This window comes from Pantoea sp. NGS-ED-1003, assembly GCF_000738765.1.
Taxonomy (GTDB): domain Bacteria; phylum Pseudomonadota; class Gammaproteobacteria; order Enterobacterales; family Enterobacteriaceae; genus Pantoea; species Pantoea septica.
On sequence record NZ_JPQA01000005.1, the window covers coordinates 54,589 to 166,391 of the forward strand.

Annotated in this window: 112 protein-coding genes and 5 tRNA genes (2 of these 117 only partly in view); 54 read left to right on the top strand and 63 right to left on the bottom strand. The window is 59.1% G+C overall.

The window, feature by feature from the left end:
• From flgL to flgB, 11 genes are all read right to left on the bottom strand, one after another.
• Nucleotides 1-191, bottom strand: the beginning of a protein-coding gene (gene flgL, locus JS46_RS11170) for a flagellar hook-associated protein FlgL (RefSeq protein ID WP_033750963.1). The gene continues 775 nt to the left of window position 1, outside the view; only the first 191 of its 966 coding nucleotides appear in the window; its start codon is at nt 189-191; its stop codon lies off the left edge, out of view.
• Nucleotides 192-202: 11 nt separating this feature from the next.
• Nucleotides 203-1,843, bottom strand: a complete 1,641-nt coding sequence (gene flgK / locus JS46_RS11175; protein ID WP_033750964.1) for a flagellar hook-associated protein FlgK — start codon at nt 1,841-1,843, stop codon at nt 203-205.
• A gap of 121 nt (nt 1,844-1,964) precedes the next feature.
• On the bottom strand, nt 1,965-2,903 hold the full coding sequence (gene flgJ, locus JS46_RS11180; RefSeq protein WP_033750965.1) for a flagellar assembly peptidoglycan hydrolase FlgJ: 939 nt from the start codon (nt 2,901-2,903) through the stop codon (nt 1,965-1,967).
• 2 nt (nt 2,904-2,905) lie between these two features.
• Nucleotides 2,906-4,006, bottom strand: coding sequence for a flagellar basal body P-ring protein FlgI (locus JS46_RS11185; RefSeq protein ID WP_369799161.1), 1,101 nt, complete (start codon nt 4,004-4,006; stop codon nt 2,906-2,908).
• Nucleotides 4,007-4,025: 19 nt separating this feature from the next.
• A complete protein-coding gene (locus tag JS46_RS11190) occupies nt 4,026-4,688 on the bottom strand; it encodes a flagellar basal body L-ring protein FlgH (protein WP_369799166.1) in 663 nt (220 codons plus the stop codon).
• 111 nt (nt 4,689-4,799) lie between these two features.
• Complete coding sequence (gene flgG, locus JS46_RS11195) at nt 4,800-5,582, bottom strand: flagellar basal-body rod protein FlgG (protein ID WP_033750971.1); 783 nt, start codon at nt 5,580-5,582, stop codon at nt 4,800-4,802.
• Nucleotides 5,583-5,597: 15 nt separating this feature from the next.
• Nucleotides 5,598-6,356, bottom strand: a complete 759-nt coding sequence (locus JS46_RS11200) for a flagellar basal body rod protein FlgF (protein ID WP_033750975.1) — start codon at nt 6,354-6,356, stop codon at nt 5,598-5,600.
• 20 nt (nt 6,357-6,376) lie between these two features.
• Nucleotides 6,377-7,594: a flagellar hook protein FlgE gene (gene flgE, locus JS46_RS11205; RefSeq protein WP_033750977.1), complete on the bottom strand. Its 1,218-nt coding sequence runs from the start codon at nt 7,592-7,594 to the stop codon at nt 6,377-6,379.
• A gap of 26 nt (nt 7,595-7,620) precedes the next feature.
• A complete protein-coding gene (gene flgD / locus JS46_RS11210) occupies nt 7,621-8,292 on the bottom strand; it encodes a flagellar hook assembly protein FlgD (protein WP_033750980.1) in 672 nt (223 codons plus the stop codon).
• A gap of 12 nt (nt 8,293-8,304) precedes the next feature.
• Complete coding sequence (flgC, locus tag JS46_RS11215; RefSeq protein ID WP_033750984.1) at nt 8,305-8,709, bottom strand: flagellar basal body rod protein FlgC; 405 nt, start codon at nt 8,707-8,709, stop codon at nt 8,305-8,307.
• A 2-nt stretch (nt 8,710-8,711) separates the two neighbouring features.
• Nucleotides 8,712-9,125, bottom strand: a complete 414-nt coding sequence (gene flgB / locus JS46_RS11220) for a flagellar basal body rod protein FlgB (protein WP_033750987.1) — start codon at nt 9,123-9,125, stop codon at nt 8,712-8,714.
• A 154-nt stretch (nt 9,126-9,279) separates the two neighbouring features.
• Here flgB and flgA point away from each other — a divergent pair, with 154 nt between their 5' ends.
• From flgA to flgN, 3 genes are all read left to right on the top strand, one after another.
• Nucleotides 9,280-9,939: a flagellar basal body P-ring formation chaperone FlgA gene (gene flgA / locus JS46_RS11225; RefSeq protein ID WP_033750989.1), complete on the top strand. Its 660-nt coding sequence runs from the start codon at nt 9,280-9,282 to the stop codon at nt 9,937-9,939.
• Nucleotides 9,940-10,042: 103 nt separating this feature from the next.
• Nucleotides 10,043-10,345 carry a flagellar biosynthesis anti-sigma factor FlgM gene (gene flgM / locus JS46_RS11230; protein WP_033750992.1) on the top strand — a complete coding sequence of 101 codons (303 nt, stop codon included), beginning with the start codon at nt 10,043-10,045 and terminating at the stop codon, nt 10,343-10,345.
• Nucleotides 10,346-10,350: 5 nt separating this feature from the next.
• A complete protein-coding gene (flgN, locus tag JS46_RS11235) occupies nt 10,351-10,782 on the top strand; it encodes a flagellar export chaperone FlgN (RefSeq protein WP_033750995.1) in 432 nt (143 codons plus the stop codon).
• A gap of 34 nt (nt 10,783-10,816) precedes the next feature.
• Here flgN and murJ read toward each other — a convergent pair whose 3' ends face one another.
• The 4 genes from murJ to rimJ all read right to left on the bottom strand — a co-directional run bounded on the left by murJ (nt 10,817) and on the right by rimJ (nt 14,631).
• A complete protein-coding gene (gene murJ, locus JS46_RS11240) occupies nt 10,817-12,355 on the bottom strand; it encodes a murein biosynthesis integral membrane protein MurJ (protein ID WP_033750998.1) in 1,539 nt (512 codons plus the stop codon).
• A 120-nt stretch (nt 12,356-12,475) separates the two neighbouring features.
• A complete protein-coding gene (locus JS46_RS11245; protein WP_033751001.1) occupies nt 12,476-13,396 on the bottom strand; it encodes a Gfo/Idh/MocA family protein in 921 nt (306 codons plus the stop codon).
• Nucleotide 13,397: 1 nt separating this feature from the next.
• The gene (locus JS46_RS11250) at nt 13,398-14,027 is read right to left on the bottom strand and encodes a YceH family protein (RefSeq protein ID WP_033751005.1); all 630 of its coding nucleotides are present in this window, start codon (nt 14,025-14,027) and stop codon (nt 13,398-13,400) included.
• Nucleotides 14,028-14,040: 13 nt separating this feature from the next.
• Nucleotides 14,041-14,631, bottom strand: coding sequence for a ribosomal protein S5-alanine N-acetyltransferase (gene rimJ / locus JS46_RS11255; protein ID WP_033751007.1), 591 nt, complete (start codon nt 14,629-14,631; stop codon nt 14,041-14,043).
• A gap of 242 nt (nt 14,632-14,873) precedes the next feature.
• On the opposite strand from rimJ, the gene grxB reads away from it, so the two are divergent.
• The 5 genes from grxB (at nt 14,874) to JS46_RS11280 (ending at nt 18,318) form a co-directional block, all read left to right on the top strand.
• Nucleotides 14,874-15,521 (top strand): glutaredoxin 2, encoded by a 648-nt coding sequence (gene grxB / locus JS46_RS11260; RefSeq protein WP_033751008.1) that lies wholly within the window; start codon nt 14,874-14,876, stop codon nt 15,519-15,521.
• Between the two features lie 110 nt (nt 15,522-15,631).
• On the top strand, nt 15,632-16,195 hold the full coding sequence (locus tag JS46_RS11265; protein ID WP_033751916.1) for a lipoprotein: 564 nt from the start codon (nt 15,632-15,634) through the stop codon (nt 16,193-16,195).
• Between the two features lie 346 nt (nt 16,196-16,541).
• The gene (gene pyrC, locus JS46_RS11270; RefSeq protein WP_033751011.1) at nt 16,542-17,588 is read left to right on the top strand and encodes a dihydroorotase; all 1,047 of its coding nucleotides are present in this window, start codon (nt 16,542-16,544) and stop codon (nt 17,586-17,588) included.
• Nucleotides 17,589-17,657: 69 nt separating this feature from the next.
• On the top strand, nt 17,658-17,903 hold the full coding sequence (gene dinI / locus JS46_RS11275) for a DNA damage-inducible protein I (protein ID WP_033751014.1): 246 nt from the start codon (nt 17,658-17,660) through the stop codon (nt 17,901-17,903).
• Nucleotides 17,904-18,048: 145 nt separating this feature from the next.
• On the top strand, nt 18,049-18,318 hold the full coding sequence (locus JS46_RS11280) for a hypothetical protein (RefSeq protein ID WP_033751017.1): 270 nt from the start codon (nt 18,049-18,051) through the stop codon (nt 18,316-18,318).
• Between the two features lie 2 nt (nt 18,319-18,320).
• On the opposite strand, the gene JS46_RS11285 is transcribed toward JS46_RS11280, so the two are convergent.
• Nucleotides 18,321-18,506, bottom strand: coding sequence for a hypothetical protein (locus JS46_RS11285; protein ID WP_152560699.1), 186 nt, complete (start codon nt 18,504-18,506; stop codon nt 18,321-18,323).
• A gap of 33 nt (nt 18,507-18,539) precedes the next feature.
• Here JS46_RS11285 and bssS point away from each other — a divergent pair, with 33 nt between their 5' ends.
• Complete coding sequence (bssS, locus tag JS46_RS11290; protein WP_033751022.1) at nt 18,540-18,797, top strand: biofilm formation regulator BssS; 258 nt, start codon at nt 18,540-18,542, stop codon at nt 18,795-18,797.
• A gap of 97 nt (nt 18,798-18,894) precedes the next feature.
• Nucleotides 18,895-20,013, top strand: coding sequence for an N-methyl-L-tryptophan oxidase (gene solA, locus JS46_RS11295; protein WP_033751025.1), 1,119 nt, complete (start codon nt 18,895-18,897; stop codon nt 20,011-20,013).
• A gap of 42 nt (nt 20,014-20,055) precedes the next feature.
• Here solA and JS46_RS11300 read toward each other — a convergent pair whose 3' ends face one another.
• The gene (locus tag JS46_RS11300; RefSeq protein ID WP_033751028.1) at nt 20,056-21,105 is read right to left on the bottom strand and encodes a rhodanese-related sulfurtransferase; all 1,050 of its coding nucleotides are present in this window, start codon (nt 21,103-21,105) and stop codon (nt 20,056-20,058) included.
• Between the two features lie 240 nt (nt 21,106-21,345).
• Between JS46_RS11300 and JS46_RS11305 the strand changes: the two genes are divergently transcribed.
• The 3 genes from JS46_RS11305 (at nt 21,346) to JS46_RS11315 (ending at nt 23,607) form a co-directional block, all read left to right on the top strand.
• Nucleotides 21,346-22,269: a Kdo(2)-lipid IV(A) acyltransferase gene (locus tag JS46_RS11305; protein ID WP_033751032.1), complete on the top strand. Its 924-nt coding sequence runs from the start codon at nt 21,346-21,348 to the stop codon at nt 22,267-22,269.
• A gap of 561 nt (nt 22,270-22,830) precedes the next feature.
• The gene (locus tag JS46_RS11310) at nt 22,831-23,097 is read left to right on the top strand and encodes a hypothetical protein (RefSeq protein ID WP_033751035.1); all 267 of its coding nucleotides are present in this window, start codon (nt 22,831-22,833) and stop codon (nt 23,095-23,097) included.
• Between the two features lie 111 nt (nt 23,098-23,208).
• The gene (locus JS46_RS11315) at nt 23,209-23,607 is read left to right on the top strand and encodes a MysB family protein (RefSeq protein WP_033751038.1); all 399 of its coding nucleotides are present in this window, start codon (nt 23,209-23,211) and stop codon (nt 23,605-23,607) included.
• On the opposite strand, the gene JS46_RS11320 is transcribed toward JS46_RS11315, so the two are convergent.
• From JS46_RS11320 to JS46_RS11330, 3 genes are all read right to left on the bottom strand, one after another.
• Nucleotides 23,608-23,823, bottom strand: coding sequence for a YceK/YidQ family lipoprotein (locus tag JS46_RS11320; RefSeq protein WP_096073890.1), 216 nt, complete (start codon nt 23,821-23,823; stop codon nt 23,608-23,610).
• Nucleotides 23,824-23,990: 167 nt separating this feature from the next.
• The gene (gene mdoH / locus JS46_RS11325) at nt 23,991-26,546 is read right to left on the bottom strand and encodes a glucans biosynthesis glucosyltransferase MdoH (RefSeq protein ID WP_033751043.1); all 2,556 of its coding nucleotides are present in this window, start codon (nt 26,544-26,546) and stop codon (nt 23,991-23,993) included.
• Nucleotides 26,539-28,077 carry a glucan biosynthesis protein G gene (locus JS46_RS11330; protein ID WP_193390109.1) on the bottom strand — a complete coding sequence of 513 codons (1,539 nt, stop codon included), beginning with the start codon at nt 28,075-28,077 and terminating at the stop codon, nt 26,539-26,541. Before JS46_RS11330 ends, mdoH begins: the two co-directional genes overlap by 8 nt.
• A gap of 269 nt (nt 28,078-28,346) precedes the next feature.
• On the opposite strand from JS46_RS11330, the gene mdoC reads away from it, so the two are divergent.
• Nucleotides 28,347-29,471, top strand: a complete 1,125-nt coding sequence (gene mdoC, locus JS46_RS11335; protein ID WP_033751047.1) for a glucans biosynthesis protein MdoC — start codon at nt 28,347-28,349, stop codon at nt 29,469-29,471.
• Between the two features lie 43 nt (nt 29,472-29,514).
• Here mdoC and JS46_RS11340 read toward each other — a convergent pair whose 3' ends face one another.
• On the bottom strand, nt 29,515-30,975 hold the full coding sequence (locus JS46_RS11340; RefSeq protein ID WP_033751050.1) for a phospholipase D family protein: 1,461 nt from the start codon (nt 30,973-30,975) through the stop codon (nt 29,515-29,517).
• 148 nt (nt 30,976-31,123) lie between these two features.
• Between JS46_RS11340 and JS46_RS11345 the strand changes: the two genes are divergently transcribed.
• A complete protein-coding gene (locus JS46_RS11345) occupies nt 31,124-32,281 on the top strand; it encodes a hypothetical protein (RefSeq protein ID WP_033751053.1) in 1,158 nt (385 codons plus the stop codon).
• Here JS46_RS11345 and JS46_RS24455 read toward each other — a convergent pair.
• From JS46_RS24455 to JS46_RS11370, 6 genes are all read right to left on the bottom strand, one after another.
• Nucleotides 32,269-32,442, bottom strand: a complete 174-nt coding sequence (locus JS46_RS24455; RefSeq protein WP_187143625.1) for a hypothetical protein — start codon at nt 32,440-32,442, stop codon at nt 32,269-32,271. The two genes, JS46_RS11345 and JS46_RS24455, sit on opposite strands and share 13 nt — an antisense overlap.
• 314 nt (nt 32,443-32,756) lie before the next feature.
• A complete protein-coding gene (locus JS46_RS11350) occupies nt 32,757-34,967 on the bottom strand; it encodes a TonB-dependent siderophore receptor (RefSeq protein ID WP_033751056.1) in 2,211 nt (736 codons plus the stop codon).
• A gap of 194 nt (nt 34,968-35,161) precedes the next feature.
• Entirely contained in the window at nt 35,162-36,535 is a 1,374-nt protein-coding gene (locus JS46_RS11355) for an efflux transporter outer membrane subunit (protein ID WP_033751059.1), read from the bottom strand.
• The gene (locus JS46_RS11360; protein ID WP_033751062.1) at nt 36,535-37,629 is read right to left on the bottom strand and encodes an HlyD family secretion protein; all 1,095 of its coding nucleotides are present in this window, start codon (nt 37,627-37,629) and stop codon (nt 36,535-36,537) included. Before JS46_RS11360 ends, JS46_RS11355 begins: the two co-directional genes overlap by 1 nt.
• Nucleotides 37,626-39,311 (bottom strand): MFS transporter, encoded by a 1,686-nt coding sequence (locus tag JS46_RS11365; protein ID WP_033751065.1) that lies wholly within the window; start codon nt 39,309-39,311, stop codon nt 37,626-37,628. The genes JS46_RS11360 and JS46_RS11365 overlap by 4 nt, the downstream gene beginning before the upstream one ends.
• 2 nt (nt 39,312-39,313) lie before the next feature.
• The gene (locus JS46_RS11370) at nt 39,314-39,745 is read right to left on the bottom strand and encodes a MarR family winged helix-turn-helix transcriptional regulator (RefSeq protein WP_033751067.1); all 432 of its coding nucleotides are present in this window, start codon (nt 39,743-39,745) and stop codon (nt 39,314-39,316) included.
• A 160-nt stretch (nt 39,746-39,905) separates the two neighbouring features.
• Between JS46_RS11370 and JS46_RS11375 the strand changes: the two genes are divergently transcribed.
• From JS46_RS11375 to JS46_RS11390, 4 genes are all read left to right on the top strand, one after another.
• Nucleotides 39,906-40,751: an AraC family transcriptional regulator gene (locus tag JS46_RS11375; RefSeq protein ID WP_033751069.1), complete on the top strand. Its 846-nt coding sequence runs from the start codon at nt 39,906-39,908 to the stop codon at nt 40,749-40,751.
• 41 nt (nt 40,752-40,792) lie between these two features.
• Complete coding sequence (locus tag JS46_RS11380; RefSeq protein ID WP_033751072.1) at nt 40,793-41,200, top strand: DUF2000 domain-containing protein; 408 nt, start codon at nt 40,793-40,795, stop codon at nt 41,198-41,200.
• Nucleotides 41,201-41,571: 371 nt separating this feature from the next.
• Nucleotides 41,572-41,832: a biofilm/acid-resistance regulator YmgB/AriR gene (locus JS46_RS11385; RefSeq protein WP_033751075.1), complete on the top strand. Its 261-nt coding sequence runs from the start codon at nt 41,572-41,574 to the stop codon at nt 41,830-41,832.
• 145 nt (nt 41,833-41,977) lie between these two features.
• Nucleotides 41,978-43,477, top strand: coding sequence for a SulP family inorganic anion transporter (locus tag JS46_RS11390; protein WP_033751077.1), 1,500 nt, complete (start codon nt 41,978-41,980; stop codon nt 43,475-43,477).
• A gap of 41 nt (nt 43,478-43,518) precedes the next feature.
• On the opposite strand, the gene JS46_RS11395 is transcribed toward JS46_RS11390, so the two are convergent.
• Nucleotides 43,519-43,800 (bottom strand): DUF6404 family protein, encoded by a 282-nt coding sequence (locus tag JS46_RS11395; protein ID WP_235212998.1) that lies wholly within the window; start codon nt 43,798-43,800, stop codon nt 43,519-43,521.
• 152 nt (nt 43,801-43,952) lie between these two features.
• Between JS46_RS11395 and JS46_RS24460 the strand changes: the two genes are divergently transcribed.
• Entirely contained in the window at nt 43,953-44,123 is a 171-nt protein-coding gene (locus JS46_RS24460; protein WP_033751084.1) for a hypothetical protein, read from the top strand.
• A 107-nt stretch (nt 44,124-44,230) separates the two neighbouring features.
• Here the strand turns inward: JS46_RS24460 and JS46_RS11405 are convergent, their stop codons facing one another.
• The 7 genes from JS46_RS11405 to uvrY all read right to left on the bottom strand — a co-directional run bounded on the left by JS46_RS11405 (nt 44,231) and on the right by uvrY (nt 48,132).
• A complete protein-coding gene (locus JS46_RS11405) occupies nt 44,231-44,431 on the bottom strand; it encodes a hypothetical protein (protein WP_235212999.1) in 201 nt (66 codons plus the stop codon).
• 160 nt (nt 44,432-44,591) lie between these two features.
• Nucleotides 44,592-44,677 (bottom strand) — tRNA-Leu (locus JS46_RS11410).
• Between the two features lie 11 nt (nt 44,678-44,688).
• A tRNA-Cys gene (locus JS46_RS11415) sits at nt 44,689-44,762 on the bottom strand.
• A gap of 40 nt (nt 44,763-44,802) precedes the next feature.
• Nucleotides 44,803-44,878, bottom strand: a tRNA-Gly gene (locus tag JS46_RS11420).
• A 152-nt stretch (nt 44,879-45,030) separates the two neighbouring features.
• Complete coding sequence (gene pgsA / locus JS46_RS11425; RefSeq protein ID WP_033751087.1) at nt 45,031-45,579, bottom strand: CDP-diacylglycerol--glycerol-3-phosphate 3-phosphatidyltransferase; 549 nt, start codon at nt 45,577-45,579, stop codon at nt 45,031-45,033.
• 68 nt (nt 45,580-45,647) lie between these two features.
• Complete coding sequence (gene uvrC / locus JS46_RS11430; protein WP_033751089.1) at nt 45,648-47,480, bottom strand: excinuclease ABC subunit UvrC; 1,833 nt, start codon at nt 47,478-47,480, stop codon at nt 45,648-45,650.
• Complete coding sequence (uvrY, locus tag JS46_RS11435) at nt 47,473-48,132, bottom strand: UvrY/SirA/GacA family response regulator transcription factor (RefSeq protein WP_033751092.1); 660 nt, start codon at nt 48,130-48,132, stop codon at nt 47,473-47,475. The genes uvrC and uvrY overlap by 8 nt, the downstream gene beginning before the upstream one ends.
• Nucleotides 48,133-48,555: 423 nt before the next feature.
• Here uvrY and JS46_RS11440 point away from each other — a divergent pair, with 423 nt between their 5' ends.
• Nucleotides 48,556-48,780 (top strand): DUF2594 family protein, encoded by a 225-nt coding sequence (locus JS46_RS11440; RefSeq protein ID WP_033751095.1) that lies wholly within the window; start codon nt 48,556-48,558, stop codon nt 48,778-48,780.
• A 34-nt stretch (nt 48,781-48,814) separates the two neighbouring features.
• Here JS46_RS11440 and JS46_RS11445 read toward each other — a convergent pair whose 3' ends face one another.
• Complete coding sequence (locus tag JS46_RS11445) at nt 48,815-49,426, bottom strand: acyl-homoserine-lactone synthase (RefSeq protein ID WP_033751919.1); 612 nt, start codon at nt 49,424-49,426, stop codon at nt 48,815-48,817.
• A 122-nt stretch (nt 49,427-49,548) separates the two neighbouring features.
• Nucleotides 49,549-50,271, bottom strand: coding sequence for a transcriptional regulator SdiA (gene sdiA, locus JS46_RS11450; RefSeq protein ID WP_033751098.1), 723 nt, complete (start codon nt 50,269-50,271; stop codon nt 49,549-49,551).
• A gap of 384 nt (nt 50,272-50,655) precedes the next feature.
• Here sdiA and JS46_RS11455 point away from each other — a divergent pair, with 384 nt between their 5' ends.
• Nucleotides 50,656-51,498, top strand: a complete 843-nt coding sequence (locus JS46_RS11455; RefSeq protein WP_235213000.1) for a DUF4396 domain-containing protein — start codon at nt 50,656-50,658, stop codon at nt 51,496-51,498.
• Nucleotide 51,499: 1 nt separating this feature from the next.
• Here JS46_RS11455 and JS46_RS11460 read toward each other — a convergent pair whose 3' ends face one another.
• Entirely contained in the window at nt 51,500-52,198 is a 699-nt protein-coding gene (locus JS46_RS11460) for an extensin family protein (RefSeq protein ID WP_033751104.1), read from the bottom strand.
• Nucleotides 52,199-52,481: 283 nt separating this feature from the next.
• Between JS46_RS11460 and cycA the strand changes: the two genes are divergently transcribed.
• Nucleotides 52,482-53,876, top strand: coding sequence for a D-serine/D-alanine/glycine transporter (gene cycA, locus JS46_RS11465; protein WP_033751107.1), 1,395 nt, complete (start codon nt 52,482-52,484; stop codon nt 53,874-53,876).
• Nucleotides 53,877-53,973: 97 nt separating this feature from the next.
• Here cycA and JS46_RS11470 read toward each other — a convergent pair whose 3' ends face one another.
• On the bottom strand, nt 53,974-54,948 hold the full coding sequence (locus JS46_RS11470) for a metal-dependent hydrolase (protein ID WP_033751110.1): 975 nt from the start codon (nt 54,946-54,948) through the stop codon (nt 53,974-53,976).
• 42 nt (nt 54,949-54,990) lie between these two features.
• Complete coding sequence (gene rutR / locus JS46_RS11475; protein WP_033751113.1) at nt 54,991-55,626, bottom strand: HTH-type transcriptional regulator RutR; 636 nt, start codon at nt 55,624-55,626, stop codon at nt 54,991-54,993.
• Nucleotides 55,627-55,932: 306 nt separating this feature from the next.
• Between rutR and rutA the strand changes: the two genes are divergently transcribed.
• From rutA to rutG, 6 genes are read left to right on the top strand one after another with little or no spacing between them, the layout of a single operon-like run.
• Nucleotides 55,933-57,021: a pyrimidine utilization protein A gene (rutA, locus tag JS46_RS11480; RefSeq protein ID WP_033751116.1), complete on the top strand. Its 1,089-nt coding sequence runs from the start codon at nt 55,933-55,935 to the stop codon at nt 57,019-57,021.
• Nucleotides 57,021-57,740: a pyrimidine utilization protein B gene (gene rutB / locus JS46_RS11485; RefSeq protein ID WP_033751117.1), complete on the top strand. Its 720-nt coding sequence runs from the start codon at nt 57,021-57,023 to the stop codon at nt 57,738-57,740. Before rutA ends, rutB begins: the two co-directional genes overlap by 1 nt.
• 4 nt (nt 57,741-57,744) lie before the next feature.
• Nucleotides 57,745-58,140: a pyrimidine utilization protein C gene (gene rutC, locus JS46_RS11490; protein WP_033751119.1), complete on the top strand. Its 396-nt coding sequence runs from the start codon at nt 57,745-57,747 to the stop codon at nt 58,138-58,140.
• A complete protein-coding gene (gene rutD, locus JS46_RS11495) occupies nt 58,140-58,943 on the top strand; it encodes a pyrimidine utilization protein D (protein ID WP_033751121.1) in 804 nt (267 codons plus the stop codon). The genes rutC and rutD overlap by 1 nt, the downstream gene beginning before the upstream one ends.
• A gap of 10 nt (nt 58,944-58,953) precedes the next feature.
• A complete protein-coding gene (gene rutF, locus JS46_RS11500; protein WP_033751123.1) occupies nt 58,954-59,478 on the top strand; it encodes an NADH-dependent FMN reductase RutF in 525 nt (174 codons plus the stop codon).
• Nucleotides 59,479-59,520: 42 nt separating this feature from the next.
• Nucleotides 59,521-60,846, top strand: coding sequence for a pyrimidine utilization transport protein G (gene rutG, locus JS46_RS11505; protein WP_033751132.1), 1,326 nt, complete (start codon nt 59,521-59,523; stop codon nt 60,844-60,846).
• Here the strand turns inward: rutG and JS46_RS11510 are convergent, their stop codons facing one another.
• Entirely contained in the window at nt 60,847-61,755 is a 909-nt protein-coding gene (locus JS46_RS11510; protein WP_033751134.1) for a DMT family transporter, read from the bottom strand.
• A 153-nt stretch (nt 61,756-61,908) separates the two neighbouring features.
• Here JS46_RS11510 and wrbA point away from each other — a divergent pair, with 153 nt between their 5' ends.
• The 3 genes from wrbA to JS46_RS11525 are packed head-to-tail and all read left to right on the top strand — an operon-like array spanning nt 61,909 to nt 64,184.
• Nucleotides 61,909-62,508 (top strand): NAD(P)H:quinone oxidoreductase, encoded by a 600-nt coding sequence (gene wrbA / locus JS46_RS11515; RefSeq protein ID WP_033751136.1) that lies wholly within the window; start codon nt 61,909-61,911, stop codon nt 62,506-62,508.
• 20 nt (nt 62,509-62,528) lie between these two features.
• Complete coding sequence (locus JS46_RS11520) at nt 62,529-62,759, top strand: YccJ family protein (protein WP_033751138.1); 231 nt, start codon at nt 62,529-62,531, stop codon at nt 62,757-62,759.
• 51 nt (nt 62,760-62,810) lie between these two features.
• Nucleotides 62,811-64,184 (top strand): NAD-dependent succinate-semialdehyde dehydrogenase, encoded by a 1,374-nt coding sequence (locus JS46_RS11525; protein ID WP_033751141.1) that lies wholly within the window; start codon nt 62,811-62,813, stop codon nt 64,182-64,184.
• 56 nt (nt 64,185-64,240) lie between these two features.
• Here the strand turns inward: JS46_RS11525 and agp are convergent, their stop codons facing one another.
• From agp to JS46_RS11540, 3 genes are all read right to left on the bottom strand, one after another.
• A complete protein-coding gene (gene agp, locus JS46_RS11530) occupies nt 64,241-65,878 on the bottom strand; it encodes a bifunctional glucose-1-phosphatase/inositol phosphatase (RefSeq protein ID WP_033751145.1) in 1,638 nt (545 codons plus the stop codon).
• A 236-nt stretch (nt 65,879-66,114) separates the two neighbouring features.
• Nucleotides 66,115-66,202 (bottom strand) — tRNA-Ser (locus JS46_RS11535).
• A gap of 67 nt (nt 66,203-66,269) precedes the next feature.
• A tRNA-Ser gene (locus JS46_RS11540) sits at nt 66,270-66,357 on the bottom strand.
• Between the two features lie 219 nt (nt 66,358-66,576).
• Between JS46_RS11540 and yccA the strand changes: the two genes are divergently transcribed.
• Both yccA and tusE read left to right on the top strand, forming a co-directional pair.
• On the top strand, nt 66,577-67,233 hold the full coding sequence (gene yccA, locus JS46_RS11545) for an FtsH protease modulator YccA (protein ID WP_033751148.1): 657 nt from the start codon (nt 66,577-66,579) through the stop codon (nt 67,231-67,233).
• 139 nt (nt 67,234-67,372) lie between these two features.
• Nucleotides 67,373-67,699 carry a sulfurtransferase TusE gene (tusE, locus tag JS46_RS11550; RefSeq protein ID WP_033751150.1) on the top strand — a complete coding sequence of 109 codons (327 nt, stop codon included), beginning with the start codon at nt 67,373-67,375 and terminating at the stop codon, nt 67,697-67,699.
• Here tusE and yccX read toward each other — a convergent pair whose 3' ends face one another.
• Nucleotides 67,700-67,978: an acylphosphatase gene (gene yccX, locus JS46_RS11555; protein ID WP_033751154.1), complete on the bottom strand. Its 279-nt coding sequence runs from the start codon at nt 67,976-67,978 to the stop codon at nt 67,700-67,702. It abuts the gene before it with no gap.
• Nucleotides 67,979-68,063: 85 nt separating this feature from the next.
• Here yccX and rlmI point away from each other — a divergent pair, with 85 nt between their 5' ends.
• Both rlmI and hspQ read left to right on the top strand, forming a co-directional pair.
• Entirely contained in the window at nt 68,064-69,254 is a 1,191-nt protein-coding gene (rlmI, locus tag JS46_RS11560; RefSeq protein ID WP_033751157.1) for a 23S rRNA (cytosine(1962)-C(5))-methyltransferase RlmI, read from the top strand.
• A gap of 59 nt (nt 69,255-69,313) precedes the next feature.
• Complete coding sequence (gene hspQ, locus JS46_RS11565) at nt 69,314-69,631, top strand: heat shock protein HspQ (protein ID WP_033751160.1); 318 nt, start codon at nt 69,314-69,316, stop codon at nt 69,629-69,631.
• Between the two features lie 32 nt (nt 69,632-69,663).
• Here hspQ and JS46_RS11570 read toward each other — a convergent pair whose 3' ends face one another.
• The gene (locus tag JS46_RS11570) at nt 69,664-70,086 is read right to left on the bottom strand and encodes a CoA-binding protein (protein WP_033751163.1); all 423 of its coding nucleotides are present in this window, start codon (nt 70,084-70,086) and stop codon (nt 69,664-69,666) included.
• A gap of 172 nt (nt 70,087-70,258) precedes the next feature.
• On the opposite strand from JS46_RS11570, the gene JS46_RS11575 reads away from it, so the two are divergent.
• Nucleotides 70,259-70,900, top strand: coding sequence for a DUF2057 family protein (locus JS46_RS11575; RefSeq protein ID WP_033751165.1), 642 nt, complete (start codon nt 70,259-70,261; stop codon nt 70,898-70,900).
• Nucleotides 70,901-70,968: 68 nt separating this feature from the next.
• On the top strand, nt 70,969-71,427 hold the full coding sequence (gene mgsA, locus JS46_RS11580; protein ID WP_033751169.1) for a methylglyoxal synthase: 459 nt from the start codon (nt 70,969-70,971) through the stop codon (nt 71,425-71,427).
• Here the strand turns inward: mgsA and helD are convergent, their stop codons facing one another.
• Nucleotides 71,428-73,482 (bottom strand): DNA helicase IV, encoded by a 2,055-nt coding sequence (helD, locus tag JS46_RS11585; RefSeq protein ID WP_033751172.1) that lies wholly within the window; start codon nt 73,480-73,482, stop codon nt 71,428-71,430.
• Between the two features lie 124 nt (nt 73,483-73,606).
• On the opposite strand from helD, the gene JS46_RS11590 reads away from it, so the two are divergent.
• Complete coding sequence (locus JS46_RS11590; RefSeq protein ID WP_033751174.1) at nt 73,607-74,050, top strand: YccF domain-containing protein; 444 nt, start codon at nt 73,607-73,609, stop codon at nt 74,048-74,050.
• Between the two features lie 9 nt (nt 74,051-74,059).
• Complete coding sequence (yccS, locus tag JS46_RS11595) at nt 74,060-76,198, top strand: YccS family putative transporter (protein WP_033751176.1); 2,139 nt, start codon at nt 74,060-74,062, stop codon at nt 76,196-76,198.
• Here the strand turns inward: yccS and JS46_RS11600 are convergent.
• Nucleotides 76,195-76,806, bottom strand: coding sequence for a TfoX/Sxy family DNA transformation protein (locus JS46_RS11600; RefSeq protein ID WP_033751178.1), 612 nt, complete (start codon nt 76,804-76,806; stop codon nt 76,195-76,197). The genes yccS and JS46_RS11600 overlap by 4 nt on opposite strands.
• A 209-nt stretch (nt 76,807-77,015) precedes the next feature.
• On the opposite strand from JS46_RS11600, the gene sulA reads away from it, so the two are divergent.
• Both sulA and ompA read left to right on the top strand, forming a co-directional pair.
• Nucleotides 77,016-77,507, top strand: a complete 492-nt coding sequence (gene sulA / locus JS46_RS11605) for an SOS-induced cell division inhibitor SulA (RefSeq protein ID WP_033751179.1) — start codon at nt 77,016-77,018, stop codon at nt 77,505-77,507.
• Between the two features lie 353 nt (nt 77,508-77,860).
• Complete coding sequence (ompA, locus tag JS46_RS11610) at nt 77,861-78,928, top strand: porin OmpA (protein ID WP_033751180.1); 1,068 nt, start codon at nt 77,861-77,863, stop codon at nt 78,926-78,928.
• 72 nt (nt 78,929-79,000) lie between these two features.
• Here ompA and matP read toward each other — a convergent pair whose 3' ends face one another.
• On the bottom strand, nt 79,001-79,468 hold the full coding sequence (gene matP / locus JS46_RS11615) for a macrodomain Ter protein MatP (RefSeq protein ID WP_147632222.1): 468 nt from the start codon (nt 79,466-79,468) through the stop codon (nt 79,001-79,003).
• Nucleotides 79,469-79,630: 162 nt separating this feature from the next.
• On the opposite strand from matP, the gene JS46_RS11620 reads away from it, so the two are divergent.
• Both JS46_RS11620 and fabA read left to right on the top strand, forming a co-directional pair.
• On the top strand, nt 79,631-81,388 hold the full coding sequence (locus JS46_RS11620; RefSeq protein WP_235213001.1) for a Lon protease family protein: 1,758 nt from the start codon (nt 79,631-79,633) through the stop codon (nt 81,386-81,388).
• A 67-nt stretch (nt 81,389-81,455) separates the two neighbouring features.
• Nucleotides 81,456-81,974 (top strand): bifunctional 3-hydroxydecanoyl-ACP dehydratase/trans-2-decenoyl-ACP isomerase, encoded by a 519-nt coding sequence (fabA, locus tag JS46_RS11625; RefSeq protein ID WP_033751185.1) that lies wholly within the window; start codon nt 81,456-81,458, stop codon nt 81,972-81,974.
• A gap of 57 nt (nt 81,975-82,031) precedes the next feature.
• Here the strand turns inward: fabA and rmf are convergent, their stop codons facing one another.
• From rmf to rlmKL, 6 genes are all read right to left on the bottom strand, one after another.
• Nucleotides 82,032-82,199 carry a ribosome modulation factor gene (gene rmf, locus JS46_RS23390; RefSeq protein ID WP_072010433.1) on the bottom strand — a complete coding sequence of 56 codons (168 nt, stop codon included), beginning with the start codon at nt 82,197-82,199 and terminating at the stop codon, nt 82,032-82,034.
• 277 nt (nt 82,200-82,476) lie between these two features.
• Nucleotides 82,477-83,043 carry a membrane integrity-associated transporter subunit PqiC gene (gene pqiC, locus JS46_RS11630; protein ID WP_033751188.1) on the bottom strand — a complete coding sequence of 189 codons (567 nt, stop codon included), beginning with the start codon at nt 83,041-83,043 and terminating at the stop codon, nt 82,477-82,479.
• On the bottom strand, nt 83,040-84,683 hold the full coding sequence (gene pqiB / locus JS46_RS11635) for an intermembrane transport protein PqiB (RefSeq protein ID WP_033751191.1): 1,644 nt from the start codon (nt 84,681-84,683) through the stop codon (nt 83,040-83,042). Before pqiB ends, pqiC begins: the two co-directional genes overlap by 4 nt.
• Nucleotides 84,670-85,938: a membrane integrity-associated transporter subunit PqiA gene (gene pqiA, locus JS46_RS11640; protein ID WP_033751193.1), complete on the bottom strand. Its 1,269-nt coding sequence runs from the start codon at nt 85,936-85,938 to the stop codon at nt 84,670-84,672. Before pqiA ends, pqiB begins: the two co-directional genes overlap by 14 nt.
• A 16-nt stretch (nt 85,939-85,954) precedes the next feature.
• Nucleotides 85,955-87,871 carry an ABC transporter ATP-binding protein gene (locus JS46_RS11645; RefSeq protein ID WP_033751196.1) on the bottom strand — a complete coding sequence of 639 codons (1,917 nt, stop codon included), beginning with the start codon at nt 87,869-87,871 and terminating at the stop codon, nt 85,955-85,957.
• Between the two features lie 6 nt (nt 87,872-87,877).
• Nucleotides 87,878-89,992, bottom strand: coding sequence for a bifunctional 23S rRNA (guanine(2069)-N(7))-methyltransferase RlmK/23S rRNA (guanine(2445)-N(2))-methyltransferase RlmL (gene rlmKL, locus JS46_RS11650; RefSeq protein ID WP_033751198.1), 2,115 nt, complete (start codon nt 89,990-89,992; stop codon nt 87,878-87,880).
• A 176-nt stretch (nt 89,993-90,168) separates the two neighbouring features.
• On the opposite strand from rlmKL, the gene JS46_RS11655 reads away from it, so the two are divergent.
• A complete protein-coding gene (locus JS46_RS11655) occupies nt 90,169-91,278 on the top strand; it encodes a YcbX family protein (protein ID WP_033751201.1) in 1,110 nt (369 codons plus the stop codon).
• Nucleotides 91,279-91,281: 3 nt separating this feature from the next.
• Here the strand turns inward: JS46_RS11655 and JS46_RS11660 are convergent, their stop codons facing one another.
• From JS46_RS11660 to JS46_RS11680, 5 genes are all read right to left on the bottom strand, one after another.
• Nucleotides 91,282-91,824 carry a cell division protein ZapC gene (locus JS46_RS11660; RefSeq protein WP_033751204.1) on the bottom strand — a complete coding sequence of 181 codons (543 nt, stop codon included), beginning with the start codon at nt 91,822-91,824 and terminating at the stop codon, nt 91,282-91,284.
• Nucleotides 91,825-91,977: 153 nt separating this feature from the next.
• The gene (gene pyrD / locus JS46_RS11665) at nt 91,978-92,988 is read right to left on the bottom strand and encodes a quinone-dependent dihydroorotate dehydrogenase (protein WP_033751207.1); all 1,011 of its coding nucleotides are present in this window, start codon (nt 92,986-92,988) and stop codon (nt 91,978-91,980) included.
• 120 nt (nt 92,989-93,108) lie between these two features.
• Entirely contained in the window at nt 93,109-94,116 is a 1,008-nt protein-coding gene (locus JS46_RS11670; RefSeq protein ID WP_033751209.1) for a glycosyltransferase family A protein, read from the bottom strand.
• Complete coding sequence (locus tag JS46_RS11675; RefSeq protein ID WP_033751212.1) at nt 94,113-95,639, bottom strand: lipopolysaccharide biosynthesis protein; 1,527 nt, start codon at nt 95,637-95,639, stop codon at nt 94,113-94,115. The genes JS46_RS11670 and JS46_RS11675 overlap by 4 nt, the downstream gene beginning before the upstream one ends.
• 206 nt (nt 95,640-95,845) lie before the next feature.
• Nucleotides 95,846-96,826, bottom strand: coding sequence for a glycosyltransferase (locus tag JS46_RS11680; RefSeq protein WP_033751214.1), 981 nt, complete (start codon nt 96,824-96,826; stop codon nt 95,846-95,848).
• Nucleotides 96,827-97,591: 765 nt separating this feature from the next.
• On the opposite strand from JS46_RS11680, the gene ssuE reads away from it, so the two are divergent.
• From ssuE to ssuB, 5 genes are read left to right on the top strand one after another with little or no spacing between them, the layout of a single operon-like run.
• Entirely contained in the window at nt 97,592-98,143 is a 552-nt protein-coding gene (ssuE, locus tag JS46_RS11685) for an NADPH-dependent FMN reductase (RefSeq protein ID WP_033751216.1), read from the top strand.
• Between the two features lie 14 nt (nt 98,144-98,157).
• Complete coding sequence (locus JS46_RS11690) at nt 98,158-99,105, top strand: sulfonate ABC transporter substrate-binding protein (RefSeq protein ID WP_033751219.1); 948 nt, start codon at nt 98,158-98,160, stop codon at nt 99,103-99,105.
• A gap of 10 nt (nt 99,106-99,115) precedes the next feature.
• Entirely contained in the window at nt 99,116-100,261 is a 1,146-nt protein-coding gene (ssuD, locus tag JS46_RS11695) for an FMNH2-dependent alkanesulfonate monooxygenase (protein ID WP_033751221.1), read from the top strand.
• Nucleotides 100,262-100,271: 10 nt separating this feature from the next.
• Nucleotides 100,272-101,063 (top strand): aliphatic sulfonate ABC transporter permease SsuC, encoded by a 792-nt coding sequence (ssuC, locus tag JS46_RS11700; protein WP_033751224.1) that lies wholly within the window; start codon nt 100,272-100,274, stop codon nt 101,061-101,063.
• Nucleotides 101,060-101,848, top strand: a complete 789-nt coding sequence (gene ssuB / locus JS46_RS11705) for an aliphatic sulfonates ABC transporter ATP-binding protein (RefSeq protein ID WP_033751227.1) — start codon at nt 101,060-101,062, stop codon at nt 101,846-101,848. The genes ssuC and ssuB overlap by 4 nt, the downstream gene beginning before the upstream one ends.
• A gap of 268 nt (nt 101,849-102,116) precedes the next feature.
• Here ssuB and pepN read toward each other — a convergent pair whose 3' ends face one another.
• Nucleotides 102,117-104,732, bottom strand: coding sequence for an aminopeptidase N (gene pepN, locus JS46_RS11710; protein ID WP_033751230.1), 2,616 nt, complete (start codon nt 104,730-104,732; stop codon nt 102,117-102,119).
• 241 nt (nt 104,733-104,973) lie between these two features.
• Here pepN and pncB point away from each other — a divergent pair, with 241 nt between their 5' ends.
• The 4 genes from pncB (at nt 104,974) to JS46_RS11730 (ending at nt 110,558) form a co-directional block, all read left to right on the top strand.
• Nucleotides 104,974-106,179, top strand: coding sequence for a nicotinate phosphoribosyltransferase (pncB, locus tag JS46_RS11715; RefSeq protein ID WP_033751921.1), 1,206 nt, complete (start codon nt 104,974-104,976; stop codon nt 106,177-106,179).
• Nucleotides 106,180-106,338: 159 nt separating this feature from the next.
• A complete protein-coding gene (gene asnS, locus JS46_RS11720; protein ID WP_033751232.1) occupies nt 106,339-107,739 on the top strand; it encodes an asparagine--tRNA ligase in 1,401 nt (466 codons plus the stop codon).
• Nucleotides 107,740-108,040: 301 nt separating this feature from the next.
• On the top strand, nt 108,041-109,159 hold the full coding sequence (ompF, locus tag JS46_RS11725; RefSeq protein WP_033751235.1) for a porin OmpF: 1,119 nt from the start codon (nt 108,041-108,043) through the stop codon (nt 109,157-109,159).
• A gap of 208 nt (nt 109,160-109,367) precedes the next feature.
• Nucleotides 109,368-110,558: an amino acid aminotransferase gene (locus JS46_RS11730; RefSeq protein WP_033751238.1), complete on the top strand. Its 1,191-nt coding sequence runs from the start codon at nt 109,368-109,370 to the stop codon at nt 110,556-110,558.
• 75 nt (nt 110,559-110,633) lie between these two features.
• On the opposite strand, the gene JS46_RS11735 is transcribed toward JS46_RS11730, so the two are convergent.
• On the bottom strand, nt 110,634-111,263 hold the full coding sequence (locus JS46_RS11735; protein WP_033751241.1) for an MBL fold metallo-hydrolase: 630 nt from the start codon (nt 111,261-111,263) through the stop codon (nt 110,634-110,636).
• A 39-nt stretch (nt 111,264-111,302) separates the two neighbouring features.
• Nucleotides 111,303-111,803: the 3' portion of a YcbK family protein gene (locus JS46_RS11740; RefSeq protein WP_033751243.1), read on the bottom strand. The gene runs 48 nt beyond the window's last position; the window shows 501 of its 549 coding nt (coding positions 49-549); its start codon lies off the right edge, out of view; it ends in the stop codon at nt 111,303-111,305.

Sequence of the window (111,803 nt, forward strand, 5' to 3'; positions counted from 1 at the left end):
AGTGAGTACTGGCTGCTCTGCGCCTGGGTCTGCGCCAGCACGACCGAGCGCGACGCGGCGATAGGATCGTCTGAGGGATTGTTGACGCGGCGGCCGCTGGAGAGCTGCTCGCCCACTTTCAGCCAGGAGGATTGCGAATCGCTGATGCCGCGCACCTGCTGGTCAAAAATCATATTGGTACTGAGTCGCATGGTTCTTTTCCTTAGCGGATATTAAGCAGCGCGTCGAAAATCGAGCTGGCGGTTTGCAGCACCTGCGCGTTCGCCATGTAGTACTGCTGATACTTGGTCAGGTTGGCGTACTCTTCATCGAGGTTGACGCCAGAAACCGACTGCTGGCGATCGGTCAGCTGCGTCACGACGTTTTTCTGCGTGGTGCTGGCGGTTTCCAGCGTGCTGGTTTTGTTGCCGACGGTGCTGACGATGCTGGCGTAAGCCTGCGACAGCGTAGCGTTGCCGTTCACCACCTTCGCGTCCTGCAGCGCCAGCAGCTTCTGGGCGTTGCGGTTGTCGCTTTCGCCGCCCGTCGCGCCCGCCGCCGCGATCTGCGACTCCTTGGTAATGGCGACCGACATGCCGCTGATGACGTTCTGCACCGGCTTCACCAGGAAGCTGTCCTGCGCGTTCGGCGTGCCGTTCACGGTCAGCTGCACGCCGTCGAAGCTCAGCGTGGCGTTGCCCGAGGGGTCGGTGCCGGCCGTGGCGGTAATTTTCACATTGTCGGATGCGCGCGTGACGTTCCAGTTCGCGCCGTCATAGCTGACGGTATAGTTAGAGGCTTTCAGCGCGCTGGTATCGGTCCAGCTCGCCGTCAGGGTCGTGGCGGAGCTGTTTTTACTGTTGCTCTGTACCGTTGGGCTGCCGATGGTGAAAAAGTCCGTGCCCTGATCGCCGTTGCTGTCGTAGCCCTGCTTATGCACCGCGTTGAAGCTGGTGGTAAAGGCGGCCGCAAGCTGGCCGAGCTGGTTCTGCGCGCTGTCCAGGTCCTGGGAGCGGAAAGCCAGCAGGCCGCCCAGCGAGCCGGTAGTGATGTTCTTTTCAGCAATCTCGACGTTGCCGGCGCTGTTATCCACATAGCCGACGGCGGTGCGCGTCGGATCGCTGCTGGAGGGCATCGCGACCAGGCTGGTGGATTTGTTGCCGTTGACCAGCGTTACGCTACCCATGGCGACGATATAATTGCCGTCCTGCTTAGAGACGGTTACGCCAACGATATTATTCAGGCTATTTACCAGCTGATCGCGCTGATCCAGCAGATCGTTCGGCTGCGCGCCGCTTGCGGTGCTCAGCTTGCCGATCTGTTTGTTGAGATCGGCGATCTGGCTGGTAAAGGTGTTGATCTGGTCAACGTTCGAGGCGACATCGGTATTGACGCTGCTCTGCATATTGGTCAGATACTGCGCGGTGGTCTGGAACTGGTTCACCAGCCCCTGGGCGTTGCTCAGCATCGACTGACGCGCCGACGGATCGTTCGCGTTGCTCACCACGTTCTGCAGGTTAGTAAAGAAGCCCTGAATCGACGTCGAGAGACTGGTGGTTGAGGTGGAAAGCAGGTCGTCGATGTTGGAGATTTGCGAGTACTGGGTATTGGCCGCGCTGTAGGTGGCGCTGGAACTGCGCAGCTGCGCCGTAATGAACTCGTCATATTCGCGCTGCACGCCGGTAACGTTTACGCCGTTGCCGTAATAGCTGCTGCCCTGCAGGGTGCTGTTCGCCTGCGACAGCAGAATCGTCTGGCGCGAGTAGCCCGCGACCGTGTAGTTGGTGATGTTGTTGCTGGTGGTGCTGAGCGCCGCCTGTGCGGCGCTTAACCCACTCATCGCAGAGTTTATTATGCTGGACATCTCGGTTCCTTTCTTTCCCGTTAAGCGGGCTCGCACTCATCAATGCTCGCCCGTGCGCGAAAACGCGTCTGGCATCTGCTGATATTATCGGCGCGCCTGAGTGAAACTTGAGGCTGAGCCGCTAGAAGAGATCGTTTAAATCTTTGCTGTACGCCTTCACCACTTTCTCGCCCATGCTTTTGAATTGCTGGATCATTCCTACCAGCTTCTGCGCATATTTCGGATCGGTGGCGTAACCGGCGGCCTGCAGCGCGTGCGCGCCCTGCTCGGCGGTCTGCGCGCTGGTGACGGCGGCGTAGCGCGGGTTGTTCGAGAGGAGTTTGACGTAGTCGGTAAGCGCCTCGAAATAGGAGTGGTAGACGCGGAAGCTGGCGCGCACCTTCTTCGCCTCGCCCTGCTCATACTCCGTGGTCATGATATCGGTGGTTTCGCCGGTCCAGTTGCCGCTCGCCTTGATGCCGAACACGTTGTAGCTTGGTTTGCCGTCGCGGGTCAGGATCTGGCGCTGGCCCCAGCCTGACTCCAGCGCTGCCTGCGCCAGAATCAGGTGGTGCGGAATGCCGCTCTCGGCGCTGGCGGCCTGCGCAGGCTGCGCCAGCTGGGCGATAAACTCGCTGCTGTCGGCAGGCAGGTTAGCCGGCGAGACCGGCAGGCGCGGCACCGCCTTGCGCACTATCTGCTCCAGCTGGCTGGAGGCCGCTGCGCTGTAGATAAAGCTGTCGTCGAGCGGCATCGGCACGGTGCCGGCACGCTCGTCGGGCTCCTGCGCCGGCTGCATCTGCTTGACGATAAGATCGGCCATGCCCAGACCGCGCTTACCGATCTCCTGCGCAATCTGCTGATCGTACATCGAGGTGAACATTTTGGTCGATTCGTTGCTGAAGATGCCGTCCTGCGGCAGCGCTTCGCGCATACTCTTCATCATCATCTGCACAAACATTCCCTCGACCTGTTTCGCCACCTGCAGCGCCTTGCCTTTCGGGTCGGTGCTGGCTTCGCGCTTCAGGTCGTTCAGCGAGCGGCTGTCAAAGGCCGCCTTCGTCAGCGATTGCGTATCCATCGTCAGATAATTTCCAGTTTGGCGCGCAGGCAGCCCGCGCTCTCCATCGATTGCAGAATCGACATCAGCTCGATCGGCGAAGCGCCTAAAGCGTTGAGCGCGCGCACCACGTTGTTCAGGTTGGCGCTGGCGCTGACGCGCTGCAGCGCGCCGCCGCTCTGGCGCAGATCGATCTGCGTCTGCGGCGTCACCACCGTCTGACCGCCGCCAAACGGCGTATTCGGCTGGCTGACGTTCTGCGACTGATTGACCGTGACCGACAGGTTGCCCTGCGCCACCGCACAGGTGCTCAGCGTCACTTCGCGGTTCATTACCACCGACCCGGTGCGCGAGTTGATGATCACTTTGGCGTCTTCAATCGGAATCGAAACGTCGATGTTCAGGATCTCCGCCAGCATGCGCACCTGGGAGCTGTTGTTGGGCGAAACGCGCACCTGTACGGTGCGAGCGTCAAGCGCCGTCGCCTGGCCGTAGCCGCCGCGTCCGTTAATGGCGTCGGCGATACGCTGCGCCATCGAGAAATCTTCATTGTTCAGCTGCAGGTTAAGGGTGTTCTGGCTGCCGAAGTTGCTTTGCAGTTCGCGCTCGACGGTGGCGCCGCCGGTAATGCGGCCGCCGTTAAGCTGGTTGACCTGCACGCTGCTGCCGCCCGCCGACGCGCCCGCGCCGCCGACCAGAATGTTGCCCTGCGCCAGCGCGTAGACCTGGTTGTCGACGCCTTTCATCGGCGTCATCACCAGGGTGCCGCCGCGCAGGCTTTTGGCGTTGCCCAGCGAGGAGACCACCACGTCGATGGTCTGACCCTGACGGGCGAAGGCCGGCAGCTGCGCCGTCACCATCACCGCCGCGACGTTTTTCAGCTGCATGTTGGTGCCCTGCGGCACGGTAATGCCGAGCTGGGAGAGCATGTTGCTGACGGTTTGCGTGGTAAACGGCGTCTGAGTAGTCTGGTCGCCGGTGCCGTCGAGGCCCACGACCAGGCCGTAGCCGATCAGCTGGTTGTCGCGCACGCCCTGCACGCTGGCCAGATCGCGAATGCGATCCGCGTGGGCGCTCAGGCAGAGGCCGAGCGTCAGACTCAGGCCAAGCAGTAAACTTTTCACACTTTTCATCATGACCTCATTACATCGGCGAGATGTTCAGGAAGAAACGCTGGAACCAGCCCATGGTCTGCGCTTCATTAATATATCCATTGCCGACATATTCGATGCGGGCGTCGGCCACCGCCGTCGACAGTACCGAGTTGCTGGCGCTGATCGTGCGCGGGTTCACCACGCCGGAGAAGCGAATAAACTCGGTGCCCTGGTTGATCTCGATCTGCTTCTCGCCGACCACGCGCAGGTTGCCGTTCGACAGCACCTGATTCACGGTGACGGTAATGGTGCCGGTAAAGGTGTTGTTGGCGGTTGCGCCGCCTTTGCCAGCGAAATCGTTTTTGCCGTTGGCGCCCACGTTGGCTTTCGAGCCGTCTGCGCCCACCAGGCCGTTCAGGCCGGTCGGAATAGCGTCGAGGCCGAAGCTGGCGCTGCCGTCGCGCGTCGCGTTGGCGGAAGAGCTCTTGCTGGCGCTGACGTTTTCCTGCAGGACGATAGTGAGCGTATCGCCGATATTGCGCGGGCGACGATCCTCAAACAGCGGCTGATAGCCGTAGTTGAGCGGCGCGACGCCCTGAAAAATAGAGCCGTTGACCACCGGCGGCGCGGAAGGCAGCGCCTGCGCCGTCGTTGCCCCTTCCACCAGCGGCGTGCGCGGCACTAACGCACAACCGTTAAGGGTCAGCAGCATTGTCGCCACCAACCAATGTCCAGGCTTTATGTTCAGTTGCTTCGCCACGGAGTCACGACCTTATAGATGTGTTGACTTCAGGCCAGCCAGCGCTGGCCCTGATAACCGACATTAAATCTGCGTTAACTTCTGCAGCATTTGATCGGAGGTGCTGATCGCCTTGCTGTTGATTTCATAAGCGCGCTGCGTCTGGATCATGGTGACCAGCTCTTCCGCCACGTTGACGTTAGAAGTTTCCACATAGCCCTGATAGAGCAGGCCCGCGCCGTTCTGGCCCGGCGTGCTTTGAGTCGGCGCGCCTGACGCCTGGGTTTCCTGGTAAAGGTTTTCGCCCATGCTGTCGAGACCGGCGTCGTTAATAAAGGTGCTGATGGTCAGCTGTCCGACCTGCGCCGGGTTAGTCTGGCCCTGCTGCGTCACGCTCACCACGCCGTCGCGCGAGATGGTGATGCTGGTGGCGTTGGCCGGGATCGTAATGCCCGGCTGCACCGGATAGCCGGCGTTGTTGACTAGCTGACCGTTCTGGTCCACCTGGAACGAGCCGTCGCGGGTGTAGGCGGAGGTGCCGTCCGGCAGCTGCACTTCAAAATAGCCCTGGCCGTTGATCGCCACGTCTTTGGAGTTGCTGGTCTGCGACAGGTTGCCCTGGGTATGCAGGCGCTCGGTGGTGACCGGACGCACGCCGGTACCGATCTGCAGGCCCGACGGCAGCGTAGTCTGTTCCGAAGACTGGGTGCCCGGCTGACGCAGGGTCTGGTACATCAAATCTTCAAACACCGCGCGCGAACGTTTAAAGCCGTTGGTGCTGACGTTCGCCAGGTTGTTGGAGATGACGTCCATATTGGTTTGCTGGGCGTCAAGACCGGTTTTGGCGATCCATAAGGAACGAATCATCTGTTTTCCTCTGCCTTAGCTGCTCATGTTCAGCAGCTGGTTGGCTTTTTGTTCGTTTTCGTCGACGTTGGTGATGACTTTCATCTGCATCTCGAAACGTCGGGCGTTGGCGATCATATCGACCATGGTCTCTACCGGCTTGACGTTACTGCCCTCCAGCACGCCCGGCATCACCTGCACCGTGGCGTCGGCGGCCAGCGCCGCGCCGCGCGTCGCCTGGGTCTGCTGGTTCGGACGGAACATGCCGTCGTCGCCGCGCTGCATCTCTTTGCCGGTGGCTTTCACCAGCTTCAGGCGGCCGATCTGCACCGTGGCGTTTGGCGCATCGCCCGCGTTGCGCGAGGTGATGGTGCCGTCCGCCGCGATGGTCAGCTCGGCGCCCTGCGGCACCGCGATGGGGCCGCCGTCGCCCATGACGGGATTGCCCTGGACGGTCAGAATGCCGGTCGAGCTGATCTGCATATTGCCGTTGCGGGTATAGGCTTCGCTGCCGTCAGCGGTACGCACCGCCAGCCAGCCGTCCTGCCCCATCGCCACGTCCAGCGTGCGTCCGGTATTGTCCATTGCGCCCTGGCTCATATCGGCGCCGGGCGTCGAGGCGGCTACCAGGGTGCGCGTCGGCAGCGACCAGCCGCTGACCGGCACCGCGCGCAGCGCATTGAGCTGCGCGCGAAAGCCCGGCGTTGAGGCGTTGGCGAGGTTGCTGGCCGTGACGGCCTGCTGATCCAGCGTCTGGCTGGCCGCGCCCATTGCGGTATATATCGCGTGATCCATAAAGCAATCCCGTTAGTGAATTAACGCAAGTTAACCAAAGTGTTGAGAATCTGGTCCTGAGTTTTGATGGTCTGGGCGTTCGCCTGATAGTTGCGCTGCGCCACAATCATGTTCACCAGCTCTTTGCTCATATCCACGTTCGACGCTTCCAGCGCGCCGGAGGTCAGCGAACCGTAGGTGCCGGTGTTCGCCAGACCGATCGCCGCCTGACCAGAGGAGCTGGTCGCGGACCAGACGTTGTCGCCCTGCGACTGCAACCCTTCCGGGTTAGAGAAGCTGGCCAGCACGATCTGGCCCAGCAGCTGGGTCTTTTTGTTGGAGTAGCTGCCGGTAATGGTGCCGTCGTCGTTAATGGCGTAGCTGGTCAGATCGCCTGGCGCGTAGCCGTCCTGCGCCGGGTTGCCGAAGGTGGTAGTGCCGGTGTTCTGCTGCAGGCTGCCCAGCATGCTCAGCGAAATGACCTGGCCCGCCGCCGCGCCGTTAGAACCGTTGATGGTCAGGTTGACGGTTGACGTCGTGCCGCCGTTAAGGCCCGTCAGATTACCGCTCGCGTCGAACGCCGCGGTGAAATCCCCTGCGCTGGTACCGGTGGTGGAGTCAATCGCGTGCACCGTCCAGTTGTTGTCGGCGGTTTTGACGTAGTACATGTCAAGGTTGTGATCGTTACCCTGAGAGTCATAAACCGTCATGGTGCTTTTCGCGTTGTAGCTGTCGACATTAGCGGCGTTGAACGGCGTTACGGTCGGAATGGTGCTGGTAGAGTTCAGGTTCGCCACCTGGGTTGCGGTGGTGGTGGCGCGCGCCGACATCTGCGTGGTCGGAATGCTCAGCGCGACCGGGTTGGCGCCGGTCTGCACCGTCGGTGGCGTGCCGCTTACCGGATAGCCGGTGACTTTCAGGCCCTGGGTATTCACCAGGTTGCGGTTCTCATCCAGCGTCAGCTGGCCGTTGCGCGAATAGTAAACCGCGCCGCTGGCGTCAGCCATGCGGAAAAAGCCGTTGCCGCTCAGCGCGACGTCGAGGCCGCGGCTGGTGGTGGTGGTGGCGCCGTCGTTAAAGTTCTGGATCACCGCCGCCACTTTAGTGCCGAGGCCGACGTTGGAACCGGCGAACATATCGGCGAAGGCGATGGTGCTTGATTTAAAGCCCGCCGTCGCGGAGTTGGCGATGTTGTTGCCGATAACGTCCAGGTTGCTGGAGGCAGCGCCCAGGCCGCTCACCGCTTGGGAAAATGACATGTTTATTTCTCCTGTTTAGAGATGAATCAGAGAATCTGACGTACTTCATCAAGGGTTGCGGAGCCCATGGTGCCGAGATCCAGTTTGGTGGTGTTATCTGCCGTCGATACGCCATTGATGTAGGCGTAGTTAAGCGGCTGGGCCACCAGTTGCGTGCTGCCATTGCTGGCGGCGATTGAAACCGTATATTTGCCGTCCGGCGCGGTGGAGCTGTCCGCCAGGGTGCCGTCCCACGAGAAGGTATGCACGCCAGCCGAGAGCGCGCCCAGATCGATGGTGCGCACCACGTTGCCGCCAGCATCTTTCACCGTGGCGGTGGTGGCGGTCGAGGCGGTGGCCAGCTCGACGCCAAACGGCGTGGTGGTGCCTTTGCCGACCAGCACCTGGGTGCCGTTTACCATTACGCCGTGGCCGATCAGCGTCGAGCTCTGCAGCGACTGGCTGGTACTGATCTGCCCGGAGATCGAACCCAGCGTGGTATTGAGTTTTTCGATACCGCTCAGGGTGTTGATCTGCGCCAGCTGCGTGGTGAGCTGGCTGTTGTCCATCGGATTGGTGGGATCCTGATTCTGCAACTGCGTAACCAGCATGGTCAGAAACTGGTTCTGCAGATCCTGCGCGCTGTTGCTGGTGCCGCTGCTGGATGAGCTGAGGACCGTGGGGTCCAGTTTCTCGTTGACGCCTACTGCGATGCCCATGTCGTTTCTCCGTTAGGAACCCATGGTCAGGGTTTTCATCATCATTGATTTCACGGTGTTCAGCACCTCGACGTTGGCCTGGTAGCTGCGCGACGCCGACATGGTGTTGACGGTTTCCGCCACCACGTCCACGTTCGGCATCTTCACGTAGCCCTTGTCGTCCGCCAGCGGATTGCCCGGGTCGTACACCAGCCTCGCCGGAGAGGGATCGTCCAGCACCTGCGCCACTTTGACGCCGCCGGTCGCCGCGCCGGGCGCCGCATCGGTCTGAAATACCACCTGCTTCGCCACGTAAGGCTTGCCGTCCGGTCCGGTGACGCTGTCGGCGTTCGCCAGGTTGCTGGCGCTGACGTTGAGACGCTGGGATTGCGCGGTCATCGCTGACCCGGCAATGTCAAAAATATTCAGCAATGCCATGTTTATTGCCCTTGTAACACGCTCATCATGCCTTTGATCTGGCTGCTGATGAGGGTGAGGTCGGTCTGATACTTCAGACTGTTGTCCGCGAACTGGGTACGTTCGCGATCCATATCGACGGTGTTGCCGTCGGCTGCAGGCTGATCGGGAATGCGATAAAGCAGGTTGGCCGACGCCGCCGAGTTGACCTGCGCTTCGATATGGCGCGGCGAGGTGACCTTCAGCGACATGCCGCTGCCTTCAGCGCGACCGTTTTTCATTACCCGACTCAGCTCGCTGGCAAAGTCGATATCCCGCGCCTGATAGCCAGGGGTATCGGCGTTGGCAATATTTGACGCCAGGATCTCCTGACGTTGAGCACGCAGATTGAGAGCTTCAGTGCCGAACTGCAGCGCAGCATCCAGTTTGTCGAGCATGCTTCCTCCGCAAATGAGAATTTCGAGCGGACAGCTTATGTGGGGAAAAGCAATAGCCATCGTCTGAATAACGTTAAAAACCACGGCTATTTTTCGCCTTGATTTTGTCGCGGCGCGAGTACACTCGTCGCCATTAGCAGCAAGGAGTCATTTGATGCGTACTATTACCGCCCTGTTGGCCAGCCTGCTGGCGCTGTTCGCCCTGCCCGCCGACGCCGCCGATCTTTCCGCCCAGCTGACGGGCTTTTTTCAGGCTCGCGACGCGCAGCACGCGGCGGGCATGACGGTTGAGATTAAGACGCCGCAGGCGCAGTGGCCGACCTGCGACGCGCCGCAGTTCACCCTGCCTGGCAATAGCCGCCTGTGGGGACCCATGAGCGTGGCCGCCACCTGCGGCGATACGCGACGTTTTCTTCAGGTGCAGGTGCAGGTTACCGGCCAGTATCTGGTGGCGACGCGTCTGCTGGCGCGCGGCTCGACCGTCAGCGCCGACGATTTTCGCCTGCAGAGCGGCCGCCTCGACACTCTGCCGGCGCGTGCCATGCTTGACGCCGGTTCGGTCGCGGATGCGGTGGTGCTGCGCGATATTCAGCCGGGCCAGCCGGTAACGCTGTCGATGATGCGTCAGCCGTGGCGCGTGAAGGCGGGTCAGAGCGTGATGGTGATCGCCAGCGGCGAAGGCTTTAACGCCAGCGGCGAAGGCAAAGCGTTAAACAATGCGATTCTGGCGCAGTCGGTGCGCGTGCGCATGGGCAACGGTCAGGTGGTGAGCGGGAAAGTGGATGCGGATGGGAATATTCTGATATCGCTATAAGGCGCTAAAGAACGCTGTTTTTCTGCCGATAGAGAAATCAATTAAGCGATTACGCTATTCTGATTCAGGTGGCAGTTTCCCCTGACCGTACAGGAGCCCGAATATGAGCATCGACAGAACGCAACCTCTGAAGCCCGTCGCTACCGTGCAAACCCGTGAAAGCAACGAGTCCGCAACCGGTAAAACGCGCCAGGCGTCGAACGCTACCGCAACCACGCCCGCCGCAGCCCAGGTCAGCCTGAGCAATGCGCAGTCGCAGCTGACCCAGCCGGGCAGCCAGGACATTAACGTGGCGCGCGTCGAACAACTGAAAACCGCCATTCGCAATGGCGAACTGAAAATGGATACCGGCAAGATCGCCGATGCGCTGATTGCCGACACTAAGGCGTATTTAGAGGGTAAATAATCCCCATGAGCAACCTGTTGACCACATTAGATAAGATGCAGGAAGTGCTTTCCTCGCTGTCGAACGTTCTCGAAGAGGAACAGCACCAACTGGCCGCAGGCAGGATTAACAATAATCTGCTGCAGCGCATTACCGAAGATAAAGGCGCGCTGCTGGCGACGCTAAGCTATCTTGACGAGATGCGTCGCAGTACCGAGCGACAGCTCGGCACCCAGGCGCCTTATGCTGGTCACAGTGATATGACGCGCCGCTGGCAGAGTATCGGCCTGATGACGCGTCGCTTAAACGACGCTAATACCCATAACGGTCTGCTGCTCAATCAGCAGATCCGCTTTACCGAAGAGGCGCTGACCGTGCTTAAGCCGCATCAGACGCAGGCGTTTTACGGCCCGGACGGGCTGGGTAAAGGTCAGGCGACGCTAAGCCGGAAGGCATAAAAAAATCCCGCCCTCAGAGCGGGATTTTGCTGTTTTACGCGTGCGCCCGGCGCGCATAGTCGCGCAGCCGGAAGCCGAGCAGCCCCAGCGTCAGGAAGTAGGCGCCGCCGCCCACCGCGCAGACCGCCGCCAGACGTAGCAGACGCCAGACCATCGCGCCCTCTTCCCACGCCGGCATCCAGTAAAGCATGCCCACCAGCGCCGCCGCCATCACGATTACCGCGATCACCAGACGCAGCAGAAAGCTCGCCCAGCCCGGCTGCGGTTGAAAAATCTTCTTCTTACGCAGCTGCCAGTAGAGCAGCGCGGCGTTAAGACAGGCTGCCAGACCGATAGAGAGCGACAGGCCAGCATGCTTCAGCGGGCCGATAAAGGCCAGGTTCATCAGCTGCGTCATCACCAGGGTAATCATGGCGATTTTCACCGGCGTCTTGATGTCCTGACGCGAGTAGAACCCGGGCGCCAGCACCTTTACCACGATCAGCCCCATTAGCCCCACCGAATAGGCAATCAGCGCGCGCTGCGTCATCAGGGCGTCGAAGGCGGTGAACTTGCCGTACTGAAACAGCGCGACGGTAAGCGGACCGGAGAGAATGCCCAGCGCCACCGCGCTCGGCAGCGCCAGCAAAAAGCAGAGGCGCAGGCCCCAGTCCATCAGGCGAGAATATTCGTCGTGATTGCCGCTGGAAAAGCTCTTCGCCAGCGACGGCAGCAAAATGGTGCCGAGCGCCACGCCCAGCACGCCCGACGGGAACTCCATCAGGCGATCGGCGTAATACATCCAGGAAACCGAGCCGGAGACGAGAAACGAGGCGAAAATAGTATTGATGATCAGCGAAATCTGACTGACGGAAACGCCGAGGATCGCCGGTCCCATCTGCCGCATCACGCGCCAGACGCCCGCATCCTTCAGGTTAATGCGCGGCAGCACCAGCATGCCGATCTTCTTCAGGTGCGGCAGCTGGTAGAAAAGCTGCAGCACGCCGCCCGCGACCACCGCCCACGCCAGCGCCATCACCGGCGGATGGAAGTGCGGCGCGGCGAAGAGCGCAAAGCCAATCATGCTGATATTCAGCAGCGTGGGCGCGAAGGCGGGAACGGAAAAGCGGTTCCAGGTATTGAGGATCGCGCCCGCCAGCGAGGCCAGCGAAATCAGCAAAATATAGGGAAAGGTGACGCGCAGCAGCGCGCTGGTAAGCGCGAACTTATCGGCGGTATCGGCAAAACCGGGGGCGGTGACCAGAATCACCCAAGGCGCGGCGAACATCCCCGCAATGGTCACCAGCGCCAGCGCCAGCGTCAGCAGGCCGGAGACGTAGGCGATAAAGAGCCGCGTCGCCTCTTCGCCCTGCTTGCTTTTATACTCGGCGAGGATCGGCACGAACGCCTGCGAAAAGGCGCCTTCGGCGAAAATACGCCGCAGCAGGTTAGGCAGCTTAAAGGCGACGAAAAAGGCGTCCGTGGCCATCCCGGCGCCGAACACCCGCGCCACAATGGCGTCACGGGCAAAACCCAATACGCGGGAAAACAGGGTCATGGAACTGACCGCTGCCAGCGATTTTAAAAGATTCATAATTGGCGCGCGTCCTGAAAAGAGTCGGCAAAATGAGCTACTTAGCGCGGGCGCCCAGCGGCGCCCGGCGATAGTCTACTGCCACGGCGGGAAATGACCAGCGCGGAGTGTTACAAGGCGTTATTCCTTCTCCGCCTCGCGCCACATTTTTTCCACCACGCGCTGCGCCAGCAGCGCCTGTTCGCCGCCCGTCTCAGGCATCGTCTGATTTTGCACGCACTGGATAAAATGGTGCGCCGCGCCGCTGAAGCCGCGCTGAGTCAGATGGCTTTGCCAGGCGGGCGGCGGATCGATACGCACGCCGTCGCCGCGCTCCTCCTGCCAGTCGCGCATCTCCAGCACGTCGATGCAGCGGCCGTCGCCGACCAGGCTGGCGCGCTCGCGCTGGCTGCCCGCGCGGCGATGCATGCTGGTGGCGATCTGCACAGCGCCGGCGGCGAAGTGGTGCTCGGCATAGAGCATTTCGCCACGCTCGTTGGTGTGGATGTAACCATGACGCTGAACGGCGCGATCGCCCGCCAGCCAGAGCGCGGTATCCACCACGTGCAGATAGTCGTCAAGCAGCGTAAAGCGCAGATCGTTCGGTCCGACGCTGTCGCTGCGGTGTTTCTCCACGCGCAGGCTGGCGGCCTGCGGCATCGCCAGCCGCAGCTGCTGATAGCGCGGTGCAAAGCGGCGGTTAAAGCCTACCATCAGTTTGCGTCCGCGCTTTTCCGCCAGCGCCACCAGCGCCTCGGCCTGACTAAAATTATCGGCCAGCGGCTTATCCACCAGCACATCTTTTCCCGCCAGCAGCAGCGCTTTGACAATCTCGTAGTGGGTGACGGTACTGGTGTGAACGAACACCGCGTCGCAGGCGTCCGCCAGCGCGTTCAGCGAGGAGAAACAGGTCATGCGGTAGCTGTCGCACACCGTCTGCGCCTTCTGCTGATTCGGCGAGAAGCCGCCGACCAGCGTCCAGCTTTCCGCCTGTGCCAGCACCGGCAGCCAGGCTTTCTGCGCAATCGAACCCAGTCCGACAACGCCAATTCGCAGTTTCATCTCAGCCTCCTTTATGCAGCAGCGTTTGCACCAGCGCCTGTAAGGCGGCGAGCGACTGCTCAAGCACGGCGACGCGCGCGCTGAGATCGCCGTTATCTTCCTGCGGCGTTTCCGCCTGGCTGACGGACTGCTCGTCGCCGAACAGATGCAGATAGCGGCTTTCGCGTTTGCCCGGCTCGCGCGGCAGGCGCGTCACCATCTCGCGCTCGGTTAAGCCAGCCAGCACGCTTTCCACTTCCTCAACGTCGGCAAACTCGTGCAGTCTGCCGCTGCGCGTGCGCAGCTCGCCCGGCGTCTGCGCGCCGCGCAGGAACAGCAGCGTCAGAATCGCCACCTCGGCGCTGCTGAGCTGCAGGTTGCCGAAGGTCGAATTGCAGAAGCGCTGCTCATATTTCGCCACGCGCTGGCCGAAGCCGCTGTTGGCGGTCGCCAGATGCTTTTTGGTCAGCCGATCCAGCTCCTCCTGCACTTCGCTTTCGGTCAGGTTCATCACCGGCTCGCGGTTCGACTTCTGATTACAGGCGGTCACCACCGCATTCAGCGACAGCGGATACTGCTCCGGCGTGGTGACCTGCTTCTCCAGCAGGCAACCCAATACACGCAACGCCAGCGGCGAAAGCGCCATTTTCATTCCGATCTCCTTATTAGCCACGCCGGTCCGGCGTCCACTCCTGACGAGTCAGCGCGGTCAACACATGATCCTGCCAGCGGCCGTCGATTAACAGATAGTCTTTCGCATAACCCTCTTTTTCAAAACCGAGACGCGCCAGCAGCGCGCCGCTGCGCTGATTATGCGGCATATAGTTCGCCATAATACGGTGGATATTCTGCTGGCGCTGCATATAGCGGATAGCGGCCTGCAGCGCCTCGAACATCAGCCCCTGTCCCTGCCACTTTTCGCCCAGCGAATAGCCGAGGTAGCAGGCGTGGAACGAGCCGCGCAGCACGTTGCTGAAGTTGGCGACGCCGCGCACTTCGGACTCTTCGGGATCCATCAGAATAAAATAGTAGGCGGAGCCGCTTTTATGCATATCGGTGATCAGGCCCAGACGCGCCTGCCAGCCGGAGGGATAACAGTGGCTCTCGTCGCGCACCGGCTCCCAGGGTTTTAAGAAGGCGCGGTTTTCGGCGTAGTAATCCGCCAGTCGCCAGGCGTCGCGCTCGTGAACCAGACGCACCACCAGCCGGTCGGTGGTCAATCGCACCCTGGGCGCGGCAGAACGATAGCCAAACATCATGACTCCTGAAATCTGAGGCTTAAGGAAAGCGGTGCCAACAACATTGCTTTCACTATAACCGCCGCCCCTGCTGCGGTAAAATATTCGTTAACGGCCGGCGTGAAACGCCTTGATTTTATTTTGCAAATCCCGGCCTGCTCGCTGCATTGGTTTGCCCTCGCCCGGAATCTCTTCCATACTTCCGACACGTCCTCAATCAGGGTGACGCCCGTCGCCCTGACTAGCCAAAGGAGACCGGGATGAAACTCTACATCTACGACCACTGCCCCTTTTGCGTCAAAGCGCGCATGATTTTCGGCCTGAAAAACCTGCCGGTAGAGCTCATCGTGATGCTAAACGACGATGAAGCGACGCCGAAAAAGCTGGTGGGCCAGAAGGTGGCGCCCATCCTGCAAAAAGATGACGGCAGCGCGATGCCGGAAAGCCTCGATATCGTGCGTTTTATCGATAAAAGCGACCGGGAGCCGCTGCTGAACGGCAAAATCAATCCGGCGATCGGCGACTGGCTGCGCAGCGTCAACGGCTACGTTAATAAGCTGCTGTTGCCGCGCATCGCAGAGGCCGCCTTCGCCGAATTCGCCACGCCGGAGGCGCGCGACTATTTCCGCCAGAAGAAAGAGGCGGCGATCGGCGATTTCGCCGAGCTGAAGAGCCATGCGCCCGGTCTGATCAAAAAGATCGGCGACGATCTGCGCCAGCTCGATAAGCTGATCGTCAAACCGAACGCGGTCAACGGCGAGCTGTCGGAAGATGATATCCACCTCTTTCCGCTGCTGCGCTCGCTGACGCTGGTGGCCGGCATCGACTGGCCGAGCCGCGTGGCAGACTATCGCGACAATATGGCGAAGCAGACGCAGGTCAACCTGCTCTCCTCTATCGCCTTCTGACGCAATTCGATGAGAGGCGCGCCGGCGTTTCTCATCGCCTTCTTAATGACACCTCATCCGCATTCAGGCACCCTATGCGCTGCATTAGCATCAATCTGGATGAGGACACAATGAAGAAGGCATTTCTGGGGCTGACGGCCCTGTTTTTCGCCGTGCTGGTTAGCGGCTGTAATCAGCTTACGCAATACACCATCAGCGAGCAGGAAGTGAATCAGGCGCTGGCGAAGCACAACAATTATGAGAAGGATATCGGCGTCGCCGGCCTGGTGAACGCCCATATTCTGCTGACCGACCTCAACAGCCAGATTGGCCGCGAGGAGCCGGACCGCGTCACGCTGACCGGCAAGGCGAAAATCAACGTTACTTCGCTGTTTGGCCCGCAGGAAGCGGATATGCAGCTGAAGATGAAGGCGCAGCCGGTATTCGACGCGCAGCAGGGCGCCGTCTATCTGCGCGATCTGGAGATCGTCGACGCGCAGGTGCAGCCGGAGAAGATGGCCGCGGTGATGAAAAGCCTGACCCCTTATCTGAATCAGTCGCTAAAAAGCTACTTCAATCAGAAGCCGGCCTATGTATTGAGCGTCGATCGCAGCAAAGGCGAGGCGCTGGCGAAGAAATTCGCTAAGGGCCTTCAGGTCGAGCCTGGCCAGCTGGTAATTCCGTTTACGCAGTGACAAGGTGCAGGCGTGGGTGACATGGCCCGATCGCAAAGACGCAAAAGCGCCATCCCTGGCGGCTCGGCCCGCGTGCTACGCACCTCATCCCTGAGGTGCGCCCGTTAACGGGCCAACGCGCTGCGTTGTTCAAAAACGCTCCCGGCGTTTTTGTCCCTTGCGCGGGACGCTTTGCTCTTCGGTCCATGTCACCCGCGCTGTAAGCTCATCTGCGGTCTGGCGCCGTGCCCGCTGTTCTTTTCCCCCTCCCTGCAAGAAAAGAAGTGCAAACGGTTGCCCGACACCTTATGCTTTGTACCCGGCCAAAACGCGCCTCTACGTTTCCTGACTAGCCGGAGCTTCACTGATGACTGCACACCCTCAGCAACTTACTATCCGCCGCCCTGACGACTGGCATATTCACCTGCGCGACGACGCGATGCTGAATACGGTCCTGCCCTATACCAGCGCGGTTAACGGACGTGCCATCGTGATGCCCAATCTGGTGCCGCCGGTCACCAGCGTCGCTGCCGCCGTCGCCTACCGCGACCGCATCCTGGCCGCGCTGCCAGCGGAACATCGCTTCACCCCGCTGATGACCTGCTACCTTACCGACTCGCTCGATCCCAATGAGATTGAACAGGGCTTCAACGCGGGCGTGTTTACCGCTGCGAAACTCTACCCGGCGCATGCCACCACCAACTCCAGCCACGGCGTCACCAATATCGCCGCCATCAGCAGCGTGCTGGAGCGCATGCAGAAGATCGGCATGCCGCTGCTGATTCACGGCGAAGTGACCCACGCCGACATCGATATTTTCGATCGCGAGGCGCGCTTTATCGACAGCGTAATGGAGCCGCTGCGCAAAACATACCCGGAACTCAAAGTCGTCTTCGAGCACATCACGACGCGCGAAGCCGCGCAGTACGTCGAGGCGGGCAATGACAAGCTGGGCGCCACCATTACGCCGCAGCATCTGATGTTCAACCGCAACCATATGCTGGTGGGCGGCGTGCGGCCGCACCTCTACTGCCTGCCGATCCTCAAGCGCAACGTGCATCAGGAAGCGCTGCGCAAGGTGGTCGCCAGCGGCCATCCGCGCTTCTTCCTCGGTACCGACACCGCGCCGCACCTGCGTCATCTCAAAGAGGCGAGCTGCGGCTGCGCGGGCGTTTTCAACGCGCCGACGTCGCTGCCCGCCTACGCCACCGTTTTCGAAGAGCTGAACGCCCTGGCGCAGCTGGAAGCCTTCTGCTCGGAGAACGGCCCGCGCTTTTACGGCCTGCCGCTGAACGAAGGAACCGTGACGCTGGTGCGCGAACCCTGGAAAGTCGAAGAGAGCATCAGCATGGGCGAGCACGCGCTGGTGCCCTTCCTCGCCGGCGAAACCCTGAACTGGCGCGTGAAACTCTGATCTGCGCTTTCGCTTGCCTCTGGACCGAATATACTGTAAATATATACAGCATCTAATCCGGAGGCTGCTATGCGTGTTGAAATTACCGTTGCCAAAACGTCCCCGCTTCCGTCCGGCGCAATGGAAGCGCTGACGGCAGAACTTTCCCGCCGTATCGATGAAGAATTTCCCGACGGCCAGAACCACGTCAAAGTGCGCTATGCCACCGCGAACCAGCTCAGCGTGCTGGGCGGCGGCAAAGAGACGCGCGATCGAATCAGCGATATTTTACAGGAAACCTGGGAAAGCGCTGACGACTGGTTCATTACCGATTAACCGCCACTGCGCAGTTTTTGCCGGGTGTCGCCATCCGGCTTTTTTATCACTCTCCCCCCTCGCCAGAACTTTTTCCTGCATCTAGACTCTGATCGATCAATCGCCTATTCTTGCGCTCGTTATGCTTAACAGGAGGTGAGATGAAATGATGACAGAAAACCCGGAAGAGGCCATGACCTTCGGTGAACTGCTGGCGCTAATCGCCGATCAGCAACGTCGCCTGACGGTGCTGGAAAGCGCCTTCTCCAGCCTTACCCTCTGCCTCGACGAGCGCGCCGCCCAGCTGCTGGTGCATCATCTGACGCTTGAGGCGCAAAATCAGAATCACGACGAACCTCTGCAGCAGCACTTCGCCCGTCTGGCGCTGACGCTGCAAAAGCCTCACAGCGTTCAGCCGGCTGACCCTCTGGCCTGATTTTAACCGGTGCGCGAGCGCGTAAAAAAACTGCCTGATGCGTCAGGCATTTTATTTTTTTTAATCGCTTTTTTAACGCCGAATATTTCGCTCACTTTTTGTTCGCCGCACATTTTAATCGGATAGAACGCTTTTTCTGTTATAATTGTCTCGCTATCGGATAAAAAAGCCGCATTGAACCTCATCATGCACTTCGTTTAACGAGTAATAAGGAGGTTATAATGGACAGTAATCATAAAGACGTTATTCAGACTCACCCGCTGGTGGGCTGGGATATCAGTACCGTAGACAGCTACGACGCTATGATGATCCGTTTGCATTCGCTCTCCTCGCAGGATCAAAAAGAAGAAGAAGCAGACGTCGGACCGACCTACTGGCTGACAACAGACGTGGCAAGGCAATTTATTTCTATTCTTGAAGCTGGCATTGCCAAGATCGAATCGGCCGAGCAAATGGAGCGTTACCAGTCCAAACATTAGTCTCCGCCAGATGAACGGGCACCCTCAGGGGTGCCTTTTTCATTTCTGATTCTGGTATGCTGCTGGGCGTGTTACGGCTTTCAGGAGTTATTCTTCAATGATTTATGATCTGATTGTGGTGGGCAGCGGGTCCGTTGGCGCCGCCGCGGGCTTTTACGCCACCCAGGCGGGCCTGTCGGTGCTGATGATCGATTCCAGCCATCCACCCCATACCCAGGGCGCGCATCACGGCGAAACGCGGCTGATCCGTCACGCATACGGCGAAGGCGAACGCTATGTTCCGCTGGTGCTGCGCGCGCAGACCCTCTGGGACCAGCTGGAACAGCAGGCCGGCGAACGCATCATGCACCGTAGCGGCATTATTAACCTCGCGCCCATTCACTCTGAATTCATTCGCAACGTTATCGACAGCGCGCAGGCCTGGAAGCTGGACGTAGAGCTGTTGCAGGCGGAAGAGGTGCGCCAGCGCTGGCCGCAGATCAGCGTGCCGGACGGCTATATCGGCGTTTTCGAACCGCAGTCGGGCTACCTGAAGTGCGAGCAGGCGGTACGCAGCTGGATCGCCCTTGCCGAGAAGGCGGGCTGCGCGCAGCTGTTTAACTGCGGCGTGTCGCAAATTGGCCGCGACGGCGACCTGCAGCAGGTGGTAACGGCAGACGGCACCTTCCGCGCGCGCAAGATGCTAATCAGCGCCGGTACCTGGGTCGGCAAGCTGGTGCCGGATTTACCGCTTAAGCCGACGCGCAAAGTGTTCGCCTGGTATCAGGCCGACGGCCGCTACAGCGAAAACAATAAATTTCCCGGCTTTACGGTAGAGATGGAAAACGGCAGCCACTTTTACGGCTTTCCGGCGGATAACAACGCGCTGAAGGTGGGACGTCACGACGGCGGCCAGCCGATGAGCCAGCCGGAAGATCGCAAACCCTTCGGCAGCTTTGCCGAAGACGGCAGCGACGCCTTTGCGTTTCTGCGTAAATTTCTGCCTGGCGTGGGGGTCTGTCTGCACGGCGAAGCCTGCAGCTATGACATCAGTCCGGATGAAGACTTTATTATCGATACTCTGCCGGACGAGCCGAATCGTCTGATTATCACCGGCCTGAGCGGACATGGATTCAAGTTCGCCAGCGTGCTGGGGGAGCTGGCGACGGAGTTCGCGCTCGATAAACCCTTTTCGTTTGATCTCACGCCCTTCTCGCTCGCTCGCTTTACCCGCTGAAGCGATAAAAAAGCCTGACGCACGCGCGTCAGGCTCAAGCCGTTACTCTTTCTCCGGCATCGGGATAGCCATAGTCAGACGACCGCGCGACTTATTGAAAATCTTATTGCCGTTTTCACGACCGGCGCGGCGCGCGCGCTGCTCTTCCGGCGACAGCTGCGACTCTTCCATACAGAGCGGGCTGCAGCAGTTGTGGAACTTCTCGGCGCAGCTCGGGCACTGAATAAACAGCAGATGACAGCCGTCGTTAACGCAGTTGGTGTGCGTATCGCACGGCGCGCCGCACTGATGGCACTGTGACAGCACATCATCGGAGATGCGCTCGCCCATGCGCTCGTCGAAGACAAAGTTTTTACCCTTAAAGCGCACCGGCAAACCCTGCTCGCGCGCGCGGCGCGCGTACTCAATAATGCCGCCTTCGATATGGTAAACGTCGTCGAAACCGTTATGACGCATCCAGGCGCTCGCTTTCTCGCAGCGAATGCCGCCGGTGCAGTACATCACGATCTTTTTATCTTTCTGCTCCTGCAGCATCTCAACCGCCATCGGCAGCTGATCGCGGAAGGTGTCGGCCGGGATCTCCATCGCATTATCGAAACGGCCCACTTCATATTCGTAGTGGTTGCGCATATCGACGAACACCGCGTCGGGATCGTCCAGCATCGCGTTGACTTCCGCCGCTTTCAGATAGGTGCCGACGTCGCTGGCGTCGAAGCTTTCATCTTCAATGCCGTCCGCCACGATGCGGTCGCGCACCTTCAGGCGCAGCACCCAGAAAGATTTGCCGTCGTCGTCGAGCGCGATATTCATGCGCAGATTGTTCAGCGCCGGATCGAAGCCATACAGATACTCTTTCATCTTCTCATAGAGGCTGGCGGGGACGCTGATCTGCGCGTTGATCCCCTCTTTTGCCACGTAGACGCGGCCAAAGACCTTGAGTTCAGTCAGGCCAAGATAGAGCGCGTCACGAAAGGCTTTGGGATCGGCGATGTGAAAATATTTGTAGAACGAGACGGTCGTGCGCGGTTCGGTCTCCGCCAGCATGCGCGCCTTCAGCTCTTTATTGTTAACAAGGTTATGTAACACTGGCATGGTGTTCGTTCCTGTTTGGGATAAAAAATTGCGCGGCACATGATACAGCAATGGGCCAGGATGCAAAGAAAATTGATCTGGATCGCTTTTTATTCCCCCTTCAGGCGGGTTTCTTTTCAGCTGGCCCCATACGCAATCGCCCTGCGTTTATTTCAGCGCAGAAGAAAAGCTGGCACAATAGGGGAAAATCAACGAGATATTGGCGCCATCAGGCGCATTACGCAGGATAAGCTTTTTCATATGACTCAACTGCCGCAATTTTCCCGAGAACTCCTCCATCCCCGTTACTGGCTGACCTGGCTGGGCATTGCCTTTCTTTATCTGCTGGTGCTGCTGCCCTACCCGCTGCTCTATATGCTGGGCTGCGGATTAGGGCGTATTGCGATACGCTTTCTGAAGCGCCGCGTCGCCATCGCCCGACGCAATCTGGAGCTCTGCTTTCCCGATATGCCGACCAGCGAACGTGAAGCGATGGTAAAGCATAACTTCGAGTCGGTAGGCATGGGGCTGATTGAAACCGGCATGGCGTGGTTCTGGCCCGACTGGCGCATCAAAAAGTGGTTCGATGTATCCGGCCTTGAGCATATACAAAAAGCGAAAGATGAGCAGCGCGGCGTGCTGCTCATCGGCATGCATTTCCTGACGCTGGAGCTGGGCGCGCGTATTTTCGGCATCTATAACCCCGGCATCGGCGTTTATCGCCCTAATGACAACAAGCTGATCGACTGGCTGCAGACCTGGGGCCGGATGCGCTCCAACAAAGGTATGCTCGACCGCAAAGATCTGAAAGGCATGATCCGCGCGCTGAAAAACGGCGATATTATCTGGTACGCGCCCGATCATGACTACGGCCCGCGCAGCAGCGTGTTCGTGCCTTTCTTCGCGGTAGAAAAAGCCGCCACCACCGTAGGCACCTATCTGCTGATCCGCAGCGGCAAGCCGCACGTTATTCCCTTCGTGCCGCGCCGCCTGCCGCACGGTCGCGGCTACCAGATGTTGATCCTGCCCGACGTCAGCGATCAGATCCCGCTCGACAGTGATGTCGCCACCGCCGCGCAGATGAATAAAGTGGTGGAAGAAGGCGTCCTGCTGGCGCCGGAGCAATATATGTGGCTGCACCGTCGCTTCAAAACGCGTCCCGAAGGTGAACCTTCACGCTACTGATCTCCTTCCGGCGGACGCGCTGTCGTCCGCCGGCCCTAAGCATCATCGTCGCTTACGCTTAAAACCTTGCGCTACATCACACAACTTGTTGTTTCATAATGAAAAAAGCTTTTATACATGCCAATAAGGTCCACTCTAAACTAAAGCAAGGCATATATTGATTTATCCCTTTTTTTAATTGTTCATGCGCGCTAAATTAATAGTGGCCAAAAGCAGGCATTATCCCGTAATATGGCTAATAAGCGGCTAAGAAATTAATGATTGCGATTTATCTTATTTGGATCTGATTTAAACCCACTCCAGGTCTTTTCCTATTTCTTCAATGATAACTCTTTGCCTTAGCTTATCTATCCAGTAAAATTAACTTATTTTACAAGGCATTGTCTGATTAGACCTGTTGCATATAAGCATTATGTCAATTAGATGGCTGTTTTATACTTTTATGGAATTTGAACAATTAGACACATATCGGTAATTTCGATCGTGACAGTTAATTATTTAACTGCCCTTCAAAAAATATAAAAAGATTACACACAGCGAATCTCTAGCAGGAACATAAAAATGAATAAAGGCATCTATTACTACGTGACAATCAGTACCGATCAGGATAATTACCATTATTTACACCGCAAAGAGTGTAAACGTATGCCGGATAAAGAGGACATCGTTTTTATCGGCACGTTATATAATTTGAATCAGGCGTTATCTATTGCGCGAATTAATTTTAAAAAAGTCAAACCCTGTATTAAATGCTGTATTCGCTATGCGGCGCCCGTTATGCGTGAAACGGTGCGACCGGTGCTGCACTTCCCGCAGAAGTCACTCTGATCGATGACGGCGGGAGGAGTTTCTCGCCCGCCGTCTCTTTTTCACCCTTTCCCCTGAAAAATTTCGTCTATCCTTCTCTGACATCCCGTTAATCAGGCAAGGAGAAGAGTAATGAGCATGTTCAGCACCTTAGAAGAAGCCATCGAGGCTGCGCGTGAAGAATTTCTCGCCGATCATCCCGACATTGAAGAAGAGGATGCCAGCATCAGTCAGTTTGGCCTGCAGAAGTATGTGATGCAGGATGGCGATATTATGTGGCAGGCAGAGTTCTTTGAAGAGGAAGGCGAGAGCGGCGAATGCCTGCCGATCCGCAGCGGCGAGGCGGCGCAGGCGATATTTGACGGCGATTTCGACGAAGTCGAGCTGCGCCAGGAGTGGTTAGCCGAAAATACGCTGCACGAGTGGGACGAGGGCGAGTTTCAGCTTGAGCCGCCGATCGACAGCGAAGAAGGCGAAGCGGCGGCGCAGGAATGGGAAGATGACAACAGCGAGTCCGATCGCCTGCTCTGATTATTCATAGGGCCCGTGGTGGGCATCAACCGGCAGCAGCATGGTGTCCACCACCAGCGACAGCGGCAGATCGAGAATGGTCAGCACGCGCCATGGACCGTCGCGCACATCCCACTGCACGCCAGGATAGTATTGATTGCCGTGTCCCTGGCCGGGCACGGCGCGACTAATAATACTGCCGCATCCGCTTAATATCAGCGCCATCAGCGCGATCATCACTGTTTTCAGCAAACTTTTCACTCGCGATACTCATTTCAGCCAGCGGCTAGTGTAGATAATGGCGCAGCTATTTTGTCGCCTGCTTACGCTATCAAAACGTAATAATAGCGTTAAATTGCGCGCATAAAAAAAGCGGCATCGCTGCCGCTTTAGGTTGGCGAATATTAACCCGCCTGAGATGGTAGCGCCAGCGGATTGAGCGCCAGCTTCTGATAGCTCTCTACCCACTGATGATACTTATCGCCGTTCTCCCACAGGCGTGAGTGAACGCGCGCCAGCACCACCGGATCGCTGATCAGCTGCAGACGCTGTTCGCGGTTCAGCTTCTCGGGCGCATCGCTCAGCGCCTGATCGACGCGGCGGTCGCGCGCGTAATCAAGCAGCTGGCTCTGGCGGTGACGCGAGGTCGCCAGCGCGGTCGCCAGCGCGTTAAACGCCGGGTGGAACAGCGCATGCATAAAGCCGTGCTTCAGGGCGCGGTCGCGGTTGAGCTGCAGGTAGCGGTCGGTGTCCACCAGCTCTTTCGGCGGCTCATACTCTTCCGGGATCAAGAACAGCTTCGCGCGCTTGCTCTTCAGTCCGACCGTCGCGCGGCTCGACATCACCGACACGAACGGCGACAGGATCAGCGAGAAGACGATCGGCGCCAGCCACCAGAGGAAGTTGAGATCCAGCACGCCCATGCCTACTGCCCAGACGATGCCGAGCAGCATCTGCGATCCGTGACGACGGAAAGCTTCGCTCCACGGCGTAGCGTCATCGTCGCGCTGCGGCGAGTTCCACACCACTTCCCAGCCCAGGAAGGCGCTGACCACGAACACGGTATGGAACAGCATACGCACCGGCGCCAGCAGCACGGAGAAGAGCATCTCCAGCAGCAGCGAAATAAACAGACGGAACGCGCCGCCGTAAGGTTTCGCGCCTTTGAACCAGATCAGCACCACGCTGAGCAGCTTCGGCAGGAACAGCAGCACCAGCGTCGTCGAGAAGAGCGCGATCGCCAGCTCAGGACGCCACTGCGGCCAGACCGGGAAGAGCTGCCTCGGCTGCAGGAAGTATTGCGGCTCCATCAGCGTATGCACCACCTGCAGCGCGGTGGAGAGCGCCAGGAACATAAACCACAGCGGCGCCGAGAGATAAGACATGACGCCGGTCAGGAACACCGCGCGGTGCACTGGGTGCATCCCTTTCACCAGGAACAGGCGGAAGTTCATCAGGTTGCCGTGACACCAGCGACGGTCGCGCTTCAGCTCGTCCAGCAGGTTCGGCGGCAGCTCCTCATAGGAACCCGGCAGGTCATAAGCGATCCAGACACCCCAGCCGGCGCGGCGCATCAGCGCCGCTTCGACGAAGTCGTGCGACAGGATCGAGCCGGCGAAAGAGCCCTCGCCCGGCAGCGGCGCCAGCGCGCAGTGCTCGATAAAGGGCTTCACGCGGATAATGGCGTTATGCCCCCAGTAGTGCGACTCGCCAAGCTGCCAGAAGTGCAAACCGGCGGTAAAGAGCGGACCGTAAACGCGCGTGGCGAACTGCTGGCAGCGCGCGTAGAGCGTATCCATGCCCGACGCCTTCGGCGACGACTGGATGATACCGGCGTTAGGGTTCGCTTCCATCATGCGCACCAGGCCGGTAAGACATTCACCGCTCATCACGCTGTCCGCGTCCAGCACCACCATATAGCTGTAGTTGCTGCCCCAGCGACGGCAGAAGTCGTCGATGTTGCCGCTCTTACGCTTCACGCGGCGACGGCGACGGCGGTAGAAAATTTTGCCGGCCCCGCCCACGTCGCGCACCAGCTCCATCCAGGCCTTCTGCTCCGCAATGGCGATATCAGGATCGTAGCTGTCGCTTAGCACGTAGACGTCGAAGTGCTCTGCGTTGCCGGTACGCGCGACCGATTCCCAGGTGGCGCGCAGGCCCGCGAAGACGCGTTCCACGTCCTCGTTGCAGATCGGCATAATCAGCGCGGTGCGATGTTCAGGATTAAGCGGCTCGTCGCCCACCGTCGAGTAGGAGATGCTGTACTTATCGCGGCCGATCAGCAGCTGCAGGAAGCCCATCAGCGCGGTCCAGAAGCCCGCCGACACCCAGCAGAACAGAATGGCAAAGAGGAACAAAATGCCGGTCTGCAACACATAGGGCAGGATCTGCATCACCGACTGTTGCCAGTTCTGATTCAGCATCTCCATCGGATCGAGCAGCGTCCAGCCCTGATAGGGCAGGATGGTTTTCATGTACCAGGTGGCGATGACGGTCTGAAACAGGGTAAGGATCAGCAGCACATAGCGGCGAATGGAGCCGACGTGACGCCACTTCTCCTCGGCGCGCTGCTCTTCCGCATTGGCGTAGCGATGCGTCAGCTTTTCGCCGCGCAGCGAGCTCCAGGCACGCACCAGCGGGTTGGTCCGCCAGGCTTCCGGGAACATCAGCGAGCGTTTAACCTTCGGCATCGCCTTCAGCGTGGTGCGATCGAGATAATCTTTGCCGAACTGCTCGCCGTCGGCCAGCGAATCCGGCCACGCCATTTTGACGCGGGCCGAGACCGACTTAAGCGGCGCATCGTCAGGACGATCGCTGGCGGCGACATCCTGGCCAAGCGTATCGTGAATGAAGTGAAACGCCTCGGCGTGCTGCAGCGAGGCGCTTAACCGGGCCTTCCCTGCCGCATCCAGCGGCAGGGCTTCCACGTAGTTTTTAGGAATAAATGTCGGATTATTCATTGGCAGGTAACTGATAGCTCCAGGTTTCCGTCAATGTCTTGTCGCCGCTAACCAGCGCGGCGCGCATTTCGGTAGGCTGTTTGTTATCTTTGACGCGCAGACGCAGCACCAGACGCCAGCCTTTAGTGACCGGGTTATAGCGTACGCTCTGCTCAACCACTTCGCCGTTTTCGCCCACGCTGACCTGCGGCGCGACCTGGCTGTTATCCGGCATCTGGCTCATCGCTTTACCAACGAAGTCGATGGTGAAGGCGATAGAACCGTCAGGCTGACGCACCAGATTAGACTGCTTCACGTCGCCCGCCGAACGCAGCGTATTTTTCACCCAGGCGGTATCGTCGGAGTGAAGCTGGCTCTCGTCGCGCGTAAAGTGCAGGCGGTAGTTGAAGTTCATCTCTTTGCCCGGATCCGGCAGATTCTCCGGCGTCCAGAAGGCGACGATATTGTCGTTGGTTTCGTCCGCAGTCGGGATCTCTACCAGCTCAACGCGGCCTTTACCCCAGTCGCCCAGCGGTTCAACCCAGCCGCTCGGACGCATATCGTAACGGTCGTCGAGATCCTGATAGCGGTTGAAGTCGCGGCTGCGCTGCAGCAAACCGAAGCCTTTCGGGCTTTCGATGGTGTAGGTGCTCACCGCCAGATGGCGCGGATTATTGAGCGGTCGCCAGATCCATTCGCCGTTGCCGCTGTGAATTGACAGGCCGTCGGAGTCATGCAGCTCGGGACGGAAGTTGGTCACCGGCGAAGGCTGGTTGGCGCCGAACAGGAACATACTGGTCAGCGGCGCAACGCCAAGCTTGCCGACTTTGTCGCGCAGATAGACTTTCGACTGTACGTCGACAGTGGTTTCTTTGCCCGGATGCACGGTAAAGCGATAGGCGCCCGTCGCGCGCGGCGAATCGAGCAGCGCATAGATCACCAGCTGCTTATCCTGCGGTTTAGGACGCTGGATCCAGAATTCCTTAAAGCGCGGGAACTCTTCCCCGGACGGCAGTGCCGTGTCGATCGCCAGACCGCGCGCGGACAGGCCATAAACCTGATCGGCGCCGATAACGCGGAAGTAGCTCGCGCCCAGGAAGCTGGTGATCTCATCATCTTTTTTATCGCGCGAGTTAAGCGGATAAAGCACTTTAAAACCGGCGAACCCTAAATTTTTCACCGAGTCGGCGTCGTGTTTAACGTTGCCGAAGTTGAAATAGTCAGGGCTGTATTTGATTTCGCGCGCCGCGTTGGCCGTCACTTCGTTGATTTTTACCGGCGTGTCGAAATACATGCCCTGGTGGTAAAACTCAAGCTTGAACGGCGTACGCAGTTTGCCCCAGTACGCTTTGTCGTGGTTAAACTGGATCTGCTGATAGTCAGCAAATTTCATTTCACGAAACTGAGAGGGTAAATTGCTCTTAGGCGCCTCAAAACTTTTCCCTGCCAGCGTTTTGGCTTCTTTTGCGACATCATCAAGGTTAAACGCCCAGCTATTATTGGCGTACAACGCCAGCAGAACTGCCGCGCCAAGCCAGCGCATCTTCATCAGTCCGCCTTTTTTTTCTACATTAATCAGCACATCCCCCCCTTTCGTGTGCTAAGTACAAACCCATTTATCTTAAAGGATTATTCGCTTTTCCGACAGCATATCCAAAAGAATGTTCCAGGGTTTTGTCAGGGCTACGCCTGCTTTTAGGACAATTAAACGTTCCAGAATCAACTGATAGTATACGCTGTTTACAGCAGGTAGAATTTCACTGCGGCATAAACCAGTTTCAGGGGGAAACTGGCCGAAACGTACTAACAAACTGGAACTTTATGAGTACAGTAAAACCTGAACGTGAATATTTCCTCGATTCGATTCGGGCGTATTTGATGTTGCTGGGGGTGCCGTTTCACGTTTCCCTCATCTATTCCACCCAAAAATGGGCCGTCAATAGTCAGGAAGCGTCGCTCTGGCTGACGGTGCTGAACGATTTTATTCACGCCTTCCGCATGCAGGTCTTTTTCGTTATCTCAGGCTACTTCTCCTATATGCTCTACCTGCGCTACGAAGCGAAGCGCTGGCTGAAAGTGCGCATGGAGCGCGTCGGCATTCCGCTGCTGACGGCCGTGCCGCTGATTACGCTGCCGCAGTTTTTTATGCTGCGCGCGCTGTCGGACAAGATGAGCAACTGGGATCAGCTGACGCTGTACGGCAAGTTCAATAACCTGATGTGGGAGCTGATTTCGCACCTCTGGTTCCTGGTGGTGCTGGTGATCCTTACCGCGCTCGGCATGCTGACCTTTAACTGGCTGCGCCGCCAGCATCGGCATATCGATTATAGCCGCATCGGCTGGGGCAAGGTGACGCTGGCGATCATGGGCTATGCGCTGCTGTGGGACGTTTTCCGTCGCGCGATCTTTACCTTTTTTCCGGCGCTGCTGATGGACGGCCTGTTCAGCATTATGGTGATGCAGACGCTGCTGTTTTTGCCCTTCTTTATGCTGGGAGCGCTGGCGTGGAAACACCCTGCCCTGAAGCAGCTGTTCGTGCGCTTTAATCCGGTGATGTGCTTCGGCGCGATTCTGGTTTTCATCGCCTATAGCCTTAATCAGCGCTACAGCAGCGGCGACGGCTGGCTCTATGAACTCGACGCGTTGATTACCACGCTGATGGGGCTCTGCATGCTCAACGTCTGCTTCAGCTTCGGCCACCGCATGCTTAACGCCCATTCGCCGCGCATTATGTATCTGGTGAACGCCTCGCTGTTTATCTACCTGGTACACCATCCGCTGACGCTGCTCTACGGCATTTTCATCACGCCGCAGATCGGCAACAACACGCTGGGCTTCTTTGTCGGGCTGGCGATGGTGTTCGGCGTGGCGTTTCTGCTCTATGAAATTCATCTGCGCATCCCGCTGCTGCGCTTTCTGTTTTCCGGCAAGCCGCAGAAAAAATAGCAAGACCACCGCGCGGACGCTTTGCCGCCCGCACGGTCGACGCCTATAGCAGCCACTCGATCGGCAGACGCCACACCAGCCGCACCAGCAGGCGCTGCACCCAGGTGCAGCGCGGCTCATGCTTATGCACAATCTCCTGCGCTTCCCCCGCATACTCGACCCAGTTGACGCGTCCCCACTTGTCGAGCCGCAGCGCCCAGGCGCGATCGCGCATTGCGGCGCTAAAGCGCTGATGAGTCTGCCGCGCCAGCGCTTCACTCTCAATCACCAGCCCCATTTCGGTATTCAGCACCGCCGAACGGGGATCGAAGTTGAATGAGCCGATAAACAGCGTCTCCTGATCGACGGTAAAGGTTTTGGCATGCAGGCTGGAGCCGGAGTTACCGGTGAGACCGCGGTCGTGCGGCGCGTCGGGCACGCCCGACTGCGGCTTCAGCTCATAGAGCTCGATGCCGCGCCGCAGCAGCTTTTTACGCCACTTGGCGTAGCCCGCATGCACCACCGACACGTCGTTGGCGGCGAGAGAGTTGGTCAGAATCGCGATTTTTACGCCGCGCCGTTTCAGCGCCAGCAGCTGGGCGACGCCGGCGCGCGTGGGAACGAAATAGGCGGAGATGATATCGAACTGCCGCTGCGGCACGCCGATCACCTCCAGCATGCGCTGCGGCAGCAGGCTCCTGCGCTTCGCCCGGCCCAGCCCCTTACGCGGATCGTCGCTCAGCAGACGCGCGCGCGCCCAGGTCATGCTCAGCGTGCCCTGCTCCAGCTGGCTGACGAAGTGCGAGCTTTCCAGCCGCGCCAGATAGCGCTGTACCGCCTCGCTGTCGCGCCAGTCGGGCGGCAGCGCCACCGCGCCGTCCTGATGCTCGCTCTCGTCCAGCACGCTCTTCAGCGGTGCCACCGGTTTGCTCTGCCAGTAGCGTTCGAAATCTTCCGAGACTTCTTCCACCACCGGGCCGATCGCCAGCACGTCAAGATCGGCGAACAGCGGTTCGCTGCCGGTGGCGAAATATTCATCGCCGACGTTACGCCCGCCAACAATGGTCGCCACGCCGTCCACGGTAAAGCTCTTGTTGTGCATGCGGCGATTCAGCCGGGCGAAATCGGAGAGATAGCCCAGCGCGCGCAGCGTGCGGAACGAGAACGGATTAAACAGCTTCACCGTGATATTGGGATGGCGATCGAGACGCGCCAGCGTATCGTCCAGGCCCGGCGTATTGTTGTCGTCCAGCAGCAGCCGCACCTTCACGCCGCGCCCGGCCGCCTCCAGCAGCGCGCTAAACAGCAGGCGTCCCGACATATCGTTCTGCCAGATGTAATACTGCACATCCAGCGTGCGCTCCGCTTTGCCCATCAGCAGATAGCGGGCCGCAAAAGCGTCGAGCCCGTCCGCCAGCGGATGAATGCCGCTCAGGCCGGGGTGGCGGGCACTGCGCGGGCCGATAATCTCCTCAAGCCAGCTGACGTCAGGCAGTTCGGTCAGCAGATTTAACGCTTCGGTCATTGGGGTTCCCTGAATAATCGACACGCTCTTATTATTTAACGCTTCGCCGGATATGGCTATACGCGCAGTCTGAGAGCAGCCAGACAGCGCCGTTTTTTCAGCTAGACTTAGCCAGACTATCACGACCGGCCAGTTACAGGAGCGGACCATGACGTCAGATTCATCCCTGCTTCAGCGCCACCATCCCCGGCTGTTTAAAAGTTTTTTTCAGGGCAGCTTCCCCTGCTCTACCGCCTGCCGCACCGCGGGCAAGCGGCTGGACATGGTGATCAGCAGCGGCCACGATATGCTGCTGGATAAAGATTACGCCGCGCTCGCGGCGCAGCGTCTGCATACGGCGCGCGACGGCGCACGCTGGTATCTGATTGAAAAAGAGCCGGACCGCTACGACTGGAGCAGCTTCCTGCCGATGGTGCAGGCGGCCAGACGCCATGAGATGGAGATTATCTGGGAACTGGCGCACTTCGGCTATCCCGATCATCTGAATATCTGGAAGGCGTCGTTTATCGAGCATTTCGCCCGTTTCGCCCGCGCTATGGCGCAGGTAATGCGCGATGAGGGCATCGAGCGCCCGTTTTTCACGCCCATTAACCAGATTTCATTCTGGTCATGGGCCGGAGCCGACGTCGCCTGGTTCAATCCCCACGTCGCCAATCGCGGCAGAGAGCTGAAGCGTCAGCTGGTGCGCGCCTCGCTGGCGGCGATCCACGCTATCCGCGAGGTCTATCCCGAAGCGCGTTTCATACTCACCGATCCGCTGGTGCAGATCGCCAGCGATCCCCATAATCCCGACAGCAAACCCTACGCCGACGTGCAGCATCAGGCGCAGTTTGAGGCCTGGGATATGCTGGCTGGACGCATCGACAGCGAGCTCGGCGGCAGCGAGGATTGCCTCGATATTCTCGGACTCAACTACTATCCCGACAATCACTGGTTCTTTCCCGGCGAGCCGATGTCGGCGACGCATCCGCTGCGCCAGCCGCTGCATCGCCTGCTGGCGCAGTGCTGGCAGCGCTACCAGCGCCCGCTGCTGCTGGCGGAAACCGGCGCGGAAGGCGAAGCGCGCGCCGCCTGGCTGCAGCATATCAGCGAAGAGGTGATGCTGGCGCTAGAACAGGGAGTGGGCCTGGAGGGCGTTTCCCTCTATCCGGTGGTGGAATATCCTGCCTGGGCTGACGATCGCCGTTCGCCGGGCGCGCTGTTCGGGCTGGGCGATCCCAACGGCAACCGCACGCTGCATGAGGGCCTGGCGCTGGTGTTGCGCAGTCAGCAGATTAAGTTTCAGACCAGATTTCAGGAGGGGTGAACGGGCGGTTTTTTCGGCGTGCAGCTCTGTACTTCAAGCGACGGATCGGCGGGATGGCGAACATCGGTGAGCCAGGTCATAGCAAAGAGAAATACTACGCCGATCAAGCAGGCGGCCAGCAGACCAATAATGGCGATCAGTTTGTCATCTCGCGATTCCATACTTTCTCCTTCTGAACCTCCCTGCCGCTTACGATTCTCTCTTTAACTCATCCAGAGCGTCACCAACAGGACGAAGATTATAAGCGTAACAGAGGTCACCGCAAGCACCACGATGGCGAAGTGCGCATCGTCCATGGTCTGGCGAAGGGGCTCATCTTGCGGATCGTGCGGCGACAGTGGAAGCATAGATTCTCAACGGAAATCGGTGGATCGCCGCAGGCTTGCGGCGGCGACCAGTGTAATAGAAACCGGGCCGCCCGCCAGCCTTTTCTTGTGCAAAAAAAGCGGGACGCGAAGCGCGTCCCGTTAGCGGATCAGAAGTCGTAGCTGACGCCGGCCTTCAGCGTGCGGCCGTCGCCGCGGAACAGGTAGGTGCCGGTATCGTCGACAGAGGACCAGTACTTCTCATTGGTCACGTTATCGAGGCCGACGCGCCACACCAGATCGTTTTCTTTCACCTTCATGCGGTAACGCATGCCCAGATCCAGCGTGGTATAGCTGTCGATCTTTTTGCTGTTGGCGGCGTCCGCCCACTGCGATCCGGTGCGCTGCAGCTGGGCCGTCGCCGTCAGGCCGTCAACCGGTCTGATGTCATACTCGCCGCCGAACACCAGGTTGTAGCGCGGCACGCCGATGGCATCCTTGCCGTTGTAGCTGCCGTTTTCGGTTTTGGTCATCTCTGGATCGATCCAGGTCGCGCTGCCGGTGAGACGCACGCCCAGCACCGGCTCGCCGAAGAGATTCAGCTCCACGCCGCGGTTGCGCTGCTCGCCGTCCAGGCCATAGCTGCCGTCGCCGTTAAGAATGCCCGACGGCTTCTTGATCTCGAACAGCGCCAGCGATCCGCCCACGCGCTGGAAATCGACCTTCACGCCCACCTCATTCTGTTTCGCATGGGCGATGCCGGTCGTGGTGCCGTAGTTGGTGGCGTTGTTCGGCGCCACCTCGCCCGGCTGCAGCGACTCGGTGTGGTTGGCATAAAGCGCCACCGACTCAAGCGGTTTATAGAGAATGCCGTAGGTCGGCATCCAGCGGCTGTCGGTGTAGCGGCTCGAGGTATCTTCGGCGCCGGTGGCGTTGCTGTAGTTGCGCACCACCACTTTCTGATGGCGCGCGCCTAAAGTCAGCTGCACGCTGTCGTTCAGCACGCCCAGCGTGTCGCTCAGCAGGTAGCCCTGGGTGCGGTTGCGGCCGGTGGTGAGCGGATCGCTGTAGTCGCCGCCGGTGAGGTTATTGGTCGGGTTCGGCACCTTGCCGGTGTGATAGATATTGGTCGACTCGGTGTTCGCGCCGTAGGCCATGCGCCACGCGGTGTTGTTGCGCGAGGTGTAGGCGGAATAGCCGACGTTGACCTTATGGCTGATAAAGCCGGTATCGAAGCGGCCGCGCAGCCCGGCCATGCCGCTGAAGTTGTTGATGATGCGATTGGTGTCAAGACGGCCGATTTGCGCGTTGCCGTCTGCATCGGTGAGCTTCGGCGACGCGTAGTCGCCCAGCTCGTGAGAGTGCTGCGCGCCCACCGCGCCGTAAAGCGTCCAGCTGTCGGTAACGTCATACTCGGCGCGCGCCATGCCGAACTCTGACTCGATATCGCTGTAGACCCAATCCTGGCTGTAGTTGTGGCTGTTTGACGGCAGCTTTGGAATAAAGTCGATGCCGCTGATGTTGACGCCGTTATCAGCATCGTGGAAGGTTTTTTTCTGATAGCCGACGTCCAGCGAGGTGCGCAGGCGATCGCCGCGGTAGTCCAGCCCGAGGGAGGCGGCAGTGGTGCGCTTCTGCTCGCCGTCGACGCCGGTTTCCCCTTCGCGATGCACCGCGTTCAGGCGCACGCCGAACTGGTTAGCATCGCCGAAACGGCGGCTGATATCGGTGGTCGTGCCGATCTGCTGCGCCGAGGTGTAATCGACGCCGACGCGCGTCAGCGGCAGATCCTCGGCATGTTTCGGCTCGAGGTTGATCATGCCGCCTACCCCGCTGCTGGCGGCGCCGTTAAGCAGGCCGTTGGCGCCTTTGAAGATCTCGACGCGATCGATCAGCGACGCGTCCATCACCTGGCGCGGCACCACGCCCGGCAGCCCGCCGAAGGTCATATCGTCGCCATCCAGCGTAAAGCCGCGGATGCGGTAGGTTTCAGCGAAGTTGCCGTAGCCCTGCAGGCTCTGCACGCCCGCGTCATTTTTCACCACGTCGGCGATGGTTTTCGCCTGCCGATCCTGGATCATCTTCGAGGTGAAGCCGATAACGTTGAACGGCACCTCCATGGCGCTCTGCTCGCCCAGCATGCCGAGACGGCCGCCATGGGCTACCTGGCCATCAAGATAAGCGGGCACCAGCTGGTCGCCACCGGGTTTGAAGTCGCTCTGCGGCGCGGCGGTGACGGTCAGGACCTGCTCGTCGCTACTGGCGGTTGAAGCGGAGTCACGGGTGTTGGTGGTAGCAGCCATCACTGGCAAACAACCGGCGCTGACCAGTAAGGCCAGCAGCGTCGGTTTAATTCCGGGAGAAGAAAGCGAACGGCGCATAGTCGATCCCTAATGCTAAAGTTACTGATAATCATTATTATTACGGTTTGCGATTATGCGCAGCCTTGCTTTTATTGCAAGCAAAATCTTGACAGGCGAAAGACAAGAGGCACATAAGTGATTTATGCTAAAAGGATTTTATGGAAAGCAGCAGGCTGAAAACGCGGCGGCCTGCTCCGCCGCGCGAAAATGATTTAAGGCGCCTGCCAGCCGCCGCCCAGCGCGCGGTACAGGGCGATTTGCGCCAGCAGCAGGTTGTTTTTTACCGAGACCAGATTGAGCTGGGTAGAGAACAGCGTGCGCTGCGCGTCCAGCTCGTCAAGATAGGAGGCGTAACCGTTTTGATAGCGATTGCGAGCGATGCGCAGCGCCTCCGAGACATACTCTTCCTGTTTCTGCAGCTCCGCCAGCTGCGCCTGCCCTTGCAGTATGGCGTCCATCGCGTCGTTCACCTCGGAGAAGGCGTTGCGCACCACTTTCTCATAGCCGTAAAGCGCCTGGTTACGCGCCGCCATCGACACATCTACCTGCGCCGTCAGCGCTTCGCGGTTCAGCAGCGGCGCCAGCACGCTGCCGCCAATGCTCCAGAGGCGGAACGGATTGTCGATCAGCTGATTCAGCTCGCTGCTTTGCAGGGTGCCGCTCGCGGTCAGGTTGAGCGAGGGCAGCAGCTTCGCCTGCGACGAGGCGAGCGTGGCGTCCGCCGCCAGCAGCAGGCGCTGCGCCTGGACGATATCGGGCCGCCGGTTAAGCAATTGCGACGGCAACAGCTGCGGCATTTGCTGCGGCATAATCTGGTTGAACTGCGGCCGACGCGCGATCTCGCGCGGGTTCATCCCCACCAGAATGCTCAGGGCGTTCTCCTGCTGGGCGATCTGATGCCTGAGCTGCGGCACCTGCGCCTTCGCCGTCTGGAATTCGGACGCCGCCTGCATCCACTCCAGCCGCGAACTGTAACCGGTTTCGAACTGGCGCTGCGCCAGCTGCAGCGAATTGCCGCGCGTCTCAAGCGTCGCCTCGGTGACGCGCAGCTGCTCGTCCAGCGCCACCAGGCTCAGATAGCCCGACGCTACCGAGCTGGCGACGGTCAGCTCCGCCGCCGACGCCGCCGCGCGCTGCGCCTCCAGCGACGCTTCGCTGGCCGCGATGCTGCTGCTGCGCGCTCCCCACAGGTCGACATCGTAGCTCGCCTGCAGCAGCCCCTGATAAACGGCGCTCTCGTAAGGCTGGCCGGTAGCGGCAGAGAGCGCGCGCTGATGCGTCGCGCCGACGCCCGCGCTCAGCGTCGGGAAGTTGTCGCCCTGCGCCGCGCGCAGCTCGGCGCGGTACTGTTCGACGCGCGAACGCGCCGTGAGAATATCAAGGTTATTGCGCAGCGCCTGCGTCACCAGCCGGTTGAGATTGTCGTCGCCGAAGGCGCGCCACCACTCCGCTTCCGGCGCGGCGGCGGGTCCAACCTGATTACGCCACTGCGGCGGGATCGGCAGCGACGCGGGCGCTTTCTCTACCTCGGTGGCGCAGCCGGCCAGCATGAGCGCCGCCAGACCGGCGCATAACAGCCGCCTCATTACTTCACCGCCTTATCGCGCGGTTGTGCGGCGGTATCGATGCTGACCTCCACCGACATGCCGGGGCGCAGCTCGCGCATATCCTCCTCGTCAATGGCGATTCGCACCGGAATGCGCTGGGCGATTTTGACGAAGTTGCCGGTGGCGTTATCCGGCGAAATCGCGCTGAACTCGGAGCCCGCCGCCGGCGAGATAAATTCCACATGGCCGTTAAAGCGTTTGCCGTTGAGCGCGTCGACCCGGAAGGTCGCCGGCAGGCCCGGCCGAATATCCGCCAGCTGCGTCTCTTTCATATTGGCGATAATCCATTTATGGTCCGGCACCACCGAGGTCAGCCGCGTGCCCGCCGTGACGTAGGCGCCTTTGCGCACCGAAAGCTGGCCGAGCTGCCCGGCGTCCGGCGCAACGATGCGGGTATTGGCAAGATCGATCTGCGCCAGCTCCAGCGCCGCCTGGGCGCTGGCGACGTCGCCTTCCAGCGACGCGCGATTGACGATCACGGTTTGCAGATTCTGCTGCGCGACCGCCACCTGCGCCTCCGCCTGACGCACCGCCGCCTGCGCCTGCGCGTTGGCGGCGCGCGCCGCATCGCGTTCACGCACCGAGAGCGAGCCGTCGGCGGCCAGATTTTCGACGCGCTTCAGATCGAAGCCCCCCTTCAGCGCCTGCGCTCTGGCGTTCTCCAGCGCGGCCTTATTGCTGGCGATGGTGGCTTCCGCGCTGCGGCGCTGCTGCAGGTTGTTGCTGAGCGCCGCCTGCTTCATCGCCAGCTGCGCCTCCGCCTGATGCACGCGCTGACGATAGATACGATCGTCGATGGTCATCAGCAGTTGCCCTTTTTGCACCGGCTGAAGATCCACGACCTCCACCGAGGTGAGATAGCCATTGACCTGCGGGCTGATAAAGGTCACCTGGCCGCGCACGTAGGCGTTCTCGGTGCTCTGTATAGCGCTGGTGAAGGGCCAGAGCTGCCAGGCGTATAAAATAATCAGCACGCCAAGAATGGCGATGCCGCTTCCCGCCGCAATGGAAAGAATACGCCGCCGATTGGCGCGCTCGCGCTCCGCCGCCTGAAGTTCATCCTGCTGACTCATCGTGACTCCATAGATTCTTGTGACGCTGCCGCCAGACGCTGCTCCATCAGATTAAAGCGCGCCTGTCGCCAGTTGAGGTATTGCTGACGGGAGAGACGCCACAGCGCCCACATCAGGGTGATGAGCGCCAGCGCCGCCGTCAGTAAATAGGTATCGTTATAGGCCAGCACGTTCGCCTGCAGCGTCGCCACCACCTGCAGCTGGCTGGTGCTTTGCGCGCTCAGCAGCGCAGGATCGGCCAGCTGGCTGTTGAACAGCGCGCCATACTGGCTGAGGCGCTCTGTAACGTTGGGATCGAGCAGCGAGAGCTGATCGCCGATCAGGCTGGAGTGGTACTTCTCTCGCCAGACCTGAAAGGTGCCGAGGATCGCGGAGCCGATCAGGCCGCCCAGATTCTGGCTCATGCCGAACAGCACCACGAAGCTCACCAGATTTTTCGGCTGCGTTACCACGCTGCCGATGCCGATCAGCATTGCGGGCGCCATAAAAAAGGTGCTGCTGAAGCCGAGCAGGAACTGGCTGAGATACATATTGTTGGCGCGCGTCACCGGGCTGGCCTGGGCATCCATCAGCGAGGCGACGATCATCACCGCCAGCGAGGTGACGATCGGCCAGTTAAGGTGCGCGGGCCGGATGGTCAGCGCGCTGGTGGCGATGCCGAGCGTCATGCCGCCGATAATCGCCAGCGACAGGCCGCGCATCTGATCGTTGAGCAGCCCCAGCTGCTGCAAAAAGCCCACCGCGCCGGTGTTCTGCTCCGCCAGCACGATGCGTATCATAATCATCACGATGCCGAGACGCACCATGTTGCCGCTGCTGAGCCAGCGCGTATTGATGAGCGGATTTTTCCGGTTGTGCTCAATGACGATCGCCGCGACGATCAGCACCAGCGCGATCGCCAGGCAGACGCCGAGCCAGGGCGTGGTGAACCACCATTCGATGCGCCCCAGCGACAGCACGCCGCAGAGCAGCGCCATGCCCGGCGCCAGCAGCATAAAGGTGACAAAATCGAGCTTTTCAAAAGCCTTGATGCGGTCGCCCGGCGGCAGCTTCACCACCAGCACGCAGCCCAGCGCGATCATCGCCAGACCCAGCTCAAACAGATAGAGCCCGCGCCACTCTTCCAGCTGCAACAGCTCGGACGAAAAAAGCCGCGCCATCGGAATGGCGAACTGCGAGACGGTCAGGCCGATCACCAGCGCCTTCAGCCGGTGCTTTGCCGGCCACGCCTGCACCTGATAGTAGATCCCCAACGAGCTGAGCGCCGCGCCCGCCATGCCGTGGGCGGTGCGCACAATGATCGCCGAACTGAGATCGTTGGCGAAGAGATGGAAAAAGGCCACCAGCACGTAGAGCACCAGAAAGGCTTCGGTGAACACGCGCAAGCCGAACTGCTGGCGAAACTTCACCAGCAGCAGGTTGATGGAAATATTGCCCATCACGTAGACGGCGGGCAGCCAGGCGATTTCGTTAGAGTAGGCGCCGAAGGTGCCCTGAAGGTTGGTCAGGTTAGCGGTAACCAGCGCGTTGCTGAGCGCGCCGGTAAGCGAGATAAGCAGGCCTATCAGGCCAAAGGCAATCCGTTTCGGCGGCGAATGAATCGGGGTCGAGGGCGAGCCCGGCAGCATGGGTTTTTCATGCGGCAACCATTCGCGCTGCGCATAGGGATTGCGTCGTGCCACCGCTACATATTTCCCATACGCGTCAGCAGCTGTTGCAGCACCTGCTCCGTGGTCGCCAGCGCCTGCGGATCGATATCGCCGAGCAGATCGACGCGCAGCGCGTCCGCCTCGTTTTTCACTAAGGCGAAAGCCTGATTGCCTTTTTCCGTCAGCACCAGATGGCGCTTGCGGCGATCTTCCGGCGGCTGCACGCGCGTCAGCAGCTCCTGTTTCACCAGACGGTCGATAAGCGGCACCATACTGGCGTCCTCCAGACCAAGCATCTGCGCCAGTTCCGTCTGGGTCAGCGGCCGCGTTTCGCTGGCGATAAGGCCAATCGCCATCCAGCTGCTCATGCTCAGGCCGCTGTGTTTAAGGTGACGATCGACGGCCAGCCGCCACGCGTGCGCGGTCTGGTAGAGAAGATGGGTAAAGGTTTTATAGTGCAGAGTCAAAGCGTAGCGACCTGATTATTAGAGTTCTAACTAAATGAGTGCGTTATTATACGCCGAGCAAATTGCTAATGAAAATAGCACAAGGCGTTAAATAATGACGCGTATGTCGTCGGGTTTTAAGGTCATATTACTACCCAGACGGGATAAAACTGGAGCTACTATGCCCGATCGCAACAGCAACTGGATAGATCTGCGCCGCGACGCCTTGCACGGCATCGAGACTATCCGCGCACATTTCACCGGCCACGCCTACGATCCCCACTGGCACGACAGCTATCTGATCGGCGTGACGGAGCAAGGCGTGCAGCAGTTTCACTCGCGCCGTAAACAGCACCGTAGCCGCCCCGGCACGGTATTTATGCTGGAGCCGGAAGAGCTGCACGACGGCGACGCGGTAGATGCGCAGGGCTTTACGTATCGTATGCTCTATCTCTCGCCGCAGCAGATCGCGCAGCAGCTGACGCCGCTCTGCACTCCTGACCACGGCGTCGAACTCCGCTTCGCCGCCACGCTGCGCGAGGATCAGGCGCTCGCCTGGTCCGTCTGGCACTGTTTCGACGCGCTGTGGCACGACCATCCGGCATTGATCAAAGAGGCTACGCTCGACCGCCTGTTTCTGCAGCTGAGTCAGCATCCGCTATGGCGCAGCGAGCCGCGCGCGGCGGATAACGATCGCCGGCTGGCCCAGCAGGCGCGCGACTGGCTTATCGCTCATCATGCGCTTAATCCGGGATTACAGGCGATGGCCGAGGCGCTGCAGGTGGATCGCTTTCGCCTTTCGCGCCTGTTTCAGGCGCAGTGGGGCTTACCGCCGCACGCCTGGCTGGTGCAGTGGCGCTTATCCCAGGCCCGCCGACAGCTGGCGGCGGGCCTTCCTGCCGCCGACGTCGCTGCGGCATTAGGCTTCGCCGATCAAAGCCACCTGGGCCGCTGGTTTAAGCGCGCCTGCCATCTGACCCCGGCGCGCTATCAGCAGGCCTGCACAAATCTTCCAGACGCTGGCTGAAGACCGGGCCACAATGCCCTTTTTCTGTCTGGAGAAGTGCTATGCAAGACCCTCGTTGCGTCATGATTTTGCAAAACGATCTCGCCCCTGGTAAAGCCGCCAACGCCGCGGCGGTCATCGCGCTGACGCTCGGCCAGCGCCATCCCGCGCTGGTCGGCGAGGCGTTACTGGATGCCAACGCCTGCAGCTATCCCGGCCTTATTCCGGTCGGCATTCCGGTGCTGGCGGCCACCCATGCCGAGATGGACGCGCTGCGCGCCCGCTGTGCCGAGCTGGCGTGCGATCTGGTGCTCTTTCCTGAGCAGGGTCAGACCACCACCGACTACGCGGCCTTTAGCGCGGCGATGCGCGAAATCCCGGCCAGCGAGTGGCGCCTGCTGGGTCTGGCACTGGTCGGCGAGAAACAACAGGTGCGAAAACTGACCTCGAAGTTAAAGCTTTTTAGCTAATCAGCGGCCAGAAACGCCGCACGTTTAACCACATAGCTGTACAAGTGTGCCATTGTACAAACAACCTGTACAGCTTTGCCTCACTTCGTATACATTTATGCATTTGATAATTAACAAATAGCACAAATTGACTAATATTGCTCTTGTGTCTGTACACCTTCATTGTATAACTTTACGTCCCATGAATCGGATAACGATTCCGTAACGAATGATGCGTTTGCGTCGCCTCTGAAGGTGTCAGTGGATTTCCACCTTCAGAGGTCCTTTTTTTTGATGAGCTGGCACCCTTTACATCTGTCCATGTAAGGGGATTTTCATCGTTAATTGATCTGGTATTCGAATAGACGCCAGGGCTATTTTAGGGCTGACACATGCAAAACGCTGTTTCGCAAACCGATAAAGAGATGGGTGATCGCTTCAACGCAGCGGCCAACAACGCCGCTAGCGAGATGGAAATGCTGGGTTTAGCAATCGCGGAGATTCTCCAGACGGGCAATCCTGTCACCAATAAAGCGATTATCGCTAAACTGATCCACCGGCTGGAGCTGGAGTCAGATCCGGCGACGCTCGACATCTATCGTCAGCTGCTGGAGCTGGTGGTGCATAAAACCCCCGACGATTTAACGGTGTAATCCTGACTCCAGGGATGGAGTTATCCTGCCCGTTCCGCCATCGCTGGCAAATTTTCCTTTCAGACAGTACTCTCTCCAGCTTAATTTCTGCTGCGTTCTCCGCTTCTGTCGCGAGAGCGAATAATCAAAAAGAGCCTGCAAGTTGATGAGTCAACCTAATGACGTTGTTCCATCCCTGGACAACGACCTGAGCATGGGCCGCGTGCTGCGTTCCCCCGCCCTGCTCACCCGCGAGTGTCTGGCAGGCGTGATCACCGCGCTGGCCTTAATCCCAGAAGTGATCTCCTTTTCCGTGATCGCCGGCGTCGACCCCAAGGTCAGCCTGGTAGCGTCGGTGGTGCTCTGCCTGACGCTCTCGATACTGGGCGGGCGTCCGGCGATGGTGACCGCCGCCGCCGGCTCGGTGGCACTGGTGATCGGCCCGATGGTGCATGCGCACGGCGTGGCCTATATTTTGCCCGCCGTGGTGCTGGGCGGCGTGATTCAGATCCTGTTCGGCGTGGCCGGTCTGGCGCGCATGATGCGCTATATCCCGCGCTCGGTAATGCTCGGCTTCGTCAATGCGCTCGGCGTCCTGATCTTCTTCGCGCAGGTGCCGCACGTCTGGGGGGAGAGCTCGCTGGTATGGCTGCTGTTTGCCGTGACGCTGGCGATCGTGCTGCTGCTGCCGCGCCTGCTGAAAAGCGTGCCCTCGCCGCTGGTCGCTATCGTGGTGGTCACCGCCGTCGCGCTGCTGATGGGCTGGCGCGTGCCCAACGTGGGCGATGAAGGCCCGATGAGCGCCGGCTTGCCCGGTCTCAATGCGCTCCAGGTGCCGTTAAGCCTGCAGACGTTACAAATCGTCTGGCCGACCGCGCTCAGCATCGCCTTTGTCGGCCTGATGGAGTCGCTGCTCACCGCCAAGCTGGTGGACGATCTGACCGATACGCTCTCCAGCAAGCGTCGCGAGTCCTGGGGATTAGGTGTCGCTAACATTTTCGCCGCCTTCTACGGCGGCATCGCCGGCTGCGCGATGATCGGCCAGACCATCGTCAACGTCGAGCTGGGCAAGGCGCGCACGCGCGTTTCGACGCTGGTCGCCGGGCTGGTGCTACTGCTGCTGGTAACCGGCCTGAGCGCGATCATGGCGCAAATTCCGATGGTCGTGCTGGCGGGCATTATGATGGTGGTCGCGGTGAAAACGGTGAACTGGCACAGCCTGCAGCCCGCAACGCTCAGGCGCATGCCCTGGTCGGAGACGCTGGTGATGGCGCTGACGATTGGCGTCACGGTCTGGACCGGCAACCTGGCGCTGGGGGTACTGGCGGGCGTGATCGCCGCCATGATGCTGTTTGCGCGCCGTATCGCCCACGTGATCCACGCCGAGCGCGAAGTCAGCTCCGACGGTCAGTCGGTGCGCTATCGCGTGCGCGGCCCGCTCTTTTTCGCCAGCAGCAACGATCTGTTTGAGCACTTCGATTACGGTCATGACCCGAAACAGGTGACGATCGACCTGACCGATGCGCAAATCTGGGATGCCTCGTCGGTGGCCGCGCTCGACGGCATTGAATACCGCTATCAGCGCCACGGCGCGCAGGTGACGATTGTCGGTCTGGATACCCGCAGCAGCGATTTTCATCGCCGCCTGACCGGTAAATTCGAGTGATTTACGGCTGATGATGCGATGCGGCGGAAGCCGCATCGCCATTAAAGCGGTTTGGCCTGCCGGCGCGCCTTGAAGCGCGCGATGAGCGTCGTCATCGCCTGATAGATGACGCCTGCGTAGAGGCTTTGTAAAATCGCCATTCCTGTTTCCATCCCCTCTTTTTGCCAGAAGCAGAACCACATAAACAGGCCCCACAGCAGGGAAAACAGTAGACAGCCTTTGATAAATTTCACGACGCCCTGCATCTCGTTTCCTTCTTTGTCAGCGCGGCCCGTGCCGCGTTGTCGAGGCGTGAAAATATCGCATCGCGCGGCGTTTTGCACTTCAGGCTGCATCAGATGAGAGGCGGGTCAAATTTTACCGGCATGAATTAATTACGCGTGTAGAGCTGGTGCGCTGGCGCTGGCCTGCTACGCTTTAATTTCATTGCATTTTTATGCTTTCTTTTTCAATACCGGAGAATAAGGTGGCAACGATGAATAACGTGAAAAAAGGGATCTGCATTACGCTGGCGGTGCTGGCGCTGGCGGGCTGTATGCACCGCAGCGACGCGATTAAATCGGATGGCCGCCCTCATGCGCCAAGCGGTCAGTCGTCGCCGGGCGGCACGCTGGGCTCAGGTCCAGTTGGACAGCCGCAGTCGTAATGAAAAACCCGGTTAACGCCGGGTTTTTTCATTTTAACTTTCCTTTCTGTCTGAAAGGTTGCCGCTCGCTGTAAGCGATGTCAGGTCTGAGTTAAAGGATTTCGCACTCAATGCAGAGAGTGATCAAGTAACGCCATCGCGGTTTCGTAGACAAGATCGGGTTTTGCGTCGGGCAGCATTACCTTAATCTTTTCTTTGAGCGCGCGGTTGGTCACCGGTTGTCGATCGGCCAGCAGCTCAAGCACGGCCTGCCCAAACATCAAACGACACACATGAACAGCATCTTTAGCGTACTTCGTTTCCATCATAACCTCCCCTGTTAGTGAGGAAGTAAAGTAACGCGAATTACAGGAACGCTTATATTGATTAGCTGGCGGGACAATTCAGACACAAAAAAACCGCCCTGAAGGCGGTCACGACATTGCTTACTACTGCTTTTTTTTAATTTGGTTTTTTAATCGATAGAGATGGTGCCCGGGGCGGGACTTGAACCCGCACGACCATAAGCCGAGGGATTTTAAATCCCTTGTGTCTACCGATTTCACCACCCGGGCAGGGTGTAAAGTGGAGGCGCGTCCCGGAGTCGAACCGAGGTGGACGGATTTGCAATCCGCTGCATGGCCACTCTGCCAACGCGCCTTTATCCGCTGTGCCGTCAGGGGATCCTGACCTGCAAATCTGGAGCGGGAAACGAGACTCGAACTCGCGACCCCGACCTTGGCAAGGTCGTGCTCTACCAACTGAGCTATTCCCGCATTGTTCAGCAATCTAATGGAACTTGCTGATTTTGCTTATCTTCTGGCAGCCTTGCCGCCGTTCGATGCGATGCATTCTACTGACCTGACGCACTGAGTCAACAGAATTATCTTCACAGTGCGTCCGTTTGCTGCTTTTTAAGTCGCTTCGATCAGCTATCGAGCAAATCGCCGCGCGCAGCGCTTAAATACTGAAACATAGACCAGAATGTCAGCACGGCGGCGATATAAAGCGCCACCACGCCCACGGCGATAACCGTAGTGTCGGGACGCCACAGCAGCGCCACCAGCGAGAGCATCTGCGCCGTGGTTTTCACCTTGCCGATCCAGGAGACGGCGACGCTGCTGCGCTTGCCGATCTCCGCCATCCACTCGCGCAGCGCAGAAATAATAATTTCGCGCGCGATCATGGTCGCGGCCGGCAGAGTAATCCACCACGAGTGAAAGTATTCCGCCACCAGGACCAGCGCAATCGCCACCATCACCTTATCGGCCACCGGATCGAGGAAGGCGCCGAAGCGCGTGGTTTGCTTCCAGCGACGGGCGAGAAATCCGTCGAACCAGTCGGTAACCGCAGCGACCACGAAGATCAGCGCGGTGGCGAACGGCGCCCAGTAGAACGGCAGATAGAAAGCCAGCACGAAGAAAGGAATCAGGACGACTCGAAACAGGGTGAGACACGTCGGAATGTTAAATTGCATATGCCGGTAACTGTCTGGAATGGGTAGAATTTCCCCTATGTTCCTACATTGCCTCACCTGTTTCAATGCTAGTGTTTTAGCGAATGGTATATTTTTTCCGCCAGCGCGAACGAAATGCCGGGCACATTGGCGATCTCTTCAACCGTGGCGTTCATCAAGGGTTGCAGGCCGCCCATGTACTTAAGCAGCTGCTGGCGTCGTTTTGGGCCGATGCCTTCGATGCTCTCCAGCGCGCTGGTGTTCTTTACTTTCGCCCGTTTTTTACGGTGGCCCGAAATTGCATGATTGTGAGCGTCGTCACGAATATGCTGGATAACATGCAGCGCTGCGGAGTCCGGCGGCAGCGAAACGCCCTCGCCTTCCGCTTCAAAGAAGAGCGTTTCAAGGCCCGCTTTACGATCGCTGCCTTTCGCTACGCCCAGTAAAATCGGTCGCGACTTATCCCATTCCACGTCCAGTTCGGCAAATACCTGCTTCGCCTGCGACAGCTGTCCCTTGCCGCCGTCGATCAGGATGACGTCGGGTATTTTGTCCTCTTCCAGCGCTTTGCCGTAGCGGCGGCGCAGCACCTGATTCATCGCCGCATAATCATCGCCTGGCGTAATGCCTTCGATGTTGTAGCGGCGGTAGTCGCTACGCAGCGGTCCGTTGGCGTCGAACACTACGCAGGAGGCGATGGTCTGTTCGCCCATGGTGTGGCTGATGTCGAAACACTCCATGCGGTTGATTTTGTCCAGCTCGAGAAACTGCGCCAGCGCCGCCAGCCGCTGCTGGATAGTGGAGTGCTGCGAGAGCCGCGTGGTGAGCGCCGTCGCGGCGTTGGTGCGCGCCAGCTTGAGATAACGCGCGCGGTCGCCGCGCGGTTTGCTCTGAATGGCCACGCGTCGCCCCGCCAGCTCGCTCAGCGACGCGGCTAGCAGTTCGCGTTCAGGCAGATCGAAGTCCAGCAGGATATCGCCCGGCAGGGTGCGCGCTTCGCTGCCCTGCAGGTAAAACTGGCCGACGAAGGTCTGCACCACCTCCGCCAGCTCGGTATCGGCCGGGACTTTCGGGAAGTAGCTGCGGCTGCCCAGCACCTTGCCCTGACGAATAAAGAGCACGTGCAGGCAGGCCATGCCGGCGTCGTAGGCCACGCCCACCACGTCCAGATCGTCGCCCTGATTGGAGACGAACTGCTTTTCCGTGATGCGGCGCACCGCCTGAATCTGGTCGCGCAGACGCGCCGCCTCTTCGAAGCGCAGCCCGATGCTCGCCTCTTCCATGCGCTTCACCAGCATGTTCAGCACCTGGTCATCTTTACCGGCGAGAAACAGCCGCACGTACTCTGTCTGCTGCGCATACTCCTCTTCGCTCACCAGACCGGCGACGCACGGACCGAGGCAGCGTCCAATCTGATACTGCAGGCAGGGTCGGGAGCGATTGCGGTAGACGCTGTTTTCACACTGGCGAATCGGAAAGACTTTTTGCATCAGCGCCAGGGTTTCACGCACCGCATAACCGTTCGGGAACGGGCCGAAATATTCGCCTTTGGCGTGTTTCGCCCCGCGATGGTAGGCCAGGCGCGGATGCGTATCGCTGCTGAGAAAGATAAACGGATAGGATTTATCGTCGCGCATCAGCACGTTGTAGCGCGGCTGATAGAGCTTGATGTAGTTATGCTCGAGCAGCAGCGCTTCCGTTTCAGTGTGCGTAACGGTGACGTCTATATGATGGATGTTGCTGACCAGCACCTCGGTCTTTCGACTGCCGACGTGGCTGCGAAAGTAGCTGCTGAGGCGCTTCTTAAGATCTTTGGCTTTTCCTACATAGATCACGGTGTCCGAGGCGTCGTACATGCGGTACACGCCCGGCTGGCTGGTCACCGTGCTGAGAAAGGCTTTGGCGTTGAAAACTTCACTCACTACTGATTAACGGCTCCGCATTGAACAGGCCATGTCGAATGGCCAGATGCGTTAACTCTACGTCGCCGCTGATGTTCAGCTTGCTGAACATGCGATAACGGTAGCTGTTAACGGTTTTAGGACTGAGATTGAGCTGCTCGGAAATTTCCGTCACCTTTTGCCCTTTGGTGATCATCAGCATAATCTGCAATTCCCTTTCCGACAAACAGCTGAAGGGCGATTCCGCTTTTTGCGGCTCGATCTGGCTAAGCGCCATCTGTTGGGCGATATCTGACGCAATGTAGCGCTGGCCGGCGTGCACGGAGCGGATAGCATTCACCACTTCCTGCGGCGCGGCGCCTTTGCTGAGATAACCCGCCGCGCCCGCCTGCATCACCTTAGCGGGCAGCGGGTTTTCGGTGTGGATGGTCAGCATAATAATTTTGATATCGGGATTGAAGCGCACGATTTTGCGCGTCGCTTCCAGCCCGCCAATGCCGGGCATATTCATATCCATCAGGATCACGTCGACCTGATGAGTTCGGCACCATTTCACCGCGTCCTCGCCGCAACAGGCCTCTCCCGCGACCACAAGACCTTTCATATCTTCCAGTATGCGGCGAATACCGGCGCGTACCAGTTCATGGTCATCCACAAGAAGAACACTGATCAACGGGGAGCACTCCGCAAGCTAAAATGAGGAATAATTCGGGTTATGAATCCGCGCATGATACCTGCTTTTCGCCATAATGAACATCAATTGCCCGAATGTTTGGCCGTATTCAATGATTTACATCAAGGCTTTCCAGTCAGCTAAATTAATATGTGGGTGCATAAAATATGATCATTTTATTTTTTTTAATTTTCATTAAATTTCAAAATGTTAAATTATATACCAGGCAAAATCTCGCTCTGCGCTTAAATGCAGCGCAGGCATGCTGTGAAAATTATTCACCTGCTGCTTTAAATAATATCCTGTTGATGACTCGGCCGCCCTGACGCTTCGCTTGCGAAGGTAAATGGCGCGCTGTGATATACTGATGCACGGCTGTGCGGAACATGCCGGCACGTTCGATTAACCCCCAAGGAGAACACGATGAGCGACGAAGAATTTGTTACCTCGCACGACACGCTAAAGCTGGCCGACGAAGTCGCCTGTCTGAAAATGATGGTGACGCTGATTCTGAAAGGAATGGGTCAGGCGGATGCCGGCAAAGTGATTATAAATATGGAACGCTACGTGCAGACTCTGGGTGACAAGCCGCAGGCGGAAGTGTTTAGCAATACCATTAAACAGATTAAAACCGCGTATCGTCAGTGATGCGTTCGCCCCCGCCTGACGCGGGGGCGCGCTGTCAGGTGTGCGACTGCCAGTTAACGGAGACGCCCAGCGACGGCAATACCTCTTCCGGGCTGAAGCGCCGCGTGCCGCGATACTTTTCCGCCAGCGCCGGCTGCGCCACTGGAATACGAATGGCGAACAGATTGTCTTCCGACTGAATCAAGCCCGGCGTGAGCGGCTCATAGGCGACCTGGTGATCCTCAAACATCTTCTCCAGCATCGGCGTCGCCGAGCTAATCAAATACTCCATGCCGTTGAGTTCGGCGAGCTGTACAGCGTGCCATAACAGGTTGAACGGTAGCTCCGCGTCCACTTCCAGCTTCGCCGAGAAGCGCGACATCTCCCATACTTTTTCATGACTAAACGGCACCACCAGCCCTTCGCTCTGGGCGGGCTCATGCCACGGCATCAGCCGCGCGCAGCCGCTAATGCCGTCGCGCGCGCTCCATGCCAGCAGCCAGGTAACATCCGAACGATCAAAACGGTCATACTCCTGACCCGGCGTGCTGAGACGCGGCGGAATAGACCAACCTTCTCCACGCGCAAATACGCTATAACGGTAGCTGCCTAACTCGGCCAGCAGAGAGGACGGCATATCCTTTAACTGGGTTTGAATTATCTTCATCATGCGCCCCTGACATCCTCATGTTTGCACTGATTTACGCTACGCCCGCCTGGCAAAGTCCCGGCGCAGGGTAGACAACTGCTTCCGGCAACGTAACTACTAAATTTAGTAGTTGCCTTTTTCTATATCAGACCAATTGCCGCCGCATAACAGGCAATTTGGGTTTTATTGGAAACATTAAATCGCTTTTGCATATTCTTTTGGTGAAAATTCACCGTATGCTGCGAAATAGCTAAAATAAGCGAAATTTCAGCCGAGGTTTTGCCCTCAGCGGTCCATTTCAAAATCTCTAGCTCGCGCTGACTGAAATCATTTTTTAGCACCATTAGCGCATCATCGGAAAAACGCTGGAGCGCGCGCAAACTCAGCTCCGCCAGAAAGTGCAGTTTCACTTCCAGCTCGGTGTGCAAATGCTGCGTCTTGCTTGCCAGGCGAGATGCTATAGATAATATACCAATGGCGCGATTTGACGCCATCGCGGAGCAGGAAAATCCGCTGTTTAGCCCATACTCCTGCGCCTCTTTCCACAAATCGCCGGCCTCAGCGAAGATCTCGTCCGTCCACTCCAGCCCTCGTCCCGGCTGCTGGCAAAGCAATAACACCGGATCGACGGCGTAATAGTTTTTTTCCTCATAGCGTTTCATCCAGGCTTTTGGATAAGTGTGATGCAAAAAAAGGCGCGGACGGGTAAAAGGCACAGGATGCTGAATCAAAAAGGAATAGCTGTCGAACCCTAATGACACCGCCTGTGTCTGAATGAGCATCTTCAATTCTTCAGTTGAAGTGAGAGCCTGAAATTCTTTTTCCGTCTCTCGGCGCCAGACGAAATAATTTTCGTTAGTCATATTGCCTCGGCGTTATCCTCACGCTGACGCGTCTGGTTATTGAGGTTGTACATTTTTAAAAAAATAAATTTATAAGAGAAAAAAGTTTTATTGAGAAAAAACAGCAAGCCAGTAAAAACCACGTACGTCCGATTGTGCGTGTTTTACTTAAAGCATGTTTCCTGTGTTTCTCGAAAGAGAAGCCCATTCTCAGCAGTATAGCCGCCGAAAAACAGAATAAGATTTTTCTTAAACAGATTCAATCTGCAACACAACAATAAATCCCTCATACATTGGCCATCATTCAGCATAGCTATTAAGTTAAATTAGTTTAGATGCGTAATTTATTTGTAAACATAGAGTTAAGGTATTCTAAAGCGAAACGGCCGACAGGAGTGGAAATGTGTGCTTTTTTTTGCCGTCTCGCTTAAGCATAGATCATTTCCTTGTGTTGCGATTGGGCTACGCTTAACCATGGACCTCTTACCTCCCCATTACGCGCGGCGTGCAGGCCTCTGGCAGCCCTCAGCCGTTTTTACGGATGCGCTTTTACCTTTGCAGGTGGGAAACACTATGTTGAATCAGCTGGCATTACCCTTCCTGGTATTAGGAGCCTGTACCGCTCTGATGATCCTTAAGGATATTTTTCGCCATCCCCATCCTGTCGGGATAATGAACATTATCTGGCCGCTGACCGGACTCTACATGCCGTTCTTTGGCTGGCTGGCCTGGTGGTATCTTGGTCGAAAACCGTCGCGTCAGCTTAAACTTGCGTTACTGGTTCCACAAAAAATTCATCATTACGCCGGCTGGCAAACCATATTTATTACCACTTCTCTCTCGGCGGCAGCCTGCATTTTTAGCGAACTGATTACAATTCCGATTATCACTCTGCTAAACCACTATCATTTTGCTACGCCGCTCTGGATGCAGGCAATTATCTGCCTGGCTATTTCTCTGATTAGCGGTCTTTTTTTACAATTTATGGCGATCAGGCAGCGCGAAGCCTTTTCTATCTGGCGCGCGTTGCTGGTCGCCTTTCGCACCGAGACTTTCCCGCTGCTGGTTTATCAGGCGGGTATTTTCCTCTTTATGAGCCTGGCCCTAAAGTTTGTACTTCATCAGCAAATTAATCCGCTGATGGCGGCTTTCTGGTTTATGCTGCAGCTCGCGACGCTGACCGGATTTATATTTTCCTGGCCCGCCAATCATTTCCTGATTAAACGCGGCCTGAACCCGGCGGTTTAATTCATCGACAATATCCGGTTCCGCGCATGCCGAAATGAAAATGGCCAGCATGCGCGGCGTTATAATCCGGCCCAAGCGCATTGCCGAAGTTATTACACCCCTCCTGCCAGAGCTGATGCAGCAGAGCCGACTTGTTCTCCGGCTGCGTCCAGTTTTTCCCTACCTCTATGCGTTGCCCATCGGCCAGCTGAAAGCCGGTGACGTCCCAGGCGTCTGCGGTGGCATGCTCGCTTAAGCGCCCTTCCGTGCGGTGATAGATATTGCGGCAGGCATAACTGCCGACATGGTTGATGCGCGCCAGCGACGCGCCGGGCTGCGCCTGTGCCAGACGCTGCTGGCTGCGCAGAACAAACATGGTGCTGGCGACGGCCATCGGACAGCTGGCAAGAAAGCTGCTGCTCAGGCTGACCCTGCCGAAACGCTGGATGCGCAGCGGGTCAGGCAGCGGGCAGGCGCCCGTGACGGCGGGACGCGCGCTAAACGTCACCAGGCCCGCCTGCTGCGCGCGGCGCATCACGTCGAGGCAGGCAGCGGGATCGCCAGTCAGCCGCTTGAGTTTGTAGCGCGTCATCCAGCCGGGCGGATCGGTGACCGCCAGCGGCGTGAAGGGGTTGAACTGGGGCGGCAGATGCTGTTTTAGCCACGGCAGGCTCCACCAGCCAACGGCTATTAGCACCAGCAGCAAAATAATTGTGCGCATTCTCTCTCTTGCAGCAGCTTGATTTAGAGAACAAAAGTGTAGAAGCTACGCGCCGGTTTAGCGCCGGAAACGACGCTTTTCGCTTAAAACAGCCGCGTTGTGCCGCAAGTTTGTGCCGCGTAAAGATTTTCTGACATGTTAATAAGACGTAAAGGTCGCATTTGGACAAAAAAATTAGCGAGCTTTTGCCTTATTCCTCTATCTTATGCCCACTTGCCTCCAGGCAAGCGATCGCAAACAGCCAGCAGAGCTGACACAACATCCAGACAGGAATAACGATTTTATGGTTGATCAAATAAAAGCAGCCGTTGCTGAACAGGAGAATCCTGACAAGCTGCGGCGTAATCTGCATAACCGTCATATTCAGCTTATCGCCATCGGCGGTGCCATCGGTACCGGACTGTTTATGGGCTCCGGCAAAACCATCAGTCTGGCGGGTCCGTCGATCATTTTCGTTTATATGATCATCGGCTTTATGCTCTTTTTTGTCATGCGCGCGATGGGCGAGCTGCTGCTCTCTAATCTGGAATACAAATCCTTCAGCGACTTCGCTGCCGACCTGCTCGGCCCCTGGGCAGGCTACTTTACCGGCTGGACCTACTGGTTCTGCTGGGTGGTGACCGGCATCGCCGACGTGGTGGCGATATCCGCCTATTTCCAGCTCTGGTTCCCCGGCTTTTCCGTGTGGATGAGCGCGCTGCTGTGCGTCTTCGTCTTCCTTGCGCTGAATATCGCCACGGTGAAAATGTTCGGCGAGATGGAGTTCTGGTTTGCCATCATTAAGATCGTCGCCATCGTGGCGCTGATTATCACCGGCATCGTGCTGGTGACTCTGCACTATCCGTCACCAGGCGGCGGCACCGCGTCGCTGAGCAATATCTGGGATCACGGCGGCCTGTTCCCGAAAGGGCTGAGCGGCTTTTTCGCCGGTTTCCAGATTGCGGTCTTCGCCTTTGTCGGCATTGAGCTGGTCGGCACGGCAGCGGCGGAAACACACGATCCCCATAAGGTGTTGCCGCGCGCCATTAACGCCATTCCGCTGCGCGTGATTATGTTCTACGTGCTGGCGCTGATGGTGATCATGGCGGTAACGCCCTGGACGCAGGTGCTGGCGGATCGCAGCCCCTTTGTTGAAATGTTCGTGCTGATCGGCCTGCCGGCGGCGGCCAGCATCGTGAACTTTGTGGTGCTGACCTCGGCGGCCTCTTCTGCCAACAGCGGCATCTTTTCCACCAGCCGTATGCTTTACGGCCTGTCGCAGCAGGGTGTGGCGCACCGCGCCTTTGGTCGACTCTCCGCGCGTGCGGTGCCGACTGCCGGACTCTTTTTCTCCTGCCTCTGTCTGCTTGTCGGCGTCGCGCTGATTTATCTGATCCCGGACGTGATGACGGTGTTCACTATGGTGACCACGGTGTCGGCGATCCTGTTTATGTTCGTCTGGACCATTATCCTGTGCAGCTATCTGGCCTACCGCAAGAAGTATCCGGAGCGCCATGCGGCGTCGGGCTTTAAGATGCCGCTGGGCAAGTTCATGTGCTGGGTGGTGATAGCGTTCTTCGCCTTCGTGCTGGTGCTGCTGACGCTGCAGGAGGATACCCGTCAGGCGCTGATGGTCACCCCGCTGTGGTTTGTCATGCTGACCATGGGCTGGCTGCTGCGCCGTCGCGCCGCCCGTTAAGCGCTTTTATCCTGGGCGTCAAACCGCGATAAAGAGGGCTTTGAACAACGCAACGCGTTGACCCGCACCTCAGGGATGGGGTGCGTCATTGTGGCTTTTACAAGCGCTCCCCAATTTTTTTAAAACTCTGCCCCAGCGAAGGGCGCGCGGAAGGCAGCCGCTCAGGATGCGCGGCGGGCGACTGCGGCGTGCCCAGGCCGAAGGTAAAGGTATAATTTCCCTCTTCCCCCATGCGTAAATCGGCAATAAGGGTCTGCCCATCCTGCTCGCGCAGCGCATAGAAGCCGTGGCTGAACCAGGCAACGCGCTCCGCATACCAGCTGCCCTGCAGCGGTGCGAACAGCGCCGTGTGTCGCGGCTGCCAGCGGATCTGCAGCGGCCGCGTCGGCGACAGCAGCGACCACCAGGCTTCGCCATAGCGATCGCCGTCGATAATCACCGCTCGCCACACCAGCGTATTAAACGCGGTTGGCGTCACCAGCACCTTCTCGTCGGACACCTTCTGCTGCGCCAGCGATTGCCCGATCTGCCAGCCTGCCACGCCCTGAATCGCCATACTCCAGGCGAGATAGAGCGTGCTCAGGGTTAATCCGGCGCGATTCCAGCGCAGACCGCTGGCGCCGCCGCGCCGCAGCGCTACCGCGAGGCAGATCAGCAGCGGCAGCGTATAGAGCGGATCGACGATATAGATGCTGCCGACGGCGAAGGGGTGATCGGTGAGCGGCAGGCCAAGCTGCGTGCCGTACACCGTCATCAGATCCAGCAGCGGATGGGTAATCAGCGCCAGCCAGATGGCCAGCCACCACTGCTGCCAGCTTACGCCGCGCCGGAACAGGCCCGCGATAAGCCAGGCGAGCAGCGGCGAGGCCAGCGTCAGCCACAGCAGCGCATGGCTCTCGGTGCGGTGCAGCGTCATATTGCGGATGGCGTCGCCGTGATCGATAAACACATCGAGATCGGGCAGCGTGCCGCAGACGGCGCCCACCGCCGCCGCCTGCCAGAGCGGCGTCCGGCGACCCATCGCCGCGACGCTGACCGACGCGCCCAGCAGCAGTTGCGAAACAGAATCCATCGATGACTCCGTGGCAGAGCGGCGGCGCCAGCCGCCAGGAAATTAGCGCACGCGGATCCCTTCGATGATCATGCGCTGCACGTTTTCGACCGTTTCATCAAAAAACTGGGGATCGCTCAGGGTCTGGCCGGTAATCGCCTCGACCTGGCTGGCGAAATCCGCATAGTGCTGCGTCGCCGCCCACAGCATAAAAAAGAGGTGCTGCGGCTGCACGCCCGCCAGCCGCCCTTCATTGATCCAGCGCTCAACGATCGCCGCCTTATCGTCCACCAGCTGTTTGAGATCGCCCGCCAGCTCCCCTTTTAGCAGCGGCGCGCCCTGCAGCATCTCCAGACAGAAGAGCCGCGACGCCTGCGGATGGTCGCGCGACACCTCAAGCTTCAGGCAAATATAGCGGCGTATGGCGCTGAGCGGGTCCATATCGTGCTGCAGCGCGCGCAGCGGCGCCAGCCAGACGTCGAGGATCTCTTTCAGCACCGCGATATAGAGCGTTTCTTTCGAAGGATAATAGTAGAGCAGATTGGTTTTCGAGACGTCGGCGCGCTCGGCGACCTGATCCAGACGCGTGCCGTGAATACCAAACTGAGAGAAAAGCGCCAGCGCGGCCTCCAGAATGGCGGCGCGTTTCGCCGCAGTCGCGCGCGAACGTCGCGTCGGTTTTTTTTCATCGGTTTTCACAGCGTTACCTCATTCCTTAAGCGTACTGGCATCATAGCAAAGCCGCTCACCCCTGCCCAACCCGGCCGCTGCACCTTTTTTGTTCAGCTTGCCTGCAAAACGTGCAGAGATTTTTGACCAAATGGTCCATAACGGACCATCCGCTCCACTTTCTCTCGCCGCCTTAAATTTAATTCATTGTTAAATATGTTCTTTTATTTTGTGGCACAACCTTTGCAAATTTGTCAGCAAGCGCCGCCATCAGGGATGAAGCAGGATGCCGCGTAGCGCACCCCATCATTTTTCACCTAGCAAAGAGGGTTTGACATGAAGATTGGCGTTTTTATTCCGATTGGTAACAACGGCTGGCTGATTTCTACCCACGCTCCGCAGTACAAACCGACGTTCGAACTGAACAAGGCGATCGTACAAAAGGCGGAGCGCTACCACTTCGACTTTGCGCTCTCGATGATCAAGCTGCGCGGCTTCGGCGGCAAAACCGAATTCTGGGATCACAACCTTGAATCTTTCACCCTGATGGCGGGCCTGGCCGCGGTGACCTCACGTATCGAGATCTACGCCACCGCCGCCACGCTAACGCTGCCGCCCGCCATCGTGGCGCGCATGGCGTCGACCATCGACTCCATCTCCGGCGGCCGCTTCGGCGTCAATCTGGTGACCGGCTGGCAGAAGCCGGAGTATGAGCAGATGGGCATCTGGCCGGGCGATGACTACTTTAGCCGCCGCTACGACTACCTGACGGAGTACGTTACCGTGCTGCGCGACCTCTGGGGCAGCGGCCAGTCCGATTTCAAGGGTGAGTTTTTCACCATGAACGACTGCCGCGTCAGCCCGCAGCCGCAGAAGCCGATGAAGGTGATCTGCGCCGGTCAGAGCGACGCAGGCATGGCCTTTTCCGCGCAGCATGCCGACTACAACTTCTGCTTCGGCAAAGGGGTCAATACGCCGGCCGCCTTCGCCCCGACCGCCGCGCGTATGAAGCAGGCGGCAGACAAGGCGGGCCGCGACGTCGGCTCCTACGTGCTGTTCATGATTATCGCCGCCGACAGCGACGAGGCGGCGCGCGCGAAATGGGAACACTACAAAGCGGGCGCCGACCAGGAGGCGCTCGCCTGGCTCACCACGCAGAGCCAGCAGGACAAGCGTTCCGGCAGCGACACCAACGTGCGCCAGATGGCCGACCCCACTTCCGCGGTCAATATCAATATGGGCACGCTGGTTGGCTCTTACGCTAACGTCGCGCGCATGCTGGATGAGGTGGCGCAGGTTGAAGGCGCCGAGGGCGTGCTGCTCACCTTTGACGACTTCCTGCAGGGCATTGAATATTTCGGCCAGCATATCCAGCCGCTGATGCAGTGTCGCAGCCAGATCAATGACAACAGAGAGGTGGCCTGATGAGTACCGTTTACTGCGCCCATGCTTCCGCGCTGCCGCAGGTTGAGCTGCCTGCGCGCCCGGAAGCGATCGCTTTCCCACCCACGCAAAGCGCGCTGATCGTGGTCGATATGCAAAACGCCTACGCCACGCCCGGCGGCTATCTCGACCTCGCCGGCTTCGACGTCTCCGCCACGACGCCGGTGATAGAGAAGATTGCGCAGGCGGTCGCCGCCGCGCGCGCGGCCGGCGTGCAGATCGTCTGGTTCCAGAACGGCTGGGATAACCAGTATGTTGAGGCGGGCGACGCCGGTTCGCCGAATTTTCATAAATCCAACGCCCTGAAAACCATGCGCAAGCGCCCTGAGCTGCAGGGCTCGCTGCTGGCGAAAGGCGGCTGGGATTATCAGCTGGTGGACGCGCTGCAGCCGCAGCCAGAAGATATCGTGCTGCCGAAACCGCGCTACAGCGGCTTTTTCAACACCCCGCTCGACAGCATGCTGCGCAGCCGCGGTATTCGTCATCTGATCTTTACCGGCATTGCCACCAACGTCTGTGTGGAATCGACGCTGCGCGACGGCTTTTTCCTCGAATATTTCGGCGTGGTGCTGGAAGACGCCACTTACCAGGCGGGCCCGCCCTTCGCGCAGCAGGCGGCGATTTTCAATATCGAAACCTTTTTCGGCTGGGTATCCAGCGTCGACGCCTTCTGCGAAAGCCTGCAAGGTCATAAGGAGTAACGCCATGCCGAAGTCTGTGATTATTCCGCCGGGCACCGCTACGCCTATCGCCCCTTTCGTGCCGGGGACGCTGGCCGACGGCGTGGTGTATGTATCCGGCATCCTGCCGTTCGATAAAGAGAATAACGTGGTGCATATCGGCGACGCCGCCGCGCAGACGCGCCACGTGCTGGAAACCATTAAAACCGTGATTGAAACCGCGGGCGGCACGCTCGACGACGTAACGTTCAACTCCATTTTTCTTACCGACTGGCAAAATTACGCCGCCATCAATCAGGTCTATGCCGAGTATTTCGCCGGCGATAAGCCGGCGCGCTTCTGCATTCAGTGCGGCCTGGTGAAGCCCGACGCGCTGGTGGAAATCGCCAGCGTGGCGCATATCGGCAAACGGGAGGCGTGATGCATCTGGAGATACTGGGACGGCAGGATCCCGCGGCGGCTACGCTGGTGCTGGCTTCCGGCCTCGGCGGCGTAGCGGGCTTCTGGCAGCCGCAGCTGGCGGCGCTGTGCGCGCGCTATCGCGTGGTGGTTTACGACCAGCGCGGCACCGGCCGCAGCGCGCAGCCGCTGCCCGCCGACTATTCGATGGCGATGATGGCGGCCGAGCTGGCCGAGGCGCTGGCGCAGCGCGCTATTACGCGCTTCAGCGTCATCGGCCACGCGCTCGGCGGCCTCGTCGGGCTGCAGCTGGCGCTCGATTACCCCGAACGCGTCGAGCGCGTGGCGGTCATCAACGGCTGGCTGCGGCTGCATCCCCATACGCGGCGCTGCTTTCAGGTGCGGCAGGATCTGTTGCTCAAGGCGGGCGTCGAGGCCTTCGTGCGCGCGCAGCCGCTGTTCCTCTATCCGGCGGAGTGGATGGCGCAGCATCAGATGCGTCTCGCCGAAGAAGAGGCGGCGCATCTCGCCCATTTTCAGGGGCGCGACAACCTGCTGCTGCGCCTGAACGCCCTGATGCGCGTCGACTTCGCGCCGCTGGCCGAACGCATTCAGCAGCCGGTGCTGGCGATCTGTAGCCAGGATGACATGCTGGTGCCCTGGAGCTGCAACGGGGAGCTGGCGGCTGCGCTGCCCAACGCGCAGCAGATCGCGATGTCCTGGGGCGGACATGCCATGAGCGTCACCGACGCCGACGGATTCAATTCGCTGCTGCTGCAGTGGCTTAACAGGAGCGAAGCCGCGCCGCAGCGCGCGGCGAGCTGAGGAGATAACCATGAGCACCCTTACCCTTACGCCAGAGATCGCGCTGGTCGAGAAGCAGGCCTTTCGTGACGGCATGGCGCGCCTTGGCGCCGCCGTTAATATCATCACCACCGACGGCCCGGCGGGCCGCGCAGGTTTTACCGCCTCCGCGGTGTGCAGCGTCACCGATACGCCGCCGACTCTGCTGGTCTGCCTGAATCGCTCCGCCTCGGTATGGTCGGTGTTCGACGCCAACCGCCAGCTTTGCGTCAATACCCTGGCAGCCGGTCAGGAGGCGCTCTCTGGCCTGTTCGGCGGCAAGACGCCGATGGAAGCGCGCTTTCAGGCGGCGCAGTGGCGCACGGCGGCGACAGGTTCGCCCGTGCTGCAAGGGGCGCTGGTCTCGTTCGACTGTCGCATCAGCGACATTACGTCGGTCGGCACCCATGACGTGCTGTTTTGCGAAGTGCTGGCGCTGACGTTCAGCAACGAAATGCACGGACTGGCCTGGTTCAATCGCGGCTATCTACCGTTGCAGCGGCAGGACGCCCGCTAATCCGCCCTGCGCGGCCTGATACCACTCTTTCTGGAGATAACGATGGCGAGTTCCTGGTTTCCTCAATGGCGTAAAAAGTCGGCGGTATCGGACGGCGGGCTTATCGCCCCGGATGAGACGCTACCGTTTGGACAAACGGCGATCCTCGGCCTGCAGCATGCGGTGGCGATGTTCGGCGCCACCGTGCTGATGCCGCTGCTGATGGGGCTGGATCCCAATCTGGCGATCCTGGTGTCAGGCATCGGCACCCTGCTCTTTTTTGTTATCACCGGCGGACGCGTGCCGAGCTATCTCGGTTCCAGCGCGGCCTTTGTCGGCGTGGTGATCGCCGTAACCGGCTTCAACGGTCAGGGACTCAACCCGCATCTCAGCGTCGCGCTCGGCGGAGTCATCGCCTGCGGCGCGCTCTATATGCTCATCGGCCTGCTGGTGATGAAAGTCGGCACGCGCTGGATCGAACGTCTGATGCCGCCGGTGGTTACCGGCGCCGTGGTAATGGCGATCGGGCTTAACCTCGCGCCCATTGCGGTACACAGCGTGGCGGCCTCCGGCTTCGACAGCTGGATGGCAGTGATGACCGTGCTCGCCATCGGGCTGGTGGCGGTCTTTACGCACGGGATGGTGCAGCGCCTGCTGATTCTGGTGGGGCTGATCGTCGCCTGGGCGATTTACGCGCTGCTGACCAACGTGCTGGGCTTCGGCAAACCGGTCGACTTCAGCGGCGTAGCCCAGGCCGCGTGGTTCGGCATGCCGCAAACCACCGCACCCAGCTTCGATCTTCAGGCGATGGTGATGATCGCGCCGGTGGCGATTATTCTGGTGGCGGAAAACCTCGGCCATCTCAAGGCGGTCGCGGGCATGACCGGCCGCAATCTCGATCCCTGGATGGGACGCGCCTTTGTCGGCGACGGCCTGGCGACCATTCTCTCCGGCTCGATCGGCGGCAGCGGCGTGACCACCTACGCGGAGAATATCGGCGTGATGGCGGTCACCAAAGTTTACTCTACGCTCGCCTTCGTGGCGGCGGCGGTCATTGCGCTAATCCTCGGCTTTTCACCGAAGTTCGGCGCGCTGATCCATGCGATTCCCGCGCCGGTGATCGGCGGCGCCTCGATTGTGGTCTTTGGCCTGATCGCGGTCGCAGGCGCGCGCATCTGGGTGCAGAACCATGTGGACTTCAGCCAGAACGGCAATCTGATTATGGTCGCCACCACCCTGGTGCTGGGCGCGGGCGATTTTTCTCTGAAGATCGGCGGCTTTACCCTGGGCGGCATCGGCACCGCCACCTTCGGCGCGATTTTGCTTAATGCGATTCTGCGCCGACGCGGCGCGGCGCTGGCGGAGCGTCCGGCGCGGCAGCAGGGATGATTATTCGCGCGGCGCCTCGGGCGCCGCTTTTTTTCGCCTGAGCTTCAGCTCGCTGACGATGACGCCGCAAACGATCAGCGCGCCGCCGAGAATGGCCGCCGCAGGCAGTCGCTCTCCGGCGAGACGCCCTACCACGCCCGCCCAGACCGGCTCGCCCGCGTAAATTACCGTGGCGCGCGTCGGCGAGACGCTGCGCTGCGCCCAGTTCATGGTGACCTGAATCAGCGCGCTGGCCGCGCCGAGACCCAGTGCGCTCAGCAGCAGCGTCGGGCTGAGCGCCGGCATCGACTCGCCGTTCGGCGCCATCAGGGCGAAGGCGCACAGCGAAGCGACCGCCAGCTGAATCAGCGTCACGCGGCGCACGTCTACCTGACCGGCGAAACGGCTAATCAGGATGATCTCGGCGGCGATCGCCAGCGTGCTGAGCAAGGTGGCGATTTCGCCCTGGTTAAGGCTGATGCGGCCATCCTGCGGCCCGGCCACCAGCAGCAGGCCGAGAAAAGCGAGCAGTATGCCGCACCACGCCATCACGCCCGGCGGCCGCCGCAGAAACAGCCACTGCAGCAGCGGCACCACCGGCACGTAGAGCGCGGTGAGAAAGGCGGACTGGCTGCTGGAGATGGTCTGCATGCCCCAGGTTTGCAGGCCGTAGCCGCCGGCGATCGACAGGCCGATCAGCGCGCCGGCGATCAGCTCCTGCCGCGTGGTGCCCGCCAGCGCGCGACGAAAGACGCAGGCGAGGATCAGCGCGGCGGTGGCGAAGCGCAGCCCGACAAAAAAGAAGGGACCGGAAAAGGCCATCGCGCGATGCACCACCAGAAAGGTGCCGCCCCAGATCATGGTAATCAAAATCAGCACCAGCTCTTCGCGCGATACGCGCAGCGCCAGCGTGCGGGAAACGTCCGACATAACACACCTTCCGTGATTCAACGGGCGCCATTGTGCGCAGGTCGCGACCTGAATGCAATGCATCAGAAAAACCGCAAATTTTGCGATCTCGCCGCAGGGCCAAAAAGCTCTTCTATACTTCTGCTTAGGTTTTCACATGCTGAGGAGCGCGCAATGGCCCGAATTTTGGTGCTTTATTACTCAATGTACGGACATATCGAAACCATGGCGCATGCGGTAGCGGAAGGCGCGCGTCGCGTTCCGGGCGTCAAAGTCGATATCCGGCGCGTGCCGGAAACCATGGACGCCGAGCGTTTCGCTCAGGTAGGCGGAAAAACCAACCAGGCGGCCCCGGAAGCCACGCCGGACATATTGCCGCAGTACGACGCTATCCTGATCGGCACGCCGACGCGCTTCGGCAATATGTCCGGCCAGATGCGCACCTTCTGGGACCGCACCGGCGGCCTGTGGGCGTCCGGCGCGCTGCACGGCAAGGTCGGCAGCGTCTTTACCTCCACCGGTACCGGCGGCGGCCAGGAGCTGACCATTACCTCGGTCTGGACCACCTTAGCGCACCACGGCATGGTGATCGTGCCGATTGGTTACGGAACGCAAGAGCTGTTCGATATCTCGCAGGTGCGCGGCGGTACGCCTTACGGCGCCACTACGCTGGCGGGAGGCGACGGCTCGCGTCAGCCTACGGAAGCGGAACTGAATATCGCTCGCTATCAGGGCGAACACGTTGCCGGTCTGACGGTAAAACTCAAAGGGTAAGTTTCATTAAGGAGAAAAGTATGTCGAACGATCAAGCGAAAGCACACCACGTGGGCGAATGGGCCACGCTGCGCCACACCTCGCCGGAAATCGCCGAGGCTATTTTCGAAGTGGCTAACTATGACGAAAAGCTGGCGGAGGAGATCTGGCGTCAGCAGGGTAACGACGAAGTGCTGTTTCGCGCCTTTGACAAAACGGAAGCCGACGTGCTGACGTGGGACGATACGCCGGTAGAGCGCAAAAATATCTGATTGCGAGGCGGGATTTCCCGCCTCACCTTTTTTACTGACCAAGGAGAATCTATGTCTTCCTATCAGAGCATTAACCCCGCCAATAATCAGCTGCTGAAAAGCTGGCCTTCTCACGACGCCGCTGCGGTAAGCCACGCGCTGGAAACCGCCGATCGCCTGTTCCACTCGTCGTGGAGCAAAGGGGATATCGCGCCGCGTCTGCAGGTGCTCGCCAGACTGGCTGATTTGATTGAAAGCCGGGTTGACGAGCTGGCCGCCATCGCCAGCAAGGAGATGGGCAAGCTGATTGGTCAGAGCCGTGGAGAAGTGAAAATTTGCGCGCAGATCGCGCGCTACTATGCCGACCATGCGGCAGAGATCCTGAAACCACAGCCCTACCCCAGCGAACTGGGCGAGGCCTGGGTCGAGTATCATCCTATCGGCGTGCTGGTCGCCGTCGAGCCGTGGAACTTCCCTTATTATCAGCTGATGCGCGTGCTGGCGCCTAACCTGGCGCTGGGCAATCCGGTGCTGGCGAAACATGCCAATATCGTGCCGCACTGCGCCGACGTGTTTGCAAAGCTGGTCATCGAAGCGGGCGCGCCGGAAGGCGCCTGGACTAACCTGTTTATCAGCAGCGACCAGGTCGCCGAGCTGATTGCCGACGATCGTGTGCAGGGCGTCGCCCTGACAGGTTCAGAACGCGCCGGCAGCGCCGTGGCGCAGCAGGCGGGCAAATACCTGAAGAAATCGACGCTGGAACTGGGCGGTAACGACGTTTTCGTGGTGCTCGACGACGCCGATATCGACGAGGCGGTGCGTCAGGGCGCGCAGGCGCGGCTCAGCAACTGCGGTCAGGTCTGCACCGCCGCCAAGCGCTTTATTCTGCACGAAAAGATCGCCAGCGCCTTTATCGATAAGTTCAGCGCAGCGCTCAAGGCGGCCCGCCTGGGCGATCCGCTCGACGAGCAGACCACGCTGGGGCCGCTCTCTTCCAAAGATGCGCGCGATCGTCTTGCGAAACAGGTCGACGAGGCGGTGCGTAACGGCGCGACGCTGCTGATCGGCGGCAAACCGGTCGAGGGCGTCGGCTGCTACTTCCAGCCGACGATCCTGACCGACATCCGCCCGGATAATCCTGCCTACTATGAGGAGTTCTTCGGACCGGTGGCGCAGATTTATGTGGTAGGCGACGACAACGCTGCCGTTGCGCTGGCGAACGACTCTCACTACGGCCTGGGCGGCTCGGTCTGGACGCAAGACAGCGCGCGCGGACGCCGACTCGCCTCGGCGATCGAGACCGGCATGGTGTTTATCAACTCGCAGAGCGATACCTCAGCCGAGCTGCCGTTCGGCGGCGTGAAGCGCTCCGGCTATGGCCGCGAGCTGTCGGATCTGGGTATCAAAGAGTTCGCCAACCAGAAGCTGGTGGTGGTCGCAGGCTAATCTGTCTCGCCCATAAAAAAACCCCGCTGCGGCGGGGTTTTTTATTGGTGCGGGGTTTACTGGGTGACGGTCTGTTTCGCATCGCTGTTCTGCGCGGACTCCACCGGCTTCTGCGCTGGCGCGTCGGCAGGTTTATCCGCATCGGCTTTGTCTGCCGCCGCTTTGTCGGCGGCCGCCTTCTCAGCTGCCGCCTTTTGCGCCGCGGCGCGTTCTGCTTTCGCTTTTTCCTCGGCCGCTTTCGCCTTCTCTTCTGCAGCTTTCGCTTCAGCGGCTTTTTGCGCGGCGGCTTTCTCCGCTGCCGCTTTGTCCGCAGCAGCTTTATTAGCGGCGGCTTTATCGGCAGCGGCTTTATCGGCGGCGGCTTTATCGACGGCCGGTTTATTCTCCGCCGGCTTAGCGGCATCGTCTGCGGCAGCCGCAGTCGGCTGCGCGGCCGGCTCCATCGGCGTGCCCTGCAGCGCGCCGTTCAGCGCCTGAGCGAACTGATCCCAGCTGCAGTAGCCGTTGCCGTCGGTCGGACAGCCTTCCAGCTGCAGCGTCACGCGCTTCGGCGGATTCTTCAGGCTCAGCACTTCGCCGTCGCGCAGCTGATCGGCGGTCTGGTAGACATATTCCAGCTTCAGCAGATCTTTATTGTTTTTCGCATCGTGCCAGCGTTCGAACACCAGCTGGCCGCCGATGGGGGTATTTTCCCAGGTGCCCGGCAGTTCATAAGGCTTAACCTGCAGCGCGCTCAGCAGCGAGGCGATATTGGAGTCGTGTCCCACCATCAGGGTGATTTTCGGCGCGTTGGCTTTGTCCTCATCCACCAGCTGGCTGCGGATGTAGTCCACCAGCGGCGCGGCGACTTCGCGCGCGATGTCCGGGCTGGTGAAAAGCGCGTCCTGATAGCCGTTTTTGATCGCCGACAGGGTTTTCCACTGCTCTGGCGTTTTGATCTGGCCCCAGGCGACCTGCTCAAGCGGGAAGCCTTCATAATACTGCAGCGTGAAGGCGTCCATCAGCGAGTTGCCGACCTTCAGCGGGCCGCTTACGTTCGGCTCTTTGCCGTTTTCGGCGCTGAAGACGTTGTCGCCGCTGCTTAAATCGCACTGTTTTTTGTTGTTGCAGGCCGGCGCGGATTTGTAATCGACGATCTTATCCAGCTGCTGCAGCGAAGGCTTCAGCGCCAGCTTTTCGTTTTCCGCCGTCATCGCCGCCAGCGCTTTCTTATTAAAGGCTTCGCTGTCGTCGGTGATCACCGGGTTAAACACCGGATCCATAGTGCCCATGGCGTCCTGATGGGTGACGGCGATATCACAGCCGGGGAACGCGCCGTTAACGAAGAACTGAGCCGTCGCGACGGTGCGCTGCAGGCTGTTGGCGTAGACGAAGACGTTGCTGCTGTCGGGACAGCTGCCGTTCTGCACCAGGCCCTGCTGCGCCAGCCACTGACGCGTGTAGTTGCCCATGTAGACTTCCAGCACGCCGCCTTTGGTGGTGAGCTGTCCGCCCGGCACGCTCCACTGCGGCCAGCTTTTCTTCGTCGACTGTTCCAGCACGCTGCCATTATCGGCCAGCGGCGCGCGCAGGTTGTGGCGGCTAAACATCAGTACCTGTTGCAGCTGCATGTCGCCTTCAGCCGCCTGGGCCGCCATGCCGATCGGCAGCGCGGCCAGCACCGACAGTGCGCAAAGACTCAGTTTCTTGATCATTGTGCCTATTCCATTTATTCAGTAGAGAAACACTCTGGCTATCAACCGATTAGCTCTGATCAGAGCATAGTGGCCCACAGTGTAACCTAAGCTGGCCGCGAAATGCGCCCGATGTTTGCAAAAACGTGAATGGACTATAGCAGAGCAGGCCGAAAGCAGCCTGTAAAGCGCAGTGCGAGCAGAGGTCGAAAGGCAGAAATGCAACAGGCCAGCACATTGTGCTGGCCTGTCTGGTGTGGCGGAGGAAGAGAGATTCGAACTCTCGGATGGTTTCCCATCGGCGGTTTTCAAGACCGCTGCCTTAAGCCGCTCGGCCATCCCTCCGGGGTGATGCTTTTCACATCGGCAAAACGACATTGCCGCATTGCCTGTTCCTGCCTGAGCAGGAAAGTGGCGGAGGAGGAGAGATTCGAACTCTCGGATGGTTTCCCATCGGCGGTTTTCAAGACCGCTGCCTTAAGCCGCTCGGCCACCCCTCCGCAATGAGGCGCACTATAAACATCCCCCCGGAGGATGTAAAGCCTGTACGAATTCATTCGCCTGAAAAACAGCCAAAATGGCGTTATTCGTTGGCGAAATCGCCATTCCGCTCAGAGAAACAGCGATTTATCGCGTAAAGAAGGGTAAAACGCCTTTCCCGTTTTGCCCCCGCTGCGTATTCTCAGCGCAAACCTCGTGTTCTGATAAAGGAGCGCATTATGGACAGAATTATTACCTCGTCTTCACGGACATCGCTGCTCAGCACCCATAAGGTGCTGCGTAACACCTATTTCCTGCTCGGCCTGACGCTGGCGTTTTCCGCCGTAACCGCCACTGCGAGCACCGTGCTGGGCCTGCCTGGTCCGGGACTGATTTTAATGCTGGTCGGTTTTTACGGCCTGATGTTCCTCACCCATAAGCTGGCTGACAGCCCGATGGGGATTTTGGCGGCCTTCGCCTTCACCGGCTTCCTCGGCTACTGCCTTGGTCCGATCCTCAGCTCGTTTTTAGCCGCAGGCATGGGTGACGTGATTGCGCTGGCGTTAGGCGGCACGGCGCTGGTCTTCTTCTGCTGCTCGGCCTATGTGCTGACCACCCGCCGCGACATGTCTTTCCTGGGCGGTATGATGATGGCGGGCTTCGTGGTGTTGCTGGTGGCGGTCGTCGCCAATCTGTTCCTGCAGCTGCCTGCGCTGCACCTGGCGATCAGCGCGCTGTTTATTCTCTTTTCCGCCGGCGCAATCCTGTGGGAAACCAGCAATATTATTCACGGCGGCGAGACCAACTATATTCGCGCCACCGTCAGCCTCTACGTCTCGCTCTACAATATCTTTATCAGCCTGCTGAGCATTCTGGGCTTCGCCCGCAACGACTAATCGCTTCGCAGCGGGTAGCCCTACACAACAGCAAGGCGTCCCGCGACAGCGCTTCCCTGACCCCGCTTCGGCGGGGTTTTGCTTTTTATGACGGCGCAATTTGGTAGAATGCCGCCGGATAACGCAGTCAGGAGCAAACGTGGAATTTAACGGTAAAACCATCGAGGTCGACGGCGAAGGCTATTTGAAGCATCGTGACGACTGGAGCGAGGCGCTGGCAGCACAGATCGCCGATAAAGAAGGCATCGCCATGAGCGAGGCGCACTGGGAAGTGGTGCGTTTCGTGCGCGCGTTCTATCTGGAATACAATACTTCGCCCGCCATCCGCATGCTGGTCAAGGCGATGGCGCAAAAGTACGGCGAAGAGAAAGGCAACAGCCGCTACTTGTTCCGTCTGTTCCCGGACGGCCCGGCGAAACAGGCGACTAAAATCGCTGGCCTGCCTAAACCAGCGAAGTGTCTCTGATCAACCGGTGGTAAAACGGCGCGGCGGCTCGGCGGGTTGATGCGGCTCCATTAATACTTTATCGACACGCGCTCTGCGCGGCCCGCCGGCCTTCAGCCACGCGATAAGCGCGTCGACCTTGTCCGGCTCGCCCCAGGCCAGTACCTCAACGCTGCCGTCATCCAGATTCCGCGCATAACCCAGCACGCCAAGCTGCGACGCCTGCGTTTGAGTACTGTAGCGGAACCCGACGCCCTGCACTCTGCCGTGCACCCATATTTTATAACAGGCTGATGTCATCACTCTCTCCTGCCGCTGCGCGTTGCAATTTTCCGTTATCCGCCGGACAATGGCGCCTCATTTTTTCAGGTAAGCATAGCAAACTATGACCGTTCGATTGATTCTCGCTAAGGGACGTGAAAAATCCCTGCTCCGCCGCCATCCGTGGGTGTTTTCCGGTGCCGTCGCGCGCCTTGAAGGTAAAGCGCAACTGGGTGAAACCGTTGATGTCTGCGACCATAACGGCAAATTTCTCGCGCGCGCGGCTTATTCGCCGCAGTCGCAAATTCGCGCCCGCGTCTGGAGCTGGCAGCAGGACGAATCAATTGATATCGCCTTCTTCGTACGCCGTTTCGAGCTGGCGCGGCAGTGGCGCGACTGGCTGGCGCAGAAAGACGGGCTGGACAGCTATCGTCTGATCGCCGGCGAATCTGACGGCTTGCCTGGCGTCACCATCGATCGCTTCGGCAACTTTCTGGTGCTGCAGCTGCTCTCTGCCGGCGCGGAGTATCAGCGCCCGGCGATTCTCTCCGCGCTGCAGCAGTGCTTTCCCCAGTGCGCCATCTACGATCGTTCCGATGTGGCGGTGCGTAAAAAAGAGGGTCTGGAGCTGACGCAGGGCACGGTAACCGGCGAACTACCGCCGCCGCTGCTGCCGATTACCGAACACGGCATGAAGCTGTTGGTCGATATTCAGGGCGGCCATAAAACCGGCTATTACCTCGACCAGCGCGACAGCCGTCTGGCGACGCGCCGCTATGCGCAGGATGCGCGCGTGCTGAACTGCTTCTCCTATACCGGCGGATTTGCCGTATCGGCGCTGATGGGCGGCTGCCGCGAAGTCATTAGCGTGGATACCTCGCAGGAGGCGCTTGACGTAGCGCGCCAGAACGTCGAGCTCAACGAGCTGGATCTGTCGCGCGCCCAGTTCGTGCGCGACGACGTGTTCAAGCTGCTGCGCCGCTACCGCGACGCCGGCGAGAAGTTCGATCTGATTATCATGGATCCGCCGAAGTTCGTGGAGAACAAAAACCAGCTGGCGGGCGCCTGTCGCGGGTATAAAGATATCAATATGCTGGCGATGCAGCTGCTCAATCCCGGCGGCATCCTGATGACCTTCTCCTGTTCAGGCCTGATGGCGACCGAGCTGTTCCAGAAGATCGTGGCCGACGCCGCGCTGGATGCGGGCCGCGAAGCGCAGTTTATCGAGCAGTTCCGTCAGGCGGCCGATCACCCGGTGATCGCCAGCTATCCTGAGGGTCTTTATCTGAAAGGTTTTGCATGTCGTGTGGTGTGACTTGAAAAAGCGCCTTCTGACGCCATATTGATCAGGAGGCAGTTTTTCTGGAGGTCACTATGATTGCCACTAAATTTGGTATTGGTCAGCAGGTTCGGCACCGCCTTTCGGGCGTGCTGGGCGTAATAGTCGATGTCGATCCCGAATATTCGCTGGATACGCCGAAGCTGGACGAGGTCGGCGCGACCGAAACGCTGCGCCGCGCGCCCTGGTATCACGTGGTAATGGAAGATGAAGAAGGCGATCAGGTGCACACCTATATCGCTGAGATTCAGCTTTCCGGCGAAACCAGTTCGGAACATCCGGAACAGCCGGAGATGGACGAGCTGGCCGCATCGATTCGCCAGCAGCTGCAGGCTCCGCGCCTGCGCCACTGATCGCAGGCGGCATTCCTACGCCGCCTGTGATGCTACTGTTTCTGTCGCGTCACGCCCAGACGCGGAATTTCTATTTTAGGACAGCGATCCATAATCACGGTCAGACCCGCATCCTGCGCCAGCACGGCGGCCTGCTCGTTGATCACGCCCAGCTGTAGCCAGAGGGTATCCGCGCCCGCCGCAATCGCTTCCTGCGCCACGCCCCACGCCGCTTCTGAATTGCGAAACACGTCAACCATATCGATTTTGCCCGGAACCTCTTCCAGCTTCGCGTAGGCCGTCTGGCCCAGCAGCGTCTTCCCGGCCAGTTTCGGACTCACCGGAATCACCTCGTAGCCCTGATCCAGCAGATATTTCATCACGCCGTAGCTCGGTCGGTCTGGACGATCGCTGGCGCCTACCAGTGCAATGCGCTGAGTGCGCGTCAACACGTCGCGAATCGTTTGATCGTTCATTTTTTTCTCCTTGTTTCAGAGCATTAAATGTAGCGTCGCCTGTTAAGCGCGCCGCTTTCCAGAAAGCGGAATTTTGCACTGGCGCACAGAAATATATGTTCAAATGTAAATTTACTGCCATAATGTAAGAATTTGCTACACACAAAACTTTGCGCCCTATTCTGGAGTCTACATGAAACTCTCTCTGGTCGTGACGGGGTTGACTGTTCTCCTCGTCTCGGCAACCTGTCAGGCCATCACGCTGAAGCTTGATCCGCAGATCGATCTGCTGGTGCTGGACGGGCGCAAAATTTCCGGTTCGCTGCTGAAAGGCGCCGACAGTCTTGAGCTGGAGCGCGGGCAGCATCAGTTTCTCTTCCGCGTCGAACAGCTGCGCGACGCGCGCAAAGACGCGTCGCTGCGCTATCAGTCTGCGCCGATGATCGTCACCTTCAACGCCCAGGTCAAAACCATCACCATCCGCCTGCCCGCGCTGGAAAATCGCCGCGAGCGCCATCACTTCGATCGCACGCTCAATTTTCAGCTGGTCGACGAACATGGCAAAGAGATCGATATTCGGCGCGATCGTCTGCCGCTCTCTGCGGAAAGCGATATGGAAAAGGCGATGATCCTCTATAACCGCAACGGCCAGGTCGCCTCCGTACCCCATTTCGCCGCCGTGCGCGACGGCGCGGCAAACCTGCCGCCCGTCGAGGCGGAATTCGTCTGGATAGACGAAGCGCAGTCGCCCGCGATTAAGCGCTGGTTTCATCGCTTTGATCAGGCGACCCGCCAGCAGTTTATGTCGCTGGTCAAATTGTTAAGGACAAGTTGATAGGCGGGAAAGACGCAGGGTAAACTCGTGCCACTCTTCTTCGCACGCGACTTCACCAGGACGTCTTTATGGAACAGACCACCCGCACGCTTGGCCTTAGCAAACATATCGCGCTGGTTGCGCACGACCACTGCAAGGCCTCGCTGCTCGACTGGGTAAAACAGAACCAGCCCACGCTTGAACCCCACACGCTTTACGCCACCGGCACCACCGGCAATCTGATTAATCGCCATACCGGACTGAACGTGAACGCAATGCTGAGCGGCCCGATGGGCGGCGATCAGCAGGTGGGCGCGCTGATCGCGGAAGGCAAAATCGACGTGCTGATCTTTTTCTGGGATCCCCTTAACGCGGTGCCGCACGATCCCGATGTTAAGGCGCTGCTGCGCCTCGCCACCGTCTGGAACATTCCGGTTGCTACCAACCGCGCCACGGCCAACTTTATTATTCAGTCGCCGCTGTTTGCCCAGTCGGTAGAGATCGCCATCCCCGATTATCAGCGCTATCTGCAGGCGCGCCTGAGCTAATCAGGCTTTACGCAGCAGCGGCACGCCGAGCTGACGAAACGCCTCGACAAAGCGCGAAGGCTGTTCGCGATCGTAGAGCATCCATACCTGCTGGCGCGCGCGCGTTAACGCCACATAGGCCAGACGCCGCTCCTCCGCATCCGGAAAATCCTCCGGCTGCGGCAGTAGTCCCTGCTCGATCACCGATTCGCGCGCCTCGGCGGGAAAGCCCTCTTTTCCCGCCTGCAATCCCAGCAGAATAACAAAATCCGCTTCCTGTCCTTTACTGGCGTGAATGGTCATAAAGTCGAGGTTGAGCTTCGGCCAGCGGGTTTTGGCTTTATCCAGCACATCCGGGCGCAGATGGTGATAGCGCGCCAGCAGCAGCACGCGCTCATCAGGTTTCACGTAGCCGCTCAGCTTGTTCAGCAGCGGCTCCAGCTGCTCCTGCGGCAGCAGGCCGGCGGCTTTTTTGCTGCCTTTGATCAGGCTGTTGAGCGGCTTGCGCAGCTGGTGCGGGTTCTGCTGGACAAAGCGGTTAGCGATATCGCCAATGCGATCGTTAAAGCGATAGGTGGTATCCAGCACGCAGCGATCGCCGTCGCCGAAGTAGTGATGAAAGGCGGTGGTCAGCGTCATCTCTGCGCCGGTGAAGCGATAGATCGCCTGCCAGTCGTCGCCCACGGCGAACAGCGTGGCGCGCTTGTTCTGCTGGCGCAGCGCCGCGAGCAGGGCGGCGCGCTGCGGCGAAATATCCTGAAATTCGTCTACCAGAATATGCTTCCACGGGCTGATAAAGCGTCCTTTGTCGAGGATCGCTACGGCCTGATGGATCAGCCCGGAAAAATCGACCGCGCCCTTCTCTTTCAGCGCGCTTTTCCAGGCTTTCAGCAGCGGCGCCATCAGCTTCACTCGCTTGCTGAACAGCTCGCGCACCTCTTCCGGCGCGTCAGCGATCATCGCCGCCTGCGCGCCGCCGTGCATGCGCATCAGTCCCAGCCAGCGTTCGAGGCGCGACGCCAGCCGTTTCGCCAGCCGATCGTCCTGCCAGAAGTGCCCTTCAGGCAGCTCCCACTCCAGCTCATCGCGCAGCCACTGACGCCAGCCGTTCGCCTGCGCCTTCTTCTCGTCGCACTGCTGTCGCCAGGTGTCGATAAGCAGCGCGTGACGCGCCGCGGTATCGCTCTCCAGCTTGCTGACGATCGGCTGCTTATTGCTGCCTTCACGGATAATGTGCAGCGCCAGCGCGTGAAAGGTGCGCGCCTGAATGTCGGCGACGCCCAGCCGCGACTGAATGCGGTCGTTCATCTCTTCCGCCGCCTGACGCCCAAACGCCAGCAGCAGAATCTGCTCGGGCGCGGCCAGCTTGCGCCGCAGCAGCCAGCCCGCCCGCGCCACCAGCACCGAGGTTTTGCCGCTGCCTGCGCCCGCGAGCACCAGCACCGCATCCTCGCCGTTCACCACCGCTTCGCTCTGCGACACGTTGAGCGGCGAAGATTCCACCGAGGCGAAAAAGTCGTGATGCGCGCTGAGCATGCGCGCCGTCCAGTCGCGGTTGCGCTGGCGCAGCGCCGCGTCGCCCTGCTCCAGCCAGCGCTGGCAAAGCAGGTAAGGCTCGCGGCAGTCGCTAAACGTCTCCAGGCGCGCCAGCGGCAGCGGCAGCGCGGCGAACTGTTTTTCGATGGTGGCGCGCAGCGCCTGCAGCTCGCTGCGCCTGATCCAGCGATCCTGCTCGCCGAAGCGCGCGATCTCCTGCCTGAGTTCGTCTAGCACCCCGGCGCAGATCGCGCTCATCTCGGCGCTCCACGCCTGCCAGGCCTGCAGCAGATAGTGGTAGAAGCGCTGCGTCTCCTGCCATTCGGTGCCGTGCAGCCGCACGACTTTGTCGTCAGGGAGTAAAAATTCCAGCTCGCCCCAGACCATGCCGCGCTTGCAGCTGATATTGAGCAGCTCGTTGAAAGGAATCAGGTATTCGTGCCGGTCGCCGCTTACTTCCACCCCAGCCGCCAGCAGGCGTACCCGGTTATAGGGATGCTGGGCAAGCCGTTTGCCCATCGATGTCGCTTTGAGTTCCATGTCCACACCGTCGAACCTGGGAAAAGAATATCGGGAGTTTACCTGTCAGACTCTTGGCGCTCCAGCCTTAAAACAGGCTAAACTTGGCGGCACATCTTGCGGAAAGCAAAAGGAAAAAAACGCCATGCGCACTGTGTTGAACATTCTCAATTTTATTCTCGGCGGGTTTATCACCACCCTTTGCTGGCTGTTCGCCACGCTGGTGAGTATCGTCCTGATCTTTACCCTGCCGCTGACGCGCTCCTGCTGGGAAATCACCAAACTCTCTCTGCTGCCTTACGGCAACGAGGCGGTGCACGTGGACGTGCTGCGACCGGAGAGTAAAAGCGCGCTGCTCAACACCGGCGGCACCTTCCTCAATATTTTCTGGCTGATCTTTTTCGGCTGGTGGCTCTGCCTGACCCATATCTCCACCGGCATCGTGCAGTGCATCAGCATCATCGGCATTCCGGTGGGCCTCGCCAACTTTAAAATCGCCGCCATCGCGCTCTGGCCGGTCGGCCGCCGCGTGGTCTCGGTTGAAGAAGCCCGCGCCGCGCGCGACGCCAGCGCCCGTCGGCGCTACTGAGGCCGCTATATGATGTCCAAAGCCTTGCCGGGCTGGCGCAACTATCTCTTTAACAGCAGCTGGCGTTATCTGCTGCGCATCTTTCTGGCGCTGACCGGCTGCGCGGCGGTGCCCTGGTGGCTGCATCAGATCGACTGGACCATTCCGCTGACGCTCGGCGTGGTGGCCGCGGCGCTGGCCGATCTCGACGATCGCCTTACCGGTCGGCTGCGCAATCTGCTGATTACCCTGCTCTGCTTCTGTATCGCCTCGGTGTCGGTAGAGCTGCTGTTTCCCCATCCGCTGGCCTTTATGGCCGGTCTGGCGCTCTCCACCTGGGGCTTTATTCTGCTGGGCGCGCTCGGCCAGCGCTACGCCACCATCGCCTTTGGCGCGCTGCTGATTGCGGTTTACACCATGCTGGGCATCGGGCTTTTTTCGCAGTGGTATATGCAGCCGATACTGCTGCTGGTCGGGGCGCTCTGGTACAACGTGCTGACGCTGCTCGGCCATTTGATGTTCCCGGTGCGGCCGGTGCAGGAACAGCTGGCGGGGAGCTACGCGCAGCTGGCGCAGTACCTTGAAGCCAAGGCGAATCTGTTCGATCCCGACGGCGAGGCGCAGGACGACGCCACTCTGATCCGCACCGCGATGGTCAACAGCCAACTGGTGGCGCAGCTAAACCTGACTAAAAGCACGCTGCAGAGCCGCCTGCGCGGCGATCGCGGATCGCGCAGCACCCGCCGCAGCCTGCACTACTACTTTGTCGCGCAGGATATCCACGAGCGCGCCAGCTCCTCTCATCTGCAGTATCATCTGCTGCGCGACGACTGGCGCTACAACGAGATCCTGTTCCGCTTTCAGCGGCTGCTGAATATGCAGGCGCAGGCGTGCCGCCAGCTCTCTCAGTGTATTTTGCTGCGCGAGCGCTGGGAGCATGACCCGCGCTTCGAGCGCGCCTTCGATCGCCTGCAGACGGCGCTGGAGCGCCTGCAGCAAAACGAGCCTGACGCGCCTCATCTGCGCCCGCTGTTCTGGCTGTTGCGTAATTTGCGCGCCATCGACGCGCAGCTGGGATCGATAGAGTCTGAGCAGTCTTTAGCCAGCGAAAACCTGGCGGGCGATAACCGATTGTCGCGCGAAGGGCTCAGCGGCTGGAGCGACATTCGCCTGCGTCTGAGCCGACACATGTCGCCCGCCTCGGCGCTGTTCCGCCACGCGGTGCGCATGACGGTGGTGCTCTGTATCGGCTACGGCTTTATTCAGATTACCGGCCTCGATCGCGGCTACTGGATCCTGCTTACCAGCCTGTTTGTCTGCCAGCCTAACTATAACGCCACGCGGCGCAGGCTCGCGCTGCGTATCGGCGGTACGCTGGCGGGCATCGCCATCGGCCTGCCGGTGCTCTGGCTGGTGCCGTCGACCGAAGGCCAGCTGGTGCTGATCGTGGTCAGCGGCGTGCTGTTTTTCGCCTTTCGTCAGGTGCAGTACGCGCAGGCGACGCTGTTTATCACGCTGCTGGTGCTGCTCTGCTTTAATTTGCTGGGAGAGGGATTCGAGGTGGCGCTGCCGCGCATCGTGGACACGCTGCTGGGATGCGCGCTCGCCTGGCTGGCGGTGGCGTTTATCTGGCCCGACTGGCGTTTTCGCCAGCTGCCCGCCGTGGCGACGCGCACCCTGAATGCCAACTGCCGCTATCTGGATGCGATTATGGAGCAATATCACCAGGGCAAAGACAACCGCCTCGCCTATCGTATCGCGCGCCGCGACGCCCACAACGCCGATGCGGAGCTGGCTTCGGTGGTTTCCAATATGAGCGGCGAGTCGCGGACGCAGCAGAAACATAAAGAGTCCGCGTTCCAGCTGCTCTGTCTTAACCACTCTTTCCTGAGCTATATCTCTGCGCTGGGCGCGCACCGCGATAAGCTGAACGACGGCGCGCTGCTGACGCTGCTCGACGATACGGTCTGCTATGTCGAAGATGTGCTGCAAACCGACGTGGTAAGCGACGCCGAAGCGGAAGCGATGCAGAGCGCGCTAACGCAGCGCATTAGCGATATGGCTGCCAATCAGGAGACGCGCGCTCCGCTGGTGCTGCAGCAGCTCGGCTTGCTGGTCGCCCTGCTGCCGGAGATCGCCCGTCTGCGCCGGACGCTGGCGCAGCCTTAAGAGGCGTCGCCTTTTAACGTCTCCTGATACCATTCATTCAGTTCCGCCCTGACAGTTTGCGGCAGGGCGGCTTCATGACGCCCTTCTATTGCCCCTTCCAGCGCCAGCAAGGTTTTAAAGCCAATATGCTGATTGATCGCTCTGAGCCTGAGCCAGCACCGTTTTGATCCCAGCTCCCTCAGATGGCGCACGGTCCTCACCCCCGCCTCGTGCAGCAAGAGCTCCATGCGCAGGCTAAGGTTGGGCAGATCTTTCAGCCGCAGCGGCCGCTGTTTGGCCAGCGTCTCCTGTCGGGCGGTGCGCAGCGAAGCGGCGGAGAGCGACAACAGCTGGTCAGGATCGCTCCAGAGCGCGTCGTCGACGCGATAGTAGTCAAGGCTCACCTCGGTGCCGCGCTTGCGAAACACCAGCGGCTGCATCGGCTGCCGCGCTGCATATTCCCTCAGCGCTTCGCTGGCGCGCAGATAGAGCGCGTCGTCATTGATGAGAGCGAAAACGACTTTTTCCACCGCCAGCGCATAGCCGCCGAACTGGGTGCGCGACTCGATGTGGCCTAGCGCGGCCAGACGATTACGGGACCGTTCTACAACAGGGTGCTGTTTTTTCATGACACGCTCTCCTTGTGTGCAATTAATAAAAAACCATCACTATCAATCAGTTAGAGATATAGAAAAAATCAATTAAGGGTTCAATTAATTCTTTTATTCGAGCCCGACCTTCTCTCTTTTTTGCGAGCCGTTTTCCAAATTTGAGGTTGATCTTTATCCAGGAAGTCATTACTGTATATCCATACAGTCCAATGCTGAGTGGTTAACTTATGCGCACCCAACACTTTAATAATGCAGGCTTCGCTCACCGTCACGTATCCGCTACCAAACCGTCGCAGCACAGCGGCTGGATTACGGAACTGCGCTATAGCGAACAGCCTGGCATGATGCAAATGTTGCTGCTGCCGTTACTGCAACAGCTCAGCCAGGAGTCTCGCTGGCAGCTGTGGCTGACGCCCGCGCACAAGCTCAATCGCGCCTGGCTGCAGCAGTCGGGTCTGCCGCTGGAAAAAAGCATGCACGTCGCGGATTCCGAGCGCTGCACCTCTGTGGAGGCGATGATTAAAGCTTTGCGCACAGGGAATTACAGCGTCGTGCTGGCGTGGATACCTTACGATCTGGATGAGGAAGAGCGGCGCGAATTAGAACAGGCTGCGGCGGAAGGCAAAGCGCTAGGGTTGATTATGCGTCCAAATGGGACGACCGAACGCACGCTGCGACCAAATAAAGGACTAAAAATTCAGTCGGATTTGTTTCATTAAGTAAAAATAGGATTTTTCTCGCGCCATTTACCTTTTTTGTTTCAGCTAAACCACTGATTCTTTTCCCTCCAGCTTTGACAATGGTTTAGCTGCATTTTGCCTTAAAGCGCGACGGCATTAAGGCCGGGCAAAATGTTAGAATATGTGTATAAAGCCCTGTTTTTTTGCAGCATCCCCTCACATCATACTTGTAACTTTCCAATCTCGTTGTAGACTTTACCTCGCCAGGGTGCTCAATAATCTCCGTTTTTTAATCGGTAGAGTCATAAGCGAGCGTATTAACCCGGCGAAGGATTACAACCAAGAGCATCCCTTTTTGCTCATTGCCTATTTGGATGATAACGAGGCGCAAAATGAAAAAGACAGCTATCGCAATTGCAGTGGCACTGGCTGGCTTCGCTACCGTAGCGCAGGCCGCTCCGAAAGATGACACCTGGTATACCGGTGCTAAACTGGGCTGGTCTCAGTATCACGATACTGGTTACTACGGTAACGGTTATGGCAACAATAATGGCCCGACTCACGAATCTCAGCTTGGCGCTGGTGCATTCGTAGGTTACCAGGCTAACCCGTACCTGGGCTTCGAGCTGGGTTACGACTGGCTTGGCCGTATGCCGAACAAAGGCACCGTAAACAACGGCGCATTCAAAGCACAGGGCGTTCAGCTGGCTGCTAAACTGAGCTATCCGATCACTGACGATCTGGATGTCTACACCCGTCTGGGTGGTATGGTATGGCGCGCTGACGCAACTCAGAACAACGCTGTCAACGGCCGCATCAGCGACCACGACACCGGCGTTTCTCCGCTGGCAGCAGTGGGTGTTGAATACGCTCTGACTCAGAACTGGGCAACTCGTCTGGACTACCAGTGGGTTAACAACATCGGCGACGCACAGACCGTTGGCGCACGTCCTGACAACGGCATGCTGAGCGTAGGCGTTTCATACCGCTTCGGTCAGGATGAAGCAGCACCGGTTGTAGCTCCGGCTCCGGCTCCGGCTCCAGTTGTTGAAACCAAGCGTTTCACCCTGAAGTCTGACGTGCTGTTCACCTTCAACAAATCTACCCTGAAGCCGGAAGGCCAGCAGGCTCTGGATCAGCTGTACAGCCAGCTGAGCTCAATGGATCCGAAAGATGGTTCAGTCGTCGTTCTGGGCTTCACTGACCGCATCGGCTCTGAGCAGTACAACCAGAAACTGTCTGAGAAACGCGCTCAGTCAGTGGTTGACTACCTGGTATCTAAAGGTATCCCGTCTAACAAGATCTCTGCACGTGGCATGGGCGAATCTAACCCAGTTACCGGCAACACCTGTGACAGCGTGAAAGGCCGTCAGGCTCTGATCGACTGCCTGGGTCCGGACCGTCGCGTAGAAATCGACGTGAAAGGTATCAAAGACGTTGTAACTCAGCCGCAGGCTTAAGTTACTCCGTAAGAAAAAACCCCGCAAAGCGGGGTTTTTTTATGTCTGCTGTTTATCCTTTAACGCACCGCGCTAGTCGCTGCCCGTTTCTGATTTGCCGAGAATCGCCTGCAGATCCTGTTTCAGACTCGACATTTGGGTAGCGTATTTCTCTTTACGTTCGGCATCTTCGATCAGCTGAACGATAGTTTCCGACAGCGTGCAACCGCGACGCTGCGCCAGCCCTGCCAGACGCTGCCACACCAGATATTCCAGATCGATCGATTTCTTACGCGTATGCTGATGCTCAGCGTTGAAGTGTCGCTTGCGGCGCGCGCGAATCGTCTGTTTCAGCCGATTATCCAGGTCCGGATGAATATGTTGCGCGATCCATTCAGCCACATCGACCGGACGGTTTTCCATTGCGAGCAGTTCATCCACGGCCGCCTGCGCGGCGCTGAGTTCAAGATGACGCGTGATCAGCTCGCCTTCCCGGTGCTTCTTCACCAGGTATTTCCATTTCCATCCACTTTCAAGATTTTCGAGTTGTTGGTATTTCATCGGAATCTCATCGTGACCGCGTAACAAATTTAGAATAACAGTTTTTTTGCTGGATGCAGTAAGGAAAAAGGCGTTGTATGTCTCAGGGTTAATCCGAACCATGCAGTGCTTAACAAAGGGGTTTCCTGTATAATCCCGCTTTTCTTTAATTAACCAAATGCGATTATTTTGACCAGCTCCCAACTTTCCTGGCAAGACCTGCAGCCGAATATTACCGGATACGCGTCCGTTTTCTCCCGTATTACCGAAGAAGAGACCGATAGCCTGGCGACGGTACAGCCGCGTTTGCTGAATGCGCTGGCCTGCCTCGATCAGCAAAGCGAGAGCTTTCCCCTTCTGCTGGTATGTAGTCAGGAGAACCTGGACTACCTGGCGCTTATCGCGCGCCAGATGGAGCGTATCGCTGACGAATCCACTGAGCTGTTCGGCGGACATTATCATATCATCGCGGATAACGTGACCCTTCAGCCGCCCGGCGATGCCTCGCATCCTTTTACCGGCAGCGGTCAGGTTCAGTTCGCAGAGTGGATTGAAAACGATCAGCTATTCGGCTGCGTGCGCCTGCACCGCGACCGACTGCAGCTTGAGCCAGGCCTGATTCACCGCGCCAACGGCGGAACGCTGGTGCTGTCGCTGCGCACCCTGCAGGCGCAGCCGCTGCTGTGGCTGCGGTTGAAACGCGCTATCCAGCTGGGCCGTCTGGAATGGCAGTCGCCCGATGAACGTCATCCTTTGCCGGTCTCTGTTCCCCCGCTTCCGCTTAGCCTGAAACTGGTGCTCTGCGGCGACCGCGATGCGCTGGCGGCGTTTCAGGAGAGCGATCCTGAACTGCACGAGATGGCGATCTATACTGAATTCGAAGAGAACATGCAGATCGTCGATGAAGACGACATGCTCGCCTGGTGCCGCTGGGCGCAGGATGTCGCGCTGCAGGCGGGACTGCCCGCTCCGCAGGCCGATTTCTGGCCGCCGCTGATCCGCGAAGCGGTGCGTTACACCGGCGATCAGGAAATGCTGCCGCTCTGCCCGCGCTGGCTATTACGTCAGATGCGCGAAGCCTTCGCGCAGGAGAATGCGCTTAACGAGGCGGCGCTGGTCAGCGCCCTTGACGTGCGCACCTGGCGCGAAGCCTTCCTCGCCGAGCGCATGCGCGACGAAATTCTGCTGAAGCAGATCCTGATTGAAACCGAAGGCGAAGTCGTCGGTCAAATCAACGGTCTTTCCGTGGTGGAGTTTCCGGGCCATCCGCGCCCGTGGGGCGAACCTTCGCGCATTACCTGCGTAGTGCATCCGGGCGACGGCGAGTTTACCGACGTCGAGCGCAAAGCTGAACTGGGCGGCAACATCCATGCCAAAGGCATGATGATTATGCAGGCGTATCTTATCGCCGAGCTGGAGCTCGATCAGCAGTTGCCCTTCTCGGCCTCGCTGGTGTTTGAACAATCCTACTCGGAAGTCGACGGCGACAGCGCCTCTCTGGCGGAACTCTGCGCTCTCGTCAGCGCGCTGGCTAATCAGCCGATTAATCAGCAGATTGCGGTAACCGGATCGGTCGATCAGTTCGGCAACGTTCAGCCGGTAGGCGGCCTGAATGAGAAGATTGAAGGCTTTTTCACTATCTGCAACGAGCGCGAACTGACCGGCCAGCAGGGCGTAATTATTCCGGCGTGCAATGTGCGTCACCTCTGCCTGAGTCAGGAAGTGGTCGACGCCGTTGAACAGGGCCGTTTTCATATCTGGGCGATCGATCGCGCCGATGAGGCGCTGCCGCTGCTGACCGGCGTGGTCTGGCGCAGCGAAGAGGATAACGGCGACGCGCTGCTGCGCCGGATTCAGGATCGTATTACCCAACTCAATCAGCAGGAAGCGAGTCATCGCCCCTGGCCGCTTCGCTGGCTAAACTGGTTTAACCAGAACTGATTGAATTGCTCAGCGTACAGCTGTTCGCTAAACTTCGTGCTTCACTAAAACAAGGCTTATTGAAAACATGGTTGATAAACGCGAATCCTATAGCAAAGAGGACCTGATTGCGTCAGGTCGCGGTGAACTGTTTGGCGAGAACGGTCCGCCGCTTCCGTCAGGCAACATGTTGATGATGGACCGCGTGGTCAAGATGACCGAAGATGGCGGTAAGTTCGACAAAGGTTTCGTTGAAGCCGAGCTGGATATCAATCCGGACTTATGGTTTTTCGCCTGCCACTTTATAGGCGATCCGGTAATGCCGGGCTGTCTCGGTCTGGATGCAATGTGGCAGCTGGTAGGATTCTATCTGGGCTGGCTGGGCGGCGAAGGCAAAGGCCGCGCGCTGGGCGTCGGCGAGGTGAAATTCACGGGCCAGGTGCTGCCGACCGCGAAAAAAGTGACCTACCGCATTCACTTCAAGCGCGTCATTAACCGTAAGCTGGTGATGGGCGTCGCCGATGGCGAAGTCTTCGTTGATGGTAACCTGATTTACTCTGCCAGCGATCTGAAAGTCGGTCTGTTCAAAGACACTAACGCTTTCTGATAGCGCAAATGAAAACCTCCGCCAGCGCGGAGGTTTCTTCCTTTTCCTGACGGTCGATTACACCGTAACCGCCCTGTCCTCCATGGCTTGTCGCCAACCTCCCAACCAGTGAGACTTAGCCTCAATCATCTGATACGGACACATCTCTTTTGAGCGTCCTGTAATACCGGCCTGGTAGCCACGTGCATGAGCGCGTTCAAGGCGGTCTCGTTTCTGTCTCTTCATACTCCGTATCCCTCATATCAGGTCTGTGGAATCTGGTGGAAAGAAATAGAGTGGCGAATTATTACTCAGCCACCATTAAGTTCTACCTGCCCTGCCTCGAAAGGTCAATGCGCAAATTTCACGCCAGTGTCATCATTTTGACGCTAAATCGTTCTGTTTCTCTGTTGCGAAAAGTTGCAGGTTCGCTTATCGCCCTGAAGCGGCAACAAAAAAGCCCCCGATCGCCGCCGCTTTTCGCTGACGACAACCAGGGGCTGAGCAACATCTTTAGCGAATTTTATTCTGTGGTTATCGCTGCATTGGCGATTTGCTGCGCAGTTTGCTGCCAGCCGATAGCCAGAGTGCGCACCAGCGCGTCATAGCCATCTTCGTTCTGCGGCAGCGCCAGGTCGAATCCCTGCTTCACCACATGACCATTATGCTGCAGCACCCATTCGCCGCTCACCACGGCGCGCCCGTCATAGCGGCCCTGAAATCCGGTTACGGTCACGCTCAGCGTGTCATGCTTTTCGCCCAGCGGCGCGGCGGAAACCAGTCGACCCGGCAGCGCCTTGCTCAGGTTCGCCACCAGCGTTTGCTGGAGCTGCTGATCCAGCGGGCTGGCCCAGAGATTATTGGCGGCGATAACGTACTTCACGTCGCTGGTCTGATAGACCAGGCCGTTGCCCGCCAGGTAATCCGGTACCGCCACCTGCTGAACCCACAGCGCCGGCGGCTGCGCTTCGCCGCCGCTGCGTACCTGCATCGCTGCCGGCTTCGACGGCAGCTGGTAATAGGTGTTATCGATGGTGCTGCTGCATGCGCTTAACAGCAGCGCGGCGCAAAAAACGGCTCCTTTTCTCACTGTTTCGCCCTCTTTGGCTGTGGATCCTGACCCGGTTTGGCCTCAAAGACCAGCGCGTTGCTCTTGGTGTTCAAAGTTTTCAATACCGGCTGCAGTTCTCGCAGCACCTGATCGAGTCGCTGCATATCGCCCACTAGCTTGTTGTAAGCCGGTGAGCCAGGCTGCAGCCCCTTCATGCTGCGATTCAGCTCGCGCAGCGTTTGCTGCATATCTTCCGGCAGCGTTTTCATCGCCGGGCTGGCGGTGATCTGATTGAGGTTTTTCAGCGTGCCCTGCATTTCACGCAGCGTGCGCTGGCTCTCTTTCAGCGTGCCGGTCGCCTCGGTCACCACGTTGTTAAGCGGCAAGGCGTTGATCTTGTCGAGCGCCGCCACCAGTTTTTGCTGGATCTGACTCAGGCCGCCGCTGGTGGTCGGAATGATCTCGTAGCCTGCGATTTTGTTCGGGCCTTTATAGGCCGGCACGTTATCGTAGAAGTCGAGATCGATATAGAGCGAGCCGGAGAGCAGGTTGCCGGTTTTCAGCGAGGCGCGCAGGCCGCGTTTTTTGCCGTCCTGCAGATGCTGCTCCAGGTTAAAGTCCTGACCCAGTCTGGCGGTAAAGCGGTCAGGCTCAATGCGGATCAGCACCGGCACGCGATAGTCGTTATTCAACGCCTGATTCACCCCTTCGGTCATAAAGGGCGCCTGCGCCACCGTACCCAGACGGATGCCGCGGAACTCAACCGGCGCGCCCACCTGCAGGCCGCGAATCGAATCGGTGAAGAACATCAGGAAATCGACGTGATTAGTGTAGAGCGAATCCTGGATGCTGCGCTGATCGTCGAACAGATGATAGTCAGCGTTGTTCGCTGCCGCCTGGCCTAAATCCCAGCCGTCCGGCACGTCGAAACTGACGCCACCGCTGAACAGCGTAGTCAACGAGCCCATCTCGACGCGCATGCCTGATGCCGACATATCCACCGCGATGCCGCTGTCCTTCCAGAAACGTACATTGGTGGTCACCAGCCGATCGTAGGGCGCGGCGATAAACAGCTGGTAGGTCATCATACGCTTATCGGTATCGAAGGTGCTGGTCTCCACGGTGCCGACGCGATAGCCGCGGAACAGCACCGGATCGCCGGCGTTGAGCTGTCCCGCTTTTTTGCTGTCGAGCGTAATGCGGATGCCTTTGGCGTCCGGCGGCGCCAGCGGCGGCGCGTCGAGCAGCTCATAGCGCTCTTTCGGCTCCTCTTTTTTGCCCGGCTGCAGTTCGATATAGGCGCCGGAGAGCAGCGTATTCAGACCGGTTACCCCTTCGCGACCAATCTGCGGCTTCACCACCCAGAACACGCTGTCGCCGTGCAGCAGCTTTTCCATACCGGAGTTGAGCCGCGCGGTGATTTCAACGTGATGCAGGTCGTCGGTCAGCTCCGCTTTTTCCACCACGCCGACGTCAACGCTGCGGCTTTTGATGGTGGTTTTCCCCGCTTCGATACCTTCCGCGTTTTCCGTAATCAGGGTCACTTCCGGCCCGAGGTGGCTGAAGTGGTAAAACAGGATCCATCCACCGATCAACAGCGTCACGATGGGGACAATCCAGACCGGCGACCAGCGTTTGATCTGGTCGACTTTGGCATGGCCGTGGTTACTTTCCGTCAAGGCGCGGCTCCTTTGTAGTGTGTTCCCGTACGCGATCCCAGGTCAGGCGCGGGTCAAACGTCATGGCGGCGATCATGGTAAGGATCACCACCAGCGCAAACAACAGCGCGCCCGTTGCAGGATAAACATTCATCAGTTGCCCCATGCGCACCAGCGCAGAGAGCACGGCGATAACAAACACGTCGATCATCGACCAGCGGCCGACAAATTCGACGATTTCATAAATCAGATGCATCCGTTCGCTGTCGCGCTGGCCGCGCCCGCTGGCGTTCCAGCAGAGCCAGCCAATCGCCAGCATCTTCAGCGACGGCACCATGATGCTGGCGATAAAAATCACCAGCGCCACCGGATAGGATCCGTCGCTCCAGAGCAGGATGACGCCCGCCATAATGTTAGACGGATAAGGCGTGCCGAGGGTTTCGGTCACCATAATCGGCAGCAGGTTGGCGGGAATATAGATGATCAGCGAGGTAAACAGCAGCGCCAGCGTCCACTGCAGGCTGTGCTTGCGGCGCGGCGCGGCGATCACGCCGCAGCGCGGACAGTCGGGATGGTCCGCGGCCAGGATCGCGGTGCAGCACGGACAGGAGCGCATTCCCTGCTCCAGCCCGCTGACGCCCTTCTCCGGCGCATGCGGCAGCGGCGGCATCGGCGCGATCTGCTGCCACAGCCAGCGTCGATCTACGCACTGAAAGGCGCGCAGCTGCAGCAGGCAGAACAGGCACCAGGGCCAGAAGCTGGTCTCCAGACCGATATCGCCGTAGGCCATCAGCTTCACGAAGCTGACCAGCACGCCGGCCATAAAGATCTCCGCCATGCCCCAGCTGCGCAGCTGGAACAGGATGCGCGCCAGCCCCAGACGCAGGCTGACCGGCATCGGTATGCGGTTCACCAGCAGAATAATGGTCAGCATGCAGAGCGCAGGGATCGCCTGAACGAATGCCAGAAACAGCGTGGCCAGGCTGCTGTAATCCTCCGACACCATGACCTGCGGGATCTCCAGCAGCGAGATCTGGCTGCTGAGGCCCGCGACCTTCATGGTGATAAAGGGAAACAGGTTGGCCAGCAGCAGCATAAACAGCGCCGCCAGCGCGTAGCCGGTCGGCCGTTTGCGCGGCTCGGGCCAGTTCGCGGTCAGCACCGAATGGCAGCGCGGACAGGACGCGCGGCTGCCCAGCGGCACGTCCGGCAGTTTTACCATCAAATCGCACTGTGGACAGAGCATCCACGCCTGACTTTCAGCGGCTGAACACATCCCGACTCCCTTATGGTTACGCGCCGTTTTTCAGCGCTTCCAGCTCTTCCCAGCGAGCGAACGCCGTTTCCAGCTCCTGCTCGGTCTGCGCCAGCGCGTCCAGCACCGGCTGAGTCTGGTCATGCGGCTGGCTGAAAAAGTCAGGATGGCTCATTTTCGCCTGCAGCTCGCCAATGCGCGCCTCCAGCGACTCCAGTTTCTGCGGCAGCTGCTCCAGCTCTCGCGTCAGGTTATAGCTTAGCTTGTTGCCGCCGCGTTTCGCGCCGTCAGCTTTTTCCGCCGCCGGTTTCGCCGCGGCGACAGGCTTTTTTCCCTGGGCGCTTTTCTGCTGTTTGTAGGCGGCGCGCTGCTGCTGCGCGTCGTGATAGCCGCCGACGAAGCTGCCGATGTCGCCGTTGCCTTCGAAAATCCAGCACTCGGTCACGGTGTTGTCGACGAACTGACGATCGTGGCTTACCAGCAGCACAGTGCCCTGATAGCCGTCGATCAGCTCTTCCAGCAGCTCCAGGGTTTCGACGTCGAGGTCGTTGGTCGGTTCATCGAGGATCATCAGGTTGCTGGGACGCAGAAAGAGGCGCGCCAGCAGCAGGCGGTTGCGCTCGCCGCCGGAGAGCGCGCGCACCGGCGTCATGGCGCGTTTCGGATGAAACAGGAAGTCCTGCAGGTAGCCGAGCACATGGCGCGGCTTGCCGTTGACCATCACCTCTTGCTTGCCTTCCGCCAGGTTATCCATCACGGTGCGATCGGGATCCAGTTCGGCGCGATGCTGGTCGAAGTAGGCGACCTCCAGCTTGGTGCCGCTGTGCACGCGGCCGCTGTCGGCTTTCAGCTGCTGCAGCATTAGGCGCAGCAGCGTGGTTTTGCCGCAGCCGTTCGGGCCGATGAGCGCGATCTTGTCGCCGCGCTGCACCTGCGCGGAGAAGTCATGCACCAGCGTCTTGCCGCCCACGCCATAGTTGACGTTCTCCAGTTCGAAAACGATTTTGCCCGAGCGCGACGCTTCGCCCACCTGCATATTGGCTTTGCCCATCACTTCGCGGCGCTCGGAGCGTTCGCGGCGCAGCGCTTTCAGCGCGCGCACGCGGCCCTCGTTGCGAGTGCGGCGCGCCTTGATGCCCTGACGGATCCACACCTCTTCCTGCGCCAGCTTGCGGTCGAATTCGGCGTTCTGCATCTCTTCAACGCGCAGCGCCTCCTCTTTCCCCTCCAGATAGAGATCGTAATTGCCAGGCCAGGAGACCAGCTTGCCGCGATCGAGGTCGACGATGCGCGTCGCCATATTGCGGATAAACGAGCGGTCATGGGAAATAAAAACGATGCTGCCGCTGAAGGTCTTCAGGAAGGTTTCCAGCCAGTCGATGGTTTCGATATCGAGGTGGTTGGTCGGTTCATCCAGCAGCAGCACGCGCGGGTTGCTCACCAGCGCGCGGCCCAGCGCCGCTTTGCGCAGCCAGCCGCCCGACAGCGACGACAGCTCGGTATCAGGCTCCAGGCCAATCTGCTGCAGCACGTCGTTGATGCGGCTCTCCAGCTGCCACAGATTGTGGTGGTCGAGGATAGTCTGCAGACGCCCCATCTCATTGAGGTTTTTCTCGCTGGGATCGAGCATCACCGCATGCGAAATTGCGTGATAGGCTTTGAGGTGCTCGGCCTGCTCTTCCACGCCCTCCGCCACAAAGTCATAGACGGAGCCGGTAATATTGCGCGGCGGATCCTGCTGCAGACGCGCCACCACCAGGTCCTGCTCAAAAATGATGCGGCCGTCATCCAGCGGCTGCTCCCCGTTGATGATCTTCATCAGGGTCGATTTGCCTGCGCCGTTACGGCCGACCAGACAGACGCGCTCGTTCTCTTCGATATGCAGCTCGGTGTTGTCGAGCAGCGGCGCATCGCTGAATGAGAGGTAGGCGCCGTGAATACTGATTAATGACATCTGAACTTATTCCTTACCGGCGTGAGTAATCAGCCAGCAGTTGTGAATTTGACGGTTACGGGCAAAATCCTGCGACAGGGTTTTCTGGGTAATGTCCTGCGCCTTCAGGCCCAGCGACGCCAGCCCCTCGAGATCCATTTTGAAGCCGCGTTTGTTGTTGGAGAACATGACGGTGCCGCCCGCGCGCAGCAGGCGTTTCAGGTTACGCATCAGCATAATATGATCGCGCTGCACGTCGAAATCCTCTTCCATGCGTTTGGAGTTAGAGAAGGTCGGCGGATCGATAAAGATCAGATCGAACGTCTCGTCGCTCTCGCGCAGCCAGCTCAGGCAGTCGGCCTGCATCAGGCGATGCTGACGGCCGGTCAGCCCGTTGAGACGCAGGTTGCGCTCCGCCCACTCCAGATAGGTGCGCGACATGTCGACCGTGGTGGTGCTGCGCGCGCCGCCCAGCCCGGCGTGCACGCTGGCGCTGCCGGTATAGGAGAAGAGGTTGAGGAAATCTTTATCCTTGCTCATTTTGCCGAGCATATGGCGCGCGATGCGGTGGTCGAGGAACAGCCCGGTGTCCAGGTAGTCCGTCAGGTTAACCAGCAGGCGCGCGTTGTACTCCTGCACTTCGAAGAAATCGCCTTTCTCGCCCAGTTTCTGATACTGATTCTTGCCTTTCTGCCGCTCGCGCGTTTTCAGCACCAGACGGTTGGCGGGCAGCTCCAGCACGCTGAGCGTCGCGCCGATAACGTCGAACAGGCGCTGGCGCGCTTTCGCGGCGTCGATGGTCTTGGGCGGCGCGTACTCCTGCACCACCACCCACTCGCCGTAGCGATCCACCGCCACGTTGTACTCCGGCAGATCGGCGTCGTAGAGGCGATAGCAGGCGATACCTTCCTGACGCGCCCACTTCTCTAGCTTCTTCATGTTCTTACGCAGGCGGTTAGCGTAATCCTCGGCGATCTGCGCGCCGTTTTCGCTGCTGTTTTCCGCCAGCTGATAGTTCTTCTGCACGCACTCGATCGGGCCGTTTTTCGCCTTGAACTGGCGCTCCGCGCGCAGCTGCAGGCAGCTCAGCAGTTCAGGCGAACCGCTGAACAGCGACAGGGTCCAGCCGCCGAAGTGCTGTTTCATGATGCGGCCAAGCTGGCTGTGCAGCGCGATCAGCGCCGGCTCGCTCTCCAGACGCTCGCCGTAAGGCGGGTTGCTCAACACCGTGCCGCGCTGCTCGCCCGGCAGCGGATTTTTCAGCTGCAGCACATCCTGACGCGCGAAGGTAAAGAAATCGGCGACGCCGGCGCGCCGTGCGTTAGCCTGCGCCCATTCCAGCACGCGGCCGTCGCTGTCGTAGCCGAAGAAGCGCGCCTGCGCGGCGGCGGTGCCAGCGCGCGCGCGCTGCTGCGCCTCGCTTTTCACCTCGCGCCACAGCGCGTCGTTATGCTGACGCCAGTGGGTGAAGCCCCAGCGGCTGCGCAGCAGACCCGGCGCGCGATCGCAGGCGATCAGCGCCGCTTCGATCAGCAGCGTGCCGGAGCCGCACATCGGATCGAGCAGCGGCGTGGTCGGCTGCCAGCCGGAGCGCAGCACGATCGCCGCCGCCAGGTTCTCCTTGAGCGGCGCCTGGCCGGTCTGCTGACGATAGCCGCGCTGATGCAGCGCGTCGCCGCTCAGATCCAGCGCGATGCTGGCGCGATCTTTATTCAGCCAGACGTTGATGCGGATATCCGGCTGCTCGCGATCCACATTGGGACGCGGCAGCTTCTGGCGGGTAAAGGAGTCGACGATCGCGTCCTTGACCTTTAACGCGCCAAACTGGCTGTTGCGAATCGATTCGTTGGTGCCGCTGAAGTGCACCACGAAGGTATGCTGACTGCCGAACAGTTCGGTCCAGTCGATGCTCTGTACGCCGACATAGAGATCGAGATCGCTGTAGACGCCGAATTCGCCGAGCGGCAGCAAAATACGCGACGCCAGCCGGCTCCACAGCAGACTCTGATACATCGTACGGTCATCGGCTTCAAAGTGAACGCCTCCCTGTACCACCTGCAGATCCTGCGCGCCCAGCGCGTCCAGCTCACTTTTCAACAGCTCTTCGAGCCCACGCGCCGTACTGGCAAAGAGAGAATTCATATCGTCACTATTACTCTTGAGAAAATTGCTGCGCATTATACCCTAATTACGCCTCATTGTTGGAAAGCTACGCGCGCGCCTCTTACCCGGCCGATCACGAGGCTATAGCGTCCCGACGCCATGTATCATAAAGTTAGCTTCTTTTGCCGCCCACGCTCGCTTCTCTGGAGATCGCCATGCTTACGCTGTCCCGTCTGTTCATTCATCCGGTCAAATCGATGCGGGGTGTCCAGCTCTCTCATGCGCAGGCGCTGGAGAGTGGACTGGCTTTCGACCGCATTTTTATGGTGACGGATCTGGACGGCACCTTTATTACCGCGCGCCAGTATCCGGAGATGGTGCGCTTTACCCCGGCGCTGCTGACCGACGGTCTCTCTCTGCAGGCGCCCGACGGCAGCCAGGCGATGATCCGCTTCAGCGATTTCGCCGCGCAGGAGGCGCCGACGGAAGTCTGGGGCAACCATTTTACCGCGCGCATCGCCCCCGACGCCATCAACGCCTGGCTCAGCGCCTTTTTTCCGCGCCCGGTGCAGCTGCGCTGGGTTGGGCCGCAGCCGTCGCGCCGGGTGAAACGCTTTACCGAGGTGCCGCTGGGCTTTGCCGACGGTTTCCCTTTTTTGCTGGTTAACAGCGCGTCGCTGCAGGATCTGCAGCAGCGCTGCCCGGCCAGCGTGCGCGCCGAGCAGTTTCGCGCCAACCTGATCGTCAGCGGCGCGCCGGCCTGGGATGAAGACAGCTGGGCAACGGTGCAGATCGGCAGTGTGATCTTTGACGTGCCCAAACCCTGCAGCCGCTGCGTCTTTACCACCGTCGGCACCGAAAGCGGCCGCAAGCATCCAGACGGCGAGCCGTTAAAAACCCTGCAGGGCTTCCGCAGCGCGCAGGACGGCAGTGGCGATATCGACTTCGGCCTGAATTTGATTGCGCGCGGCAGCGGCATCGTTCGCGTCGGGGACGAGGTGCAGGTGCTGGCGCGCCATACGCCGCGCGCCTACGGGCCTGGCGCGGTGGTAGAGACCCTTAAGCCGCAGCAGCAAACGGCGGCGGCGGTCTCTGTGACCTGGCAGGGCGAGCGGTTTCAGGGCGATAACCAGCAGGTGCTGCTGGAGCAGTTAGAGCAGCAGGGTTTTAAAATCCCCTACTCCTGCCGGGCAGGCCTGTGCGGCAGCTGTAAAGTGACGCTGGTTGCGGGAGAGGTAAAAGCGCTGAAGAAGAGCGCCATTCGCGACGACGGCACGATTCTGAGCTGCAGCTGTATTCCCGCTGGCGATATAGAACTGGCGTGAGAATCAGACCGCGTAAGCGAAGCGCGGCGCGCTCTCTGCATGGTGCGGCAGCAGGCGATCGTTCATAATTTTGATGGCGTCGCCTAACACCATCTGCTTGCCCGCCAGCGTAAGCGTAGGCTGTGCCAGCAGGCAGAGCGTGGCGTTGCCGCCGCTTTCCACCGCCAGCAGCCGCGCCTGTTCGCCGTTTTCCGCCAGCGTCACCTCCACCATATCGCCCGCCTCCGGCTGCAGCACGCAGGTCCAGGCGGTGAAATGCCAGCTTTTCGGCATCAGCGGCTTCAGAAAGCGGCTCGCCACCAGCGCGTTGAGCGTCAGCTCGGCGCGCTGATTAACGCTTAGCGAACTCTGTCGGCAGCGTTCTTCGAAGGTGTAGTAGAGGGCAGCGTCGTCAACGCTGAATCCGGTCTGGGTGAAGGCGTCGGGGGTCAACATTTTGCGGGGAAAGCGAGAGCGGAAAAGCATACCGTCAGCCAGGTCCAGCATCATCCGGTCATGGTCGGCGTCGAAATACCAGCGCCAGTTATCATCAGGTTTGATTTTCATAATTTGCCTCGTCATTAACCGCCGCGTTTCTCTGCACAGACTCAGCGAAGCCCTGTTTGTGGGGAAAAAGCTGAAAATACGCACAACAGAGGAAAAATATAAACGAGCCGAAGTGAGAAATAAACCCCCCGGCGTCGTTTTATTAGAAATGTCTTAGAGATGGGTCACGATATCTTTTATTAATCCCGGTCCTTTATAAATAAAACCGGAGTAAATTTGCACCAGCGCGGCGCCCGCGGCCATTTTTTCTCGCGCCGCGGTTAATGAATCAATACCGCCGACGCCGATAATCGGCAGCGCGCCGTCCAGCTCCTGCGCCAGCCGCTTGATCACCGCCGTGCTGCGCGACTGCACCGGACGACCGCTCAGGCCGCCTGACTCCGTGCTGTATTGCAGGCCGCTGACCAGCGAGCGATCCAGCGTCGTATTAGTGGCGATCACGCCATCGATATTATGGCGCACCAGACTGTCGGCAATTTGTATTAATTCTTCTTCAGAAAGATCGGGCGCAATTTTTACTGCGACCGGCACATATTTCAGGTGCTGCTGCTCTAGCGCTTTCTGTTTGGCTTTAATCGACGCCAGAAGATCGTCGAGCGCTTCGCCATATTGCAGCGTACGCAATCCCGGCGTATTTGGCGAGGAGATATTTACCGCGATATAACCGGCATGCGCATAAACCTTCTCCATGCAGATCAGGTAATCTTCTTTGCCGTTTTCTACCGCCGTATCTTTATTTTTGCCGATATTAATGCCGAGAATACCTTTAAACCGCGCTTTTTTGACGTTCTCCACCAGGTGATCGACGCCGAGATTGTTAAAGCCCATGCGGTTGATAATGCCCTCGGCCTCGACCAGCCGAAACATGCGCGGCTTATCGTTGCCCGCCTGAGCACGCGGCGTGACGGTGCCGACTTCGACGAAGCCGAACCCCATCGCGCCGAAGGCGTCGATGCATTCGGCGTTTTTATCCAGTCCGGCCGCCAGCCCCAGCGCGTTGTCGAACCGTAAGCCCATGCAGGTCACCGGACGGGAAGGAAGACGCTGACGGATCAGCGCCTCCAGCGGCGTGCCGCTGATGAAACGCAGTTGCTGAAAAGTGAGTTCGTGAGCGCGCTCGGGGTCGAGCTTAAACAGCGCAGGTCGGACGATAGGATAAAGCATGCACTCTCCTGGAGGTCGGAAGCGATGAGTAGTCGGGGTGCACGGGAAAATGTGCGCCAGAATGGTAAAGGCCTCTGGCGCAAAAGTAAATTACTGACGGGACAAGATTATTGATCGCGATCAGCGCTTGCTGGCATAACGCGCCAGACGGCGACACGCCTGCAGACCGCTGTAAATCGTCGGATAGTACCAGAGCAGCTTAAGACGTTTGCTTTCGCCCGTGACCTTGCGCACCAGCTGATCGATAGTGGTATGCCAGGAGGCGGGCACCGCAATATTGTTTTTGCGGATTTCGATCAGGCATCCGTACATTACCGGCTGATAGTAGATGTCCAGCAGCTTCTCTTCCGGCGGCAATCCCTGCTCGCGCAGGAAGCTTTCGCTGCTGCGGCGGGCGATATAGTAGTTTTCCACCCAGGAGAAAGTCGCCTTGCCCTGCGACAGCGAGGTCGGCATAAAGCGCTTGTTGTAGTAGCTTTTCCGCGTAAAGCCGATCTGCCGCGCCGACATATAGAGCGCGAACATATAGGGCGCGTCCTCATGGTTCTGGATCGGCAGAAACTGCACGCCGGTGCGGATAATAAGATCGCGCGAGAGAATGCTGCTCCACAGGGTGCGATGGGCCGAGCGGTGCGGAATCATGCTGCGCAGCGTATCGGCGCCGCCGGGCAGGACGGCGTCGACGTGGCGCTGATGGAACTGCTCATACTGGCGCTCGGCGACCGGTTTGTCGGTAAACATGCGCGCGCCGAAGCAGAACATCTCCATCTCAGGATGCTGCGCCAGCGTGCTGCGGAAGTCGGCGAAGAGATCTTTTGAGACAAAATCGTCGGCGTCCATAAAGTAGATAAAGTCGCCGGTGGCGATCTCCAGCCCTTTGGTGCGCGCCGCGCTGACCCCGCCGCGCTCGCCGCGCAGCAGCGTCAGCTGCGGGTGGCGGGCGGTCAGCGCCTCCAGCAGGGCGACGCTGTCGTCGGTGGAGCCGTCGTCGATAACGATCACCTGCTCCGGCGGAGATGACTGACCCAGCAGCGAATCGATCGCTTCCGGCAGCCAGGGCGCGCAGTTCCAGTTCGGCACGATAACAGAGATCGTCGCTGCGCGGCTGTCAGGGTTCCGTGTGCTCATTCTCGCTCCTCAATAGTAAAACCTTTGGCTCGGGCAGGCAGCAGACGCTTAATCACCAGGCTGTGCAGCAGACAGCAGACTGAGAGGTTAACCAGGCCGATCAGACCCAGCCACAGCAGGTTAAGCCAGCGGTTCTGGTTCCACTCGATTGGCAGGAAGGTGCAAAGCCACGCGATCAGCCCCGCGACCGCCCAGATCAGCAGCACGTCGCGCGTCAGCCAGGTAAAGTGAATGCCCGGCGCGAAACGGCGGTGCACCAGCCATGCCCAGCCGGCCAGATAGAAGACGTTCTGTCCCAGCCACAGCCAGCCGGTGCCCTCCGCGCCATAGTGAATCGCGGCCCAGATGTTGAGCGGAACCAGGATCACGGCGAAGCAGGAGAAGCCCTTCAGATGCAGCTTGAGGTTGCCGTTGACGTACTGCAGATGGTAAAGCAGGCCGCAGATCGCCTGTACGCCGCTGCCCAGCGCGTAGAGGCTGAGCACGAACGACATATCCGTCACGACCTGCGTGTTCTGCGTCCAGGCCCAGAGCAGCGGCGTGGCGAACATCGCGATAGTAATGCTGAGCGGCGCCATAAAGATCGCCACCGCCTGAGTAGTGTAGCGGTAGAGCGTCAGGGATTCGGCATCGCCCTCTTTCCGCGTTTTAATGCCGGTCATGCGCGGCACGATCGCCTGCATAATCGGGCTGCTGAGCAGGATAATGCCGGTAGCCGCGGTAGCGACGACGGTAAAGGAGCCGTAGGCGCTCAGCGGCAGAGTTTTCGACAGCACCAGACGGTCAATTTGCGAAATAAAGGTCCAGATGGCGCTGGCGAACGCCGCGCTCAGCGCAAAGCGAATAAAGGGCTTTAACACCGTCTTTAAGTTTTCGTGCTTCTGTTTACGCGCGGCGGCAGGCACCAGCTGATAGGACTTGGCAATCAGGCAGATCGCTTCCGCTATCGACACCGCCAGCTGCCAGATAAAGAAGCTCAGCACCGGATTGGAGAAGAGCTGAATGATCAGCACCGCGCCAAAGGTGCGCAGCGTGACGATGACCAGGTTGACGCCGTTGAGCCATACCTGATGCTCAAAGCCGACAATCACGCTGCGATAGGGGCTGGTACGCCAGCGAATAGCCGCCGTAATCACCATGATAGCGACGGCAAGCGTCACGTCCGCCGAAGGCAGATGGCGCGCGTCGAGCCAGTTATGGGCGATCCATGGCGTCGCCAGCCAGCCGATCACCACCAGAATGACCGTGGAGATCAGAAAGAATTTCGACAGCGCGGAGAAGAGCGCCGGGAACCAGATAAACTCCGCCTGATTAGCGCGATAGCGCGCCGCTTCGCGCATGAGCGTGGTCGACACGCCAGCGTCGAGCAGCTGGAGCCAGGTTAACAGAATCGAGAAAAAACCCACTAGCCCGTAAGCTTCCATCCCGAGATGTTGAATATAGAGCGGCACGACCAGAATGCCTGACAGCGTCAGGTAAATCTGACCGACATAATTGGCGATCGCGTTACGTTTAATTGACATAAGTATGATTGTATCTGGGCAGTTTTCTCGGAGGCCACAAGCGTGGCACACATCATCAGACCTGCCTACCAGACATAGTCTTAAATTTATCTCTGGCGCTGCGCGCCAGAGATAATCTGACCTGCCGCGGAAGAAGCCAGAGGGTGAAATAATATTTATCCGCGGTGAATCGTCCGATAAGCAGGCATGCCAATGCGAGCGAAAAGTCAGGCGGCTTTTTTCAGCTCTTTTGTAACTTTATATTTTTGCAGCAGGATAAACATGCGCGGGCGATTAATAAGCAGCCACTCTTTAGCGTTGACCGGCTTAAATTTGCCGCCCATGAAGCGAATCGCATTAATGACATATTCCGGCACCGGCGTGCCGTTGTAGAGCGACAAATAAATCATCAGGCGGAAAGAGTGCATTAAATAGGCTTTTTCCAGCTGCGTCTTCAGCGGCGAATGATCTAAATTATGCTTGAGGATGCCGTAGGTCTGCATAAAGGCGTTATAACGCTGCAGGAAATAGTCGTCGTTTTTGCGACTGTTGGTGAGCGAGCCGCTGCGTACGCGCTGGCGATAGTAAACGTGCTGGCTTACCCAGGCGTGCGTGGCATGAACAAATACCGACAGCGTAAATTTATGATCTTCATGCACCCGGTCGACAAAACGCAGGTTGTGCTGCGTAATCAGGCTTCTTTTCACCGCGTAGTTCCAGGCGGCGGAGGTATAGGAGCCGTTATTCAACAGACGCGACAAAACCTGCTGTGGCGACTGCAGACCGAATTGATCGTGGCGCACTTTAGGACGGGTCTGATTTTCCCGACCGTCTTCAAACATCTGCGAATTAAAGCAAAAGAGGTCGATCTCAGGGTGCGCAGCGGTAACCTGCCGCAGCTCTGCAACGAACCCTTCCGGCACGATATCGTCCGGGTCGCAGAAGAAGACAAACTCTCCCTGCGCGGCGTCAATGCCGGTATCTCGCGCTTTACCCGCGCCGCCGTTGGGCGTGGTGATAACGCGAACCTGCGGCTGGTGACCATATTTCTGCTCCACCAGCGCCAGAGTGCCATCGGTCGAGCTGTCGTTAACAATGATAATTTCTGTCGGCGCGTCAACCTGACGCAACAAGGAGTCGACACATTCGACTATATATTTCTCCACGTTATACGTGGGAATAATGACTGATAGCAGCGTCTTTGCCATACATCTTTCTCTGGGTCGATTAAAAGAAAAAGCACGAGCGTTACACAAATATTAAAGTTGTGTTAAAGCATGGCGCAGAAAGAATTAAACGAGACGTCAGCAGCGAGTCTCTCGTGGTGGAACAGTATAGGCAGAAGCTTTTTTCTATTAACAGGGCCAGCGTTTTATTCAGATTCGTCCTCAGCGCGGAATCTATCACGCCAGGTAAAGTATCAGAGGCAAAGCGCGGCTTTTGCTTAACATCATGTAACTTTTCTGGCTAAAGCGTCAGCGCTTTTAGACGGAAAAGAGGTCACAAGGCTTTTCAGTCTGATGGCTTTATTATCACTTAACGAAAATGACGCTTCCCCGACGTCCGTTATCGGCATGGCGATATTCCGATAATAACGCCGGCGAGCCCACAGCGGAGGCGGCATGATTAGCTTTCTCTCCTTGACGTCACATCAAATGGGTTGCAGGAAACAAATAGCGCCACGTGTCCTGTCTGATTAATAAGCCTGCGCCAGATAATGTGCAGATACTTTTGCTGCTATTTGTTAAGTCGGCATAAACAATGCCTCTGGATCTGCGCCAGCCTTTTAGGATTATTCGGAACTCAGCCCAGCCGCTTCCGATAATGCTTTCATTAATAACGCTGCGCGTTTTGCGCTTTTCGCCTTTAGATTGCCGGATAAATCATTTAAGCCCTCTCCCCCGCTCTGTCAGGATGTGACCATCAGTTCTCAACAATAGCTAATCAATAACTTTCAGTTATAAGGAGTAACGATGCGAGTTATTACGCTAGCTGGCAGCCCGCGTTTCCCGTCACGTTCGACTTCGCTGCTTACCCTGTGCCAGCGCGCGCTGGAAGCGCGCGGCGTTGAGGTGATCCCCTGGTATATCCAGAACTTTCAGCCAGACGATCTTATTAACGCGCGTTTCGATGCCCCGGCGCTGCTGGCGCTGCGCGAAGATTTGCTCGCCGCCGACGGCGTGATCGTCGCCACGCCGGTCTATAAGGCCTCTTTCTCAGGCGCGCTGAAAACTCTGCTCGATCTGCTGCCCGAACGCGCCTTGGAGCACAAAGTGGTGCTGCCGCTGGCCAGCGGCGGCAGCGTGGCCCATATGCTCGCGGTCGATTACGCCCTGAAGCCGGTGCTGAACGCGCTGAAGGCGCAGGAGATCCTGCACGGCGTGTTTGCCGAAGATCATCAGATTACCCACTACGATCGCCAGCCTGAGCTGCAGGCGCCGCTGGCGCGCCGGCTGGATGAAGCGGTCGAGGCGTTCTGGCTGGCGCTGACGCGCCATCACAAACCTCTGGCGCAGGCTGTTTAAAGGAAGAAACCGACATGAAGAGCATCACCGGCTGGCTACTTGCCGTACTCGCCGTGCTAAGCCTGCAAACGCAGGCGGCGGACGCGCCCGCGCAGATTCGCATCGGCTACCAGAAAGGTTCCGTCAGCATGGTGCTGGCGAAATCGCACCGGCTGCTGGAGCAGCGCTTCCCCGACACTAAAATCCAGTGGATCGAATTTCCCGCCGGTCCGCAGATGCTGGAGGCGCTAAACGTCGACAGTATCGACCTCGGCAGCACCGGCGATATACCGCCGCTGTTCGCCCAGGCTGCGGGCGCCGATCTGCTTTACGTCGGCTCGGAGCCGCCTAAGCCGCAGGCTGAGGTGATTCTGGTGGCGAAGAACAGCCCGCTGAAAAGCGTTGCCGACCTGAAAGGCAAGAAAGTCGCCTTTCAGAAAGGCTCCAGCTCGCACAACCTGCTGCTGCGCGCCCTGCAGCGTGAAGGGCTGAGCTTTAAGGATATTCAGCCGATCTATCTGACGCCCGCCGACGCGCGCGCCGCCTTTCAGCAGGGCGACGTGGACGCCTGGGCTATCTGGGATCCCTACTATTCCGCCGCGCTGCAGCAGGGCAACGTGCGCGTGCTGGCCGACGGCAGCCAGCTCAATCTTACCGGCTCGTTCTACCTGACGACGCGTAAGTTCGCCGAGCAGAACGGCGCCTTCGTTCAACAGGTGCTGGATACTTTTAGCCAGGCGGATGCGCTGACGCTCAGCCAGCGCGATCAGAGCATCGATCTGCTCGCCGCCGCAATGGGCCTGCCGAAGCCGGTTATCGCCAGCTATCTCGATCACCGCCCGCCGACCCGCATATCGCCGGTCAGCGCGCAAACCGCAGCGGCGCAGCAGCATACCGCCGATCTGTTCTATTCCAGCCACCTGGTGCCGGTCAACCTGACGATCGCCGATCGCATCTGGCATCCCAGCGCCCAACTTCAGTAAGGAGCGAATAATGAGCTTATCCGTATTCTGGTTTCTTCCGACGCACGGCGACGGACACTATCTCGGCACCTCGGAAGGGGCGCGTCCGGTCGACCACGGCTACCTGCAGCAGATCGCGCAGGCCGCTGACCGCCTGGGCTTCGGCGGCGTGCTCATCCCGACCGGTCGTTCGTGCGAAGACGCCTGGCTGGTCGCCGCCTCGCTGATCCCGGTAACGCAGCGCCTGCGCTTTCTGGTGGCGCTGCGCCCCGGCGTGATTTCGCCGACCCAGGCGGCGCGCCAGGCCGCGACGCTGGATCGCCTCTCTAACGGCCGTGCGCTGTTTAATCTGGTGACCGGCGGCGATCCCGAAGAGCTGGCGGGCGACGGCGTATTTCTCGATCACCATGAGCGCTATGTCGAGTCGGCGGAGTTTACCCGCGTCTGGCGTCGCGTGCTGGAGGGCGAAACGGTCGATTACGCTGGCAAATATGTGAAGGTGCGCGGCGCGCGCCTGCTGTTCGACCCGGTGCAGCAGCCGCGTCCGCCGCTCTGGTTCGGCGGCTCATCCGAACCGGCGCAGGATCTGGCCGCCGAGCAGGTCGACGTCTACCTCACCTGGGGCGAACCGCCGGCGCTGGTGAAAGAGAAGATTGAACAGGTGCGCGCCAAAGCGGCGGCGCAGGGACGCAAGGTGCGCTTCGGCATTCGTCTGCACGTCATCGTTCGCGAAACCAACGATGAAGCCTGGCGCGCCGCCGATCGTCTGATCGCCCATCTCGACGACGACACTATCGCGAAGGCCCAGGCCGCATTCGCCCGCACCGACTCGGTGGGCCAGCAGCGCATGGCGGCGCTGCACAGCGGGCGCCGCGACCAGCTGGAAATCAGCCCGAACCTGTGGGCGGGCGTCGGTCTGGTGCGCGGCGGCGCCGGCACCGCGCTGGTCGGCGACGGCCCGACCGTGGCCGCGCGCATGCAGGAGTACGCCGACCTCGGCATCGAGACCTTTATTCTTTCCGGCTATCCGCATCTGGAAGAGGCGTATCGCGTCGGCGAGCTGCTTTTCCCGCATCTCGACCTGGAGGTGCCGCAGATCCCGCAACCGCGCGATGTGCAGGCGTTCGGCGAAACCGTCGCCAACGATTTCCGTCCGCAGAAAGTGTCGCAGAGCTGAGGGAGAAATGATGGCGAAAACCACTAAACGCATTACCAACCAGCTGGTGCCCTGGATTTTCCCGGCGCTGCTGGTGGCGATCTGGCAAATTGCCTCCCAGAGCGGGCTGCTGTCGACGCGCATTCTGCCTTCGCCGGAAAATATCGTCATTACCTTCTGGCATCTGGCCGCCAGCGGCGAGCTGTGGCAGCACCTCGCCATCAGCGGCTGGCGCGCGCTGATCGGCTTTAGCATCGGCGGCTCCATCGGGCTGATTCTGGGGCTGATCACCGGCACCTCGCGCCTTGGCGAGCGGCTGCTCGATACCTCAGTGCAGATGCTGCGCAACGTGCCGCATCTGGCGCTGATCCCGCTGGTGATACTCTGGTTCGGCATCGACGAGGCCGCGAAGATTTTTCTGGTGGCGCTCGGCACCCTGTTTCCCATCTACCTCAATACCTACCACGGCATCCGCAATATCGATCGCGGCCTGGTGGAGATGGCGCGTAGCTACGGCCTCTCGGGCTGGAGCCTGTTTATTCAGGTGATCCTGCCCGGCGCCCTGCCCTCGATTATGGTCGGCGTGCGTTTCGCGCTCGGCCTGATGTGGCTGACGCTGATCGTCGCCGAAACCATTTCCGCCAATTCGGGCATCGGCTATCTGGCGATGAACGCGCGTGAATTCCTGCAAACCGACGTGGTGGTGGTGGCGATTATTCTTTACGCCCTGCTCGGCAAACTGGCGGATGTCGCCGCCCTGCTGCTGGAACGCATCTGGCTGCGCTGGCATCCGGCCTGGCAATTGAAGGAGGAAAACGCATGAGCACTTCACTCTCTCCGGCGCGGCTGAACGCCGGCACGCCGGTCGGCGTTAACGGCGTCAGCAAGCAGTACGGCAGCCGCACCATCCTGAATCATATCGATCTGCATATTCCTTCCGGCCAGTTTGTCGCGGTAGTTGGGCGCAGCGGCTGCGGCAAGAGCACGCTGCTGCGCCTGCTGGCAGGGCTGGAGCAGACCACGCAGGGCGAGCTGCTGGCGGGCAACGCGCCGCTGCACACCGCGCGCGAAGATACCCGTCTGATGTTTCAGGACGCGCGTCTGCTGCCGTGGAAGCGGGTTATCGATAATGTCGGTCTCGGCCTGAAGGGCCGCGAGTGGCGCGGCGCGGCGCTCGAGGCGCTGGAGGCGGTCGGGCTGGCGGAGCGCGCGCATGAGTGGCCCGCTGCGCTCTCCGGCGGACAGAAGCAGCGCGTGGCGCTGGCGCGCGCGCTGATCCACCGTCCGGGTCTGCTGCTGCTCGACGAGCCGCTCGGCGCGCTGGACGCGCTGACGCGTATTGAAATGCAGGGGCTGATCGAGTCGTTATGGCAGCAGCACCATTTTACCGTGCTGCTGGTGACGCATGACGTCAGCGAAGCCGTCGCGATGGCGGATCGCGTGCTGCTGATCGAAGAGGGTCAGATTGGGCTCGATTTACTGGTGGATTTGCCGCGTCCGCGCCGTCGCGGGTCGGCCAGGCTGGCGGAGCTGGAGGCGGAGGTGCTGGATCGCGTGATGCGCCGCAGCGAAAGCGAGCAGCCGGCGCGCTACGCCCACCAGCGCTAAAAATAGTTGGTAACACCGGGGTCAGATGACAACGCGGGTAGCAGTGACCGATCGCAAAGTCGCTCAAGGCATCCTTACGCGCTCGGCCCGCGTGGATACGCACCTCATCCCTGAGGTGCGCCCGTACCGGGCCAACGCGCTGCGTTGTTCAAAAACGCTCCCGGCGTTTTTGTCCCTGTCGCGGGACGCTTTGCTCTCCAGTCCCTGCTACCCGCGTTTTATACTTTTCTGCGGCCTGTAAGGCGGGAATATTTCCCGCCTTTGCCGTTTAGGCGTTCAGCGCGCGGGTGATCTTCTCATAGAGATCGCCCGACAGCTTATCCAGCCCCTGCAGCGTTTCCAGCGCCTGACGCATCAGCGCCTGACGGTCGGCGTCGTAGCGCTTCAGGCGAATCAGCGGCTCGATCATACGCGCCGCCACCTGCGGGTTGCGAGTATTGAGATCGGTCAGCATCTCCACCAGGAACTGATAGCCGCTGCCGTCTTTAGCGTGGAACGCCGCCGGGTTGCCGGAGACGAAGGCGCCGATCAGCGCGCGGATGCGGTTAGGGTTGCTCATGGTGAACGAGCGATGATGCAGCAGCTCGCGCACCTTCTGCAAGACGTCCGGCGACGGGCTGGTGGCCTGCAGCATTAACCATTTATCCATCACCAGGCCATCACGATGCCAACGCTCGTCGTAGTGCGCCAGCAGCGCGCCGCGGCACGGCAGCTGCGCCGCCACCGACGCCGCCAGCGCCGCCAGCGCATCCGTCATATTGTTCGCCTGCTGATACTGCGTCTGCACCAGCCTGTCCGCCAGCGCTGTTTCGCCGAACGCCAGATAGTAGAGACAGATATTCTTCAGCGCGCGCTGCCCCATCGCATCGTGCTCAATACGGTACTCGCCCTGCTGATTAGCGTTGTAGACGGCATAAAACTCATCCGCCAGCTCGGTGGCCAGCGTGCGCACCAGCGCCTCGCGCACCACCGTAATCGCCTGCGGATCGATCACCTCGAACAGCTCGGCAATCTCGTTCTCGCCCGGCAGCGTCAGAATCTGCGCGGTCAGCGCCGGATCGCGCCCTTCGTCCAGCAGAACCGCGCGGAAAGCGTCGGCAACGTGCAGCGGCAGCGACAGCGGCTGGCCCTGCTGATGGCGCGCCACGTTAAGGCGGATATAGGTGGCCAGCAGGCTCTGCGCCGCATCCCAGCGTGCAAAGTCGTTGCGCGCATGGCGCATCAGGAAGGTGAGCTGAGCATCGCTCCATTTATAGTCGAGCTTCACTGGCGCGGAGAATTCGCGCAGCAGCGACGGCACCGGCTGGAAGTAGACGTTATCGAAGATAAAGGTCTGGAACTCCTCGGTCACGTTCAGCACGTGATGCACCGGATGACCGTTATGCTGTAGCGGAATCACCTTGCCTTCGCCGTCATAGAGTTCGATATCGAGCGGGATATGCAGCGGCAGCTTCTCTTTCTGATCGGCGGTCGGCGGCGTGTGCTGCGTGACGTGCAGCGTATACTGCTCCAGCTCGGGGTTGTAGTCGTCGCGCACCGTCAGCACCGGCGTGCCGCTCTGGCTGTACCAGCGGCGGAACTGCGACAGATCGACATTCGAGGCATCTTCCATCGCCTGCACGAAGTCGTCGCAGGTCGCCGCGCTGCCGTCGTGACGCTCGAAGTAGAGCTGCATCCCTTTCTGGAAGTTCTCTTCGCCGAGCAGCGTGTGCATCATGCGGATCACTTCCGATCCCTTTTCGTAAACGGTCAGGGTATAGAAGTTATTCATCTCCATCACCTGATCCGGGCGGATCGGATGCGCCATCGGGCTGGCGTCCTCGGCGAACTGCGCGCCGCGCATCACGCGCACGTTATCGATGCGGTTGACCGCGCGCGAGCCGAGATCGGAGCTGAACTCCTGATCGCGGAATACCGTCAGCCCCTCTTTCAGGCTGAGCTGGAACCAGTCGCGGCAGGTGACGCGGTTGCCGGTCCAGTTGTGAAAATATTCATGGCCGATTACCGCTTCGATGCCGAGATAGTCTTTGTCGGTCGCGGTTTCCGCCTTCGCCAGCACATATTTGGAGTTGAAGACGTTCAGGCCTTTGTTCTCCATCGCGCCCATATTGAAGAAGTCGACGGCGACAATCATAAAGATGTCGAGGTCATACTCGAGGCCGAAGCGCTCCTCATCCCACTTCATGCTGTTTTTCAGCGAGGTCATCGCCCAGTCGGCGCGATCCAGATTGCCGCGATCGACGAAGATCTCCAGCGCCACGTCGCGGCCGGAACGGGTCTTAAAGCTGTCGCGCAGCACGTCGAAATCGCCCGCCACCAGCGCAAAGAGATAGCAGGGTTTCGGGAAGGGATCCTGCCATTTCACCCAGTGCTTGCCCTGCTCCGCTTTGCCGCCGTCGATGCGGTTGCCGTTGGAGAGCAGATAGGGGTAGCGCGCCTCGTCGGCGATAATGGTGGTGGTAAAGCGCGCCAGCACGTCCGGGCGATCCAGATACCAGGTAATGTGGCGGAAACCTTCGGCTTCGCACTGGGTGCAGAGCGCTTCGCCAGACTGATAGAGCCCTTCCAGCGCGGTATTTTTATCGGGATGAATATCGTTGACAATCTTGAGCTGGAACTGCTCCGGCAGCTGGCTCAGCACCAGCGCGCCCTCTTCCTGGCGGTAGGCGCTCCACGGCGAGCCATCCACTTCAATGGCGATCAGGGTTAACGCTTCGCCATCGAGACGCAGCTCAGCCTGCGCATCGCCGAGACGTTTAACCTGGCTGACGGCGGTGACGCGCGTCGCTGCGGCGTCGAGCGCAAAGGTCAGGTCGATATCGGTGATGGTGTAATCCGGCGCACGATAGTCGTGGCGATATTTAATGTGGTGCTGTTGCGTCATATTCCGTCTCGCATTGTTATAGGTTTACCGCCAAAGTCTAAGCGCGTTGCCTTTAGCTTGCCATGCACAATGCGCATCGCGGCATAAATAGCTACAATTCATTAACAACGGCACGTTTTAACCTCGACCTGCGGGCTTGAAATATGCTGTGATCGGTCGCAGTTACTGATTTATACTCCTGCGTCTTTATGACTCTCACACACCGGGCTCTGCGCCGCCGAACAGGATGCTGAAACGCACCATGACAGGACATGCTTCCCCGATACTGACTTCCCTGCTGGATACTGACGCCTACAAGCTTCATATGCAGCAAGCCGTATTCCACCGTTATCATGATGTCACGGTGGCGGCTGAGTTTCGTTGCCGCGGCGACGATCTGCTCGGTCTCTATGCGAACGAGATTCGCGAGGCCATTAACGCCATGCAGACGCTAGCGCTGACCGATGACGAACATACGTATCTTTCCAGCCTGCCCTTCTTCCACGCCGACTACCTAAACTGGCTGCGCGATTTTCGTTATAACCCCGACCAGGTGCAGGTGCGCAATAGCGACGGCCATCTCGCTATCCGCATCACCGGCCCCTGGCGCGAAGTGATTTTATGGGAGGTGCCGCTGCTGGCGCTGATCAGCGAAGTGGTGCATCGCCATCGCTCGCCGCTGGTGAGCGCGCAGCAGGCGGTCGACCATCTGCAGCAGAAGCTGAGCGCCTTCCGCCGCGACGTCGCCGACATCGATATGTCGCGCTTTCGCCTGATGGATTTCGGCACCCGCCGCCGTTTCTCGCAGGAGGTGCAGCAGGCCATCGTCGCCAGCCTGAAGCAGGACTTCCCCTGGCTGATCGGCACCAGCAACTACGATCTGGCGCGCCGCCTGGCGCTGACGCCGGTCGGCACCCAGGCGCACGAATGGTTTCAGGCTTTTCAGCAGATTAGTCCGGTGCTGGCCAACAGCCAGCGCGCGGCGCTGCAGGCGTGGCTCGACGAGTATGACGGAGAGCTGGGCATTGCGCTCACCGACTGTATCGCGATGGACGCCTTCCTGCGCGACTTCGGCGTTAACTTCGCCAGCCGCTATCAGGGACTGCGCCACGATTCAGGCGATCCCGTTGAGTGGGGCGAAAAGGCGCTGGCTCACTATGAGAAGCTGGGTATCGATCCGCACAGCAAAACCCTGGTCTTTTCCGACAACCTCGACCTGGATAAGGCGCTGGCGCTCTATCGCCACTTTGGCCAACGCACCAACGTCGTCTTTGGCATCGGCACCCGCCTGACCTGCGATATTCCCGGCGTCAGGCCGCTGAATATCGTGATTAAACTGGTGGAGTGCAACGGCAAGCCGGTGGCGAAACTCTCCGACAGTCCGGGCAAAACCATCTGTCAGGATCAGGCCTTCGTCCGCGCGCTGCGCAAAGCCTTCGATTTGCCACTGGTGAAAAAAGCCAGTTAATCCTCGCGTTATCGGGGCGTTGACGCGCCCCGCTTCTGCTGTAATAAATCTGCCGTCCCGCCGGATTTTGCTTGTTTCCTTGCGACTCGCAAGTAACATAGCAACACCCCGGTGTGGGGAGATTTTTCAAACTCACTTCTTCTATATAGAGAGATATTTATGAGCGTAGTGCCTGTAGCGGATGTACTGCACGGTCGCGTCGCGGTTGACAGTGAAGTCACCGTACGTGGTTGGGTGCGTACCCGAAGAGATTCAAAAGCCGGTCTTTCCTTCGTCGCCGTTTATGACGGTTCCTGCTTTAATCCCGTTCAGGCCGTTGTGAATAATTCTCTGAATAATTATCAGGACGAGGTTCTGCACCTGACCACCGGCTGCTCCGTGATCGTGACCGGTACCGTAGTAGCCTCGCCGGGCCAGGGCCAGGCGTTTGAGATCCAGGCGACCCGCGTGGAAGTGACCGGCTGGGTGGACGATCCTGACACCTATCCGATGGCGGCGAAGCGTCACAGCATCGAATATCTGCGCGAAGTGGCGCACCTGCGTCCGCGCACCAACCTGATCGGCGCCGTGGCGCGCGTGCGCCATACCCTGGCGCAGGCGCTGCATCGCTTCTTCCACGAGAACGGCTACTTCTGGGTTTCGACTCCGCTGATCACCGCCTCGGACACCGAAGGCGCCGGCGAAATGTTCCGCGTTTCGACGCTGGATCTGGAAAACCTGCCGCGCACGCCGCAGGGCGCCGTCGACTTCAACGAAGATTTCTTCGGCAAAGAGGCCTTCCTGACCGTTTCCGGCCAGCTGAACGGCGAAACTTACGCCTGCGCCCTGTCGAAAATCTACACCTTCGGCCCGACCTTCCGCGCGGAAAACTCCAACACCAGTCGCCACCTGGCGGAATTCTGGATGCTAGAGCCGGAAATCGCCTTCGCCACGCTGGATGACGCCGCCGCGCTCGCCGAAGCGATGCTGAAGTATGTATTTAAAGCGGTGCTCGACGAACGCGCCGACGATATGGCGTTCTTTGCCGAACGCGTGGATAAAGAGGCGGTCGATCGTCTGGAGCGCTTTATCTCCACCGACTTCGCACAGGTTGATTACACCGACGCTATTACGATTCTGGAAAAGTGCGGACAGAGCTTCGAAAACCCGGTTTCCTGGGGCATCGATCTCTCTTCAGAGCACGAGCGCTATCTGGCCGAGCAGCACTTTAAAGCGCCGGTTGTAGTAAAAAACTATCCGAAAGAGATCAAGGCGTTCTATATGCGCCTTAACGAAGATAATAAAACCGTGGCGGCGATGGACGTGCTGGCGCCGGGCATCGGCGAAATTATCGGCGGTTCGCAGCGTGAAGAGCGCCTCGACGTGCTGGATGCGCGTATGGAAGAGATGGGCCTGAATAAAGAAGATTACTGGTGGTATCGCGATCTGCGTCGCTACGGCACCGTGCCCCATTCAGGCTTCGGTTTAGGCTTTGAACGTTTAATCGCCTATGTCACCGGCGTACAAAATGTAAGGGACGTTATCCCTTTCCCACGCACCCCGCGCAATGCAAATTTCTAAAATTATCTATTAATTATAAGAAATTCATATATATAAAGAGGTCGGCACTGCCGGCCTTTTTTTATTTTTGTAAATTTTGAGTTCTCTCACAAAGTTCCCCAATATTTACATTTTGTAATACAAATTTTCTTTTAGAAACCAGATTACGAGTTTAGTAGCATTTTCAGTGTGGCATATCCTGCTTCGGGATGGAAAGATGCGTGCAGACACAGGAAGACACCAAACTTCTCTCAGGGTTCCGTAACGGTTTCTTGACGGCAGTGGCAGGTGTCCGAATAAACTCCAATGAGGGTAATAAATAATGATGAAGCGCAACATTCTTGCAGTGGTTATCCCTGCTCTGTTAGCTGCCGGCGCAGCAAACGCAGCAGAAATTTATAATAAAGACGGCAACAAGCTGGACCTGTACGGCAAAGTAGATGCGCGTCACCAGTTTTCTGACAGCGATGGTGATGACGGTGATGAGTCTTATGTTCGCTTTGGTTTCAAAGGTGAAACCCAGATTAATGACCAGCTGACCGGTTACGGTCAGTGGGAATACAACGTTCAGGCAAACAACTCTGAAGGTTCAGACGCACAAGACGGCAACAAAACTCGTCTGGGCTTTGCCGGTCTGAAATTCGGCGATGCTGGCTCAATCGACTACGGCCGTAACTACGGTCTGGTTTACGATGCAATCGGCTGGACCGATATGCTGCCAGTATTCGGTGGCGACTGGGGCAGCTCAGACAACTTCATGAACGGTCGTAGCACCGGCCTGCTGACCTACCGCAACAAGAACTTCTTCGGCCTGGTAGATGGCTGGGACTTCGCAGTTCAGTATCAGGGTAAAAACGACCGTAGCGACGTTCGTCGTGCTAACGGCGACGGCTGGGGCGTATCAACGTCCTATACCTCACCAATCGGCGTAGGCATCGTTGGTGCATATAGCAGCAGCGACCGTACTAATGCTCAGGCAGCGGGTACTACTGACGTCAACGGTAACGTATACGGCCAGGGCAAACGTGCTGAGAACTGGGCAACTGCGCTGAAGTATGATGCGAACAACGTTTACCTGGCAGCAATGTATGGTGAAGGTCGTAACTCTTCATTCTTCGGCGTCAGTGTACCTGGCGCTAACAATACCGTTACCGATGGCACTGCTTACGTAAATAAAAGCCAGACTATTGAATTAGTAGCTCAGTATCAGTTTGACTTCGGTCTGCGTCCATCTATTGCCTACGTACAGCAGAAAGGTAAAGATATCGAAGGTATCGGTGATGCTGACCTGTACAAATATTTCGACATCGGCGCGACTTACTACTTCAACAAAAACATGTCTACCTACGTTGATTACAAAATCAACCAGCTGGACGACAACAACCCCCTGGGTCTGAATACAGACGACGTGGTTGGTGTAGGCCTGGTTTACCAGTTCTAAGTTACCTGTCGCAGAAAAAACGGAGCTTAGGCTCCGTTTTTTTATGCCTGCCATTCACCGTACAGCGGCGCCCTTCTTATCTTTGTCCTGCGCCTGCGTACTCTCCGACGCCCGGCGACGATTTTTTGCGTAAACGGTTGGCAATGCGCAGCGCTGACGTTAACCTGAAGGCTCATTTCGTTAAAGTTCACGCTACTGGACACGACTCATGTTTGAATCTATCTCTGCGGCACCCGCCGATCCTATTCTTGGGCTGGCCGATCTGTTTCGCGCTGACGACCGCCCGCACAAAATCAACCTTGGCATCGGCGTTTATAAAGACGAAACCGGCAATACGCCAGTGCTCACCAGCGTAAAAAAAGCCGAACAGTATCTGCTGGAAAACGAAACCACCAAAAACTACCTCAGCATTGATGGCCTGGCCGATTTTGCGCGCTGCACCCAGGAGCTGCTGTTTGGCGCAGAGAATCCGCTGATCGCCGCTGGCCGCGCGCGCACCGCGCAGACCCCTGGCGGCACCGGCGCGCTGCGCGTCGCCGCAGATTTTCTCGCCACGCAGACGACCGTTAAGCGCGTCTGGGTAAGCAACCCTAGCTGGCCGAACCATAAAAACGTCTTTAACGCGGCGGGCCTCGAGGTGTGCGAATACGCCTGGTATGATGCGGAAAACCATCAGCTCGACTTCGACGGCATGCTGGCCGCGCTGCAGGAAGCCAAAGCAGGCGACGTGGTGCTGTTCCACGGCTGCTGCCATAACCCGACCGGCATCGATCCGACGGCGGAACAGTGGAGCCAGCTTGCGCAGCTCTCTCAGGCTAAAGGATGGCTGCCGCTGTTCGACTTCGCCTATCAGGGCTTTGCGCGCGGCCTGAATGAAGATGCGGAAGGACTGCGTGTTTTCGCCGCCTCGCATCAGGAGCTGATTGTCGCCAGCTCATACTCCAAGAACTTCGGCTTATACAATGAGCGCGTCGGCGCCATTACCCTGGTCGCGGCCGATGCGGCTACCGCAGACACCGCCTTCAGCCAGGTGAAGTACACCATTCGCGCCAACTACTCCAACCCGCCAGCACACGGTGCAGCGGTGGTAGCGACTATCCTGAGCAATCAGGCGCTGCGCACCATCTGGGAGCAGGAGTTGACCGATATGCGCCAGCGTATTCAGCGCATGCGTCAGCTGTTCGTGAATACCCTGGCGGAGAAAGGTGCCACGCGCGACTTCAGCTTTATTATTCAGCAGAACGGCATGTTCTCTTTTAGCGGCCTGACCAAAGATCAGGTGATCCGCCTGCGTGACGAGTTTGCCGTCTATGCGGTGAATTCGGGTCGGGTTAACGTCGCGGGCATGACGCCGGATAACATGTCAGCGCTGTGCGAGGCGATTGTCGCGGTGCTGTAAATCAGCACGCTTCCCGCTGAGACGCACGCGGTTGGCGCGCGTCAGGAGAGAGAATGGGCCGCTACGGCCCATTTTTTATTGCAGAAAAGGATTGCTGATACGTTCACGTCCCAGCGTCGAGATACCGCCGTGGCCGGGCACGAAGGTGATATCGTCGCCCAGCGGCAGCAGCTTCTCTTTAATCGAAGCGATCAAATCCTGATGGCTGCCCTGCGGGAAGTCGGTTCGCCCTACGCCGCCGTGGAAAATCACATCGCCGGAAATCAGCAAACGGCCTGCACGATCGAAAAAGACGATATGACCCGGCGTGTGGCCTGGCGTATGCAGGATTGTCAGCTCGACGTCGCCGACCTGCACGTTGTCGCCCTCCTCCAGCCAGCGATCCGGCGTAAAGGGCGCGCACTCCGCCAGACCAAACATGCGGCTCTGCGTCGGCAGCGCTTCCAGCCAGAAAGCGTCCAGCCGGTGCGGACCGACAATCGGCGCCTGATAGTGCGCCGCCAGTTCCGCCGCCGCGCCAACGTGATCGAGATGGCCGTGCGTCAGTAAAATCTGGCGCGGGGTAAGATTGAGCTGCTGGAGCGTGGCGATAATGGTCGCCGCATCACCGCCCGGATCGACCAGGGCGGCGTCGCGCGTCGCCTCACACCAGATAACCGAACAGTTCTGCGCAAAGGCGGTAACAGGAATAATGTGGTAGTTCATAACGCTCCATGACCGGCGCACGCAGCGTTGCCGGCGTCGTTACCAGTGCCGTACCGGCCCGGTATCAATATGAACGAAGTTGCTGCGAGGATAATATCCTACACCACCGGCGCGCATTGTTAAGGCCGCTTTGCGAATGTTATTCAGCGCGATGCCTTCGATATGAAAATCCATCGCCTGACCTTTGGTGTGGTAGCTATGCTTCGCCACGCCCGGACCGCTTTCGCGCAGCATATTGTTGGTCGCCAGCGAGCGATAGCCGGAGATCAGCTGAATCGGCTTACGGGTCTCGAGCAGTGCCTGCAGGCGATAGATCTGATCGAAGAGATGGGGATCGATGCTTTTCGTCAGATTGGCGCGATAGTCGCGAAAAAAGTGGTTCAGACGAGCCAGCTCGCTCTTATCGTAACTTTTCCCGTTAAAAAACTCAGTTTTAAGGGTTTCACCGGTGTGAAGATTGCTCAGCGTCAGCACCCGAGGACGTGACGTTGAAAGCGAGGCCATGGCTGCGTTAGGCAGCAGCGCCATGCCGGCCGCAGC

Bases quoted from the DNA above. Each gene is read 5' to 3' on its own strand.
- flgK (WP_033750964.1), bottom strand. From the start codon at position 1,843: ATGTCCAGCATAATAAACTCTGCGATGAGTGGGTTAAGCGCCGCACAG.
- flgJ (WP_033750965.1), bottom strand. From the start codon at position 2,903: ATGGATACGCAATCGCTGACGAAGGCGGCCTTTGACAGCCGCTCGCTG.
- JS46_RS11190 (WP_369799166.1), bottom strand. From the start codon at position 4,688: ATGCTGCTGACCCTTAACGGTTGTGCGTTAGTGCCGCGCACGCCGCTG.
- flgG (WP_033750971.1), bottom strand. From the start codon at position 5,582: ATGATTCGTTCCTTATGGATCGCCAAAACCGGTCTTGACGCCCAGCAA.
- JS46_RS11200 (WP_033750975.1), bottom strand. From the start codon at position 6,356: ATGGATCACGCGATATATACCGCAATGGGCGCGGCCAGCCAGACGCTG.
- flgE (WP_033750977.1), bottom strand. From the start codon at position 7,594: ATGTCATTTTCCCAAGCGGTGAGCGGCCTGGGCGCTGCCTCCAGCAAC.
- flgD (WP_033750980.1), bottom strand. From the start codon at position 8,292: ATGGGCATCGCAGTAGGCGTCAACGAGAAACTGGACCCCACGGTCCTC.
- flgC (WP_033750984.1), bottom strand. From the start codon at position 8,709: ATGGCATTGCTGAATATTTTTGACATTGCCGGGTCAGCGATGACCGCG.
- flgB (WP_033750987.1), bottom strand. From the start codon at position 9,125: ATGCTCGACAAACTGGATGCTGCGCTGCAGTTCGGCACTGAAGCTCTC.
- flgA (WP_033750989.1), top strand. From the start codon at position 9,280: ATGCGTACTATTACCGCCCTGTTGGCCAGCCTGCTGGCGCTGTTCGCC.
- flgM (WP_033750992.1), top strand. From the start codon at position 10,043: ATGAGCATCGACAGAACGCAACCTCTGAAGCCCGTCGCTACCGTGCAA.
- flgN (WP_033750995.1), top strand. From the start codon at position 10,351: ATGAGCAACCTGTTGACCACATTAGATAAGATGCAGGAAGTGCTTTCC.
- murJ (WP_033750998.1), bottom strand. From the start codon at position 12,355: ATGAATCTTTTAAAATCGCTGGCAGCGGTCAGTTCCATGACCCTGTTT.
- JS46_RS11245 (WP_033751001.1), bottom strand. From the start codon at position 13,396: ATGAAACTGCGAATTGGCGTTGTCGGACTGGGTTCGATTGCGCAGAAA.
- JS46_RS11250 (WP_033751005.1), bottom strand. From the start codon at position 14,027: ATGAAAATGGCGCTTTCGCCGCTGGCGTTGCGTGTATTGGGTTGCCTG.
- rimJ (WP_033751007.1), bottom strand. From the start codon at position 14,631: ATGTTTGGCTATCGTTCTGCCGCGCCCAGGGTGCGATTGACCACCGAC.
- grxB (WP_033751008.1), top strand. From the start codon at position 14,874: ATGAAACTCTACATCTACGACCACTGCCCCTTTTGCGTCAAAGCGCGC.
- JS46_RS11265 (WP_033751916.1), top strand. From the start codon at position 15,632: ATGAAGAAGGCATTTCTGGGGCTGACGGCCCTGTTTTTCGCCGTGCTG.
- pyrC (WP_033751011.1), top strand. From the start codon at position 16,542: ATGACTGCACACCCTCAGCAACTTACTATCCGCCGCCCTGACGACTGG.
- dinI (WP_033751014.1), top strand. From the start codon at position 17,658: ATGCGTGTTGAAATTACCGTTGCCAAAACGTCCCCGCTTCCGTCCGGC.
- JS46_RS11280 (WP_033751017.1), top strand. From the start codon at position 18,049: ATGATGACAGAAAACCCGGAAGAGGCCATGACCTTCGGTGAACTGCTG.
- JS46_RS11285 (WP_152560699.1), bottom strand. From the start codon at position 18,506: ATGATGAGGTTCAATGCGGCTTTTTTATCCGATAGCGAGACAATTATA.
- bssS (WP_033751022.1), top strand. From the start codon at position 18,540: ATGGACAGTAATCATAAAGACGTTATTCAGACTCACCCGCTGGTGGGC.
- solA (WP_033751025.1), top strand. From the start codon at position 18,895: ATGATTTATGATCTGATTGTGGTGGGCAGCGGGTCCGTTGGCGCCGCC.
- JS46_RS11300 (WP_033751028.1), bottom strand. From the start codon at position 21,105: ATGCCAGTGTTACATAACCTTGTTAACAATAAAGAGCTGAAGGCGCGC.
- JS46_RS11305 (WP_033751032.1), top strand. From the start codon at position 21,346: ATGACTCAACTGCCGCAATTTTCCCGAGAACTCCTCCATCCCCGTTAC.
- JS46_RS11310 (WP_033751035.1), top strand. From the start codon at position 22,831: ATGAATAAAGGCATCTATTACTACGTGACAATCAGTACCGATCAGGAT.
- JS46_RS11315 (WP_033751038.1), top strand. From the start codon at position 23,209: ATGAGCATGTTCAGCACCTTAGAAGAAGCCATCGAGGCTGCGCGTGAA.
- JS46_RS11320 (WP_096073890.1), bottom strand. From the start codon at position 23,823: ATGATCGCGCTGATGGCGCTGATATTAAGCGGATGCGGCAGTATTATT.
- mdoH (WP_033751043.1), bottom strand. From the start codon at position 26,546: ATGAATAATCCGACATTTATTCCTAAAAACTACGTGGAAGCCCTGCCG.
- mdoC (WP_033751047.1), top strand. From the start codon at position 28,347: ATGAGTACAGTAAAACCTGAACGTGAATATTTCCTCGATTCGATTCGG.
- JS46_RS11340 (WP_033751050.1), bottom strand. From the start codon at position 30,975: ATGACCGAAGCGTTAAATCTGCTGACCGAACTGCCTGACGTCAGCTGG.
- JS46_RS11345 (WP_033751053.1), top strand. From the start codon at position 31,124: ATGACGTCAGATTCATCCCTGCTTCAGCGCCACCATCCCCGGCTGTTT.
- JS46_RS24455 (WP_187143625.1), bottom strand. From the start codon at position 32,442: ATGGAATCGCGAGATGACAAACTGATCGCCATTATTGGTCTGCTGGCC.
- JS46_RS11350 (WP_033751056.1), bottom strand. From the start codon at position 34,967: ATGCGCCGTTCGCTTTCTTCTCCCGGAATTAAACCGACGCTGCTGGCC.
- JS46_RS11355 (WP_033751059.1), bottom strand. From the start codon at position 36,535: ATGAGGCGGCTGTTATGCGCCGGTCTGGCGGCGCTCATGCTGGCCGGC.
- JS46_RS11360 (WP_033751062.1), bottom strand. From the start codon at position 37,629: ATGAGTCAGCAGGATGAACTTCAGGCGGCGGAGCGCGAGCGCGCCAAT.
- JS46_RS11375 (WP_033751069.1), top strand. From the start codon at position 39,906: ATGCCCGATCGCAACAGCAACTGGATAGATCTGCGCCGCGACGCCTTG.
- JS46_RS11380 (WP_033751072.1), top strand. From the start codon at position 40,793: ATGCAAGACCCTCGTTGCGTCATGATTTTGCAAAACGATCTCGCCCCT.
- JS46_RS11385 (WP_033751075.1), top strand. From the start codon at position 41,572: ATGCAAAACGCTGTTTCGCAAACCGATAAAGAGATGGGTGATCGCTTC.
- JS46_RS11390 (WP_033751077.1), top strand. From the start codon at position 41,978: ATGAGTCAACCTAATGACGTTGTTCCATCCCTGGACAACGACCTGAGC.
- JS46_RS24460 (WP_033751084.1), top strand. From the start codon at position 43,953: ATGAATAACGTGAAAAAAGGGATCTGCATTACGCTGGCGGTGCTGGCG.
- JS46_RS11405 (WP_235212999.1), bottom strand. From the start codon at position 44,431: ATGATGGAAACGAAGTACGCTAAAGATGCTGTTCATGTGTGTCGTTTG.
- pgsA (WP_033751087.1), bottom strand. From the start codon at position 45,579: ATGCAATTTAACATTCCGACGTGTCTCACCCTGTTTCGAGTCGTCCTG.
- JS46_RS11440 (WP_033751095.1), top strand. From the start codon at position 48,556: ATGAGCGACGAAGAATTTGTTACCTCGCACGACACGCTAAAGCTGGCC.
- JS46_RS11445 (WP_033751919.1), bottom strand. From the start codon at position 49,426: ATGAAGATAATTCAAACCCAGTTAAAGGATATGCCGTCCTCTCTGCTG.
- sdiA (WP_033751098.1), bottom strand. From the start codon at position 50,271: ATGACTAACGAAAATTATTTCGTCTGGCGCCGAGAGACGGAAAAAGAA.
- JS46_RS11460 (WP_033751104.1), bottom strand. From the start codon at position 52,198: ATGCGCACAATTATTTTGCTGCTGGTGCTAATAGCCGTTGGCTGGTGG.
- cycA (WP_033751107.1), top strand. From the start codon at position 52,482: ATGGTTGATCAAATAAAAGCAGCCGTTGCTGAACAGGAGAATCCTGAC.
- JS46_RS11470 (WP_033751110.1), bottom strand. From the start codon at position 54,948: ATGGATTCTGTTTCGCAACTGCTGCTGGGCGCGTCGGTCAGCGTCGCG.
- rutA (WP_033751116.1), top strand. From the start codon at position 55,933: ATGAAGATTGGCGTTTTTATTCCGATTGGTAACAACGGCTGGCTGATT.
- rutB (WP_033751117.1), top strand. From the start codon at position 57,021: ATGAGTACCGTTTACTGCGCCCATGCTTCCGCGCTGCCGCAGGTTGAG.
- rutC (WP_033751119.1), top strand. From the start codon at position 57,745: ATGCCGAAGTCTGTGATTATTCCGCCGGGCACCGCTACGCCTATCGCC.
- rutD (WP_033751121.1), top strand. From the start codon at position 58,140: ATGCATCTGGAGATACTGGGACGGCAGGATCCCGCGGCGGCTACGCTG.
- rutF (WP_033751123.1), top strand. From the start codon at position 58,954: ATGAGCACCCTTACCCTTACGCCAGAGATCGCGCTGGTCGAGAAGCAG.
- rutG (WP_033751132.1), top strand. From the start codon at position 59,521: ATGGCGAGTTCCTGGTTTCCTCAATGGCGTAAAAAGTCGGCGGTATCG.
- JS46_RS11510 (WP_033751134.1), bottom strand. From the start codon at position 61,755: ATGTCGGACGTTTCCCGCACGCTGGCGCTGCGCGTATCGCGCGAAGAG.
- wrbA (WP_033751136.1), top strand. From the start codon at position 61,909: ATGGCCCGAATTTTGGTGCTTTATTACTCAATGTACGGACATATCGAA.
- JS46_RS11520 (WP_033751138.1), top strand. From the start codon at position 62,529: ATGTCGAACGATCAAGCGAAAGCACACCACGTGGGCGAATGGGCCACG.
- JS46_RS11525 (WP_033751141.1), top strand. From the start codon at position 62,811: ATGTCTTCCTATCAGAGCATTAACCCCGCCAATAATCAGCTGCTGAAA.
- agp (WP_033751145.1), bottom strand. From the start codon at position 65,878: ATGATCAAGAAACTGAGTCTTTGCGCACTGTCGGTGCTGGCCGCGCTG.
- yccA (WP_033751148.1), top strand. From the start codon at position 66,577: ATGGACAGAATTATTACCTCGTCTTCACGGACATCGCTGCTCAGCACC.
- yccX (WP_033751154.1), bottom strand. From the start codon at position 67,978: ATGACATCAGCCTGTTATAAAATATGGGTGCACGGCAGAGTGCAGGGC.
- rlmI (WP_033751157.1), top strand. From the start codon at position 68,064: ATGACCGTTCGATTGATTCTCGCTAAGGGACGTGAAAAATCCCTGCTC.
- hspQ (WP_033751160.1), top strand. From the start codon at position 69,314: ATGATTGCCACTAAATTTGGTATTGGTCAGCAGGTTCGGCACCGCCTT.
- JS46_RS11570 (WP_033751163.1), bottom strand. From the start codon at position 70,086: ATGAACGATCAAACGATTCGCGACGTGTTGACGCGCACTCAGCGCATT.
- JS46_RS11575 (WP_033751165.1), top strand. From the start codon at position 70,259: ATGAAACTCTCTCTGGTCGTGACGGGGTTGACTGTTCTCCTCGTCTCG.
- mgsA (WP_033751169.1), top strand. From the start codon at position 70,969: ATGGAACAGACCACCCGCACGCTTGGCCTTAGCAAACATATCGCGCTG.
- helD (WP_033751172.1), bottom strand. From the start codon at position 73,482: ATGGAACTCAAAGCGACATCGATGGGCAAACGGCTTGCCCAGCATCCC.
- JS46_RS11590 (WP_033751174.1), top strand. From the start codon at position 73,607: ATGCGCACTGTGTTGAACATTCTCAATTTTATTCTCGGCGGGTTTATC.
- yccS (WP_033751176.1), top strand. From the start codon at position 74,060: ATGATGTCCAAAGCCTTGCCGGGCTGGCGCAACTATCTCTTTAACAGC.
- JS46_RS11600 (WP_033751178.1), bottom strand. From the start codon at position 76,806: ATGAAAAAACAGCACCCTGTTGTAGAACGGTCCCGTAATCGTCTGGCC.
- sulA (WP_033751179.1), top strand. From the start codon at position 77,016: ATGCGCACCCAACACTTTAATAATGCAGGCTTCGCTCACCGTCACGTA.
- ompA (WP_033751180.1), top strand. From the start codon at position 77,861: ATGAAAAAGACAGCTATCGCAATTGCAGTGGCACTGGCTGGCTTCGCT.
- matP (WP_147632222.1), bottom strand. From the start codon at position 79,468: ATGAAATACCAACAACTCGAAAATCTTGAAAGTGGATGGAAATGGAAA.
- fabA (WP_033751185.1), top strand. From the start codon at position 81,456: ATGGTTGATAAACGCGAATCCTATAGCAAAGAGGACCTGATTGCGTCA.
- rmf (WP_072010433.1), bottom strand. From the start codon at position 82,199: ATGAAGAGACAGAAACGAGACCGCCTTGAACGCGCTCATGCACGTGGC.
- pqiA (WP_033751193.1), bottom strand. From the start codon at position 85,938: ATGTGTTCAGCCGCTGAAAGTCAGGCGTGGATGCTCTGTCCACAGTGC.
- JS46_RS11645 (WP_033751196.1), bottom strand. From the start codon at position 87,871: ATGTCATTAATCAGTATTCACGGCGCCTACCTCTCATTCAGCGATGCG.
- rlmKL (WP_033751198.1), bottom strand. From the start codon at position 89,992: ATGAATTCTCTCTTTGCCAGTACGGCGCGTGGGCTCGAAGAGCTGTTG.
- JS46_RS11655 (WP_033751201.1), top strand. From the start codon at position 90,169: ATGCTTACGCTGTCCCGTCTGTTCATTCATCCGGTCAAATCGATGCGG.
- JS46_RS11660 (WP_033751204.1), bottom strand. From the start codon at position 91,824: ATGAAAATCAAACCTGATGATAACTGGCGCTGGTATTTCGACGCCGAC.
- pyrD (WP_033751207.1), bottom strand. From the start codon at position 92,988: ATGCTTTATCCTATCGTCCGACCTGCGCTGTTTAAGCTCGACCCCGAG.
- JS46_RS11670 (WP_033751209.1), bottom strand. From the start codon at position 94,116: ATGAGCACACGGAACCCTGACAGCCGCGCAGCGACGATCTCTGTTATC.
- JS46_RS11675 (WP_033751212.1), bottom strand. From the start codon at position 95,639: ATGTCAATTAAACGTAACGCGATCGCCAATTATGTCGGTCAGATTTAC.
- JS46_RS11680 (WP_033751214.1), bottom strand. From the start codon at position 96,826: ATGGCAAAGACGCTGCTATCAGTCATTATTCCCACGTATAACGTGGAG.
- ssuE (WP_033751216.1), top strand. From the start codon at position 97,592: ATGCGAGTTATTACGCTAGCTGGCAGCCCGCGTTTCCCGTCACGTTCG.
- JS46_RS11690 (WP_033751219.1), top strand. From the start codon at position 98,158: ATGAAGAGCATCACCGGCTGGCTACTTGCCGTACTCGCCGTGCTAAGC.
- ssuD (WP_033751221.1), top strand. From the start codon at position 99,116: ATGAGCTTATCCGTATTCTGGTTTCTTCCGACGCACGGCGACGGACAC.
- ssuC (WP_033751224.1), top strand. From the start codon at position 100,272: ATGGCGAAAACCACTAAACGCATTACCAACCAGCTGGTGCCCTGGATT.
- ssuB (WP_033751227.1), top strand. From the start codon at position 101,060: ATGAGCACTTCACTCTCTCCGGCGCGGCTGAACGCCGGCACGCCGGTC.
- pepN (WP_033751230.1), bottom strand. From the start codon at position 104,732: ATGACGCAACAGCACCACATTAAATATCGCCACGACTATCGTGCGCCG.
- pncB (WP_033751921.1), top strand. From the start codon at position 104,974: ATGACAGGACATGCTTCCCCGATACTGACTTCCCTGCTGGATACTGAC.
- asnS (WP_033751232.1), top strand. From the start codon at position 106,339: ATGAGCGTAGTGCCTGTAGCGGATGTACTGCACGGTCGCGTCGCGGTT.
- ompF (WP_033751235.1), top strand. From the start codon at position 108,041: ATGATGAAGCGCAACATTCTTGCAGTGGTTATCCCTGCTCTGTTAGCT.
- JS46_RS11730 (WP_033751238.1), top strand. From the start codon at position 109,368: ATGTTTGAATCTATCTCTGCGGCACCCGCCGATCCTATTCTTGGGCTG.
- JS46_RS11735 (WP_033751241.1), bottom strand. From the start codon at position 111,263: ATGAACTACCACATTATTCCTGTTACCGCCTTTGCGCAGAACTGTTCG.